The organism is Marinobacter sp. GH_1, from assembly GCF_048595985.1.
Lineage (GTDB): Bacteria > Pseudomonadota > Gammaproteobacteria > Pseudomonadales > Oleiphilaceae > Marinobacter > Marinobacter shengliensis.
Map to the genome: position 1 here is coordinate 4,130,565 of NZ_CP184460.1, position 114,034 is coordinate 4,244,598.

The 114,034-nt window shown below is 58.8% G+C and carries 108 protein-coding genes (2 of these 108 only partly in view); 65 read left to right on the top strand and 43 right to left on the bottom strand.

Going from position 1 to position 114,034, the window contains the following annotated elements:
• The 9 genes from ACNSOI_RS18825 to ACNSOI_RS18865 all read left to right on the top strand — a co-directional run.
• A protein-coding gene (locus ACNSOI_RS18825) for a methyl-accepting chemotaxis protein (RefSeq protein ID WP_230715101.1) crosses the window boundary here: on the top strand, positions 1–295 show its 3' portion. Its footprint begins 1,781 nt before the window's first position; only the last 295 of its 2,076 coding nucleotides appear in the window; its start codon lies off the left edge, out of view; it ends in the stop codon at positions 293–295.
• Positions 296–322: 27 nt separating this feature from the next.
• Entirely contained in the window at positions 323–1,222 is a 900-nt protein-coding gene (locus ACNSOI_RS18830) for a CheR family methyltransferase (RefSeq protein ID WP_061331967.1), read from the top strand.
• 11 nt (positions 1,223–1,233) lie between these two features.
• Entirely contained in the window at positions 1,234–8,832 is a 7,599-nt protein-coding gene (locus ACNSOI_RS18835; RefSeq protein WP_420194775.1) for an Hpt domain-containing protein, read from the top strand.
• A complete protein-coding gene (locus tag ACNSOI_RS18840) occupies positions 8,832–9,884 on the top strand; it encodes a chemotaxis protein CheB (RefSeq protein WP_058090785.1) in 1,053 nt (350 codons plus the stop codon). The genes ACNSOI_RS18835 and ACNSOI_RS18840 overlap by 1 nt, the downstream gene beginning before the upstream one ends.
• A gap of 11 nt (positions 9,885–9,895) precedes the next feature.
• Positions 9,896–10,357 carry a chemotaxis protein CheW gene (locus ACNSOI_RS18845; protein ID WP_058090786.1) on the top strand — a complete coding sequence of 154 codons (462 nt, stop codon included), beginning with the start codon at positions 9,896–9,898 and terminating at the stop codon, positions 10,355–10,357.
• A gap of 74 nt (positions 10,358–10,431) precedes the next feature.
• Positions 10,432–10,923, top strand: coding sequence for a Fur family transcriptional regulator (locus ACNSOI_RS18850; RefSeq protein ID WP_058090787.1), 492 nt, complete (start codon positions 10,432–10,434; stop codon positions 10,921–10,923).
• Complete coding sequence (znuC, locus tag ACNSOI_RS18855) at positions 10,916–11,689, top strand: zinc ABC transporter ATP-binding protein ZnuC (protein ID WP_058090788.1); 774 nt, start codon at positions 10,916–10,918, stop codon at positions 11,687–11,689. The genes ACNSOI_RS18850 and znuC overlap by 8 nt, the downstream gene beginning before the upstream one ends.
• Complete coding sequence (gene znuB, locus ACNSOI_RS18860; protein WP_286252494.1) at positions 11,676–12,488, top strand: zinc ABC transporter permease subunit ZnuB; 813 nt, start codon at positions 11,676–11,678, stop codon at positions 12,486–12,488. Before znuC ends, znuB begins: the two co-directional genes overlap by 14 nt.
• Positions 12,489–12,570: 82 nt before the next feature.
• The gene (locus tag ACNSOI_RS18865) at positions 12,571–13,587 is read left to right on the top strand and encodes a PAS domain S-box protein (RefSeq protein WP_420194776.1); all 1,017 of its coding nucleotides are present in this window, start codon (positions 12,571–12,573) and stop codon (positions 13,585–13,587) included.
• Here ACNSOI_RS18865 and ACNSOI_RS18870 read toward each other — a convergent pair.
• Complete coding sequence (locus tag ACNSOI_RS18870) at positions 13,575–14,657, bottom strand: patatin-like phospholipase family protein (protein WP_354447751.1); 1,083 nt, start codon at positions 14,655–14,657, stop codon at positions 13,575–13,577. The genes ACNSOI_RS18865 and ACNSOI_RS18870 overlap by 13 nt on opposite strands.
• 139 nt (positions 14,658–14,796) lie before the next feature.
• On the opposite strand from ACNSOI_RS18870, the gene ACNSOI_RS18875 reads away from it, so the two are divergent.
• A complete protein-coding gene (locus ACNSOI_RS18875; protein WP_227513146.1) occupies positions 14,797–15,876 on the top strand; it encodes a GGDEF domain-containing protein in 1,080 nt (359 codons plus the stop codon).
• A gap of 6 nt (positions 15,877–15,882) precedes the next feature.
• Here ACNSOI_RS18875 and ACNSOI_RS18880 read toward each other — a convergent pair whose 3' ends face one another.
• The gene (locus ACNSOI_RS18880) at positions 15,883–16,803 is read right to left on the bottom strand and encodes an alpha/beta fold hydrolase (RefSeq protein ID WP_106696081.1); all 921 of its coding nucleotides are present in this window, start codon (positions 16,801–16,803) and stop codon (positions 15,883–15,885) included.
• Positions 16,804–16,981: 178 nt separating this feature from the next.
• On the opposite strand from ACNSOI_RS18880, the gene folE reads away from it, so the two are divergent.
• From folE to ACNSOI_RS18965, 17 genes are all read left to right on the top strand, one after another.
• Positions 16,982–17,551, top strand: coding sequence for a GTP cyclohydrolase I FolE (gene folE, locus ACNSOI_RS18885; protein WP_058090792.1), 570 nt, complete (start codon positions 16,982–16,984; stop codon positions 17,549–17,551).
• A gap of 25 nt (positions 17,552–17,576) precedes the next feature.
• A complete protein-coding gene (gene folX, locus ACNSOI_RS18890) occupies positions 17,577–17,951 on the top strand; it encodes a dihydroneopterin triphosphate 2'-epimerase (RefSeq protein ID WP_072675972.1) in 375 nt (124 codons plus the stop codon).
• A 19-nt stretch (positions 17,952–17,970) separates the two neighbouring features.
• Positions 17,971–18,408: a CoA-binding protein gene (locus tag ACNSOI_RS18895; RefSeq protein ID WP_106696082.1), complete on the top strand. Its 438-nt coding sequence runs from the start codon at positions 17,971–17,973 to the stop codon at positions 18,406–18,408.
• A gap of 196 nt (positions 18,409–18,604) precedes the next feature.
• Positions 18,605–20,827: a bifunctional diguanylate cyclase/phosphodiesterase gene (locus tag ACNSOI_RS18900; protein WP_420195734.1), complete on the top strand. Its 2,223-nt coding sequence runs from the start codon at positions 18,605–18,607 to the stop codon at positions 20,825–20,827.
• A gap of 53 nt (positions 20,828–20,880) precedes the next feature.
• Complete coding sequence (locus tag ACNSOI_RS18905; RefSeq protein ID WP_354447758.1) at positions 20,881–21,201, top strand: hypothetical protein; 321 nt, start codon at positions 20,881–20,883, stop codon at positions 21,199–21,201.
• Between the two features lie 248 nt (positions 21,202–21,449).
• On the top strand, positions 21,450–21,893 hold the full coding sequence (locus ACNSOI_RS18910) for a MerR family transcriptional regulator (protein ID WP_354447760.1): 444 nt from the start codon (positions 21,450–21,452) through the stop codon (positions 21,891–21,893).
• The gene (locus tag ACNSOI_RS18915) at positions 21,886–24,474 is read left to right on the top strand and encodes a heavy metal translocating P-type ATPase (RefSeq protein WP_420194777.1); all 2,589 of its coding nucleotides are present in this window, start codon (positions 21,886–21,888) and stop codon (positions 24,472–24,474) included. Before ACNSOI_RS18910 ends, ACNSOI_RS18915 begins: the two co-directional genes overlap by 8 nt.
• 132 nt (positions 24,475–24,606) lie before the next feature.
• Positions 24,607–25,056: a DUF411 domain-containing protein gene (locus ACNSOI_RS18920; RefSeq protein WP_058090796.1), complete on the top strand. Its 450-nt coding sequence runs from the start codon at positions 24,607–24,609 to the stop codon at positions 25,054–25,056.
• 157 nt (positions 25,057–25,213) lie between these two features.
• The gene (locus ACNSOI_RS18925; protein WP_058090797.1) at positions 25,214–26,932 is read left to right on the top strand and encodes a sensor domain-containing diguanylate cyclase; all 1,719 of its coding nucleotides are present in this window, start codon (positions 25,214–25,216) and stop codon (positions 26,930–26,932) included.
• 72 nt (positions 26,933–27,004) lie between these two features.
• Positions 27,005–28,990 (top strand): ribonuclease R family protein, encoded by a 1,986-nt coding sequence (locus ACNSOI_RS18930; protein WP_058090798.1) that lies wholly within the window; start codon positions 27,005–27,007, stop codon positions 28,988–28,990.
• A gap of 245 nt (positions 28,991–29,235) precedes the next feature.
• Positions 29,236–29,427 carry a hypothetical protein gene (locus ACNSOI_RS18935; protein ID WP_152439709.1) on the top strand — a complete coding sequence of 64 codons (192 nt, stop codon included), beginning with the start codon at positions 29,236–29,238 and terminating at the stop codon, positions 29,425–29,427.
• On the top strand, positions 29,336–30,904 hold the full coding sequence (locus ACNSOI_RS18940) for a carboxyl-terminal protease-like protein (protein WP_420194778.1): 1,569 nt from the start codon (positions 29,336–29,338) through the stop codon (positions 30,902–30,904). Before ACNSOI_RS18935 ends, ACNSOI_RS18940 begins: the two co-directional genes overlap by 92 nt.
• Positions 30,905–30,917: 13 nt before the next feature.
• Positions 30,918–31,559 carry a CsgG/HfaB family protein gene (locus ACNSOI_RS18945; RefSeq protein ID WP_058090800.1) on the top strand — a complete coding sequence of 214 codons (642 nt, stop codon included), beginning with the start codon at positions 30,918–30,920 and terminating at the stop codon, positions 31,557–31,559.
• Positions 31,543–32,769 carry a hypothetical protein gene (locus ACNSOI_RS18950; RefSeq protein WP_058090801.1) on the top strand — a complete coding sequence of 409 codons (1,227 nt, stop codon included), beginning with the start codon at positions 31,543–31,545 and terminating at the stop codon, positions 32,767–32,769. Before ACNSOI_RS18945 ends, ACNSOI_RS18950 begins: the two co-directional genes overlap by 17 nt.
• Before the next feature lie 25 nt (positions 32,770–32,794).
• Entirely contained in the window at positions 32,795–33,241 is a 447-nt protein-coding gene (locus tag ACNSOI_RS18955; protein ID WP_058090802.1) for a YcfL family protein, read from the top strand.
• The gene (locus ACNSOI_RS18960) at positions 33,241–34,050 is read left to right on the top strand and encodes a hypothetical protein (protein WP_342631415.1); all 810 of its coding nucleotides are present in this window, start codon (positions 33,241–33,243) and stop codon (positions 34,048–34,050) included. The genes ACNSOI_RS18955 and ACNSOI_RS18960 overlap by 1 nt, the downstream gene beginning before the upstream one ends.
• 57 nt (positions 34,051–34,107) lie before the next feature.
• Positions 34,108–34,311, top strand: a complete 204-nt coding sequence (locus ACNSOI_RS18965; RefSeq protein WP_058090804.1) for a hypothetical protein — start codon at positions 34,108–34,110, stop codon at positions 34,309–34,311.
• Between the two features lie 10 nt (positions 34,312–34,321).
• Here the strand turns inward: ACNSOI_RS18965 and ACNSOI_RS18970 are convergent, their stop codons facing one another.
• Positions 34,322–35,221, bottom strand: coding sequence for an acyltransferase (locus tag ACNSOI_RS18970; protein WP_058090805.1), 900 nt, complete (start codon positions 35,219–35,221; stop codon positions 34,322–34,324).
• A gap of 180 nt (positions 35,222–35,401) precedes the next feature.
• On the opposite strand from ACNSOI_RS18970, the gene ACNSOI_RS18975 reads away from it, so the two are divergent.
• Positions 35,402–36,553 (top strand): alpha/beta fold hydrolase, encoded by a 1,152-nt coding sequence (locus ACNSOI_RS18975; protein ID WP_420194779.1) that lies wholly within the window; start codon positions 35,402–35,404, stop codon positions 36,551–36,553.
• 136 nt (positions 36,554–36,689) lie between these two features.
• Here ACNSOI_RS18975 and ACNSOI_RS18980 read toward each other — a convergent pair whose 3' ends face one another.
• Entirely contained in the window at positions 36,690–37,367 is a 678-nt protein-coding gene (locus tag ACNSOI_RS18980) for a haloacid dehalogenase type II (RefSeq protein ID WP_420194780.1), read from the bottom strand.
• A gap of 140 nt (positions 37,368–37,507) precedes the next feature.
• On the opposite strand from ACNSOI_RS18980, the gene ACNSOI_RS18985 reads away from it, so the two are divergent.
• From ACNSOI_RS18985 to ACNSOI_RS19030, 10 genes are all read left to right on the top strand, one after another.
• The gene (locus tag ACNSOI_RS18985; protein ID WP_420194781.1) at positions 37,508–38,419 is read left to right on the top strand and encodes a LysR family transcriptional regulator; all 912 of its coding nucleotides are present in this window, start codon (positions 37,508–37,510) and stop codon (positions 38,417–38,419) included.
• Between the two features lie 233 nt (positions 38,420–38,652).
• Positions 38,653–39,873, top strand: a complete 1,221-nt coding sequence (locus tag ACNSOI_RS18990) for a Bcr/CflA family multidrug efflux MFS transporter (RefSeq protein WP_420194782.1) — start codon at positions 38,653–38,655, stop codon at positions 39,871–39,873.
• Positions 39,874–40,023: 150 nt separating this feature from the next.
• Entirely contained in the window at positions 40,024–40,521 is a 498-nt protein-coding gene (gene tpx / locus ACNSOI_RS18995; protein ID WP_152439418.1) for a thiol peroxidase, read from the top strand.
• Between the two features lie 274 nt (positions 40,522–40,795).
• Positions 40,796–42,127, top strand: coding sequence for an MATE family efflux transporter (locus ACNSOI_RS19000; RefSeq protein ID WP_420194783.1), 1,332 nt, complete (start codon positions 40,796–40,798; stop codon positions 42,125–42,127).
• Positions 42,128–42,250: 123 nt separating this feature from the next.
• Positions 42,251–45,058: a monovalent cation/H+ antiporter subunit A gene (locus tag ACNSOI_RS19005; RefSeq protein WP_420194784.1), complete on the top strand. Its 2,808-nt coding sequence runs from the start codon at positions 42,251–42,253 to the stop codon at positions 45,056–45,058.
• On the top strand, positions 45,058–45,396 hold the full coding sequence (locus tag ACNSOI_RS19010; protein WP_061331990.1) for a Na+/H+ antiporter subunit C: 339 nt from the start codon (positions 45,058–45,060) through the stop codon (positions 45,394–45,396). Before ACNSOI_RS19005 ends, ACNSOI_RS19010 begins: the two co-directional genes overlap by 1 nt.
• A complete protein-coding gene (locus tag ACNSOI_RS19015; RefSeq protein WP_061331991.1) occupies positions 45,393–46,922 on the top strand; it encodes a monovalent cation/H+ antiporter subunit D in 1,530 nt (509 codons plus the stop codon). The genes ACNSOI_RS19010 and ACNSOI_RS19015 overlap by 4 nt, the downstream gene beginning before the upstream one ends.
• Positions 46,919–47,413: a Na+/H+ antiporter subunit E gene (locus tag ACNSOI_RS19020; RefSeq protein WP_061331992.1), complete on the top strand. Its 495-nt coding sequence runs from the start codon at positions 46,919–46,921 to the stop codon at positions 47,411–47,413. The genes ACNSOI_RS19015 and ACNSOI_RS19020 overlap by 4 nt, the downstream gene beginning before the upstream one ends.
• Entirely contained in the window at positions 47,406–47,675 is a 270-nt protein-coding gene (locus tag ACNSOI_RS19025) for a K+/H+ antiporter subunit F (RefSeq protein ID WP_058090815.1), read from the top strand. The genes ACNSOI_RS19020 and ACNSOI_RS19025 overlap by 8 nt, the downstream gene beginning before the upstream one ends.
• Before the next feature lie 11 nt (positions 47,676–47,686).
• Positions 47,687–48,016, top strand: coding sequence for a Na+/H+ antiporter subunit G (locus ACNSOI_RS19030; protein WP_072678092.1), 330 nt, complete (start codon positions 47,687–47,689; stop codon positions 48,014–48,016).
• Here ACNSOI_RS19030 and ACNSOI_RS19035 read toward each other — a convergent pair.
• Positions 48,013–48,441, bottom strand: coding sequence for a thioesterase family protein (locus tag ACNSOI_RS19035; RefSeq protein WP_420194785.1), 429 nt, complete (start codon positions 48,439–48,441; stop codon positions 48,013–48,015). The two genes, ACNSOI_RS19030 and ACNSOI_RS19035, sit on opposite strands and share 4 nt — an antisense overlap.
• Positions 48,442–48,729: 288 nt before the next feature.
• On the opposite strand from ACNSOI_RS19035, the gene ACNSOI_RS19040 reads away from it, so the two are divergent.
• Complete coding sequence (locus tag ACNSOI_RS19040; protein WP_420194786.1) at positions 48,730–50,358, top strand: MBL fold metallo-hydrolase; 1,629 nt, start codon at positions 48,730–48,732, stop codon at positions 50,356–50,358.
• A gap of 13 nt (positions 50,359–50,371) precedes the next feature.
• Here the strand turns inward: ACNSOI_RS19040 and ACNSOI_RS19045 are convergent, their stop codons facing one another.
• Positions 50,372–50,530, bottom strand: coding sequence for a YqaE/Pmp3 family membrane protein (locus tag ACNSOI_RS19045; RefSeq protein ID WP_068351496.1), 159 nt, complete (start codon positions 50,528–50,530; stop codon positions 50,372–50,374).
• Positions 50,531–50,721: 191 nt separating this feature from the next.
• Here ACNSOI_RS19045 and ACNSOI_RS19050 point away from each other — a divergent pair, with 191 nt between their 5' ends.
• Genes ACNSOI_RS19050 through ACNSOI_RS19060 form a run of 3 tightly spaced genes read left to right on the top strand, consistent with a single transcriptional unit; the run spans position 50,722 to position 53,679 of the window.
• On the top strand, positions 50,722–52,140 hold the full coding sequence (locus tag ACNSOI_RS19050; RefSeq protein ID WP_420194787.1) for a succinylglutamate desuccinylase/aspartoacylase family protein: 1,419 nt from the start codon (positions 50,722–50,724) through the stop codon (positions 52,138–52,140).
• 46 nt (positions 52,141–52,186) lie between these two features.
• Positions 52,187–53,155: a DMT family transporter gene (locus ACNSOI_RS19055; protein ID WP_061331996.1), complete on the top strand. Its 969-nt coding sequence runs from the start codon at positions 52,187–52,189 to the stop codon at positions 53,153–53,155.
• Positions 53,152–53,679: a carbohydrate-binding protein gene (locus ACNSOI_RS19060; RefSeq protein WP_152439423.1), complete on the top strand. Its 528-nt coding sequence runs from the start codon at positions 53,152–53,154 to the stop codon at positions 53,677–53,679. Before ACNSOI_RS19055 ends, ACNSOI_RS19060 begins: the two co-directional genes overlap by 4 nt.
• Here ACNSOI_RS19060 and ACNSOI_RS19065 read toward each other — a convergent pair.
• Complete coding sequence (locus ACNSOI_RS19065; RefSeq protein WP_420195735.1) at positions 53,674–54,855, bottom strand: MalY/PatB family protein; 1,182 nt, start codon at positions 54,853–54,855, stop codon at positions 53,674–53,676. The genes ACNSOI_RS19060 and ACNSOI_RS19065 overlap by 6 nt on opposite strands.
• Before the next feature lie 209 nt (positions 54,856–55,064).
• Between ACNSOI_RS19065 and ACNSOI_RS19070 the strand changes: the two genes are divergently transcribed.
• Positions 55,065–55,952, top strand: coding sequence for an AEC family transporter (locus tag ACNSOI_RS19070; RefSeq protein WP_106696107.1), 888 nt, complete (start codon positions 55,065–55,067; stop codon positions 55,950–55,952).
• Positions 55,953–55,986: 34 nt separating this feature from the next.
• Positions 55,987–56,877, top strand: coding sequence for a prenyltransferase (locus ACNSOI_RS19075; RefSeq protein ID WP_152439426.1), 891 nt, complete (start codon positions 55,987–55,989; stop codon positions 56,875–56,877).
• On the opposite strand, the gene ACNSOI_RS19080 is transcribed toward ACNSOI_RS19075, so the two are convergent.
• The gene (locus ACNSOI_RS19080) at positions 56,867–58,510 is read right to left on the bottom strand and encodes a methyl-accepting chemotaxis protein (protein ID WP_420194788.1); all 1,644 of its coding nucleotides are present in this window, start codon (positions 58,508–58,510) and stop codon (positions 56,867–56,869) included. The genes ACNSOI_RS19075 and ACNSOI_RS19080 overlap by 11 nt on opposite strands.
• 206 nt (positions 58,511–58,716) lie before the next feature.
• Between ACNSOI_RS19080 and ACNSOI_RS19085 the strand changes: the two genes are divergently transcribed.
• Complete coding sequence (locus tag ACNSOI_RS19085; protein ID WP_420194789.1) at positions 58,717–61,218, top strand: acyl-CoA dehydrogenase; 2,502 nt, start codon at positions 58,717–58,719, stop codon at positions 61,216–61,218.
• On the opposite strand, the gene ACNSOI_RS19090 is transcribed toward ACNSOI_RS19085, so the two are convergent.
• Complete coding sequence (locus tag ACNSOI_RS19090; protein WP_420194790.1) at positions 61,215–62,066, bottom strand: helix-turn-helix domain-containing protein; 852 nt, start codon at positions 62,064–62,066, stop codon at positions 61,215–61,217. The genes ACNSOI_RS19085 and ACNSOI_RS19090 overlap by 4 nt on opposite strands.
• Positions 62,067–62,319: 253 nt before the next feature.
• On the opposite strand from ACNSOI_RS19090, the gene ACNSOI_RS19095 reads away from it, so the two are divergent.
• Both ACNSOI_RS19095 and ACNSOI_RS19100 read left to right on the top strand, forming a co-directional pair.
• A complete protein-coding gene (locus ACNSOI_RS19095; protein ID WP_420194791.1) occupies positions 62,320–63,285 on the top strand; it encodes an esterase/lipase family protein in 966 nt (321 codons plus the stop codon).
• Positions 63,286–63,337: 52 nt separating this feature from the next.
• The gene (locus ACNSOI_RS19100; protein WP_420194792.1) at positions 63,338–64,381 is read left to right on the top strand and encodes a lipase secretion chaperone; all 1,044 of its coding nucleotides are present in this window, start codon (positions 63,338–63,340) and stop codon (positions 64,379–64,381) included.
• On the opposite strand, the gene ACNSOI_RS19105 is transcribed toward ACNSOI_RS19100, so the two are convergent.
• Positions 64,326–65,300, bottom strand: a complete 975-nt coding sequence (locus tag ACNSOI_RS19105) for a LysR family transcriptional regulator (protein WP_420194793.1) — start codon at positions 65,298–65,300, stop codon at positions 64,326–64,328. The two genes, ACNSOI_RS19100 and ACNSOI_RS19105, sit on opposite strands and share 56 nt — an antisense overlap.
• A gap of 243 nt (positions 65,301–65,543) precedes the next feature.
• On the opposite strand from ACNSOI_RS19105, the gene ACNSOI_RS19110 reads away from it, so the two are divergent.
• Positions 65,544–66,473, top strand: coding sequence for a DMT family transporter (locus tag ACNSOI_RS19110; protein WP_072678090.1), 930 nt, complete (start codon positions 65,544–65,546; stop codon positions 66,471–66,473).
• Here ACNSOI_RS19110 and ACNSOI_RS19115 read toward each other — a convergent pair.
• From ACNSOI_RS19115 to rluF, 4 genes are all read right to left on the bottom strand, one after another.
• Positions 66,451–66,861, bottom strand: coding sequence for a hypothetical protein (locus tag ACNSOI_RS19115; protein ID WP_058090828.1), 411 nt, complete (start codon positions 66,859–66,861; stop codon positions 66,451–66,453). The two genes, ACNSOI_RS19110 and ACNSOI_RS19115, sit on opposite strands and share 23 nt — an antisense overlap.
• Positions 66,862–66,999: 138 nt before the next feature.
• Entirely contained in the window at positions 67,000–67,584 is a 585-nt protein-coding gene (locus tag ACNSOI_RS19120) for a gamma-glutamylcyclotransferase (RefSeq protein WP_058090829.1), read from the bottom strand.
• A 35-nt stretch (positions 67,585–67,619) separates the two neighbouring features.
• Positions 67,620–68,252 (bottom strand): MarC family protein, encoded by a 633-nt coding sequence (locus ACNSOI_RS19125; RefSeq protein WP_420194794.1) that lies wholly within the window; start codon positions 68,250–68,252, stop codon positions 67,620–67,622.
• A gap of 95 nt (positions 68,253–68,347) precedes the next feature.
• Positions 68,348–69,337, bottom strand: a complete 990-nt coding sequence (gene rluF, locus ACNSOI_RS19130) for a 23S rRNA pseudouridine(2604) synthase RluF (RefSeq protein WP_420194795.1) — start codon at positions 69,335–69,337, stop codon at positions 68,348–68,350.
• A 199-nt stretch (positions 69,338–69,536) separates the two neighbouring features.
• Here rluF and ACNSOI_RS19135 point away from each other — a divergent pair, with 199 nt between their 5' ends.
• Positions 69,537–70,199, top strand: coding sequence for a nucleotidyltransferase domain-containing protein (locus ACNSOI_RS19135; RefSeq protein ID WP_420194796.1), 663 nt, complete (start codon positions 69,537–69,539; stop codon positions 70,197–70,199).
• Entirely contained in the window at positions 70,138–70,560 is a 423-nt protein-coding gene (locus ACNSOI_RS19140; RefSeq protein WP_420194797.1) for a hypothetical protein, read from the top strand. The genes ACNSOI_RS19135 and ACNSOI_RS19140 overlap by 62 nt, the downstream gene beginning before the upstream one ends.
• A 63-nt stretch (positions 70,561–70,623) precedes the next feature.
• Here the strand turns inward: ACNSOI_RS19140 and ACNSOI_RS19145 are convergent, their stop codons facing one another.
• Positions 70,624–72,207, bottom strand: coding sequence for a flavin-containing monooxygenase (locus ACNSOI_RS19145; RefSeq protein WP_420194798.1), 1,584 nt, complete (start codon positions 72,205–72,207; stop codon positions 70,624–70,626).
• A 538-nt stretch (positions 72,208–72,745) separates the two neighbouring features.
• Between ACNSOI_RS19145 and ACNSOI_RS19150 the strand changes: the two genes are divergently transcribed.
• The gene (locus tag ACNSOI_RS19150; RefSeq protein WP_342631435.1) at positions 72,746–73,375 is read left to right on the top strand and encodes a TetR family transcriptional regulator; all 630 of its coding nucleotides are present in this window, start codon (positions 72,746–72,748) and stop codon (positions 73,373–73,375) included.
• 141 nt (positions 73,376–73,516) lie between these two features.
• Complete coding sequence (locus ACNSOI_RS19155) at positions 73,517–76,354, top strand: M66 family metalloprotease (protein WP_420194799.1); 2,838 nt, start codon at positions 73,517–73,519, stop codon at positions 76,352–76,354.
• A 39-nt stretch (positions 76,355–76,393) separates the two neighbouring features.
• Here ACNSOI_RS19155 and bamE read toward each other — a convergent pair whose 3' ends face one another.
• Positions 76,394–76,705, bottom strand: a complete 312-nt coding sequence (bamE, locus tag ACNSOI_RS19160) for an outer membrane protein assembly factor BamE domain-containing protein (RefSeq protein WP_420194800.1) — start codon at positions 76,703–76,705, stop codon at positions 76,394–76,396.
• A 153-nt stretch (positions 76,706–76,858) separates the two neighbouring features.
• The gene (locus tag ACNSOI_RS19165; protein WP_072675936.1) at positions 76,859–77,971 is read right to left on the bottom strand and encodes an NADH:flavin oxidoreductase; all 1,113 of its coding nucleotides are present in this window, start codon (positions 77,969–77,971) and stop codon (positions 76,859–76,861) included.
• 89 nt (positions 77,972–78,060) lie between these two features.
• On the opposite strand from ACNSOI_RS19165, the gene ACNSOI_RS19170 reads away from it, so the two are divergent.
• Both ACNSOI_RS19170 and ACNSOI_RS19175 read left to right on the top strand, forming a co-directional pair.
• Complete coding sequence (locus ACNSOI_RS19170; protein ID WP_152439460.1) at positions 78,061–78,525, top strand: winged helix-turn-helix transcriptional regulator; 465 nt, start codon at positions 78,061–78,063, stop codon at positions 78,523–78,525.
• A gap of 168 nt (positions 78,526–78,693) precedes the next feature.
• Positions 78,694–79,422, top strand: coding sequence for an OmpW/AlkL family protein (locus ACNSOI_RS19175; RefSeq protein ID WP_152439461.1), 729 nt, complete (start codon positions 78,694–78,696; stop codon positions 79,420–79,422).
• A gap of 109 nt (positions 79,423–79,531) precedes the next feature.
• Here ACNSOI_RS19175 and ACNSOI_RS19180 read toward each other — a convergent pair whose 3' ends face one another.
• A complete protein-coding gene (locus ACNSOI_RS19180) occupies positions 79,532–80,863 on the bottom strand; it encodes a DEAD/DEAH box helicase (protein WP_342631437.1) in 1,332 nt (443 codons plus the stop codon).
• A gap of 346 nt (positions 80,864–81,209) precedes the next feature.
• Between ACNSOI_RS19180 and ACNSOI_RS19185 the strand changes: the two genes are divergently transcribed.
• Complete coding sequence (locus tag ACNSOI_RS19185) at positions 81,210–82,061, top strand: TlpA disulfide reductase family protein (RefSeq protein WP_152439463.1); 852 nt, start codon at positions 81,210–81,212, stop codon at positions 82,059–82,061.
• Between the two features lie 22 nt (positions 82,062–82,083).
• Here the strand turns inward: ACNSOI_RS19185 and ACNSOI_RS19190 are convergent, their stop codons facing one another.
• Complete coding sequence (locus tag ACNSOI_RS19190) at positions 82,084–83,388, bottom strand: hypothetical protein (protein WP_420194801.1); 1,305 nt, start codon at positions 83,386–83,388, stop codon at positions 82,084–82,086.
• 95 nt (positions 83,389–83,483) lie between these two features.
• Positions 83,484–83,852, bottom strand: coding sequence for a MerR family transcriptional regulator (locus tag ACNSOI_RS19195; RefSeq protein ID WP_072675930.1), 369 nt, complete (start codon positions 83,850–83,852; stop codon positions 83,484–83,486).
• 79 nt (positions 83,853–83,931) lie between these two features.
• On the opposite strand from ACNSOI_RS19195, the gene ACNSOI_RS19200 reads away from it, so the two are divergent.
• On the top strand, positions 83,932–85,002 hold the full coding sequence (locus ACNSOI_RS19200; protein WP_420194802.1) for an SDR family oxidoreductase: 1,071 nt from the start codon (positions 83,932–83,934) through the stop codon (positions 85,000–85,002).
• Between the two features lies 1 nt (position 85,003).
• On the opposite strand, the gene ACNSOI_RS19205 is transcribed toward ACNSOI_RS19200, so the two are convergent.
• Positions 85,004–86,530, bottom strand: a complete 1,527-nt coding sequence (locus tag ACNSOI_RS19205) for a flavin-containing monooxygenase (RefSeq protein ID WP_420194803.1) — start codon at positions 86,528–86,530, stop codon at positions 85,004–85,006.
• Between the two features lie 234 nt (positions 86,531–86,764).
• Here ACNSOI_RS19205 and ACNSOI_RS19210 point away from each other — a divergent pair, with 234 nt between their 5' ends.
• Positions 86,765–87,634 (top strand): carbohydrate kinase family protein, encoded by an 870-nt coding sequence (locus ACNSOI_RS19210; protein WP_420194804.1) that lies wholly within the window; start codon positions 86,765–86,767, stop codon positions 87,632–87,634.
• Positions 87,635–87,646: 12 nt separating this feature from the next.
• Here ACNSOI_RS19210 and ACNSOI_RS19215 read toward each other — a convergent pair whose 3' ends face one another.
• Together ACNSOI_RS19215 and ACNSOI_RS19220 are read right to left on the bottom strand one after the other, a co-directional pair.
• Positions 87,647–88,183 carry a YgjV family protein gene (locus ACNSOI_RS19215; RefSeq protein WP_172972331.1) on the bottom strand — a complete coding sequence of 179 codons (537 nt, stop codon included), beginning with the start codon at positions 88,181–88,183 and terminating at the stop codon, positions 87,647–87,649.
• Between the two features lie 49 nt (positions 88,184–88,232).
• Positions 88,233–89,387, bottom strand: coding sequence for an ABC transporter substrate-binding protein (locus ACNSOI_RS19220; protein WP_420194805.1), 1,155 nt, complete (start codon positions 89,385–89,387; stop codon positions 88,233–88,235).
• Positions 89,388–89,576: 189 nt separating this feature from the next.
• Here ACNSOI_RS19220 and ACNSOI_RS19225 point away from each other — a divergent pair, with 189 nt between their 5' ends.
• The gene (locus ACNSOI_RS19225) at positions 89,577–90,248 is read left to right on the top strand and encodes a transglutaminase-like domain-containing protein (RefSeq protein ID WP_420194806.1); all 672 of its coding nucleotides are present in this window, start codon (positions 89,577–89,579) and stop codon (positions 90,246–90,248) included.
• Positions 90,249–90,322: 74 nt separating this feature from the next.
• Here the strand turns inward: ACNSOI_RS19225 and ahpF are convergent, their stop codons facing one another.
• From ahpF to ACNSOI_RS19270, 9 genes are all read right to left on the bottom strand, one after another.
• The gene (ahpF, locus tag ACNSOI_RS19230; protein ID WP_420194807.1) at positions 90,323–91,888 is read right to left on the bottom strand and encodes an alkyl hydroperoxide reductase subunit F; all 1,566 of its coding nucleotides are present in this window, start codon (positions 91,886–91,888) and stop codon (positions 90,323–90,325) included.
• Between the two features lie 222 nt (positions 91,889–92,110).
• Positions 92,111–92,674, bottom strand: coding sequence for an alkyl hydroperoxide reductase subunit C (gene ahpC, locus ACNSOI_RS19235; protein WP_106693248.1), 564 nt, complete (start codon positions 92,672–92,674; stop codon positions 92,111–92,113).
• A 128-nt stretch (positions 92,675–92,802) separates the two neighbouring features.
• Positions 92,803–94,020: a BCCT family transporter gene (locus ACNSOI_RS19240; protein WP_420194808.1), complete on the bottom strand. Its 1,218-nt coding sequence runs from the start codon at positions 94,018–94,020 to the stop codon at positions 92,803–92,805.
• A 241-nt stretch (positions 94,021–94,261) separates the two neighbouring features.
• On the bottom strand, positions 94,262–95,947 hold the full coding sequence (gene betA / locus ACNSOI_RS19245) for a choline dehydrogenase (protein ID WP_420194809.1): 1,686 nt from the start codon (positions 95,945–95,947) through the stop codon (positions 94,262–94,264).
• A gap of 27 nt (positions 95,948–95,974) precedes the next feature.
• Positions 95,975–97,444 (bottom strand): betaine-aldehyde dehydrogenase, encoded by a 1,470-nt coding sequence (betB, locus tag ACNSOI_RS19250; protein ID WP_420194810.1) that lies wholly within the window; start codon positions 97,442–97,444, stop codon positions 95,975–95,977.
• 62 nt (positions 97,445–97,506) lie between these two features.
• Positions 97,507–98,100 carry a transcriptional regulator BetI gene (gene betI, locus ACNSOI_RS19255; protein ID WP_420194811.1) on the bottom strand — a complete coding sequence of 198 codons (594 nt, stop codon included), beginning with the start codon at positions 98,098–98,100 and terminating at the stop codon, positions 97,507–97,509.
• 99 nt (positions 98,101–98,199) lie between these two features.
• A complete protein-coding gene (locus tag ACNSOI_RS19260) occupies positions 98,200–98,412 on the bottom strand; it encodes an acetyltransferase (protein WP_420194812.1) in 213 nt (70 codons plus the stop codon).
• A gap of 43 nt (positions 98,413–98,455) precedes the next feature.
• On the bottom strand, positions 98,456–99,172 hold the full coding sequence (locus tag ACNSOI_RS19265; RefSeq protein WP_420194813.1) for a hypothetical protein: 717 nt from the start codon (positions 99,170–99,172) through the stop codon (positions 98,456–98,458).
• Positions 99,169–99,663: an RNA polymerase sigma factor gene (locus ACNSOI_RS19270; protein ID WP_152439477.1), complete on the bottom strand. Its 495-nt coding sequence runs from the start codon at positions 99,661–99,663 to the stop codon at positions 99,169–99,171. The genes ACNSOI_RS19265 and ACNSOI_RS19270 overlap by 4 nt, the downstream gene beginning before the upstream one ends.
• A gap of 136 nt (positions 99,664–99,799) precedes the next feature.
• Between ACNSOI_RS19270 and ACNSOI_RS19275 the strand changes: the two genes are divergently transcribed.
• The gene (locus ACNSOI_RS19275; protein ID WP_420194814.1) at positions 99,800–101,140 is read left to right on the top strand and encodes a S8 family serine peptidase; all 1,341 of its coding nucleotides are present in this window, start codon (positions 99,800–99,802) and stop codon (positions 101,138–101,140) included.
• Here the strand turns inward: ACNSOI_RS19275 and ACNSOI_RS19280 are convergent.
• Together ACNSOI_RS19280 and ACNSOI_RS19285 are read right to left on the bottom strand one after the other, a co-directional pair.
• Positions 101,137–102,093: a hypothetical protein gene (locus tag ACNSOI_RS19280; RefSeq protein WP_420194815.1), complete on the bottom strand. Its 957-nt coding sequence runs from the start codon at positions 102,091–102,093 to the stop codon at positions 101,137–101,139. The genes ACNSOI_RS19275 and ACNSOI_RS19280 overlap by 4 nt on opposite strands.
• A gap of 66 nt (positions 102,094–102,159) precedes the next feature.
• Positions 102,160–102,666 (bottom strand): hypothetical protein, encoded by a 507-nt coding sequence (locus ACNSOI_RS19285; protein ID WP_152439480.1) that lies wholly within the window; start codon positions 102,664–102,666, stop codon positions 102,160–102,162.
• Positions 102,667–102,850: 184 nt separating this feature from the next.
• On the opposite strand from ACNSOI_RS19285, the gene corA reads away from it, so the two are divergent.
• Entirely contained in the window at positions 102,851–103,921 is a 1,071-nt protein-coding gene (gene corA, locus ACNSOI_RS19290; RefSeq protein WP_420194816.1) for a magnesium/cobalt transporter CorA, read from the top strand.
• 41 nt (positions 103,922–103,962) lie between these two features.
• Here corA and ACNSOI_RS19295 read toward each other — a convergent pair whose 3' ends face one another.
• The 3 genes from ACNSOI_RS19295 to ACNSOI_RS19305 all read right to left on the bottom strand — a co-directional run bounded on the left by ACNSOI_RS19295 (position 103,963) and on the right by ACNSOI_RS19305 (position 107,015).
• Entirely contained in the window at positions 103,963–105,579 is a 1,617-nt protein-coding gene (locus tag ACNSOI_RS19295) for a DUF4394 domain-containing protein (protein WP_420194817.1), read from the bottom strand.
• A gap of 335 nt (positions 105,580–105,914) precedes the next feature.
• Positions 105,915–106,655 carry a substrate-binding periplasmic protein gene (locus ACNSOI_RS19300; protein WP_420194818.1) on the bottom strand — a complete coding sequence of 247 codons (741 nt, stop codon included), beginning with the start codon at positions 106,653–106,655 and terminating at the stop codon, positions 105,915–105,917.
• Between the two features lie 66 nt (positions 106,656–106,721).
• On the bottom strand, positions 106,722–107,015 hold the full coding sequence (locus ACNSOI_RS19305) for a GNAT family N-acetyltransferase (RefSeq protein WP_420194819.1): 294 nt from the start codon (positions 107,013–107,015) through the stop codon (positions 106,722–106,724).
• A 126-nt stretch (positions 107,016–107,141) separates the two neighbouring features.
• Here ACNSOI_RS19305 and ACNSOI_RS19310 point away from each other — a divergent pair, with 126 nt between their 5' ends.
• The 5 genes from ACNSOI_RS19310 to ACNSOI_RS19330 all read left to right on the top strand — a co-directional run bounded on the left by ACNSOI_RS19310 (position 107,142) and on the right by ACNSOI_RS19330 (position 110,018).
• A complete protein-coding gene (locus ACNSOI_RS19310; RefSeq protein WP_420194073.1) occupies positions 107,142–108,443 on the top strand; it encodes an IS1380 family transposase in 1,302 nt (433 codons plus the stop codon).
• Between the two features lie 383 nt (positions 108,444–108,826).
• The gene (locus ACNSOI_RS19315) at positions 108,827–109,072 is read left to right on the top strand and encodes a type II toxin-antitoxin system CcdA family antitoxin (protein WP_319635244.1); all 246 of its coding nucleotides are present in this window, start codon (positions 108,827–108,829) and stop codon (positions 109,070–109,072) included.
• A complete protein-coding gene (locus ACNSOI_RS19320) occupies positions 109,072–109,389 on the top strand; it encodes a CcdB family protein (RefSeq protein ID WP_203301045.1) in 318 nt (105 codons plus the stop codon). Before ACNSOI_RS19315 ends, ACNSOI_RS19320 begins: the two co-directional genes overlap by 1 nt.
• A gap of 126 nt (positions 109,390–109,515) precedes the next feature.
• A complete protein-coding gene (locus ACNSOI_RS19325) occupies positions 109,516–109,767 on the top strand; it encodes a type II toxin-antitoxin system Phd/YefM family antitoxin (RefSeq protein ID WP_012137510.1) in 252 nt (83 codons plus the stop codon).
• Positions 109,764–110,018 (top strand): Txe/YoeB family addiction module toxin, encoded by a 255-nt coding sequence (locus ACNSOI_RS19330; protein WP_319635245.1) that lies wholly within the window; start codon positions 109,764–109,766, stop codon positions 110,016–110,018. Before ACNSOI_RS19325 ends, ACNSOI_RS19330 begins: the two co-directional genes overlap by 4 nt.
• Positions 110,019–110,090: 72 nt before the next feature.
• Here ACNSOI_RS19330 and ACNSOI_RS19335 read toward each other — a convergent pair whose 3' ends face one another.
• The 6 genes from ACNSOI_RS19335 to ACNSOI_RS19360 form a co-directional block, all read right to left on the bottom strand.
• Entirely contained in the window at positions 110,091–110,393 is a 303-nt protein-coding gene (locus ACNSOI_RS19335; RefSeq protein WP_061332717.1) for a type II toxin-antitoxin system RelE/ParE family toxin, read from the bottom strand.
• Positions 110,381–110,638 carry a type II toxin-antitoxin system Phd/YefM family antitoxin gene (locus ACNSOI_RS19340; RefSeq protein WP_022992576.1) on the bottom strand — a complete coding sequence of 86 codons (258 nt, stop codon included), beginning with the start codon at positions 110,636–110,638 and terminating at the stop codon, positions 110,381–110,383. The genes ACNSOI_RS19335 and ACNSOI_RS19340 overlap by 13 nt, the downstream gene beginning before the upstream one ends.
• Positions 110,639–110,777: 139 nt before the next feature.
• Entirely contained in the window at positions 110,778–111,050 is a 273-nt protein-coding gene (locus ACNSOI_RS19345; RefSeq protein WP_319635247.1) for a hypothetical protein, read from the bottom strand.
• Positions 111,047–111,325: a BrnT family toxin gene (locus ACNSOI_RS19350; RefSeq protein ID WP_319635248.1), complete on the bottom strand. Its 279-nt coding sequence runs from the start codon at positions 111,323–111,325 to the stop codon at positions 111,047–111,049. Before ACNSOI_RS19350 ends, ACNSOI_RS19345 begins: the two co-directional genes overlap by 4 nt.
• Before the next feature lie 139 nt (positions 111,326–111,464).
• The gene (locus ACNSOI_RS19355) at positions 111,465–112,820 is read right to left on the bottom strand and encodes a hypothetical protein (protein ID WP_420194820.1); all 1,356 of its coding nucleotides are present in this window, start codon (positions 112,818–112,820) and stop codon (positions 111,465–111,467) included.
• 230 nt (positions 112,821–113,050) lie between these two features.
• Positions 113,051–114,034, bottom strand: partial view of an IS1182 family transposase gene (locus ACNSOI_RS19360; protein ID WP_420195736.1) — the 3' portion only. 621 nt of this gene lie beyond the right edge of the window; the window shows 984 of its 1,605 coding nt (coding positions 622–1,605); its start codon lies off the right edge, out of view; it ends in the stop codon at positions 113,051–113,053.

Here is a 114,034-nt window from a genome sequence, read left to right on the forward strand (position 1 = left end):
CGCCCTCGAGGAAATCGAGAACGTATCCATGTCTCTGGCGGAACTGATCCAGAACATCTCCAACGCGGCCCGCCAGCAGTCGTCCTCTGCGGCGCACATTTCCAACACGATGAACGTCATCCAGGAAATCACCTCGCAGACTTCGTCCGGTACCAACGCAACCGCGAAGTCTATCGGTAACCTGGCCGAGATGGCGTCTGAACTGCGGTCCTCCGTTGCCGGCTTCACCCTGCCAGACGAAGAGCTTGCAGATCAGGAGCAAGAGGAAGACAACGACGTTCCGGTGGTCAGCTGATCACCGGCCCGGGGCGAATGACGGTTTATGGCTCAGATGCATAACCAACTGTCACCCGCCGAAGGCATTTGGGCACTGCGCCGACTCCCGGATATGGATGAGGCGCAGTTCAGCCAGTGGCAGACCCTGCTGGAGCATCGCACCGGCATCACCCTGACGGCCGAACGCCGTTCGTTCCTGGAAACCAATCTGGGTATACGAATGCGGGAAATCGGCTGCAGCAGCTATCAGGCCTATTACGAGAAAATCGTTAACGGCCCGGATGCCGTCAGGGAATGGGCAACACTGGTTGATCGTCTGACGGTTCAGGAAACCCGGTTTTTCCGGGACCCTGACGCCTTCCGGCTGGTTGCAGACTATGTTCTGACCCGCCCCCGGGAACAGTTCAGAAAACGTGCCCTGGAAGCCTGGAGTGTTGGCTGTTCAACCGGCGAAGAGCCCTACACCCTGGCGATGATCCTCAATGAATGCATGGGGCAGTTGGCACTGCAGCCCCTGTTTGGCGTCACTGGCTCTGACATCAGCCTGCCCGCCATCGAAAAGGCACGCCAGGGCCAGTTCAATGCCCGCAAATTGCTGGGCATGGACGAAGACATGAAAGCCCGGTATTTCCGTCCATCAGAACGGAATACCGTTGAGATTGTGAACAGCATCCGTGACCGAGTCTGTTTTACCAGGCTCAATGTCCTGGACCTGGACAAGGCACCGATGCACGGCATGAACATTATCTTCTGCCAGAACCTGCTGATTTACTTCCGCCGCTGGCGCCGGCGGGAAATTGTCAAACGGCTAGCAGAGCGTCTGGCACCGGGGGGGTTACTGGTGCTTGGCCAGGGTGAACTGACCGACTGGCAGCCACCGGGCCTGCAGAGGCTTCCCTCGGAACATGTGCTGGCGTGGATCAAACGTCAGTCCGACGAAGAATAACCGGAGTGGTTATGGGCAATCACCATGACAGTATCGCCCTCGACTGGGTTCGGGGCGAAATACAGGACACGCTGACCCAGGGCCAGCATGCACTTGAAGCGTACGTCGATAATCGTGACGATACCGCGCGCCTGCGCTTCTGCCTGAACTACCTCCATCAGGTACACGGTACCCTGCAGATGGTGGAACTCTACGGTGCAGCCTTGCTGACCGAAGAGATGGAAAAGCTGACCCAGGCCATCCTGAACGAAACCGTCACCAATGTTGACGAAGCCGTTGATGTCCTCATGCAGGCCATCCTGCAGCTGCCCCAGTACCTCGAACACCTCGGCAGCAGTCGTGACGATTTTCCGATGGTGTTGCTGCCGCTGCTGAACGATCTCCGGGCCGCCCGGGGCGAAGCCCTTCTGTCGGACACCTCACTGTTCAAACCGGATCTCAGCCCATCCCGGATCCGGGTAAGCAGCAAAGTCTCCGAACGACTGCATGACCCCAAGGTTCTCGGCCACCTGCGCAAGCTGCGGCAGATGTACCAGTTTGCCCTTGCCGGCGTGGTCCGGGAGGCCGACCTGGCCGCCCATTTCGATTACATGCAAAAGGTCATCCAGCGCCTGATCCGCCTGTGCCAGAAAACACCCCGCGGTGAACTCTGGAAAGCCGCCAGCGCCTTTGTCGAGACCCTTCGGGCCAACGTGAACCCGGTCAATACCGCAGTTAAATCCCTGTTACGTGAACTGGACGCCGAGATTCGACGGCTGACCGACGAGCACGCCGATATTCTGCAGCAACCAGTACCGGAAGCCCTGTTCAAGCACCTGCTGTATTACGTGGCACGTGCCCGTGACCTGGACAGCCCGCAGGTCAATGCACTCCGGGACGCCTATCAGCTAACCAGCGCGCTACCGTCCGAAGACGACGTTGACGCGGCCCGTACCCGCGTGTCCGGCCCGGGCCGTGATGCCATCCATTCTGTTGTCAGCGCCCTGAACGAGGAGCTGGCCCGCCTGAAAGATCAGCTCGATCTGTTCGTGCGCGCCGAACTGCGTCAGAACACCGAGCTTGACGAGCTGCTGCCGGGCCTTCGCCAGGTTGCCAATACCCTGGCCGTTCTGGGCCTCGGCATCCCCCGCAAGGTGGTAACCGAGCAGGTTGAACTGGTCGAAAAACTGTGTGGCCAGGCCGAGCCCGCCGACGATGGCACCCTGATGGACATCGCCGGGGCACTGCTCTATGTCGAAGCCAGCCTAGCCGGCCTGGACAGTGACCGGCGGACTGACGTTGAGTCGGGCAGCCAGGATGGCGAACGCCCCAATATGGGCAGTCTCGAGCTGGGTGACGCCAGTGAAGCCCTGCTCCGGGAGTCGCGCAACACCCTCGAGCAGGTCAAGTCGGCCATCGTCAACTTCATTGCCTCGCAATGGGATACCCGGGAAATCGACCATGTTCCCGGCCTGTTGCACAGCATTCGCGGCGGGCTGAGCCTGGTACCGCTGGATCGCGTGGCAGACATGCTGGCCTCGGCTGAGCGTTACGTTTCCGATGTCTTGCTGAGTAACAAGCAGGTACCTGACTGGAAACAGCTGGACACCCTGGCCGATGCCGTCACCAGTATCGAATACTATCTGGAGCGCCTGGCGGAAGGCATCAGCGACAACGATTCCATTCTGAGAGTGGCTGAAGACAGTCTGGCCGGGCTTGGCTTCCCGGTAGGCCAGGAGCCAACCTGGAACCTCGACCAGCAGGCGTCCGAATCCACCTCCGTGCCGACTGTGGACGTTCAGGAGCCGGGCGACACCCCGGATGCGGCCAAGGCATCGGATGACGAGCTGGTCGATGACGAAATTCTGGGCATTTTCGTGGAGGAGGCCGAAGAGGTTCTCCAGACCATCCATGAATTCTACCCCCGCCTGCGCCAGAGCCACGACGATCGCGAGGCACTGACCGAAGTGCGCCGCGCCTTCCATACGCTTAAAGGCAGTGGCCGTCTGGTAGGTGCCTCCAGTATCGGCGAACTGGCCTGGTCGGTTGAGAACCTGCTGAACCGGGTGATCGATCAGACCATCAAGCCCAGTGACGACCTGTTTGCACTGGTCGATGAAGTGAACAGCCGCATTCCATCACTGATTAACGAATTCAGGGATGGCCACAGCAGCGGTGACGTTGCCGAACTGATCGAACGGGCCGAAGCCCTGGCCACCACTCGCCGGGCCGATGCCGAGGACGCCCCTGCACCAGCAGAGCAGCCCGAGACCAGCTCTGTTCCCGAATCTGCGCAACCGGATGAGTCTCTGTCGGAAGAGATTGCACAGCCGGCCGCCACCGACGCCAGTGACAGTGATGACCTGATCGACGATGAGATTCTGGAAATCTTCATCGAAGAAGCCGGGGAAGTGCTCGACACCATCCGCGAATACCTGCCGATGCTGTTGCGCCAGCACGACGACCGCACCGCCCTGGCGGAAGTGCGCCGCGCCTACCACACCCTGAAGGGCAGTGGCCGGATGGTGGGTGCCGAGGTAATCGGCGAACTGGCCTGGTCTGTGGAAAACATGCTCAACCGGGTCATCGACGGCAGCATTTTCATGAACGACGACGTGGCACAACTGGTTCAGGACGTGACCGACGCCGTCCCTGCCCTGGTGTCTGATTTCGAGCAACGTCGCCCCGCCAGCGTCGATACCTCGGTCATGCAGGCCCGGGCAACCGCCCTGGCCAACGGCGAGATTCCGGACGCCACCTCCATGCCCCCGGCGGAAGCCGAGATAGGTGATGAAGGCCAGACAGCCCAGGATACCGGTCTGGAACACGCCGAACCGGAATTCGATGCGGGCGCCGGTGAGCCAGATCAGGACGTCGATCCCGTTCTTCTCGAGATTTTCGAGAACGAAACCGAAACCCACCTGCAAACCCTCAAGGATTATCTGGCCGCAGCCGGTGACAAGACCTCGGCCGCCTACACCGATGACCTTTCCCGGGCCCTCCACACCCTCAAGGGCAGCGCCCATACTGCCGGTATCGGCCCGATTGCCGAGGTTATTACGCCGCTTGAACGCTTTGTTAAAGAGTCCAGGGCCCAGAACAAGCGTGCGGACCGGGACGTTCTGGAACTGATCGAACAGGCCAGCCGCTACCTGACCGAAGGCCTGGCCCAACTCAGAAGCAACCCGCAAGGGTCGCTCGAGGGCACCGATGAATACCTGGCAAGACTGCAACAGATCAGCCAGCAAACCCTGCTTTCACATGCCATGTCTGACGACGAGCAGCAGTCTGAGCAGGCGCCGACGCAACTGGTTCAGCTGTTCCTCGGTGAAGGTCTGGACATTGTTCTGGACGCAGAATCGATCCTCGACGACTGGGCACAGCACCCGGAGCGCACCGACTCACTGGCCACCTTGCGTGAGGAACTGGAACAACTGACCCGGGGAGCCTCGGATGCCGGTCTGACAGATGTAGCCAACCTGGCCGCTGCCCTGACTCGCACCTACACCGCGGTCGCAGAAAATCAGCTGACACCGGGCGACGACTTCTTCGCCACCGTTCGCCCAGCCCAGGAACAACTGATCAACCTGATGGATCAAGTGGCTGCCGGTCTCGCCACCGAACCCAGCGACGGTTTGATCGAAGAGCTCGACGAACTGGCCAGCGCATCATCGCAAGCCAGTGAGGAACCGAGCGAGTTCGACCAGCAGTTCACCGAGGATCTGGAAGAAATCGACCTCAGCCTCGAACTGGAAGAACTGGACCAGGGTGCGCCCGAACCCGCCGAGAGCGAGCAGCCACCGCTGCCGGAACTGTCCTCGGATGACAGCGATATTGACGAGGAACTGGCGGAAATCTTCCTCGAGGAAGCCCGCGACCTGATCAACAGCACCGCCGATGCCCTGCAGAGCTGGAGCGAAGATACCGGCAACCTGGACATCCTGCGCCTGCTGCAGCGTGACCTGCATACCCTTAAGGGCGGTGCACGGCTTGCCGACATCCCCTCGGTGGGCGACCTGTCCCATGAACTTGAAAACCTGTTCGAGGGACTGACCGAGCAGAAGTTTGCCGTCACCGACACCCTGTCTGATCTGCTGTTCCGCTGCCATGACCGTCTGGCAGGCATGGTAGAGGCCCTGGAAACCCAGGAGCCACCAAGGCCGGCACCGGATCTGATTGCCGAGATCCACGCCTACATCGATACCGCACGGGGCTCACGGCCGGTCACCGACGTCAGCCTCTCTGACACCGTAGACGTGTCCGAAGACCAGGAGCTGCCGCTGCCCGAGGCTGACGAGGCACCAGAAGAGACCACTGCGGAAGACGAATTACAGGCCACAGACCTTTCACACCTTGATCCTGAATTGGTAGGCATTTTCCTCGAGGAAGCCTATGACCTGATCAACTCCACCGGCAGCTCGTTACATGCCTGGAGCGAAGATCCATCGGATCGCGAGGTCGCAGCTGTCCTGCAGCGGGAAGTACACACCCTCAAGGGTGGCGCCCGCATGGCCGGTGTCGACGCCATCGGCGACCTGACTCACGTGCTGGAAGATCTTTTCGAGAAAGTGGCGGAAGGCCAGCTCGACGCCAGCGGCGAAATGACTGACCTGCTGTTTGCCTGCCACGACCGTCTGGCTCAGATGGTTGAACAGGTCGCCACCCAGAAGCCCTGCCCGCCGGCCGATGAATTGGTTCAGCAGGTGGAAGCGATTCTGCGGGGCGAGACCCCGGCGCCAGTGCAAACCTTGCCTGCCGCAGAGGTGGAGGAGGCGGAAGAGCCAGGCGCCGAGGATCAGAGCCCGGAGACCATCGCCGAGCCCGGCACTGATGTCCATGAAGAACCTACCGGGACTCTGGCAGCCGCCTCCGATGACGACCTGATTGGCATCTTCCTGGACGAAGGCCTGGAGATTCATGAAGCCATCACCGAATGCCTCGACCAGTGGCGTGAAGAACCGGACGAACTGGCCGGCATCACCCGATTGCAGCAGGAACTGCATACCCTTAAGGGTGGCGCCCGCCTGTCCGATGTCGACCCGATTGCCGACCTTGCCGAGGCCTGGTCGGACGCGCTGGATACTCTGGTCTCCGGCGGTAACGATCAGCAAGGTCTGCTGACGCTCAGCGACCGGGCCCTGGCTAGCCTCAAGTCCATGCTGGATACCATTGAAGCAGGCCAGAAACCTAAGTCTGACAGCGACCTGATTGCCGACTTCCAGGCCACCGGCCAGGTGTCCGACGACCTGGCGGAGACCCCGGAGGCATCCGCCGAGGCCGACTCGGATGTGGTCGATCCAGAAGTGCTGGAGATCTTCCTGGAGGAAGCCGGCGAGATCATGGACCAGCTCGAGCAGCTGCTGGATGACTGGCGCAAAGAGCCAGCCAACCATCATTTCAACCAGGAGGCCCAACGCGCCCTGCACACCCTCAAGGGTGGCGCACGGTTGTCGCAACTTAGCGAACTGGGTGACAAAGCCCATGCCTTTGAAACCCGCTTGATTGATTTGGGTGGAAACGCTCCGGACGACAGCCAGTGGCAGGCGATTACCGAAGACCACGACGCTATTATTGGTTTGGTGTCGGCTATCCGCACTCGCTTTGAGTCGGGTGCACCGGTTATTGCACCGTCACAGGCGCAGCCTGATTCAACGCAGCCTGAGCCGACATCTGAGCGGCCAGCCGAGGTACCGGCCCCGCAACCACAAACGCCGGCCAAACCGGCCCAGGAGCAGCCCAAGCCAGAAAAAGCACCGGCCAAGATCCGCAACAAGGCGGCTGAAGCCCAGCGAGCGGCCCAGGAAACCATACGGGTTTCTGCGCCATTGCTGGACGAACTGGTTAACCTGGCCGGTGAGACCAGTATTACCCGGGGCCGCCTGGAGCAGCAAACCAGCGATTTCAGCCACACCCTGGACGAAATGGCCGCCACCATCGAACGTTTGCGAGAACAGCTGCGCCGGATGGATATCGAGACAGAGGCCCAGATTCTGTTCCGGGCGGAACAGGAACACGGCCCAGACTACGGCGACGACTTCGATCCGCTCGAAATGGACCGTTACTCATCCATCCAACAGCTGTCCCGGGCACTGTCCGAGTCATCCTCTGACCTTGCCGACCTGAGGGAAACCCTGGCCGACCGGGTACGGGATACCGAAACTCTGCTGGTACAGCAGTCCCGGATCAACACGGAACTCCAGGAGGGTCTGATGAAGACCCGGATGATTCCGTTCGCCTCGATGGTGCCACGCCTGCGCCGTATCGTGCGCCAGATCAGCGGCGAGCTGGGCAAGAAAGTGGACTTTGACGTTCGTAACGCCGAAGGCGAAATGGACCGCAATATTCTGGAGCGCATGATCGCGCCCCTGGAGCATATGCTGCGTAACGCCCTGGACCACGGCATCGAGACCCCGGAAGAGCGCAAGAAAGCCGGCAAGCCTGCCACCGGTGAAGTGACGTTGTCACTGACCCGGGAAGGCGGCGATGTGGTTCTTAGGATGATCGATGACGGCAAGGGCATCCCGGCCGATGTGATTCGCGATAAAGCCGTTCGGCAGGGATTGATGCGGGCAGATGAAGACCTGTCAGAGCGGGAAATCCTGCAGTTTATCCTGCAGCCCGGCTTCTCCACCGCCCAACAAGTTACCCAGATCTCTGGCCGTGGTGTGGGTATGGATGTGGTCGGCAGCGAGATCAAGCAACTGGGCGGCAGCCTGGATATTGACTCGGCCCTGGGCCGCGGCACCACCTTTACCGTGCGCCTGCCGTTTACCGTGTCGGTGAACCGCGCCCTGATGGTGGCTACCGGCGAAGACTTCTATGCCATCCCGCTCAACACCATTGAAGGTATCGTGCGGGTCAGCACCTACGAGCTGGAAGAGTATTACAAGCCGGATGCCCCCATGTACGAATACGCCGGCCAGCAATACCGCCTGCAGTATCTGGGCAGCCTGCTGAACAGTGACCATCATCCGAAACTGCAGGGTCAGGCATTGCCGTTACCGGTAATTCTGGTGCGCGGTGCCGAACAGCCCATGGCCTTGCAGGTGGACCACCTGATGGGCAGCCGGGAAATCGTTGTTAAATCCCTGGGGCCGCAGTTCAGTACCGTGCGCGGTGTGTCCGGCGCCACCATTCTGGGTGATGGTAACGTGGTGGTGATTCTTGACCTGCCAGCGATGATTCGTTCCGACATTCTGTCCGAACGGCAACGCCTGGCGAACCTCGAAAAAGCCCGGGAAACCAGCCGCTACGAAGAGAAAATCACCACCGTTATGGTGGTGGACGACTCGGTAACCGTGCGCAAGGTTACCTCTCGATTGCTGGAACGAAACGGCATGGAAGTCATCACCGCGAAGGACGGCCTGGATGCGGTGGCCCAGCTTCAGGATCATCGCCCGGACATCATTCTGCTGGACATCGAAATGCCCCGGATGGACGGTTTCGAGGTGGCCAGTTTCGTGCGCCACGACGACAACCTGAAGGAAACACCGATCTGCATGATCACCTCCCGAACCGGAGAGAAACACCGCGAACGGGCACTGTCGATCGGGGTCAACGAGTATCTGGGCAAACCGTTCCAGGAAGCCGAGCTGCTTGACACCATCAAGCGGTTGACCGGGAATCAGTGATGGCCGGCCAATCTGGCCGGCCCGGGGTCGGGATTGTTTCCGATGTGGTCCTGCAACGCCACCGGTTGCAGGCCGCCACCGGTAAATTCGGCCTGGAAGTGTCGTTTTCAGGCGATCCGTCCCGACTGATGGACTATCCGGAATTCCCGGATGCATGCCTGTGGCTGGTCACCCTGGAAGACGAGGCTGACCATCCAGCGCTGTTTGATCATTTGCTGGAAAATACCGACGCCCCGGTACTTTTCGGGGTTGATCAGGCGCCCAAACCCGGCAGTACAGACTATTTCCGTTGGGAACGACGGCTTGTGGACAAGCTGGAGCAGCAACTTGGCCACCTGGAGGCCCTGGACACCGCCAGCGATCTGGAAGAATTGGTGGAGACCACACCGGCGCTTCATTCGGCACCGGAACTGCCTCGTTGGATTGCCCCGGCAGCGCCAGGCTCATTGGCAGAGGACGTCTGGGTGCTGGGCGCTTCCCTGGGCGGACCCGCTGCCGTCAAAACGTTTCTGGACAATCTGCCACCGGGATTGCCGGTGGGCTTTGTGTACGCGCAGCATATTGATGGCAACTTCACCGAGGTACTGACCCGGGTTCTTGGCCGACATGCCCACTACCAGCTCAAACGAGCGGAAGAAGGCTACCGGGTACGAAACGGTGATGTGGTGCTGATGCCGGTTGAGCGGGAATGGACGTTCGACACCCAGGGCCAACTGACAGAACGCAACACTCCCTGGCCTGGTCCCTATGGCCCGTCCATTGACCAGGTCTTGCTTAACGTCGCCGATTACTACGGCAAGCGTTGCCACGCCATCCTGTTTTCCGGCATGGGCAACGATGGCGCCATTGCAGCGCCCATGCTTAAAGCCTACGGCAGTCGCATCTGGGTGCAGGAAAGCAAGAGTTGCGGCAACAGTTCGATGCCGGATTCGGTCGCCGCTACCGGCTGCAGCAGCTTCTGCGGCACACCGGAGCAACTGGCGAAGGAACTGGTGAAAACCATTGAGAACAACTGTCTGCTCAAAAGCCGGCAGAAACGGGATTCCGCCTGAGGTAACACGCCATGAAAGAGAACAGCCAATCCCTCTCCTGTGTCATGATTCCGGTCAGTGACCGGCAACTATTGCTACCCAACGTGTCGATCGCGGAAGTGGTGGATTTTAACAGCACCGACGCCGGCGCCAGTACCCCGGAATGGCTGGTAGGCTTTCTGGACTGGCGTGGCCTTACCCTGCCGGTCATATCCTATGACGCGGCCAACGGCGGGATCCTGACCGTACCCGGAGACAACCGGGGCAGAATCATTGTGCTCAACACCATCGGTGATGGCCATCAGCAGGCCCCGTTCATGGCGTTGGTCACCCAGGGCATTCCCAGCCAGGCCCGACTGGTGGAAGAGCAGATCCGGAAACTGGACGGCGAAGCCGGACCGGCCGACCTCATGCAGGTGGAAGTCGACGGCGAAGCCGCCTGGATTCCCAACCTCGAGTACCTGGAGTCACTGGCGCTAACCGCCAGACACTGATGACCACCTGGTCACAGCCGTAGCAGTACAGCCTGCAAATGTTATAATGTTGCAAACTTTGCAGGATCCAGACTATGCCCGAACGCGCGCTTCCTTATCGCCCGCACAACCACGAGGCCTGTGTCAGCCAGGCCCTGGCGGATGCCCGGGCCATTTGCCGACAACAGAATGCCCGCCTCACCCCCATCCGTGAACGGGTTCTGGAATTGATCTGGCAATCTCACAAGCCCCTCGGGGCCTACGACATTCTCGCCATGCTGGGCACCGAGGGCCATAACGCCGCCCCACCCACCGTGTACCGGGCCCTGGATTTCCTGTTGCAATACGGTCTGGTGCACCGGATTGCCTCCCTGAACGCATTTACCGGCTGCACCCATGCCGGTGAACACCACCGGGGCACTTTCCTGATCTGCCGAGAATGCGGAAACGTACTTGAGTTGGACGCACCGGACGTCACTCGCGCGGTAGAAGCCGCGGCGGCTGACGTAGCCTTCCGGCCCGAAGAAATCACCATGGAAGTGGCCGGTCGTTGCCCCCGGTGCCAGGGAGAACCCGGCCATGCCTGATGCCCTGGTGCGCCTGCATCAGCTGACCGTACAGTTCGACGACCGCCCGGTGGTGGACCGTGTTGAGATGGCGGTTCGCAGGGGCGACATCATCACCATTATCGGTCCCAATGGTGCCGGGAAGACCACCCTGATCAAAGCTGTTCTGGGTATCCAGAAGCCCAGCTCTGGCAAGGTCTCGCTGGCCAACAGCCTGGTCATTGGCTATGTGCCCCAGCACCTGTCACTGGAAGCGACCCTGCCCCTGAGCGTACGCCGGTTCATGCTGTTGAGCGGCCGCTCCGGCGCAGAATGCGAAGCCGCGCTGGAGCGCACCGGTGTCCGGCACCTGCTGGATGCCTCGGTGCATCACCTGTCAGGCGGCGAAAAACAGCGTTTGTTGCTGGCTCGGGCACTGGCACGGCGACCGGACCTTCTGGTGCTGGACGAACCCGCCCAGGGTGTGGATATCAACGGCCAGGCGGCCCTGTATGACCTGATCCGCCAACTCCGTGATGAGCTGAATTGCGGTGTGATCATGATTTCCCACGACTTGCACCTGGTCATGGCCGCCACCGACAAGGTCATATGCCTGAACCAGCACGTGTGTTGCAGCGGTTACCCGGCCGACATTTCTCACGACCCCGCGTTCATCGAGACCTTTGGCCACCAGGTGGCAGAATCTCTCGCAGTCTATCATCACAATCACAACCACCGTCATAACCTGCACGGTGACATTGTGACCAGCACAGACGTTCAGGGAGCCTGTGACCATGAGCATCATTGATTCTGTGCTCGGGGATTTTTTCTGGCGGGCACTGCTGGGTGGACTGGGTGTTGCACTGGTGGCTGGCCCCCTGGGCTGCTTCGTGGTCTGGCGGCGAATGGCGTATTTTGGCGACACCCTTGCCCATTCCGCGTTACTCGGCATCGCCCTGAGTTTCCTGATCAGTGTTCCACTGAACCTGGGCGTGATCATTACCTGCGTCACCATTGCTGTCGCTCTGGTCTTGCTCTCGCGCACCCGGGCCTTGGCCACCGACACCTTGCTGGGCATTCTCGCCCACAGTGCACTGGCCATCGGTCTGGTTACCCTGAGTTTCATGCCGGATGTGCGGGTTGACCTGACTGGCCTTCTGTTCGGTGACCTGCTGGCCATGAGCCGCCAGGACCTGTTGTGGATTTACGGCGGCGCGGCTTTCGTGTTGACCCTGCTGGCAATACTCTGGCGCGGATTGCTGATGAGCACCATTCATGAAGAGTTGGCCCGGGTGGAGGGAATACCCGTGGAGCGTTTGCGGTTGGCGCTGATGCTGATGTTCTCCCTTGTGATTGCCGTGGCGATGAAGATTGTCGGGGTCCTGCTGATTACCGCCCTGTTAATCATTCCTGCGGCCACCGCCAGACGCCTGGCCAGAAATCCGGAACACATGATGGCACTGGCGGTGGTGTTCGGCTTTATCGCCGTGACCGGCGGCCTGACGCTGTCCTGGCACCTGGATTCTCCAGCCGGGCCGTCGGTGGTGGTGACAGCCTTCCTGGCTTTTTTGCTGGTGTACGGTACCGCCCGGAGCGCCAGCCGATAAACGCTTCTGTCTTTCGAAAGCACCGGAGCTGGTCTAGAGTAATCTGGACACACTTTCGGTAACAGCTCCAGAGGCCTTCAGCATGGACAGCGACCTCTCTGACATCCCTGATCCGGGCCCACGCCGGCCAGGCCTCTGGCCCGGGCTCTGGGGCCCGGCCGTCATTCTGGTCTGCGGCGTTCTTCTGAGCCTCCTGACGGCCCGCCTTGCCTCAGACATGGCTCATCAGCTTGCCCACCAGCATTATCAGGCTCTGCACCAATCCCTGGTCAGCCAGGTTGTCATCCATCTTGCCCGGCTATCGCAGGTAGACGAACAGCTTCAAGAGCTCCGGGATACCCTGGCAACCGGACTTCATGACGGCATCAGTCTCAGAATCGATACCCTGGAGCGCCACACCAAGAAACCACTGATACAGCTGGGCAGCGCCCGACATCCGTCGGGTATTGACGCCCTGAGAACCGAATTGCAGACCAACGGCCGGCACTGGATGGTGACCACCTTGCCGGATACCCGGTTGCTGGCGTCGCCGGCCCGGCGTATGGGGTGGCTCGTTGGCGCCAGTGGCGGGATGATTACCGCCGTGGCAACGCTGCTCGTCCTCGCCCTCTGCCGGCAGGCTGCCCGGAAAGACGACAACGGTCATCGGTTGGCCAGGCTGAACAGGATCGCTGACCAACGGATCACCAACTTGCAGGTCGAGAAGAACGTGCTGCGCCAGGCACTGAATGACAGCGAATCCCGCAGTCGGGACCTGGTCGCGCTGTCGGGAGCCATTGTCAGCGAACTGGATGAACAGGGGCAGATAGGATTCGTATCGGCACAGGTAGCGGATGTGCTGGGACTGGCGCCGTCAGACCTTGTCAACCGGCCGTTCAGCGAACTGGTCGCCGAGCCCGACCGTGAACGCTTCGACCAGTGCCTGGCCGCAGCCCGGCAAGAGGCCACCCTGGCCAGGGTAGATGTGAATCTGTTGCACCGCAGCGCCGAGCGGACGGTCCCGGCGGTGGTGCGGGTGATGGTATTGAAGGACCCGATCCACGGAGTGACAGGCTTCAGACTGAGCGCACTCAAGATTGCCAATGGCTACAATGGCTGAACCTGATCCAGCAGGCGCCCGCTCTCCACAAGTTCGAGGAACTCGTCCCCCAGCCGGTCACTCTCGGCAATGGATGCGCGCCAGGATCGTTCACGGCCTGAGTCGTCGCCAAGGTACTTCTCGAAGTCTTTCCGGTCTGGCAGTTTGCGGTCCGGCAGGCTGTCCAGATACGCCCGGGACGGGGAGACCAGCAGCACATCCTGTAATCGGGTGGCATCGCCCCGGCGCCACGGCAAAGTCTTGTCAAACCAACCCGGCACTACCTTATCGGTAAAGTGCGGGTACAGGATGATGCCCGGTTGCTCGTAGGGCAGATCCAGGTGGTAGTCCAGCAGCCCGCCATCCCGGTAGACGCCATCCGGGGCTCCGGGAATATTCCGAACACCGGACATAACCAGCGGAATTGAAGCGGAGGCCAGTAGCGCAGGCAGCAGATTGTCCCCAGACAGCGCCACTTCATGGCTAGGAAAATCCACCAGCTTGGACACCGGCGTCCTGATGCGGGCATCGTGCACGATACCCCGCTCCATGAATCGGCCAAGGTGGCGACGACTGACCATATTGGCGCTGATTGCACTCATCAGGCCCAGACCCAGGCGGCCCCTGGCGTCGTGTTCCAGCAAGCCCAGGCTGCGCACAACCACCACATTCAAACGGTACCAGGGGTGATTGAGGATATACTCCTCCCGCCCACCCAAAAGTTCTTCCAGAAACAGAACACTCTTGCGGGACACCTCGGCGGCACTGACCCCCTTGGCAAAACGCTGGCTGGTATAGAGTTCCGCCAGCCTGGCTAGTTGGCCTTTCGGATCGTTGGATGAGGCAATCGCCGCGAACCGCCAGCTGCCGATGGACGAGCCGATCAGCACCCGCTCTTGCGGTGCCCGGGGCAACCAGTCACCGAAGATGGCCTTGTCCAGACCGCTGATTCCCAGGGCTTTCGGGCCACCGGCGGCGCCGGGTATCACATGGACGTCCGCCGGTGTTAAAGGCTTGTCCCTCAGGCGCTGAAGGGCCCGTCGCCCAGCCCGGATGGTCAGCGCCGGTGTTCGGATCTGGATTGCAGTCATCACGTGTTCCTGCTTACGGTTCTGGTCAAAGTCCCGGGAGTTTATCGAAACCTGCAGTGGCCAGCCAATAACTCCGTGCTAGACTTGAGCCATCAGTGTTTCAGGGAAGTATGCCAGCCATGAGCTGCAGGAGTAGGCTGTGAACCTTTTTGCCTCGCCGGATACCATGGCGACCAATCCAACCCTTGCAGTATTGGGTTTCAAACGTCAGCTGGTGTACCACCTGCATATCTGGGCCTTTATCGCCGTGGCACCTCTGGTGATGGTGCAATGGCAACACGGTAACTTTCTGCTGTCTGCCCTTCTGATTCTGTTCTGTGTCAACGCAGCCCTGGTAATCCTGTTCCTGCGGTTGCGCAGTGTCTATTTCCTGAAAGGGCGCCTGTTTCCGATTCTTGCCGTGGTCTGCGCGGCCTACTCGACATCCATTAACGGTCACGCTGGTCTTTACTGGGCCTATCCAGCGGCTATCGCACTGTTTTTCCTGTTACCGCTGAAAGAAGCCATTGTCTGCAACATCATTTTTGTCAGCGTCATGGCCGTGGTGTCATTCCTTCAGTTTCCCGAAGCCGATTTCTGGCGGATCACCTTCTCCCTGGGGCTGAGTTGCCTGTTTGCCATGATCTTCGCCTGGCTGGTGGGCCGGCTCCAACAGGAGCTGACCCGGCTGGCCACGACTGACCCGCTCACCGGCTGCCTGAACCGGTCTCAGCTGGCCGACATTCTGAACAGCCAGATTCAGCTGCGGGAGCGCTATGAAAGGGTGTCCAGCCTGGTGCTGATTGATCTGGATTATTTCAAGACCATCAATGACCGCTGGGGGCACCTGGCCGGCGACCGGGTGCTTAAGGAAATGACCATCCGGCTGCGCAAGCGACTGCGGGAAAGTGATCAGCTGTTCCGTATTGGCGGCGAAGAGTTCATGGTGGTGTTGCCGGAAACCCGCCAGAAAGATGCCGACACCCTCGCCCATCAGTTACTGACCAGCATCAGTGCCAGGCCGTTCCTGGATGACATAAAGCTGACCGCCAGTGCCAGCGTGGCGGAAGTGTGCCGCGGCGAGACCTGGTCGGTTTGGCTGAACCGTGCAGATCAGGCGCTGTACGACGCCAAGGCAAAGGGCCGCAATCAGGTGGTCAATGCGGCTCGGCCATCCAATGAACCAGCGCACACCGCGGGGCCATCAACTCCGGCCAGTGATACCAGCGCGGCGATTTGAACAAGATCAGGACTCAAGCCCGGCGCGGAAATCCCGGTAAGCACTGAATACATCCCAGGGCGATTCGAAGTGCGGGTAGTGGCCGATGTTCCTCAGGCTGATGACGTCCGGGTTCCGGATCAATTCCCGGTAGCGCCGTGCCGTGGCCGCGCCCGAGACCGGATCCGCAGCGCCGGAGATCAGGCGCATCGGCTGTTGGGCATTCTGCAAAGCCCCCACCCAGCGATTACGATGGCAACGGCGTTCCTCCATAAACTGGATCAGTTCGTGCAGGATCCCACGGCCATTGTTGTAAGTGAGAAGATGCCAGAAGTCCTCCAGATCCTGCTGGGCAGGAGGATTCCGGTCACCAAACAACCGGCGGAAATTCCGTTCGAAACTACCCCGGGTAAGCCCCCGGCTGATCAGTCCACCAAGGGGACTCTTCAGAACTTTCTGGATAAACAGCGGGCTGTGCACCTCGGGAAACAGGCCACCGTTCAGCAAACACACACTGGTGATGTCGAAAGACAAAGACCCTTCCTGGTCCCTGGCCAACAGCTCCTGGGCAACCGAAGAGCCGTAGTCGTGGGCGAACAAGTGCACCGAATCCAACCCCAAACCTTCGATCCAGCCCTGGATCAAATCCGCCTGGTCCTCAATGCTGTAAACATAGTTGCGGGGCTTGTCAGAAAACCCGAAGCCGAGCATATCGACAGCCAGTAGTTGGTGGCCGGACGCCAGCATCGGCCATAACCGGCTCCAGTCCCAGCTGGCGGTCGGAAAACCGTGCAGAAGCACCAGTGGCGAGCCTTTGCCGGCCATGCGACTGAAGATGGCGTGGCCATCGTAGCTGAACCATTTACCGGCCTGCTGCCAGGCCTCGAGGGTATAGGTATCCTGGCGGCTGTCTGCCCTGATTTGTGAACCGGGTATTACCTGCTCCATTTGTTCGTCCCGACATACCTGCGGAACCTCCACTTTAGTCCAAAGCCGTACAGGCTGCCATATCACTAAACGCTGCCCGTGAACTGGTCCATAATGGGCAAACCGGCGTAAACCGTGGAGATGGCCTGAAAATTCCCTTAAGCTTGCGCCCTTTATCAGACACAAACCGGAAACGATTATGACCTTACCTCTGGACGACCTTGCTGGTCACTACCGCGCCATCATTGAAGGCCTCGGCGAAAATGCCGACCGCGAAGGTCTTCAGGACACTCCGATGCGGGCCGCCAAGGCCATGCAGTTCCTGACCCGGGGTTACCAGCAGGATCTTGCCGACCTGGTCAATAATGCTGTGTTTGAATCCGCCATGGATGAAATGGTGGTGGTCCAGGACATCGAGCTGTACAGCATGTGTGAACATCACATGCTGCCCTTCATCGGAAAATGCCACATCGCCTATCTGCCCCAGGGCAGGGTACTGGGCCTGTCCAAGTTTGCTCGCATTGTGGACATGTATGCTCGCCGCCTGCAGATTCAGGAGAACCTGACCCGCCAGATCGCGGAAGCGGTGGAAAGCGTTACCAATGCCAAAGGTGTCGCCGTGGTTATCGAGGCCCAGCACATGTGCATGATGATGCGGGGCGTGGAGAAACAGAACTCCCGGATGAAAACCTCGATGATGCTGGGACAGTTCCGGAAATCACAGGCCACACGTACCGAATTTCTTACCCTGATTGGCAACAATCGCTGAACCAGACGCCGAAAACGGAGGCATCATGACAACCATGACTGGTGATCACCTGGCCCGTGTCAGGATCAAGAACCTTCTGCTGCGTGCCTACATTGGCATCAAGGAAGAAGAGATCAACAACCAGCAGGATGTGGTGATCAACGTCACCCTTCGCTACGATGCCTCCGCCGCCATTGACCAGAACGAAATCTCCGCTGCCCTGAATTACCGCACCATCACCAAGCAAATCATCGGGCATGTGGACGGCAACAGTTTTGCTCTACTGGAACGGCTGACCCACGAAGTTCTCGAAATTGTGATGGAACATCAGGCCGTGCAGTGGGCACAGGTAGAAATCGACAAGCCGCACGCGTTACGCTATGCGGAATCGGTCTCTGTCTGTCTTGAGGCCCACCGTTAATTCTTCGAGGTCTGCCCCGATGCCCAGCAATGCCCCTGACCAGATCCGGGATATTCTCGAATCTGTTCGCACCATTGCGTTGGTTGGTGCCAGCGAGAAAACCAACCGCCCCTCCCACGAAGTGATGGAATATCTGCAGCGCCAGGGCTACCGTGTGATCCCGGTAAATCCGCGCCTGGCCGGCCAGCAAGTGCTCGGTGAGACAGTGTATGCTGACCTGGCATCACTCCCGGAACCCGTAGACATGGCTGAGCTGTTCCTGGCCCCGGAACGCACCGATGCTGTGATCGACCAGGCTATTGAACAGAAGATTCCGGTACTCTGGCTGCAGATCGGCGTGATTAACGAGCCCGGTGCCGCCCGCGCCGAAGCCGCCGGGCTGAAGGTGGTCATGGACCACTGCCCGAAACAGGAGATCCCGAAGCTCGGTATTGGGCCCATCGTTGAACAGGCCTGACTCCGTGTACCTGCAACCATCACTGCTCCAACCCGCTTCCGGAGTACCAGACCCAATGGGGCATGGCCAAACAGGATAACTATGGCTCATAATCAAGCGCGATTGGCCGTTAAACCTGTTCAGCCTGTCTTTTAACGATCTGGAGTACACTGTGGCAAAACCCGAAACCGGTACCAGCCTTGTTGTCCGATGGCTTATGAGCCCGGTGTTTGTACTGGTCATTTTTCTGGTTTTTCTTGCCATTGCCGCAGGCCTCCGGGAAGGGCTTATCCAGCAGGATAACCGTCAGATCGAAGCCAACCTCCGTAATGAAGCCAGGGCGCTGACGGATAACCTGGAGCGGGAATTCCTGGTGCACGTTCAGGCCATCGGGCGCATGGCCTATCGACTGTATACCCAGCCCGACACCCCGGAATCGCAATGGCGTGTGGACGCACGCAACTACCTGGAAGATTTTGGTGTTTACCAGGCCATCGAGTGGATTGATTCCAACTACATCATCCGATGGCTGGAACCGCTGGCTGGCAATCAGGACGTGGTGGGTTATAACGTGGCGTTCAACGACCAGCGCCGCGAAGCACTGGATAAAGCAGCAGCCACCGGTGATTATGATCTGTCCGGTATCATCGATCTTCGCCAGGGCGGCAAGGGCATGGTGATTTATTACCCCGTGGGCGCCGGAGACACCAATAACGGCTACATGGCCGGTGTGTTCAGGATGGAAGTTCTGGCCGAGCAGTTACTGACCAGCCGGGTACTGGAACACTTTCAGATTGAAATCCGGGACTCCGGAGAGCCTGCCTACGTTCTCAACTCAGACACCGAGATTGCCAGGAACTTCAGCTTCACCGTGCCCGTGCAGTTCCCCACTCTGGATTGGACCCTGACGTTACGCCCCAATCAATCCTGGGTCGACAGCCAACGCAGTTCCTGGCCGATGCTTACTTTCGCAAGTCTGGTCTTTATGGGCCTGCTTACCAGCCTGACCACTTTGCTTGTCCAGTTGATCCTCAAGCGTAACCAGGCGCTTTTGAAAACCCGCCGGGAGCTGGAGCGGGAGATTGATCAGCGTATCGCCATGCAGGTGGACCTGGAGCGACTGGAATCCACCGATACCCTCACTGGCCTGGCCAATCGCCGGTTCTTCATGGAAGACCTGGCTCACACCCTGAACATCGCCGACCGGCAAATGCGCCAGGTGGGGCTGGTCATGATTGACCTGGACAGGTTCCAGATGCTCAACGATTCCCTCGGCCATCAGTTTGGCGACGAATTGTTGATCAAGGTCTCTGAGCGGCTGAACAGCCTGAGTAATGAGCGGATTCTGGTGGCCTACTCAGGCGGCGACGAGTTCATGATCTGCCAGCAACACGTCGACGACATTGATGATGTGATTCACCTGCTTGGCCAGATCAAGCAGTGCTTTGCCGAACCATTCGAGGTTCAGGGCGATGCCCACAGCATTACCGCCACCATGGGTGTCGCCGTGTATCCCCAGAGCGGGCTGGACGCCGACACCCTGCTCCGCAATGCCGATATTGCCCTTTACCGTGCCAAGGAGCAGGGCCGCAATACTTACCAGTTCTACACCGAAGGCATGCAGGACCGTGAGGTGATGCGCCTGGAGCTGGACAAGGATCTGAGCCAGGCCCTGGCCAACGACGAGTTTGTGCTGTTTTATCAACCCCAGCTGAACCTGCAAACCGGTGAGATCAACAGTGTGGAAGCCCTGATCCGCTGGCAGCACCCCCGCCGGGGGCTTTTGGCACCCATCGAGTTCATCCCCCTGGCGGAAGAGAGCGGTCGGATTACCGAGATCGGCCGATGGGTGGTGCTTGCCGCCTGTCGCCAGCTCGCCAATTGGCGCGGCACGGCTTGCGAGCAACTCAGGATCGCGGTGAATCTTTCGGGCCGGGAGCTGGATGATGAATCATTGGTGGAACATGTACGGGATGCCCTGCTATCGGAAGAAGTGGACCCGAGCATGCTGGAAGTGGAGCTGACGGAAGAGATCTTCATCCAGAACATTGAACACAACCTGAATCAGTTGTCGCGTCTGCATCAGCTGGGGGTTCACCTGGCCATTGATGATTTCGGCGTGGGCTATTCGTCTCTCGGCTATTTGCGGGATTTCCCGGTAGATCTGCTGAAAATTGACCGGTCGTTTATCACCGATGTGACCGAGCGCCATGACGACGCGGTCATCACTCGGGCCGTGATCAATCTTGCCCACAACCTCGGCATTCAGGTGGTGGCCGAGGGCGTGGAAACCGAGGAGCAACTGAATTTCCTGAAAGCGCACCGTTGCAATCTGGCCCAGGGTTATCTGATCAGCCGGCCGATTCCAGCGGAAGACCTGGAGACAGCGTTGGCGGAAGGCATCCTGTTTACCGGTCAATCGATCAATTCGGGTTTGTAATGGCGGTTTCTGATCCCCAAACTTCTCTGTAACTTTTTCTTTGAGTGATGTTTATGTCTGCCAGATATCTGACTCCGGAGCAGGATGCCAGGCTGCGCCGCTGGGAGCGCTGGAACCGGAATTATTTCATGTTTGCGTTTGTGGCGCTGACGGTGGTGTTGGTGTTCAGTAGTCAGTTGGGGATTTCCAGTGGTGATGAGTGGGGGTCTCTGGGGGTGCTGCTGGTGTTGTTGGTGGTGCCGATTATTGTGTTGCAGTTGCGGCTGCAGTGTCCCGCCTGTGGGGTGAAGATTGGCTGGCAGGCTAAGCTGATGGCGCCTGATCAGTGCAAGTCTTGTGGTGTGTTTCTTCGCTCTAAGAATTCTTCTTCCTGATATCCTGCCTGAAAACCTTTGACCTGTGAGTTGGTCAAAGGTTTTAGTCTATCCTTCAACGTAGCGAGCTTGCCGTGCTGGCACGGGGGTAGCCCTTCCGAAAACCGCTGCAAGTACGTCCCTGTACGCTTGTCTCCGCCATCCATGGCTCCGAACATTTTCGGAAGGGCTACCCCCGCACCAGCACTCCGCTGACTTGATTCGTGGATTCTCGCTAACCGTTTACCACTTTGTGCTGGACGCCGTTTATGAAGGTCAAAGAGATCGCCACCGCCGCCGGGGTAAACCCCGATACCGTCCGGTTCTACACCCGGGAAGGTTTGTTACAGCCCACGCGCAACCCGGACAACAACTACCAGCAATACGATGCCGAGGATCTGCGCCGGCTGCGGTTTGCCCGTAAGGCACGGCAACTGGGGTTTTCGTTGCCGGAGATTCGGCAGATTCTGGCCCGGGCGGATGATCAGCATTCGCCGTGCCCGATGGTTCGGGACGTGTTTCAGCAGCGGTTGGTGGTGGTTGAACGGGAAATTGCGGAGTTGCAGCAGTTGCGCAAGCGGATGATTTCGGCGCTGGCTGCCTGGCAGGAGATGCCGGACGGGACGCCGGATGGGCATACGATTTGTCGGTTGATTGAGTACTGGGACGATCCCTCGGCCGAGTCTTGTTGCGAGGAGCCAAAGCATGAGTGATGCACCTGAGCTTAAACCGGCGCTGTCGATTTCCGGAGCCTCGTGTCAGGGCTGTGCGAAGAAGATTCGCAATGCTCTGGAGCCGTTGACCGGCAGTACCGAGCGGGTTGCGGTGGATATCGAGGCGCAAACGGTGGCTTTGCCTGACGGGGTGGATCTGGCCGAGGCGGCGCGGGTGGTAACCGAGGCAGGGTATCCGGCGGAGCCTGTGGCGACGTCAGAGCCGGCATCGTGTTGTGCTTCGAAGAAGGCTTCGTCCTGCAATAGCCAATCCGACAATACCAGTGCACCAGCCAAGTCGGCCAAAGAACACGCACAAGCATACGAAGCAGCAGACGATGACCAGGTTGTGCTGTCGGTTTCCGGGGCTACTTGTGCGTCCTGTGTTGCCAGTATCGAGAAGGCGTTGCTGTCGGTGCCGGGGGTGACCCATGCTCATATGAATCTGGCGGATAACACAGCCACGGCCAGCGGCAAGGCGGAGCCCGACGCGCTGATTAAAGCGGTGGAAAGTGCCGGCTATGGTGCCAGCGTAATTGAGGATGCCGACGCGGCTGATGATCGCCGGCAAGCGGAGGATAAAAAGCAGTACAAAGTGCTGCTGGTGAAGATGGCCATCAGTCTGGGCCTCGGCTTGGTGTTGATGGTCTGGGGTATGGGTTTCGACACCATGATGGTGACCGAGGCCAATCAGCTTACCTGGATCAATTTCGGCGTTCTGACCCTGGGTGTGATGATCGCTACCGGTGGGCATTTCTTCACCGGGGCCTGGAAGGCCTTCAAACACCATAACGCCAACATGGACACCTTGATTGCCCTGGGTACCGGTACCGCCTGGCTGTATTCCATGGTGGTGTCGAGCGTGCCGGAGCTGCTGCCGGAGATGGCGCGGCATGTGTATTTTGAAGCTTCCGCCATGATCATCGGCCTGATCAACCTGGGCCAGGCATTGGAGCTGCGGGCCAAGGGCAAAACCTCTGAGGCGGTGCGGCGGTTGCTGGACCTGCGGGCCAAGACCGCCCGGGTGATTCGCAACGGCGAAGAACAGGACCTTCCCGTTGAGCAGGTTCGCAAGGGCGACCACATACGGGTTCGGCCCGGAGAGAAGTTGCCGGTAGACGGGGTGATCGTGGAAGGCAGCACCCGCATCGACGAAAGCATGCTGACTGGCGAACCCATGCCGGTGAGCAAGGCGAAGGATGATGAGGTGTCGGCCGGCACTCTGAACACCCACGGTTCGATCATTTACGAAGCCACCCGTGTCGGCAGCGAGACGGCGCTGGCGCAGATCATCAAGCTGGTGAAAAAAGCCCAGGGCTCGAAACCGGCCATTGGCCGGTTGGCCGACAAGATTTCCTCGGTGTTCGTGCCCACGGTCATGCTGGTTGCCATCGGCGCGGCACTGGTCTGGTACAACGTGGGGCCAGAGCCGGCGGTGGTTCACATGATGATAGCGGCCACCACCGTGCTGATCATTGCCTGCCCCTGTGCTTTGGGCCTGGCCACGCCGATGTCGGTGATGGTGGGCGTCGGCAAGGCTGCCGAGTATGGCGCGCTGATTCGCCAAGGGGATGCGTTGCAGACCGCCGGCAAGATCGATCTGGTGATTCTGGACAAGACCGGCACCATCACCGAAGGCCACCCGGCCGTCACGCGGATGACCGCCGTTGATAATAACGAGACCACCTTGTTGGCACTGGCAGCCGGGCTGGAGCGCCACTCCGAGCACCCACTGGCAGAAGCGGTGCTGAACCGGGCCCGTGAAGATGGCGTAGAGCCTGAGACAGTGACAGACTTTGAAGCACTCAACGGTAAGGGCGTGCAAGGTCAGTTCGATGGCCAGAGGGTGCGCCTCGGCAACCGGCGCTGGCTGGAGGCCGAAGGCATCAACGTAACAAACCTGGATTCGGCCGCCAACACCATTACCGAGGAGGCCGGCACGCCGTTATTTCTGGCGCTGGGTGATCAGGTACAGGGCGTTATCGGGGTAGCCGACGCCATCAAGCCGGATTCCGAAGCCGCCATCCGCCGCCTGCATGACGCGGGTATCAAGGTGATGATGGTCACAGGGGACGTTGATGCCACCGCCAGGGCCATCGCCTTGAAAGCCGGCATTGATGACTACCGGGCCGAGGTACTGCCCGAAAACAAGGCCGAAGTGGTCAGCGAAATGCGCGGTAAAGGCTACACCGTGGCCATGGTGGGCGATGGCATCAACGACGCCCCGGCCCTGGCAGCCGCGGATGTCGGTTTTGCCATTGGCACCGGCACCGATGTCGCCATTGAAAGCGCAGCCATAACCCTGATGCGCGGGTCCCTGCACGGGGTGCCGGATGCCATCGAGATTTCCCGGGCAACCGTCACCAACATCAAACAGAACCTGTTCGGAGCGTTTGTATACAACACAATGGGTATTCCCGTGGCCGCCGGCCTGCTCTACCCTGTGTGGGGCATCCTGATGAGTCCGATTCTGGCGGGTGCCGCCATGTCGTTGTCGTCGGTGACGGTGGTATCCAATGCCAACCGGCTGCGCCTGTTCAAAAGCAGCCACACCCCGGCAAGGCAAGAGGAGCGGAACTGATGGAGACGATTCTGGTCAACGCAGCAGGGCTGGCCCTGATGGCCGCCGTGGTTTGGTGGTTCTGGTTATCCGGCAACAAATCCGGGCAGAACCAATGATCCTGTTCACACACGCATTACCGAGGTAACCGCCATGAAAAAACACACCTTAGCCCTTGGCCTGGTGGCCGCCCTGGGGTTCAGCACCACGGCCGTCGCCGGCGGAGCCGCCCAAAGCATTCACGTGTATAAATCGCCCACCTGCGGTTGCTGTGGCGACTGGATCGACCACCTGGAAGAAAACGGGTTCGACGTCACCGCCACCGACACCGATGACATGGGCAAGATCAAGGCCGACGCCGGCCTGATTCCAGGCCTGGGCAGCTGCCACACCGCCTTTGTGGGTGACTATGTGGTGGAAGGCCATGTGCCGGCGGATGATATCAAACGCCTGTTGAGCGAGGCCCCGAAAGCCACCGGCATCAGTGTTCCGGGTATGCCCATAGGCTCGCCCGGCATGGAGATGGGTGATCGCAAGGACCACTACAAGGTCATCCTGTTTAACAAGGAAGGTCAGACCCGGGTGTTTGCCGAGCACAACTGACCGTTTTGCACTCAGGTCAGGATTTCCGCGTGCAGCCGGCCAGGCTGCGCGCTCATGAAGTTTGCGGGTCTGTCTGTTTTTTCTACACTGTCGTTCCGGGCTGTTCTATTATGAACCTCAGTGTTGGAAACAAAACACATACTCGCAGGGACTTAGCTTGAGCCTTAAAACCCGCCTTCTCGGCCTCGCATCAATACTGATCATTCTCGCGGCGTCTGCCTCCTGGCTGGCCTACCGGGAGCTGTCAGAAGACATCATCGAACGCTGGGGCAAGCAGGTTACTGAAATTCAGGTGCGCTACGACAGCGCCCGACTGTTGCAGTCCCTGGAACGGGAAATCGGCCTGGCCCGGCAAATGGCGCAATCCTCTACCCTGCTGCAATGGGCCGCCAGCCCGGACAATCCCGAGCTGACCTCCGCCGCCATCCGCCAGATGGAGAGCTTCCGCAATAACTTTCGGGACAACAGTTACTTTGTTGCCCTGCGGGAGAATGGCCACTATTACTACAACAATTCCGACAATCAGTATGCCAATGACCAGTTCCGTTACGTACTGGATCCGGAAAAGCCGGATGATGCCTGGTTTTTCCAGCTGATTGAGGAGGGCCGGGACTTCCACCTGAACGTAAACCCGGACCAGGAACTGGGCGTCACCAAGTTGTGGATTGATGTGCTGATGCGTGATGAGCGCAACGAGATTCTCGGCATGGTCGGCACCGGTCTCAATCTCGACACCTTCCTGCAAGATATTGTCGACATAGGCCAGGAAGGCATAACCACACTGTTCGTGGACTACAACGGCGCCATTCAACTGTACCGCGATCGCAATTACATTGACTTCGCCAGCATTATCAAACCCGAAGGTCAGAAGAACACGGTGGACCTGCTGTTTGAGGATCGCCAGGACAAACAGCAGATCCTGGGCATGTTGCAGATGCTCAAACAGCGCAACGGCGAGGACGGCGCAGTGGAAAGCGGGTTTGTCACCATTGATGGCCGCAAGCACCTGGCAGGAGTGGCCTTCCTGCCGGCCATAGGCTGGTTCGAAATCACCTTGCTCGACCTGAACGCCCTGGTGCCAACCAGCTACCTGTGGCCGCTAGTGGCCGTCTTCCTTATGTCGCTGCTGGTCTCGCTGATCGCTTTTCATCTGATCATTCAATCACGCATTCTCAAACCGGTATTGAGCCTGGAGGCTGCGGTGATGCGGTTGCGGGAGGGTCGGTTTGACCTGCCCTACCTGCCCAAACCAGATAACGAAATCGGCCGGTTGGTGGACCACTTTGAAAAAATGACCAGCACGATGCGGGATACCACCGCCGAGTTGGAGCACAAGGTCGCGAAACGGACGGAAGAACTGCACCGGCTGGCCCGGGTGGATGCCCTCACCGGCCTGAAGAACCGCCGTGGCCTGGATGAAGTCATCGAACAGGAAATCCAGCGGGCCGAACGTGAAGGCAAGGGATTCGGGCTGATCTGGTTGGACATCGACCACTTCAAAACCATCAACGACACCCGTGGCCATCAGGCCGGTGACGACATTCTGTGCCGGGTAGCGCTCTGGCTGAAAGCTACGGTTCGTCCCTATGACCACCCGGGCCGCTGGGGTGGCGACGAATTTGTGGTGCTGCTGTCCCCCTGCGACAAAGACACCCTGGAACAGATTGCCAACCGGGTGCGAGCCAGCGTGGAGCAGGAAAGCCAGCGCACGGGTACATCGGTCACCATCAGCGTGGGCGGCTATTTCAGCCAGCCAGGCGATGACATGGATACCCTGCTACGTAACGCCGATCAGGCCCTGTACCTGGCCAAGCGGGGAGGGCGTAACCGGGTTTGCATCCACGCTGCTCCCGGCGAGGAGACACACCCGGCCTGACAGATCTGACTCCCACCTGCATAACCGTTATACTCCGCTGCATCATCCATTTTACAGCCAGGTCTTTTCTCCATGCTCAATGCCGACGCTCTCAATCAGTTGCGCCAGCTGAAAACCGATATCAAGCAGAACAAGGTGGTCTTCCCGGGCACGGTCAAACCTACCAACGGGCGCTTCGGCTTTGTGGCCCTGGATGAGGGGCGGGATGTGTTCCTGCCACCGGAAGAAATGCAGAAGGTGCTACCCGGGGATCGGGTGAACGTCACCGAGCAGGAAGTGGAAAAAGGCAAAACCCAGGGCGTGGTAGACGAGCTGCTGGAATCGCACCTGACCACCTTCGTGGGTCGCTACCTGATCAAAGGCAAGGGTCATTTTGTGGCACCGGAAACCCCGGGCATCAACCGCTGGATCTTCATTCCACCGAAAGAGCGCATGGGCGCCCAGCCTGACGACTTTATCTACTGCCAGATCCATCGCCACCCGTTCAAGGATGGAAAAGGCCAGGCAAAAGTCCTGCGAGTCATTGGCAAGGCAGGCCAACCGGGCATCGAACGGGCGTTCACCCTGGCCAATTTCGACCTCGCCGATGCCTGGCCGGACGAGGTTCAGAAACAAGCCGATGCCCTGAGCGAAGAATCCGTCGCGACCCATACCGACGGCCGGGAAGACCGTACCGAGCAACCCTATGTGACCATCGACAGCCCGGGCACCCAGGACATGGACGATGCCCTGATGGCCACGCCCAACGCCACTGGCTGGACGCTGTCCATTGCCATTGCCGACCCGACGGCGATGATCGAACCGGGCAGCCCGGCTGAGGAAGAAGCCTTCAACCGGGCCACCGCTATCTATTTCCCGGGCGAGCCGCTGCCCATGCTGCCTGACAGCATCAGCACACGGTTGTGCTCGCTCATGCCGGATGTGCCCAGGCTGGCTCTGGTGTGTGACCTGCAGGTGAATAACGACGGCAGCCTGGGCGATTACAGTTTCCATCAGGCCATGATCCGCTCCAAGGGCAAGCTGAGCTACGAGCTGGTTTCCCATCTGATTGAAGGCCGGGAAGACGACGAGATCAAGGCTTTACCAGACGAGGTCGCCAACAGCCTGGATCAGCTGCACCAGGCCGCCACCGCTCTGCGTAAATGGCGTGCCGAACACGCGCTGCTGAGCCAGGACCGTCCGGAATTCCGGCTGCGCCTGGACGAGAACAAGCGTATCCGGGTGATTGAGCCCTCGGTACAGAACGAAGCACACCGGCTGGTGGAGGAATGCATGGTGGCCGCAAACCGCTGTGCCGCAGACTTCCTGACCCGGCAGGGCAAAGGCCTGTTTATCCAGCACCCGGGCCTGCGGGACGACCGCGCTGACAACATCCGGAAATTGCTCGAAAGCCATGCGCCACACCTGGCCGGGCACGACGCCAACACGGCTGAAGGCTTCAAGGCACTGATGAAACACAGTGACCAGCTGCAAGCCGAAGTGCCGGTGAAAGCCATACTGTCCCGCCAGCTGGCCCGGGCGGAGCTGGGCTTTGATGCCGCGCCCCACCAGGGCATGGGGCTGGACGCCTACACCACCTTCACCTCACCGCTGCGCAAATTCTCGGACTTTTACGTGCACCGGTTGATCAAAGCGGCGCTCTGGAACACCCCGATCAAACCCCTGAACAGCCAGCAACTGGAAGCCCTGCAAGCCACCCAGTTCCGCGCTCGCCAGGCCGCCAACACCCTGGAAACCTGGCTCAAAGCCGACTACGCCAAGACCCTGCCGGAAGACCCCATGGAAGGTACCATCAGCCGCACCATGCCCTCCGGTTTCTTCGTGCGCCTGGACAGCAACGGGCTGGAAGGCTTTGTCAGCTGCAAGGACCTGGAGGGCAAGTACGGCTTTGATCCGGTCACCCTGCGCCTGGTGCACAACAAGAATGGCCGTATCTTCCAGCTGGAGCAGCGGGTTACCGTCAGCTTCGCTGGCGTGGACGACGAGCGCCGGCAGATCAATTTCAAGCTGATCAAGGCCGAAGAAATCGCTGGCGCCCAGGAAACCACAGGCGACTGATTCCATCCAATCAGAGACCGTACCGTGCGTTGCAGATTATCCAGACGCACGGCATTTTTTCTGGAAAAGCGCTGAACAGCAGGGAAAATCAGCGCTCGATTCAAAAATTTACGATATTTTACAAAGACACCCGTTCTTGATTTTCGTCATTAATTCAAAGCAATAATCCACCATAGCCCTCCGTTTTGCCTGCCATCTCCCTGTTGGCCTGAAAAGCTCTATTCCAATAGTTCGCATCATGAAGTATTTGTAACCACAAATATCGACTACGTCACATCCGGCGACAGTCAATAGATCAGGCGCGTCACCGAAAGAGGCGCGCCATTACAGTCAGGGACCTAAACAATGAAGAAATTCCTCGACCGGGGGCGGCTAACTACAGCAACGTTGGTACTGGCAACGTTCGCGTTACCTGGCTGCATGGTGTATCAGATTGACCAAAGCTCGCTTGATAGGGACGCCCGCGCTTACCAGCAGCCCGCGCCTTTCCAGACCGAATCGCCGATTCTTACCCCTTGGCTCACACCGGCATCGGACGATCTGCCAACCGTAGAGGTGGTGCAATCCCAGGCAACCCAGTACAACGACATGTCGGGGCTGAATTTCGTTGCGAGCATTTTGACGCTCACATTGATCCCCGCCGTTGGATCCTATGACTACACCGATACGCTGACCGTCGCCTGGGAAGGCGAGACACTGGCCAATAGTTCGGCGAACTATGCGGTCAAGGAATATATGAGTTTGTACTTCCCAACCCCCATGCTGTTTATGGGGTCACTGTATGACATGGGCGGCCTTGATCTGGAAGACACGCAGAACACCATTGGTGTCATACATGCACGCAATATAGCCGATGCCATTGCTCGTCAGCAGCCGTTGTACGAGCGAGTACCCCAGAACGATCCAGAGGCCCTGGCTAACTTCGTGAAGTCTGGTAGCGCTCCGTTATTCCACCCCCGCGCAACCGCTCGAATTGCTGCCCTGGCTCCGGCAAACAACCCCATGGAGTATCACCAGCAATACGCAAACCTGTCAGGGTACGTCAATCTGCTTCCCCTGGAGTGGCAGGCCTGGCTTATCGGCCCGGATGGTCTGAAAGGCTGGCAGATTAAAGCCGCTTTGGACAACGGTGAGGACGAATCTGAGATGTTACGCAAAGTGGTCAGCAGTTACCCGGAAGAGCTGGCCGAATGGAATCGCACCGCCCGTCAAACCGAAGCCCGATACCGTGAATGGTTCAGCCACACCAACCCAGCACTGGTCTCGAACCTGCTGGAAGCGCAGTCACAGCAAAGAGCACAGTGGCCCTATTACGCCAATATGACCGAAGAACATCATCAAATACTGATCGAGAACGGTGTTCCAGGCAGTATTGTGGCCTACATGACCAACGCAGAACGCTCCTCTGAACTCGTCGCCGCAGCAAAAACCGGCCCATTGCAGGATGCCCAGGGCCGCATGCTAACCGAAGAACAGCTACTGGAACGTCTGGTGCGCAACGACAACAACGGACGTTTTATGAGCCCCTACACCAGCGATGGTGTGCTGGCCGAATGGGTCAATCTGGCTAACAATGCAAGCATGGGTGCAACTGCCGGCTCTGCTGTTGGTGCTGTAGCCGGGGCCTACGCCGCCAACAAGGCGCTGGACTTTGTTCCTTTCGGGCTGGGCGGATTGGTTGGCGGAGCCGTCGGTGCCGAAGTGGGTAAGGAAGTTGGGCGGGAGAGCGCCATCTCCGCCTCCGGCGGCTGGGAAGCTATCAAGGCCTCCTCTGACCTCAGTTTCGATTCACTGACCGATATGGCCCGCTACCTCAAGCGGAAGTATGGCAGCACCGCGAACTTTACGGATGCAATGCGCGCCGCCACGCAGATTTACCCGGAGTTCAGTTCCGTACTGGCTTCCACCAATTAACCGGAGACGTTTTATGATGAAGGGAACCACCAAGGCACTGTTCACCGGCATGGCAGCAGCCTCTCTGTTGCTGGTTGGCTGCGCGGGCCAGATTGATAACACCCGTGGTAAGGCCACGGTTTACGAAGATGCCTCGACCACCGGGCGAGTGGGCGGTGTCGGCATCGAGAGCCAGGACATTGTCGCCATTACCGATCAGATGATGCGGGACATGCTGGCCAACCGCATGCTCGCCGGGCGCGACATTCCGCCCCGCATCATCATCGACAACGCATACATGCGTAACGAGAGCTCCTCGGTGGTCAACACCAACATGCTTACCGATCGGCTGCGCATTGAGCTGAACCGGGCCTCTAACGGCCGGATGATTTTCGTAGGCCGGGAATACGCCGGCATGGTACAGCAAGAGCGTGACCTGAAACGTGACGGTGCGGTGGATGGTGGCACCATTCGCTCCACCGTAGCCCAGGCCGGTGCGGATTATCGCCTGGCGGGCCGCATCACCTCCCTGGATGCATCCGATCGCAGCGACGGCACCCAATCCCGTTACAGCCAGATCAGTTTCGAGATGGTGGATATGGAGCTGGGCACCATTGTCTGGAGTGGCCTGTACGAAATGCGCAAGGCGGGCCGAGACGATGTGGTTTATCGCTGAGTTCAAACCGGCCGTTCTGGCCACGGCGGTGCTGTCGGTCGGACTGGCCGGCTGCGCCACCGGGCCGAAGACCTTCGACCGCGCCGGCCTGACCAGCGAGCAGGCGGCCGTTGTCGCCAGCAAGCCGACCGTCATTCGGCAGGATTACCAGAACCTGTATGAGGAGGGGCGCCGCAACGAGGTCCTGAACCTGATGGAGATCGGCCTGAAGGCGTACCGGGCAGGTGACCTGGACGAAGCCCGGCGCAGCCTGGACCGTGCCCGCGTGATCATCGAGAGCGTGTACGCCGACGATGAATCTGCCCGTAAAGCCCGCAGTATCTGGTACGAAGAGGCGGAAAAAGACTTCAAGGGCGAACCCTACGAACGGGCCATGGTGTATCTGTACCTGGGGCTGATTTTCCTGGAACAGGGGGATTACGGCAATGCCCGGGCCAGTTTCATCGGTGGCCTGCTGCAGGATGCCTTTGCCGAGGAAGAGCAGTTCAGCTCTGACTTTGCAGCGCTGATTTACCTGGCCGGCTGGGCGGCCCTGCAGATGGACAGCCAGCAACTGGCGCAACAGCACTTCACCGAACTGCAGGCCTTCCGCCCGGATGCGCCCGTCCCCAATGGCGAGCACAATGCACTGCTGATTGTCGAAACCGGCACCTCGCCCCGCAAGCTGGGTGATGGCGTCGGCCACTATCAATTGGTGTACCGCCGCGGTCGAAACTTCAGTGATGTAGGCGCACAGTGGCAGCACGGCGATCAGTGGGAAACGGTGTACCCAATGGAAGACATTTACTTCCAGGCGTCGACCCGGGGCGGCCGCGCCATTGACCGTATTGTGGAAGGCCAGGTGCAGTACAAGGAAACCACCCGCGATATCGGCACCAACCTGAGCGATATCAGCCAGAACAGCCTGTTGGCCGGCGCCAGTGCCTCCGCCGGGGGCGTACTGGGCGCAGGCTTTGCCGCCATCAGCCTGGTCAGCGTAGCCGCACAGGGTATGTCGGCTGCCGCCAACGTGCGGGCCGATATCCGTTACTGGCAGTCGCTGCCCGACACCCTGCACATCATCCCGGTGTCGGCCGAGCCCGGCCAGCAAGTGACCGTGCGCTTCCTGGATGCCAATGGCAACGCCATTCCAGGCATGACCGATACCACCGAATTCAGATTCGACGGACGGGGGCGAGGACTGGCCCTTGCGACGTCCCAACGGCCATAACCCGGCCGCCAAAAGGAGAGAGACCATGTTTCGAAACTTGATTGCTGTAGCCGCCGCCGGCTTGATCGTTGCAGGCTGCAATACCTTACCTGCGGATTCGACCGATATCGCGGAACGCACGGCACCGCTGGAATACAACACCGTGGTGTTCACCGATTACAACCTCAGCCGCACCTGGGACGACGGCATTCGGGACGCCGGGCGCGTTTACCGTTTGTCGGTTGAAAACCACGGCCAACGCCCTACCGAAACAGGGACCACCGAGGTATTCGCGGTGCTGCGTAACCACACCGATTTCGACTACCAGATCGAGGTTCGCACCCAGTTTTTTGACGACTATGGCGTACCGGTGGATGCCCGCCCAACCTGGCAACGCTCGACCATTCCGGCCAACAGCGTCAGTGCCTACAAAACCTTGTCCACCACGACCCAGCCACTGAAATATCGCATTGAAGTCCGGGAGATCAACTGATGAACCGCTCACTGGTTGCGGGCTTGTTGCTTGGGGCGATGCCTATGGTGGCGCTGGCGGCTAACGATCACCCGGCTGCGCCCATGAAGGCGCCGCATCAGAAACCCCTGACCGAGCAGGATCTGCGGGCCGAGGCCAACGCCTCCCAACGCACCGAATCGGCCGAGGCGATTATCGAGCGCTTCCGGGCAGGTCTGGGCAATTCCAATCCGAGGATCGCTGTTTTCTGGAACCGGGCCTTTAACGATCAGGTCAGCGACTGGGCCAGCCAGCGGCGGGTGGTGGTCTCAGAGCAAGGCAGTCTGCATGGCAGCATTCCGGACGGCAACGTGAGCCTGGACGGCAAAGCCCGTGGTGCAGCCCAGGTGGAAACCCGGGCCGCACGGCGTTCTGCCCCGATGGCACCGGCCTTTGATCTGCAGGCCGGATTGGTCTCCCAGCTGACCCGAGCCGGCGCCACCATTGTCGACCGCGATGCCATCATGCGCATTAGCGACAATGCCCTGGAGAACGGCGATTTCTCACGTCTGTCCCCAGACCAGGCACGACTGGAAATGCGGGCGCTCAGCCAACACGCAGACTACCTGATGGAGCTCAGCCAGGTTGCCGGTAATGAATTCACGATTCGCGTTCTCAACGTCACCAACGGCGCCATCCAGGCCATGGTCAGCTCTAATGGCGTGCCCCCAGCTACCGACGCCGATCGTCGGTGGATTGCCACAGACCGGGGTTTTGAGAAGCGGGAGCGACAGGTTTCCCTTAGGGATGTGGGCCAGGAACTGGCGCTGCAAACCCTGGCAGAACTTTAAAACCGGGGGCGTTGGCACCACGTATATCTAAGGAAGATCGAATAAGGGAGGTGCACCATGACCATCAGCCCCCAGGAATTTCTGAAGAAATACGGCTTCGACAAAGACGAGGAAGAGCGTGATCACAGTCTTCGTGAAAATGCGATGGATCACGCCAAACACCTGAAGCGCCCCCATGCCGGGACGCCTCACGATTGGGAAGAATGGGAGCGCTACAAGCGCGAACATCCGGATGAGGTGGAAGACGAAGACGAGTCCTGACCCGTTTCGTTCACGCGCTCTCAGCCAGCGCCTGACTCAGGCGCTGGTCCTTGCTTTGCCACAACTCTCCCAGCCATTCCTTCACATTCCGACGATGTTCGGCATCGCTGGAATAGTCTCGACCTTTCAAGTGCTCCGGAATTAACTGGGTGCTGATATCCAGCTGGACCTCCGGCACCCGGCCACACATGAAATCCCAGAAGGTAGGCGCGCCGTTGGGGTAGGCAATGGTTACGTCTACCAGGGTGTCGATGGAATCGCCCATGGCATCCAGCACAAAGGCGACGCCGCCGGCTTTCGGCAGCAACAGGTTCTGGTAGGGGGATTTCTGCTTGTCGTGTTTGGCTTTGGTAAAGCGTGTGCCTTCGACAAAGTTCATGACGCTTACCGGGGTGTAGCGGAATTTTTCACAAGCCTTGCGGGTGGCTTTCAGGTCTTCACCGCGTTTTTCCGGGTGTTTGATCAGGTACTCCCGGGTGTAGCGTTTCATGAACGGGAAATCCAGGCCCCACCAGGCCAGGCCAATCACCGGCACCCAGATCAGTTGCTGCTTGAGGAAGAACTTGAGGAATGGCGCCCGGCGGTTAAACACCCGCTGCATGGCAAAGATATCCACCCAGCTCTGGTGATTACTGAGCACCAGATACCAGCTTTCCCGTTTCAGGTTGTCTGCACCGGTCACCTGCCAGCGGGTGCCGTGGGTCAGTTTCATCCAGCCGGTGTTGCAAGCCACCCAGGATTCTGAGATCCAGATGATCACCTTGGTGCATAGCACCCGGAACCCCTTGTGCGGGATGATCAGTTTCAGCACCGCCGGAATATAGAGCAGCAGGCACCAGAACAGGGTGTTGAGGCCCAGCAGAATGGAGTTGAGCACGCCAATGATCGGGGCAGGCAAGAAACTGAGCATGAGGATCCTGTTTTCATTGTAGTTACGGGAAGGCCGATATCATAACAATGAGATACAGGATTGGGCAGTGGCCTGAAGTGACCATTATGCCGGCCAGATGTGACGGTTTTGCCATGGTACCTGGGCAACCGGCCGCCTATCCTGTCCGGACCAGTGACTGAAGCACCAACGGAAACACACATGCTTAACCCCGTGAAAACTGCCCTCAACCTGACCTCTGACCTGGCTCGCCAGGGCACCCTCTATGCCGGTAACGCCTTTGACCGGGTGTTTCGCGCCGCCAGCCTGGTACAGGCAGGCCAGACCCCGTTTGAAACCCTCTATTCGGACGGATTGGTCAGCCTGCGTTACTACCCGCCACTGAAAGAGGATTTCATTGAGCTGGACGATCTGGTGATTCCGGTGGAACGCACCACCCATCGCACACCGATTGTGATCATCCCGCCCCTGGCGGTGAACATGCTGATCTATGATCTGTTCCCCCAGCGCAGCCTGGTGCGGTTTCTGCGGGCGAAGGGATTCGAGGTATATCTGATTGACTGGGGCATTCCCAAGCGGGAGCACACCCATTACAACATGCATACCTATGTGGCGGAATTGCTGCCGGCCTATCTGAATCGGGTGCGGGAGCACAGCGGCGAGCAGGAACTGTCGCTGCACGGCTGGAGCATGGGCGGCATGTTTACGCTGTTCTACTCTGCCCTGAGCAAGGATCAGCACATTCGCAACGCCATCGTGCTGGGCCTGCCGATCGACAGCCATGCCTCCGGTGCCATCGGCTGGATGTACCAGCGCATTGCGGATGTTGCCGGGGTGGTGCGCAAACGCACGGGGTTTCAGTTGCACAGTATGAAGCCACACTGGTTTCACACCCCGGGCTGGGCCAATACCATCGGGTTCAAGCTGAGCAATCCGATTGGCAGTGTAATGGGCTACTGGGAGCTGATTGTGCGCCTGGGTGATCGGGAGTTTGTCACCAATCACGCCACCACGTCGGCGTTTCTGGACCGGATGGTGGCTTACCCGGGTGGGGTGATTCAGGACACGGTGGTGCGGGTGTGGATTGATAATCAGCTGGCCAAGGGGCAAATCCAGATCGGCGAGGATTTTGCGCGGCTGGAGAATGTGAATGCCAACTTACTGGCGATTGCCGGCCAGGAGGACACCTTGGCGACGCCGGGGGCGGCGAAGCGGGTGATGGATCATGTCAGTTCCACCGACAAGACGTTTCGGGTAGCGCCTGGGGGGCATATGGGGATTCTGGCCGGGAGTAAGGCGCCCAAGGCCTCCTGGCTTGAGTTGGCGGAGTGGCTGGCTGCTCGGTCTGGCTGACCCGTTATCGGAGTCTGTCGGCAGGGGTTGGGGAGGGGGTGCCAAAACGGAAAACGTGGTTTTCCTGATTGTTTTGGCACCCCCTCCCCAACCCCTGCCTTCGCTGACTGTTTGATATGCCTATTGAAAGCTGCTTTCAGGTATTAAGAGCCTTGAGACTCTCGGGAAGTTGAGAAAGGCTTTGGATTACTGCTGACGGCTCTATGTCCCAGTCTTCGAAAACCCTGTTTTCATCCCGCTTTACCCAAATCGCTGACAACCCGGCCGCTCTGGCACCGATCACATCCCAAGCGTTGCTGGATACCAGGCACAGGGGGCTACCCCAGGCACCGGTGGCGCGGCGGGCGTAGGTGTAGACGGCGGGGTCTGGTTTGAAGCTTTTGATGTCATCCACCGACACCAGGCCATCGAACTGGTCCAGCAGGTTGTTGTGGCCGAGGACCTTTTCCAGGGCGGGGTAGCTTCCGTTGGAGAAGGCAAACAGCGGGTACTGGCCTTTCAGTGCCTGCAGGGCCGGTAAGGCATCGTCAAACGCGGGGAGGGACAGGTAGGCGGCCATGAGTTGGTCTTCCCGCGCCTTGCTCAGCCCCAACTGGTGCACGGCCATGGCATAGCGCAGCGCCTGGCGGGTGCATACGCCGAAGTCTTCGTAGACTCGCATCAGCCCCTTCCGGAACGAAAACTCCAACTGTTTCTCCCGCCAGAGCCCGGCAACCGCCGCTGCCTGCTCGCCTGCATCCTGCTCAAGCAGCCGGGACATGCCCATCGGATCTACTAAGGTTCCATAAACATCAAACGCCAAAGTGGTTTTCATGTTTGCTCCTGTTCCGGGGAAGTGCGCCTCAATATTGAACGATTACTCAACTTAGACCAACCGGACTTTAGTGGCAAAACCGATCAACCAGGCCCGGTTCCCTGATGACTTGGCTCTTGCGCTCGCCTAAACTGCCAACCATGAAGCCTGTTGATATGTTGAACCTGGACCTGAGATCACTCGCCACCTTCGTTGCTGTACTCGACGAGGGCGGGGTGTCGCGTGCGGCCGTTCGGTTGGGGGTGACGCAATCGGCGGTAAGCCATACTCTGGAGCGTTTGCGCCAGGCCTTCGGCGACCCACTGTTTGTGAAATCCGGCCGGGGCATTGTGCCAACCGACTATGCCCTGCGAACCGGGCCGCACATACGTCAGCTACTGGACGACCTGCGCACCCTGCCCTCGGGGCCGCCGTTTGAGCCGGCGACGGCGGAATTTACATTTACCATCGCGGCCAACGACTACCAGCGGGATCTTTTGTTACCAGGTTTGGTGAAGACGCTCCGGGAGCAGGCGCCGGGTATTCACTTGCAGGTCATTCCCTCCGGTATTCCCAATGCCGATCTGCTGCGCAAAGAGGCCTGTGATCTGGTGATCAGCCCGTTTGCGCCGGAAACCACAGATATCATGCAACGGGGTTTGATGGCGGACCGGATGGTGGTGTTCTTCGACCAGAACCAACGCGATGCACCGGCTGACCTGAAGGATTACATGAACGCCGACCACATCACCGTGCTGTTCGCCACCGGAGAAAAGCCCGGGCTGGACAGCACCATGGAGGCACGGGGGCTGAAACGTCATAGCGTGGTGACCGTCTCAAACTTTTCCGGGCTTCCCGCCTTTTTAAGAGGTACCAACCTGCTGGCATCGGCCCCAGAACGGATGAGCACGCAGCTGATGCGGGACTTCGCCTACGTGCCTTTACCCTTTGAATACAACCCCTTCACCCTGCTCATGCTCTGGCACCGCCGCCACCAGACAGACCCCGCCCACCGCTGGGTTCGCAACCAGGTGAACTCCGTGGCCGCCACCATGAACGGTCTTCACGATTAATCAATCGATTTCATTCATGTATGGCATGAAAGGTTAAGCCGTTATTTTTATCGCCTTGTCGGCCTAGACTTCACGTTCGCAGCAGGTCGGCAGGTGTGGGGGTGTCCTTCCGAAACACGCTCCTTCGGCACGTCCTTGTGACGCTTGGGCTCCGCCATCCATGGCTCCGCACAGTTTCGGAAGGACACCCCCACACCTGCCTCGCAACCATCATCCTGGCCGTCAGAATCTTAATGCTCGCACTCACCAGTATCTGGACAACAATTTTATTAGCCGCAGCCGTCGCTCTGGGGCCGATGGCGATTGATATGTACCTGCCTGCGCTGCCGCAGATTGGGGCTGATTTTAACGCCGGCACAGATCAGGTTCAGTTCACGCTGAGTATCTATCTGATTGGTTTTGCCCTTGCGCAGCTCGTTTGTGGACCTTTGGCTGATCGGTTTGGACGTAAACCAGTCATGATTGGCGGCATGCTGCTTTTCGCCCTCGCCAGCATTGGATGCGCGCTGGCCAGCAACATCGAAAGCCTGCAATTGTTCCGCTTTTTACAGGCCTTCGGCGGCTCAGCGGGCCCGGTTCTGGCCCGCGCCATTGTCCGTGACGTATACATCCCCAGAGATGCAGCCAGAATCCTCGCCCTGCTCGCCGGCATGATGGCGCTGGCACCGGCCGTGGCACCCACCTTCGGCGGCTTGATTGTCGCGACCATGGACTGGCACTGGATCTTCATCGTCATGGCGGCTTACGCACTGATCATGGTCGCCGTCATCACCTTTGGCATCCCCGAACCCCTGCGCCCGGAAAACCGCCAGCCGTTCCGGTTCTGCCACCTCATGCGCAACTACCGCCGCATCAGCACCGACATGACGTTTATCGGCTACACCCTCACCAGCGCCGCCATCTACGGAGGCCTGTTCGCCTTCCTGTCTGGCTCCGCCTTCGTACTGATCAACGTCCTGGGCGTAGCCCCGGAACACTTCGGCCTGTACACCGCCATCACCGCCGGTGGCTACCTGCTCGGCAACATGGCCTCCATCCGCCTGGCAAAGCGTTACCTGCCAGACCAGATCTTGCTCTACGGCCTGGCCACCACCCTCACCGCCGGCGCCACCATGGCCTTGCTTGCCTACCACAACATCTACAGCCCCTGGGCCGTGGTGCTACCGCAAGCCCTGTTCATGGCCGGCACCGGCATGGTCCTGCCCCAAACTATGGCCGGCGCATTAGCCAACCACCCCACCATGGCCGGCTCCGCCTCCGCCCTCCTCGGCTTCGTCCAAATGGCCGCAGCGGCCGCCGCCGGCGCCCTCGTCGGCATCCTCCACGACGGCACCCCACTGGTCATGGCCACGATTATTGCGATATGCGCAGGGCTCGGCCTGATTGGTTACCTGTTTCTAGTGCAGCGATACCCGGCACCGGGTTTTGAGGCTCAGAGTGCTGGTTCAAACTGATAAAGCCTTTGGGCAGAATAATCTCGAATGTTCAATAAATTGAAAACCCGCGAGAAAGCCGAGAGTTCGGGTAGGGGATGAAAACTCATCCAAAGTAAGCTACACAGAGTAGATTGCAGAGATCCAAAACCACAAGACAAGGAGCACACCATGAGCAACGTCACCCTGGACGGCAACCCCATCGACGTCAGCGGCAAATTCCCCCAAGCCGGTGAAAACGCCGCCCCGTTCACCCTGACCAACAGCGGCCTAGAAGAAGTAAAACTCGACAGCTGGCCCGGCAAACGCAAGATTCTTAACATCATCCCCAGCATCGACACCGGCGTCTGCGCCGCCAGCACCCGCAAATTCAACGAAAAAGCCGGCAGCCTGGACAACACCGTCGTCCTCGTCGTCTCCGCCGACCTCCCCTTCGCCGCCGCCCGCTTCTGCGGAGCCGAGGGCCTGAACAACGTTGAAACCCTCTCCACCTTCCGCAACTACAGCTTCCAGCAAGACTACGGCGTCGCCATTCAAGACGGCCCCCTTGCCGGTCTGTGCGCCCGTGCGGTCGTGGTCCTCGACGAGAACAACAAAGTGCTGCACAGCGAGCTGGTCAACGAAATCAAAAACGAGCCGGATTATGAAGCGGCGTTGAAAGTGCTGTAAGTCTCTCCATCAGGGCTTACTGCATAGCTTGCGCCCAGACTCCTGACTAACCGCTCAGGGTTTGAGCTGCGCCGGCAAGACTCCGGCGTTAGGGCAGCCGGTTGGGGTGGGCTTTCCAAAACTGTGCGGAGCCATGGATGGCGGAGCCCAAGCGCCACATGGATGTGCCGAAGGAGCGTGTTTTGGAAAGCCCACCCCAACCGGGTGCTTCCTCCGAAGCCAGACCTGTTAGAATCCACGCCCAGAATCCAAAACCCAAGGCACCGACCCCCAAGTGCAGAACCAACCCCAAAGCCCAAGCCTGGCCCGCCAGCTCTACCAAATGACCTGGCCCATGCTGTTCGGCGTTCTCTCCCTGATGACCTTCCAGCTCACCGACAGCGCCTTCGTCGGCCAGCTTGGCCGCGACCCCCTCGCCGCCCTGGGCTTCACCGTGCCCATGCAACAACTGGTCAGCGGCATGTACGTGGGCCTCGGCATCGCCACCACCGCCATCATCTCCAGAACCCTGGGCCAGGGCGACAACCTCCGCGCCCAACGTCTCGGCGGCCTCGTCGTCACCATCGGCGCCAGCCTGGCGCTGATCCTGTGCCTCTCAGTCTGGCTATTACAAACCGGCATACTCAACTTCCTCGGCGCCGAAGACCAACTCCGGCCCGCCATCCGGGAATACTGGGTGCCCTGGCTTATGTCCGCCTGGCTTGGCGCCTTGCTCTACTTTGGCTACGCCGTCTGCCGGGCCAACGGCGACACCAAGTTACCCGGCTACATGATGATCGCCACCAGCCTGCTCAACATTGTCCTGGACCCACTGTATATCTTTGTCTTCGGCTGGGGCCTGCCCGGGGCCGCCTGGGCCACCATCACCGCCTTCGGGATCGGTGCCCTGGTGGTTTTCCCGGCCCTGGTAAAGCGCCAATGGTTGCGCTTTGACCTGCTGCAACTGCAACTGGCGAAAGCGATCCGGCAGCTCGGTGGTATCATGGCACCGGCCATGGTCAGCCAGCTGATGCCGCCCCTGTCCGCCATGCTGGCCACCTCGCTGGTGGCCGGGTTTGGCTCCGCCGCCGTCGCCGCCTGGGGGCTGGGTACCCGGCTCGAGTTTTTCTCCATCGTGGTGGTACTCGCACTGACCATGTCCATGCCGCCGATGATCGGCCGCATGCTCGGGGCCGGCGAGCTGGACAATATCCGCAAACTGGTGCGCATTGCCGTTCGCTTTGTAGTGGTCTGGCAACTGGTGCTGGGGCTGGTGTGGCTGGCTGCATCCGGGCTGGTCTCCACCCTGTTCAGCCGGGATGCGGATGTCCAGGACATCCTGCTGAGCTATCTGCTCAGGGTGCCCCTGAGTTATAGCGGCCTGGGGGTCTGTATGCTGATGGTTTCGATCAACAATGCCCTGGGATTACCCATGCGGGCACTGTTGATCTCAACCCTGCGGCTGTTCGCCTGTTACCTGCCCTTGCTTTGGCTGGGCGCCCAGGTGTCCGGACTCACCGGATTGATGTCCGGGGCCCTGGTCGGCAACCTGTTTGCTGGACTGATGGCGTACAGCCTGTACCGCCAAGGAATGACCAGATTGCGACAAAAGTACCCCGCCACTTGACGGTTAACAATGAATTAATGTGCTAGTCTTCGGTAATCTGTTTTAGCTATCACGCCCCAACCTGATCGCTGCGGGCGGATGAACAATTAACCCAAATATTCCTTCCGGGCTACCGGCCTCGCTATGGTACCAGGACTCATCATTTTGCTGCCGGTGCTGGGAGCGTTTGCTTCCTGGTTACTGAGCCGCCGCTCTGCCGGCACCAGCATCCGTGCTCACGCACTTCTGGCTGCCGTTGCACCTTTTACCGGCGTCCTTTTGCTGGCAAGCCATTGGCCGCAGGCTTCAGACCAGAACGCGCTGGTCACCACCGTGCAGTGGATTCCACAACTGGGGCTCAACCTGTCGTTCCGGCTGGACGGCCTGAGCTGGCTGTTTGCCACCCTGATCACCGGCATTGGCTGCCTGATCATTCTTTACGCCCGTTACTACTTCGATGGCAAAGCCACTGCCCCGCGTTTCTTTATCCTGATCCAGCTGTTCATGACCGCCATGCTGGGCATCGTACTGTCTGAGAACCTGCTGTTCATGTTGGTGTTCTGGGAGCTGACCAGCCTGGTGTCGTTCCTGCTGATCGGCTTTAACTGGTCCAGCCGGGGCGCCCGCCGGGGTGCCCGAATGTCACTGGTGATTACCGGTGGCGGCGGCCTGGCCCTGCTGGCCGGCATTTTGTTGCTGGGCAACATGGCCGGCAGCTTCCAGTTGTCCGATATCCTTTCTCAGGGCGAGACCCTCAAGCAGCATAGCCTGTACCCGCTGATGCTGAGCCTGGTGCTGCTGGGGGCGTTCACCAAATCCGCCCAGGCGCCTTTCCATCTGTGGTTACCCCACGCCATGGCCGCCCCTACGCCGGTCTCCGCGTATCTGCATTCAGCCACCATGGTCAAGGCCGGGCTGTTCCTGATGGCGCGTTTGCACCCGGCCCTGGGCGATACCGAGCTCTGGTTTGCGCTGGTAACCGTCACCGGCATGGTCACCCTGATGGTGGGCGCCTTTGTCGCGATGTTCATGCACGACATCAAGGGCCTGCTGGCCTATTCCACCATTTCCCATCTGGGCCTGATCACTCTGCTGATTGGCATGGGCAGTGAAATGGCCATGGCGGCGGCCCTGTTCCATCTGGTCTGCCATGCCCTGTTCAAAGCCCCGCTGTTTATGATGGCAGGCTATGTGGATCAGGCCACCGGTAGCCGGGATATGCAGCTGATCAACGGCCTGTGGCGCTGGATGCCTGCCCTGATGATCGTCACCCTGGTGCCGGCGGCTGCCATGGCCGGGTTACCGCTGATGAGCGGCTATCTGAGCAAGAAAATGCTGTTTTCCGAAAGCCTGCTGGTGACGGCACCCCACTGGGCGGATGTGGTGATCCCGGCCTGGGTCACCGTGGCGGGTCTGTTTTCGGTGGCCTATTCGGTGCGCATCTTCCACAACGTTTTCTTTAATGGCCAGCCACGGGATCTGCCGGTGTGGCCGCCAAAGCGTAAGCCAGCCGCCGCATTGTTGCCGTTGGCCATTCTGGCGACGTTATCGTTGCTGGTTGGCCTGGTTCCCCAGTGGATCTACGACCACCTGGTGCATCTGGCGGTGCTGCAGACCACCGTGTCTCATTTACCAGCCTATGATTTCAGTGCCCTGTCCGACGCCCACACCCCTGCCATGATGAGTCTGGTGGCCATGCTGGGCGGGCTGGCGGTTTACAGTGCCCGCAAGCCGTTGTTCGCCATTCATGCCCGGTTACCGGAGGTGGACGCCAAGGACATTTTTGAAACCGCCATGCAGCGCACTATTCGCTTCTCGCAAACGCTGGTTTATCGTCTGGAAAACGGCTCCCTCCAGCGCTACCTGGCACTCATCCTGTTAACCACCGTCGCCCTGGTGGCCTGGAGCCTGAGCGGCCTGGAACGGTGGCGCGGGCCTGTGCCAATGACCGCCCTGGACCCACTGGTGGTGTTTGGCATCAGCATCCTTTGCCTGTCTGCCGTGGGCGTTGTGCTGTGTCATCGTCACCGCCTGCCGGCCCTGTTGCTGCTGTCGGTCACCGGCCTGTTTGTCACCCTCACCTTTGCCTGGTTCTCCGCACCGGACCTCGCCCTGACGCAACTGTCGGTTGAAGTGATGGCGGTGGTGATCATGATGCTGGCCCTGTCGTTCTTACCACAGAGCTCACCCAAGGAATCCCGCTTTCCCCGAATTGCCCGAGATCTGTTCGTGGCCCTGGCCGCCGGCGGCGGTGTGGCCGCGTTCACCTTTGCCGTGCTGACCCGCCCGGTAGACTCCATTTCCGACTTTTTCCTGGCCAACAGTGTGCCCGGAGGCGGCGGCACCAACGTGGTGAATGTGATCCTGGTGGATTTCCGGGGGTTCGATACCCTGGGTGAGATCACGGTACTGGGCATTGCCGCCGTGGCGGTGTTCGCCTTTACCCGCAACCTGAACCTGAAAAAACGGGTGGCGGAATCCGGCCACTCCCATTGGGTAGCCGAGCCCCATCCGGTCATCCTGCAGATGGTGGCGCACATGGCTTTGCCCATTGCCCTGCTGGTATCGGCGTATATTTTCCTGCGCGGCCACAACATGCCAGGGGGCGGTTTCATTGCGGGATTGGTCACGGCCGTTGCGCTCACCCTGCAATACATGGCCGGTGGCCTGGTCTGGGCCCAGGCGCGCATGCGTACGCACTTCCGCTCGCTCATTGGTGCGGGGCTGCTGATCGCCCTGCTGACCGGTGTTGCCAGCTGGGTGCTCGGTTATCCGTTCCTGACCACCACCTTTGCCCACCTGCACTGGCCGCTGATTGGCGAGTTTGAACTGGCCAGCGCCCTGCTGTTTGATCTGGGTGTTTACACCACCGTGGTGGGTGCAACCCTGCTGATTCTCGCGAACCTGGGCAAACTGATGACCATTGCCGGCCCAGGCAAGGAGGTGGGCTGATGGAACTGATGATCGCAGCCGCCCTGGGGATCCTGACCACCTGTGGGGTATTCCTGGTTCTGCGTGCCCGCACCTTTTCCGTGGTGCTGGGCCTGACCTTGTTATCCCATGCCGTCAACCTGTTCCTGTTCAGCATGGGCCGGCTGACAACCGGCGCCCCGGCCATTGTCGGCCTGACGGAATCCAGTGCAGACCCGCTGCCCCAGGCACTGGTGCTGACCGCCATTGTGATCAGTTTCGCGATGACCGCCTTCGTGGTGGTGTTGTCCCTGAAAGCCGCCGTGGAACTGCGCAATGATCACGTAGACGGCGAAAACCCGAACGAGGACCGGCCATGACCCACCTGATGATTCTGCCGGTCGTCATCCCCATGCTGGCCGCCGCCTGGTTGCTGGTAAACCACCGGGCCAGTATCGGCCGCCAGCGGGTGTGGAGCATTCTGTCCACCAGTTTGCTGGTGGCGCTGGGCGTGTGGGCGGTTATTGCGGCTCAAACCGATTACCACACCTACTGGCTGGGCAACTGGCAGCCGCCCTTCGGCATTGTGCTGGTGCTGGACCGGCTGAGTGCCATGATGCTGCTATTGGCCGCCTTACTGGCCCTGTTCTGCGTGCTCTATGCCAGCCGGGGCAGCGACCGGGAGGGTTCCCATTTCCATGCCCTGTTCCAGTTCCAACTGATGGGCATTAACGGTGCCTTCCTGACCGGTGATCTGTTCAACCTGTTCGTATTTTTCGAGATCCTGCTGCTGGCTTCCTACGCCCTGTTGCTGCACGGCGGCGGCCGGGCCAGAAGCCGGGCGGGCTTGCACTATGTAATCATCAACCTGCTCGGCTCTGCCCTGTTCCTGCTGGCCCTTGGCATTCTTTACGGCCTGACCGGCACCCTGAACATGGCCGACCTGGCGGTGCGGATTGCCGCCGCCAGCCCCGATGACCAAACCCTGCTGAAAGGTGCCGCCCTGCTGCTGATGGTGGTGTTCGGTATCAAGGCCGCCATTTTGCCACTGCTGTTCTGGCTGCCCAGGGCCTATTCCGCCTCCAGCGCGCCGGTGGCGGCGCTGTTTGCCATCATGACCAAGGTTGGCTTTTACGCCATGGTGCGGGTGCTTCTGATTGTGTTCGGGCTGGACCCGGCACAGCCCCTCAATGCCGAGGTGTTCCTCTGGCTCTGGCCCCTGGCGCTGGCCACCCTGGGCCTCGGCGCCATTGGCGTGCTGGGGGCCGCCAGCCTGCGCACCATGGCCGCCTACCTGGTGATTATGTCCAGCGGCTTGCTGATGGCCAGTTTTGCCATGGCCGAAACCACCGTATTGGCCGCCAGCCTGTTCTACCTGCTGCACAGCACCTGCCTGGCGGCGGTCTTTTTCCTGCTGGCCGACCTCATCGGCCGGCAGCGGGCCGACGGCTACGATCTGCTTTCGGTGACCGCTCCCTTGACCCATCGCTGGACCCTGGGCACGCTGTTTCTGGTGGCGGCGGTCAGCATGGCGGGGCTGCCGCCCTTCTCTGGGTTTGTTAGTAAAGCCTGGCTGCTGCAGAACGCCATCACGCACCCGCACTACCTTTGGCTCTGGGGCATTACCCTGATTGCCGGGTTATTCATGATTGCCGCACTCAGCCGAGCCGGCTCCGGCTGGTTCTGGAAACCGGAGCCGTTCACCGGCCGCCAGCGCCGCAAGCTGGACCCGGCGCGCGTGGCCACGGTGTCTGTGCTTATTGGTATCAGTGGCGCCCTGGCCCTGTTTGCCGCGCCGGTGATGGAGTATATGACTGCAACCGCAGGCCAGCTTTATCATCCGTCCGCCTATGTTGAGGCGGTGCTTGGCGAGCCCGTCACGATAACGGGAGGGCTCACCCCATGAACTGGTTACAGCGCTGGGTGCCACACCCCCTGTTCGCCGGCTTTCTTCTGCTGTTATGGCTGTTGATGAATGAGTTCAGCTTTGCCCACCTGTTGCTGGGCGCGGTGCTGGCAGTGGTGATTTCCCGGGTCACTCAGCCGTTCTGGCCGGAGCGTTCAAAGGTCAAGCATCCGGGTAAGTTGCTGCGCTACCTTGGCCGGTTATTGATGGATATCCTGAAATCCAACCTGATTGTCGCCCGGCGCATTCTGTTCTATTCGCGGCAGCTGGAGCCGGGGTTCTTCACTTACCCTCTGACCCTGACCGACGATTTTGCCGTGACCATTCTGGCCAGCACCATTTCGCTGACCCCGGGCACGGTGAGCGCGCATTATGATCGCGAGGGCCGCTGCCTGTTGATCCACTGCCTGCATCTTGAGGATGAAGTAGCGTTGATCAAAGACATTCGCGAGCACTACGAAAAGCCGTTACAGGAGATTTTTGATGATTGAATGGGCGGTTAACCTGGCGATCACTGTGTTTGCGATTGCCATCCTGCTGAACCTTTACCGGCTGGCCATCGGGCCCGACATCGTGGACCGGATCCTGGCGCTGGACACCCTGATGATCAACAGTATTGCGTTGATTGTGCTGTTCGATATCCGGTTGTCCCTGGGCATCCTGTTTGAAGCCGCCATGCTGATTGCCCTGATGGGGTTTGTCGGAACCGTGGCAATGACCAAGTATCTGTTGCGGGGGGATGTGATCGAATGACTGCGTCAACCATGCCGTTCGTTCTTGAATTGGTGATTTCGCTGTTCCTGGTGGCCGGCGCCTTGTTTGCGCTGATTGGCTCTGTTGGCCTGGCCCGGTTGCGGGATTTCTTTATGCGGCTGCATGGGCCCACCAAGGCCAGCACCCTTGGCCTGGGCTGTTTGCTGATCGGCTCGTTGCTGTTTTTCAGTTTCCAGCGCGGCGCGCTTTCCGTGCATGAGGCGATTGTGACCGTTTTCCTGTTTGTGACTGCGCCAGTCAGCGCCCATATGATGGCGAAGGCCGCCCTGTTCCGGGGTGTGGATAAGGGCGGCCCAAGCCGGAATTACCCGGACCGTTAGCCGGCAAACCTGGCCCGGAAGCTCTCGGGCATGGGGGTGACTTCCCGGGTTTTGTAGTTGAAGAACACAAAACCGTATTTGGCCATGGCCACCGATTGGCCGGTGTCTGCTTTGGTGACCCGGAACACGAAATCCCCGCCGTATTTGTTGAAATCCCTCAGGCCGACTTCGAAGCGCAGCATGTCCGGGTAGAAGGATTCGCCCCGGTACATGGTGGCCAGGTCGGTGACGATGATGCCAGTGCCATTCTGGTCGGCTTCTTCGATGCCGTGTTCGACCAGGAACTGGGCGCGGGCTTCGGAGAGCATGGAGATGAGGGCGTCGTTGCCCAGGTGGTTGGCGCCGTTGATGTCGGTGATTCTGACGGGCATTCGGGTTTCGAAGCTGAAGGCGTTGTCGGGGAATTCGAGTTTGATTCTTGCCACGGGGGTGTCCTGATCTGGTTCAACATTGGATTGGGCTGAATCATACGCTTCCGGTTGTGACTTCTCATCTTATGGTGCTATCGGGTATCTTGCTTGGTATCCCTGCGCTTCTTTTTGCGGGGGCGCGGCGGTAAGGAAGGGCTTTCCAAAACACGCTGTGAATACATCCCTGTACGCTCTGCTCCGCCATCCCTGGCTCCGCAAGGTTTTGGAAAGCCCTTCCTTACCGCCTCGTTCTTACAATGTGCGCGCACCGTTTGAAGATTTAACAACAAACAAGAGTGACTTATGGATATTCGCCCGGCTGCCACCCTGGTTCTTACCCGCGATACCGAAAACGGCATTGAAGTGCTTCTGCTGCAACGCACCTGGGAGGCTATTTTCCTGCCCGGTTACTATGTGTTCCCCGGCGGAGCGGTGAATGAGCAGGAGTCGGAGGCGCAGCCGCATGTTGTGGGTGTTGAAGACGCGGATATCAGTCAGACCATGAGTCTGGATGAAGGTGGCGCGGATTTTATGTTGGCGGCGGTTCGGGAGTGTTTTGAGGAGGCGGGGATTCTGCTGGCTCAGGACGGCAGCGGTCAGCTAATCGGTGCGGAGCATCCGGTGCTTGGTGAGCGTGACGCATTGTTCCGGGATGAGGTGTCGCTGGCGCAGTTGTGTGAGAAGCATGGGCTGGTGGTGCCGCTGGACCGGTTGGCGTATTTAAGCCATTGGGTGACACCGCCGGGGCCGCCGCGGCGGTTTGATACGCGGTTTTTTGTGGCGGTGGCGCCGGAAGGGCAACGGGCCGGGCATGATGGTCAGGAGACGATTGATCATGTGTGGATGTCGCCTGCGCAGGCGTTAGAGGAGCATCGGGCGGGGCAGCGTTTGTTGGGGTTGCCGACGATCCGTACCCTGCGGGTGTTGTGTGATTTCAATACCACCGCCGAGCTGATGCGCTATGCCCATGCCAATCCACCGGAGGCGTTTCCGACCGATCCCTGGCCGGCGCTTCGCAAGGGCAAGCCGGTGATGCTGGAACCCAACGCGCCGGCTTACGATGAGGCGGTCAAGCTGGACCCGGAGGGGGAAGGCACCACCCGGGCGGAGATTGTGCCCGGTGAGCCGGTGGAGGTGGCGGCCGGTGTAGTACGGTTGACGGCACCGAACCCGGGGATGATGACCGGGCCCGGCACCAATACCTATATTCTGGGTTTTGAGCGGTTTACAGTGATTGACCCCGGGCCCACAAACGAGGCCCACATCGAAAAGATTCTGGAAGTGACCGGCGGGGTGGTGGACCAGGTGCTGGTCACCCATACCCATCTGGATCATTCACCGGCCGTGTCGGTTCTGAAAGAACGAACCGGTTGCCGGGTGTTTGGCTGGCCAGCCCCGGAGGGCGCAGGCCAGGACCAGTCCTTTAAGGCGGACGACGAGCCGGAGCATGGCGACCTGATTGTCAGCGAGGCGGGCATTCTGAAGGTGATCCATACCCCCGGGCATGCCTCCAACCACCTGTGTTTCCTGCTGACGGACCAGGAGTTGCTGTTCTCCGGTGACCACATCATGCAGGGCTCCACGGTGGTGATCAATCCGCCGGACGGCGATATGAAGGCCTATGTGGAATCCCTGTACGAGCTATTGGAGGAGCCTGTGCGCTTTATCGCGCCCGCCCACGGCTTTCTGATGGGGCAACCGGAGGCAGTGATTGATTACCTGATCACCCACCGGTTATCGCGGGAGCACAAGATCTTCCGGGCACTGGAAGCACTGGCGCCGGTGTCCCTGAAAGACCTGACGGCGAAAGCCTACGACGATGTGCCAGCAGCCATTCATGGCCTGGCAGCACGATCAGCCCTGGCACACCTTCTCAAACTTGAGGCAGAACACCGGGCATACCAGTCAGACAACCTCTGGCATGCCCACTAGCCAGGGTACCGGGCTACTTCTTGGCGATGATCCACACCGCGTGCACGATACCAGGAATGTAGCCCAGGATGGTCAGCAGGATATTGATCCAGAAATGCTTGCCCAGGCCCACCTGTAAAAAAACACCTAATGGCGGTAACAGAATCGCAACCAGAATTCGCAAAAGGTCCATTTAGTTCTCTCCTCGTGGCACGTATAACAGTCATATCTCTGAAAGATAGCAGTGTTATTACATTCAACCACACTGGGCCACCACAGATGGGCCCGTGATCATGAAAGTGGCATTAAACCTCTGTCACAGCGGTATTCATGAACCATACAGGGCCCTATCCTTGGGGCCACTGGACAGGTACTCGAGGACTTATGCTGTTTCAAAGGCCCAGACACTCCACAATCCGACACTTTCCGATCTGGCTTTTCGCGGCCGCCCTGCCAATGGTCACCTTGGCCGACTCCAACGATTCGTCTGTGCTGGTCGCCCAACTCGCAGAGGATGAAAACGTTGAGGATGTGGTGCGCTCTGAACCCCGCCGCAGTCCGGGCGAAGATGACGACGCCAGCGACGACGAGCAGGAATCCTCAGCACCAGATACCGGCCAGCAAACACAAACGGTCAAACCCTTGGTGGTACCCGTTACCCGCAAGATTGCCCCCAACATCGACCTGAAAGAAGTGGCACCCCTGCCGGAACCTGAGCCGGAACCGGAATCTCTGCCGGGGGCGGAACTGTCTGAAGAGGAGGTTCAGGCCCTGCAAGATACCGCACAAGGGGAAACGCCCGCCGCCGAGGACGAATCTGATGCGCAGGCAGAACCCCTGCCGGCCGAAAGTTTCACCCTGCTGGGCAAGGAAGTGCTGCCCGGCACCTCCACGCGGCTGGCCTGGTCACCCCAGATCCAGATTGCAGGCCTGTCACAGATTACTCCTGTACTGGTGGTCAACGGCGTGAATGCCGGGCCAACCCTGTGCCTGACTGGCGCCGTGCACGGCGATGAGCTTAACGGCATCGAGATTATTCGCCGCACCATGTATGACCTCAATCCGGAGAAACTCAGCGGCCGGGTGATCGGCGTGCCCATTGTCAATCTAACCGGCTTCCAGCAGGGCAGTCGGTACCTGCCGGACCGTAGGGATTTGAACCGCTTTTTCCCGGGCCGCAAGGACGGCAACCTTGCCGACCGGGTGGCCTATTCGTTGTTCGAGAATGTCATTCGGCACTGCGACATGCTGGTGGACATTCACACCGGTTCCCTCAAGCGCACCAACCTGCCTCAGCTGCGGGCCGACATGAACAATCCGGATGTGGCGGAATTCACCCGTGGGTTTGACCGCATGGCGGTGGTGCACAGCTCCGGCTCCCCAGGCATGCTGCGCACGGCAGCCGTCCAGGCAGGTATCCGTGCCGTGACCATGGAAGCCGGGGAGTCGTTGCGAATTCAGGAGCATCAGATCGAAGCCGGGGTAAATAGCCTCAACAGCCTGCTGGAGAAACACGGCATGATCTCCAGGATGTTTGTCTGGGGCGATCCGGAACCGGTCTATTATGATTCCACCTGGGTGCGCGCCGAGCACGGCGGCATTCTGTTCAGCGAGATTAACCTGGGTGCCAATGTCTCCGAAGGGGAGGTCTTGGGCTATGTGGCTGATCCGATTACCAATGAGCAACACCCGATACGCTCCACCTCCAACGGCCGGATCATCGGCATGGCGGTTGATCAGGTGGTGATGGCCGGCTTCGCCGCCTACCACATTGGTACGGAGGCAGAAGTTCCAGGAGAGTAGTATGCTAGGGGTTTTACCCGACAGCCTATGATCCACAGGAGTTCATGTGTCTTCGGCAAACTCTGGCATATTATCCCGAATTCCCGGCCTGGCCTATGTGGGCCTGGTGCTTACGCCGCTGTTCTGGGCAGGCAATGCCGTGGTCGCGCGAGGCACGGTTGAGCATGTACCGCCCCTGTCGATGTCTTTCTGGCGTTGGGTGATTGCCCTCGCCATATTGCTGCCCTTCGGTTTCCCTGGCATGTGGCATCATCGCCGGGTCATCCGTGCCCGCCTGGGTTCGATGCTGGCCCTGGCCACCTTCAGCGTGGCCGCGTTCAATTCACTGCTCTACTACGCCGCCATCACCACCACCGCCACCAATATTGCCCTGATCAATGCCACCATTCCTATTTTCGTGGCCCTGCTGGCGTGGATGCTTCTGGGCGACCGCACCCGGCCAATTCAGGCATTGGGCATCGCCCTGGCCATCGGAGGCATCCTGACCGTGGTCGCCCGGGGTGAGCTCTCGGTTTTGACCGGCCTTCAGGCACAACCCGGTGACCTGATCATGGTGGCGGCCGTCTTCAGTTGGGGGTTGTTCTCGGTCTTGCTCAGACGGCAGGCGGTGCCGTTACCGGCCCTTACTTTCCTGACCACCCAGATTCTGCTGGGCACGCTGGTGATCCTGCCGTTTTACCTGGTCGACCTGTTTTTCTTCGCCGGGGGCTTCGAGCTGACCCGAAATACGGCCATGTCGCTACTGTATTTCGCCATATTCCCCGGTATCCTTGCCTACGCATTCTGGAATCACGGCGTGCATGCGATCGGCCCGGCCAGGGCCGCGATATTCATGTACCTGACCCCGGTCTTCGCATCCATACTGGCCGGCATTTTTCTGGGTGAGTCGCTTGGCGCGTTTCACATGATTGGCGGCCTGCTGATTCTCGCAGGCCTGGTGTTGGCCACGCGAACCGGTCGCCGACAGGCTGCGTATTCACTTCGGAGTCAGGAACAAAACGGGAGAGACACATGATGAAAGCCACCACCAGCATCAGGCGAGCCCGCACACTTTATGGTCTGTTGTTGATGATCCTGGCACTTGGCATGCCTGCATTGGCGTCTGCCGAGGCCTGTGATCCGGAAGACCATGAATGGGTGCCCAGCCGCTATTACCCGGCGGGGTCTGTGGTGTTTCACAACGACAACTGGTACGAGTCCCGTGAAATTCACGAGGGTATGGAGCCGGGTATCACATTCGATTGGAAACGCTTACATTCGGTGCCAGATTGTGGTGGTGAAAACAGGCCGCCCGACCCCATAGACCCGGCTGATGTGGAGGAAGGCGTTACCCAGACGGACAGTAACACAGAGTTCTGCGAACGCCCGGAACAATGGCTGTTTGCTGAGAGTTACTCCGTCGGCAGCCAGGTCAGCCATGGCGGCAAGATCTGGGAAGCCATCCGGGATACCAAGGGCGACATGCCGGGTATCCAGGAGCCACCGCACTGGAAGCTGGTGGAAGACCACTGCGCCATCCAGTCGCAACCGGCACTATAAGCCAGCCAGCGCTGCCTCGATCCGGGCAATGACCTGTTCCAGCACGGATCGCGGGCAGCCGATGTTCAGGCGCATAAAGCCACTGCCCGGGTGCCCGAAGGACAACCCCGGGTTCATGCCCACGCCGGCGTCCTCAACGAAAAATTGTTTGAGGCCGGCATCATCCAGCCCCAGGCTCCGACAGTCGAGCCACATCAGATAGGTGCCTTCCGGCGCTGCAACGTCAATGCCTGGCAATCGCCGGAACACCGCGTTGGCCACGAAATCCCGATTGGCCTGCAGATAGCCGAGCAGTTCGTCCAGCCAAGTGGCGCCGTGGCGATACCCCGCTTCAAAGCCGGCAATGCTGAACGGGTTGCACTGGGGCAGGTGCATGGACTCAAACACCGCTTTCATGGCCTTGCGCCGTTCCGGATCTGGGATCACCAGGGCGGACAAACCAAGACCGGGCATGTTGAAACTCTTGCTCGGAGCCACCGCCGTCACCAGCGCATCATCCTCTTGGGCCAAGCTGGCCAGGACGGTGTGCCGAGCAGCATCCGGATAGGTCAGGTCGCAGTGGATCTCGTCCGAGAGCACCACCAGGTTGTGGCGCCGGGCAACGGCCAGCAGCTCTTTCAGCTCCGCTTCCGTCCAGACGCGGCCGACCGGATTGTGGGGGGAGCACAACAACAGCACCCTGGCATCGGGCCGGGCAGCGCATTGCTCGAGATGCTCCAGATCCATCCGGTACTGCCCGGTCTGCGGATCCTGAACCAGCGGGTTTTCAATCACTTCACGACCGCTCTGGCGCACCGAGCTGAAGAAAGGCGGATACACCGGCGGCTGGATAATCACGCCCTCACCCGGTCCGGCATAGGCCATACAGGCGGCATTCAGGGATGGCACCACCCCCGGCGCCATCAATATCCACTCCCGGCGAATGTGCCAGCCATGGCGCTGCGCAAACCAGTCGATCATTGCCTGGTACAGGCTTTCAGGAAACAGGGTATAGCCGTATACCGGGTGCTGCGCCCGCTCTGTCAGAGCGTGGGTGACCGCCTCGGGCGCGGCAAAGTCCATATCCGCCACCCACACCGGAATGACATCATCCCGGCCAAACACCGCCTGGCGGGCGTCAAATTTGACCGAGCAGGTATTTTCACGTCGAACAGGCTGATCAAACGCACTGGCCACAAACGAACTCCCCAACTGGTTGAAAGGCTGCCGAAGGCTATTGTGGTAGCCCCGGCCAGCGACCGCAACCAACCGTGACCGCTGGCGTGGCAGGCGCCTCCCGCTTTGGTCGAACATGGGCAAGTTTTGCTTGCCGAAACGGGCCGATACTTGCGAACCTAACCGTTTGTTGATGGTTGTCGTCCCGAACGTTTGTCGGAGTTCTCCCCATGATCGGCCAGATCCTAGCTACCATGCTGCCGGTATTCCTGATTGCAGGCTGTGGCGCCCTGTATGGCCGCTACCGCACACCAGACATTCAAGGCCTGAACGTTCTCAACATGGAACTGTTCGTGCCCATGCTGGTGTTTGCCGTACTGGCCGACCAGCAGGCGCCCCTGCAGGACTATGGCTGGCTGGCGCTGGCGGCTACGGTGGTGGTGCTCGGTTCTGGCATCATTCTGTACCCGGTGGCCCGCGTTCTGAACCTGAACCTGAAAACGTTCCTGCCGCCGATGATGTTCAATAATTCCGGCAACATGGGCATTCCGTTGCTGGTACTGGCGTTCGGTGAGGCGGCCCTGCCGGCGGCGATCGTACTGTTCATTGTCGAGATGCTGCTGCACTTTTCCGTTGGCCTGTACATGCTGGACCCCCACACGTCGATTATCCGGCGATTGCGGCTACCCATCGTGTTCGCCAGCATCGCCGGGCTAACGGTAAACTTCAGCGGTGTTGCCCTGCCTGGCTGGCTGCTGGAAACCCTGAACATGCTCGGTGGCGTGTGTATCCCCTTGATGCTGTTTGCCCTGGGGGTGCGGATGCTGGATGTCGATTTCCGGGACTGGAAACTGGGGCTGATTGGCGCCATTGCCTGCCCGGTCAGTGGCTTGCTGCTGGCCTGGCCCATGATTGCCCTGCTCGACCTGCCGGGCCTTCAGGTAGCCTGCCTGTGGGTGTTTGCGGCGCTCCCGCCTGCGGTGCTCAACTACATGGTGGCGGAGCAGTATCAGCAGGAACCCCACGCGGTGGCATCGCTGGTATTATTGAGCAACCTGGGCAGTCTGGTGGTCATGCCCATTGTCCTGGGCCTGGTGTTCGCAGCCGGCTACGTCTGACCGGCTCACCACTTCACATGGATGAATAAAGCGGATGTCTGAAACCGTTGCGGTGGTGCGCGCTGCCCGCCCGAACTTCCTGCTGCTGGCGCCACTGTGTGTGGGACTGGGCCTGGCCGTTGCCTGGCGACAGGGCCAGCCTCCGGCGCTGATCGACACCCTGCTGGTGTTTGTGGGTGCCGTGCTGGCCCATGCGGCGGTTAACCTGCTCAATGAATATGAGGATTTCCGGTCCGGACTGGACCTGATCACCCGGCGCACCCCTTTCTCCGGCGGCAGTGGCGCACTACCCGAGGTACCCTCCGCAGCGCGGCGGGTATTGTGGGCCGGGCTCGGCACCCTGGGGTTGGTGATCGCCATCGGCGTGTACTTTTTGTGGCTTCGGGGTTTGCCCATGTTCGTTCTGGGTGCCGGTGGGGTGGTACTGGTGCTGACCTATACCCGCTGGATCACCCGTTCGCCGCTGTTATGCCTTTTGGCACCGGGCATTGGCTTTGGCCCGGTGATGGTGTTGGGCACCCTGGTAGCCCTGGGTGCCCGGCTGGATGCCGCTGCCCTGATCTGCGCAGCCGTCGCACTGCTGCTGGTCAGCGAGCTGCTGTTGATCAACCAGATCCCGGACGCGGATGCTGACCGGCAGGTTGGCCGCCGGCACCTGGTGATCACCCTTGGGCCGGAAACCGCCAGCAGGATCGTGGCTGGCCTGCTGGCCGGCAGTTATCTGCTGATCGGAGCCGGCATTCTGACCGGAATTCTGCCGGTCGCAGCGCTGATCGCCCTGCTGCCGTTGCCACTGGCCCTGTGGATCAGCGTGCGCCTGCCCCATGTCCTGAATAAAGCAGGCGAACTGAACCGCCTGCTCGGTGCTAATGTGGTCACCCTGCTGTCGACCCTGGCATTGCTGATGGCGGGGCTCAGCCTCTGAACCGGAACACGCTGACCCGTGAGCGCAACTGGCCCGCCAGCACGGCCAGATCCCGGCTGGCACCGGCCACCTGATCCGATCCGGCAGAGGTTTCAATGGTGGCATCGTGAATCCTCGCGATGTTGCGGTTCACTTCCTCCGCCACGGAACTCTGTTCTTCTGCAGCGCTGGCAATCTGGGCATTCATGTCGTTGATGGAAGCCACCTCTTCCCGGATGCGCCCAAGCGCGGTTTCTGCCTCGGCGGTCTTCTCAACCGTCACCCGAGCCAGATCCCGGCTTCGTTCCATTTCACCGGACGCCTCACCCGCGCCCGCCTGCAACCGGCCAATCATGTCCTGAATTTCCCGGGTGGAATCCTGGGTACGGGATGCCAGGGAACGCACTTCATCAGCCACCACCGCAAAGCCCCGGCCGTGCTCACCGGCACGGGCCGCTTCAATGGCCGCATTCAGCGCCAGCAGGTTGGTTTGCTCGGCGATGGCGTTGATCACTTCGATGATCTTCTCGATATTACCGCTGTCTTCCGACACCCGGTTTACAGAAGCCGCCGCGTCCTCCAGCTTGTTCGCCAACTCGGTGATCGAGCTGGCGGTCTCCTTGACCACCTGATTTCCGGTTTCAACTTCCTGGTCAGCCTTGCGGGTTGCTGTCGCGGCGTTAGCGGCAAAGCCCGCCACCTCATTCACCGTGGCGGCCATCTGGTTAACCGCGGTGGCCATCTGCTCGGCCTCAGTGGCCTGCATACGGATCTGTTTGCTGTTGTTATCTGAGGTATCTTCCAGCTCGCCAGACGCGTTAGACAGCTCCTCGGCCGCAGACCTTACTTCACGGATGATGCCCGTTAACCGGTCAATGGTATCCGCCAGTGCGCCCATCACGCTGTCCGGGTAACGGGTTTCCAGATTTTGCTCCAGCTGGCCATCCGCCAGCTGCCGGATAGCCGCCGCCACTTCCTCGGGCTCCGCGCCGAGAATGCGCTTGAGCTTGCGGATGATCACCGTCGCCACCAGTACACTGACCAGCACAGCAAAACCGGTGATGGAGAGAATCATGATGTTGAAGCCACTGGCGGCGTCGCGCACTGCTTCCAGGTCAGCGGCAACGGTGTCTTCCTGATAATCAATAAACGCGTTAACCCGCGCCAGCCACTCGCTGTAAGCCGGTGAAACCTGATCCAGCAACAGGCGCCGGGCCTGCTCGGTATTGCCTGCGGTTCGGAGAGTCACCACCTCATCGGTCAGGGTGAGGGTTCGCTGCTCGGTGGCTTCGATGTCCCGCAGCAAACGGCGCTCCTGATCCGTGGCCCCCTGGCGCTGGAACATCTGGGACATGGCTTCCGCATTCTCCCGGTACATCGCCGCCAGGTCATCGATGGTGCGAAGGTGTCCACGCAGGGCTGCATCGCTGTTCACCAGCACCACATCCCGAATGGCAATCGCCCGGTCATGCACGCTGCCGCGGAAATTAATGGCGAAGCGCTGTTTGAGCGAAGCGCCCTCATTAACCGAGGTCAGGGTCCGGTCAATGAATCCCACCTGGTGATTACCCACAACGCTGACCAGCACCATCAGCGCTACCATCAACCCAAACCCCAACGCCAGGCGTTTTGCTACCGTGAGCTGGCCAGTCATATAAGCACTCCACATATTGGTTAAGTGGAGAGAATTACGATTAAAAAAAGGAATGGATTTATTACTTTTGCAAGATTTTGTAAATTCTTAAACCGTCTGCCACTCAGCCCCCTATCGAACCGTCCGTTTTCCTTGCAACTGCCTGGACTTTGGCCGATGGTTAGAGGCAAATCTGCCTGATCTGGTAATGATATGGAGGTCTGTCCATGAGTGTTCTGCTTCTGGTTCTCAGTGCCCTGGTGCTGATCTATTTCAGCATCGGCGGTAAAACCGCCGCGATTGTGATGTCCGTGGCCACCCTAGTCGGGGTCGCCAACGACGGCTGGCACCTTCTCAGTTTTGTCATCGGCGGCCTGCTGTTAGCGTTGGCGCTACTGATCACCCTGCCCGGCGACCTGCGCCTGGACAAATTCAGCCGGCCCTTACTGGGCTGGGTCCGCAGCCGCCTGCCCAAGCTCTCGCCTACCGAGCAGGAAGCCCTGAACTCCGGTTCGGTAGACTGGGATGGCGAACTGTTTTCCGGCAAGCCGGAATGGAACAAGCTGCTGGACGCCGCTCCGGCGCATCTGACCAGCGAGGAGCAAGCGTTTCTCGACGGCCCGGTGGAAGAACTGTGCAAGATGCTGGATGACTGGCAGATTACCCACGAACACTACGACCTGCCAGACAAAGTGTGGAAATTCATCCGTGACAAGGGCTTCTTCGGCCTGGTCATTCCCAAGGAAGACGGGGGCCTGGGTTTTTCCAACACTGCCCACTCCGAAATCGTGATGAAAATCTCCACTCGCAGCGTATCGGCAGCGGTGACCGTCATGGTGCCCAATTCCCTGGGCCCGGGTGAGCTGCTGATGCACTACGGCACCGACGACCAGAAACACCACTACCTGCCGCGCCTGGCCAAGGGCAAGGAAATCCCCTGTTTTGCCCTGACCTCACCGGTGGCCGGCTCCGACGCCGGTGCCATTCCGGACAAAGGCATCGTCTGCAAGGGCGAATGGAACGGCAAGGAAGTGCTGGGCCTGAAGGTCACCTGGAACAAACGCTATATCACACTCGCCCCGGTAGCGACTCTGATAGGCCTGGCCATCAAGGTCTACGACCCAGAAAAACTGTTGGGTGGCAACGACGACATAGGCGTCACCTGCGTGATGGTGCCCCGGGAGACCGACGGCGTGAATGCCGGCGCCCGCCACCTGCCCATGAACACCGTGTTCATGAATGGCCCCACCTGGGGTACAGAAGTGTTTATCCCCATGGAACAGGTCATCGGTGGCCAGGACATGCTTGGCAAAGGCTGGAAAATGCTGCTGGAATGCCTGTCCATCGGCCGCTCCATCTCCCTGCCGGCTCTCGGCACCGGCGCAGGGAAACTGGCCAGCCTGGCCACCGGCTCCTACGCCTATACCCGGGAACAGTTCGGCCGCACCATCAGCCAGTTTGAAGGCGTTCAGGAAGCCCTGGAGCCCATCGCCGGCTACACCTACATGATGGACGCCGCCCGCCTGCTGACCGCCGGCATGCTGGACCGAGGCGTACGGCCTTCCGTGCCATCCGCCGTACTGAAGTACCGCAATACCGACCTGATGCGGGAAGTGATCAACCACGCCATGGATGTAGTCGCTGGCCGGGGCGTGATCACCGGCCCCCGCAACTTCCTGGCCCGGGCCTACCAGGCAGTGCCCATCGGCATTACCGTGGAAGGCGCCAACATCCTGACCCGCAGCCTGATGATCTTCGGCCAGGGCGCCATTCGCTGCCATCCGTTTATCGTGGAAGAAATCGAAGCCGCGGGCATGGAAGATGAAGACAAAGCCGCAAAACAATTCGATGGCATCTTCTACCGCCACCTGGCCCACACCACCCGCAATGCCCTGCGGGCGTTCGTACTCGGCCTGAGCAAGGGCTGGCTGGAAACCGCGCCACGCCAGGGCGACATCCAGAAATACTACCGCCAGCTGGGCCGATTCTCCGCTGCCTTCGCATTAATGACCGACGTCACCCTGCTGACCGTCGGCGGCGGCCTGAAAGCCCGCCAGCGCTTGTCTGGCCGCATGGCCGACTGCCTGGTCCAGCTCTATTACGCCACCGCCGTAATCAAGCAATGGCATGAGGAAGGCTACCCGGACGACCAGCGAGACCTGGTGGAATGGTGCCTGCAAACCTGCCTGCACGACCTGCAGGATTCCATGCGCGATGCCATCATCAACTTCCCGGTCCCGGCCTTACGCTGGCCGCTGCGTTTGCTGGTGTTCCCCCTCGGCGCCACCGGCCTGAACGGCCCGGACGACAAGCTGGGCGCGAAAGTGGCCGCGACCATCGTGAACGACACCCCGGTGCGCCAACGCATCAGCCGCGGCACCTTTATCAACATGGATCCCGACGACCCGCTGGGCCGCGTACTGAATGCCTATAACCTGGCCAACGAAACCGCCGAGATGCGCCAGCGCCTACACAAAGCCATCCGCAATCGTGACGAAGACGAACTGGACGGCATTGCCCTGCTGATGGGCCATCAACGCAAAGAGCTGGTGGACTGGGCCTGCGCCCAGGGCATCATCAAGGCGGACGAATGCCCGAAAATGGAAGAAGCGCTGACAGCCCTGTATGACGTTATCCGGGTGGATGCCTTCGACGCCGATGGCCTGAAAGCCCTGGCCAAGGGTGCCAAGGGCAAGCGCAAAGTGGTTGAGCGCCCTGCGAAGGGCTAGTGTCCCGTCTGACACGTCGGAGTGGGTAATCCTGCTCCGGCGTTATGGCCAGCCAGGCCACCGACAGGTGCACCATGACCCACAAAGATACTGCCAGAAAGCATCGTGACGATGTCTGACGGTGTCATACCCAGGGTCATCCGGAAAGTATGGGAGAAGTGAGCGGAATCCGCAAAGCCCGCTGCGATCGCGGCGTCAGTGAGTGATGCGCCACGCTCTACGCCGGTAAAGGTCACAAATAACCGGTGCCACTGCCGATAGCGACGCACAGGCACCCCTACCTGGGCACGAAACAGCTCTACCAGACGGGAAACCGAGAGGTTGACCGAGTTCGCCAGTTCCTCCACCGAGACATTTCTGCCGATCTCCGACTGAATCCGTTCCACCACCCGCGCCACCCGCGGGTCGGTTTCAGGATAGGGCTGGGCCGCCGGGTTGATCCCCGATTCCAGTGCATCGAAGGCTTCCTCCGCCTGCACGGGAACGTTGTAGAGCGCTTTGAGCCAACGTTGAAGTGAGTGCTCACCATGAAAGCCGGCGTACACCCCGTCCTGATGCCTGGCCATGCTGTGAGACAACAGACGGAAATCCTGCCCCAGGGCATCCAGGTAACACGCCGCGACCAGCTGGCCCTGGGGATCAATCCTGGCGCTTTGGCCCGGCGCCAACAGCAGCGAATGCTCATGCAAGACAGCGTTTGATCCCGGCAACACCAGTTGCACGGGCCCTTCGACTCCGATGACCAGCGAAGCGGCCGCTTGGCTGAACTCAATCGGATGCCGCAAGCGCCCGACGAACAGGGTGCGCCGGGGCCAGAGATACAACAGGTTGGAACGTGAATTATCCATGGGCATCAACGCATGCCCGCTGCATTTTTGCGCCGGGCAAACGGTTTCTTGTTGTTGTATGTCTGCCCGAGTGTATATGCATTTCTCAACAATCACCCACGAAAGATGCCGGTTACGTGATCAATTCCGGTCTTTTTGTTGTTGGCCTGCGAACTCGTCAGTTCTTACAAGCGCAGTGCACCCATCCATGAGTAGATTCGGAGGGCAACACCATGCAGTCATCCTGACAACAAACACAAAAAGGAACGACACCATGAACTCGTGGATAAAAAGCGCGGTAGCAGCGCTGATATTGAGTCTATCCCTGCCTGCACAGGCCGGTCTTTTCGACTGGTTATGGGGATCAAATAAACAGGGTGCAACGAAGCACCCGATCGTCCTGGTACCGGGCATTTTTGCCTTCGACACCATTGCCGGCGTTGACTACTGGTACCGCATTCCCAACGCCCTCGAAAAGGAGGGCGCCACGGTATTCGTACCGAAGATCAATGCCTTTGACAGCTCAGCCATGCGCGGCGAACGGTTGATCCAGCAACTGGACGCCATCCGGGCCGCCTCCAATGGTGCAATCACCCGTTTCAACCTGATTGGCCATAGCCAGGGCGGGGTGACCTCCCGCTATGTCATGAACGTTCGGCCCGACCTGGTGGCCTCGGTAACCACCCTGCACTCTCCTCACAAGGGCTCGCCACTGGCAGACGTAGTGACCGGCGTCGCTCCAGAAGGGTCACTGACCGGCGTCGGTTTTGAAGCCCTGGCAAATACCGTGGGCAATCTCGTTAATCTTCTGTCTGCCAACAAGGCGGACCGCTCCGACATCTACGCCATGCTCGCCGAATTCAACAAGCCCGGCGCCGCCGCCTTTAACAACCTGTTCCCAGCCGGCTTGCCAGCGTCTGAGTGCGGCCAGGGGCCAGCAAGCGTCAACTTTGGAGGCCATGCCATCCGCCTGTATTCCTGGAGCGGGACCGCCCAGTTCACCACCGGCCTTGATCCCTCAGATGCCCTGTTCGGCATCACCAGCCTGGCCATTCCAGGGCCCGACGACGGGGTGACCGGCCGATGCTCCAGCCACTTTGGCCAGGTGATTCGCGACGACTACTTCATGAACCATCTGGATGTGACCAACCAGGTGCTGGGTATGGTGTCGCTGTTTGAAACCTCGCCGCTGACCCTGATGCGCAACCACGCCAGGCGCCTCGCCAACGCAGGGCTGTAAAACCAACACCCCACTGGCCAGCCCGGTGGGGTGCCTTCAGGAGCTTATATTCATGAACCATCGCAGCTGCCTCCTTCTGGTGGCCGGCATTGTCACCATAGCCGGCGCCCTGACTCTGACCCAACGGGGAACCACCGAGGGTCCAGAAACCGCTATTCAGGCACCGAAAATCTCCACCGACCAGGCTGGTACCCCCGGACTACCTGCGCACAACCTCAGCCAGCAAAACGTCCCGGAGCTGCCTCCTGAACTCGTTGGCCTGGAACCGAAGGGTGCGCTTTCAGTCGATGCCAACCACCACCTGGTCCCGGATGAAAACCTGCGCAACCTGTTTGATTTTCACCTGGCCACTCTGGATCGGGAACCCATGGACCTGATTCTCAACCGTATCAGAGCAACGCTGGCTGACCGGCTGGACGAACCGGCTCGAAGCCAGGCCCTGGCATTGCTCAACGATTACGTTAACTACCGGCTGGAACTCACCCGCATTGACCAGAACCTGCCACCGGGTCTTGACCACTATGGCTTCGATCTCAACGCTTTGACCCTGCGCCAGAAAGCATTGCAGGCGGCCCGCGCCGAGCATTTCACACCGCAAACCCACGCAGCCTTTTTCGGCGAAGACGAGCAACTCGACAACTACACTCTCGAGAGACTGACGATTGAACGCAACGAAGCGCTCACCGAACAACAAAAAGCCCAACAACTGGCACAACTGGAACACGCCCTGCCTGAACACATTCAACGAACCCGAGCCCGGGCCACCATCAACAGCAACCTGTTCGAAAAGACCGAAGCCATGAGAAGCAACGGCGCCACAGACGCCGACATTTTCCAGCTAAGGGCACAAAACCTGGGCGAAACCGCCGCAGCCAACCTGGCGGAACTCGATTTACAGCAACAGCAATGGCAAAGCCGGCTTGACCATTACCGGCAAGAAAAAGCCCGGATCACCAACGCCAACCTGAGCCCTGAAGACCAGCAAACCGCTGTCAGCGAGTTACAACAGCGTCTCTTTGAAGGCCCTGAGCGGCTGAGAGTCAGAGCTCTGGATGCCGGCTCCCGGCGCTACCCGATCGCAAACCACCCCGAATAGCCTCATCCACCAGCCAGCGGCGCAGCGTCTGAATCCCACGCTCCCGCCGGCGACTGGTCTTCCAGGCAAAGTAGAACTTGTCACCTGTCACCACCGAATGCGCGGGCAACCGAACAAAATCCGCCGAATCCTTGCGGGTACTGAGCATGTAGTCATTGGTCAACGCAATACCCTGATGAAAACGCGCCGCCTCCAGCGACAACAGCATATGGCTGGAATGCAGCAGCCGACTGGATTCAGGCAGCTTCATACCGGCCTCCTGATACCAGGCCTCCCAGTCACCGCCCTGCCGGTCATAAATACTGTGAGTCGACAGCAACGGAAACCGGGCCATCTCTGCCGGCGCTACCGGCGGCTCATCCCGCCGCTCGGGCTCCGCATCCCGCCCCAACTCCCGCCGTATACGCTGCCAATAATCCTGACTGCACACCGGAAACAACCGCTCCTCATACAGCAGATCGTAACTGTAGGCCCGTGAATCCCGGTGAATCGTAATAAAACAATCCGCCACCCGATCCGACAACACCGGATTCTCACTACTCATCTCCAGAGCCAGATCAATCTGCGGATGCAGCCGCTGCAAATCCGGCAACCTCGGCGCCAGCCAGCGCACCGCAAACGAACTGAACACCGACAACCGCAACCGCGACTCCTCATGCCCCAACAGCTGCTCACTGGCCCGCTCGATCTGCAACAGTGCCGAACCAATCGCATCCAGATACTGCCGCCCCTCATCCGTCAACGCCACCTTCCTGCCCGAACGCCAGAACAGCCGCTCACCCAAATAGGTTTCCAGCTGTTTGATCTGGTGACTGACAGCACTCTGGGTGATCGACAGTTCCTCGGCAGCGGCCGAAAAGCTGTTGAGGCGTGCAGCGGCCTCGAATACAGGTAGGGCTTTGAGTGGAGGTAGTTTCATCGGCTTGGTATCTAATTTTCTAATGAATAGCTAATAATCATCATTTTATCGGATATTAGCACTTCATTAGACTCTCCACCGAGATTAAGGGATCAGGTCGGGCTGCCCCTCCGAAAATGCTTGTAGCCATGGATGGCGGAAAGCAAGCGTACAGGGATGTACTTGCAGCGGTTTTCGGAGGGGCAGCCCGACCTGATCCTTCCACCAAACCACGAAGGCCAGGATAAAGAGGAGAGCACCAACGTGTCAGGCAAAACCGTCAACAGCGCCATTCTGCTGCTGGTCATCGGCAACGCCATGGCCATCCTCTCCGATGTATTTATCAAAATGCTGGAACCCGGCGCCCCCGTCTTCCAGTTCGCCTTCCTGCGCTGCCTCCTGACCCTGGCCTTCCTGATCCCCCTGGCCCGCAAACTCGACCGCCAGAACCTCTTCGGCGGCCTGAAAATCCACGCCATCCGCGCCCACATCCACCTGGTCGGCATCGTGTGCATGGTGATCGCCCTCACCAATTTACCGCTGGCCACCGCCAACGCCCTGTTTTACGCCGCCCCGATACTGGTGATGGTGCTCTCCGCCTTCTTCTTCCGGGAACAACTCACACCCCTGAGCGTCACCGCCGTCTTCAGTGGCTTCGCCGGCATCATCGTCATTCTGCGCCCGGTGGAATTCAACTGGGCAGTGATTGCGGCCCTGGGCTCTGCCTTCGCCCTCGCCATCAACGCCGTGATGGTGCGCCAGCTGCCCAGGGAACAGACCACCGTCCACAAACTGTTCCTGAACTACCTGCTGATCGTGCCGGCCGCAGCGGCCCTGGCGTTCTGGGAAGGCGCCGCGTGGAACCCGCAGATCCTGATCAGCGCCGCCGGCTCAGCCCTGTTCATCCTGGGGTACAACATCACGGTATTGCTGGCCTACCGGCAGGTGGATGCCAACCAAGTCACCAGCGCCGAATACACCGGGCTGATCTGGGCGGTTGCCATTGGCTGGATCTGGTTTGGTGAGGTGCCGGACCTGTGGTTCCTGGCCGGCAGTCTGATGATTGTGGTGCCGCTGGTACTGATTGGCCTGCGGCACCGGCGCCGCTCCCCGGCACGGGGCTTCAACCCCGCGACCCGGGAATCAACTTCGGAAAGGCTGATTGCCGAACCTACCGGCGGGTCTGGTCAATAAGAATCTGGGTATCACGAATGATCCGGGCTGCCCGATACTCTGGCGGCATCCGGTCGTTATAGCCCAGGGATGACCGGTAACCACTGCGATGATTGTGGTACTTCGGTTTGTACCGGTAATGGGAGTGCTTTTTGCCATAGTCCCGGCGGTCATACCGATGCTTGTGGCGATTATCCCGATAACGGTTGTCGCGGTGACGATCATGGTACGACCGGCGGTGCTCGGCCCGCAGCATTTTCTTTTGATGCCCCGGTGGCAGCGCCTTGCCCCGATCCAATTGCTTCTGTATACCCGGCGGATGTCCGTGACCACGGTAGCCGTCTGCCTGGGCAATACCGGCAAAGCCCAGAGCGACAATCAGGGTACTGCTGATCAGAAATCGTTTCATAGTGACTCTCCCGTCCATACCGACTGGAACCATGCTAAACGGAAACATTCCGTGAAGCCTTGCCACCAGATTAATGATAAGAAGGGAGATGTCAGTGCCCAAGGGCCTGTTTTGCACAAGCTTTACATGGGTTGACGTTTAACTGTCCGAAGCCTCGACAGGCCCGGAACGAGTGAGGTGAGATTCAATTGAAAAGGTATGGCGGCAGTCATCCCCCAACGCCCGCAGGGACTCCGCCAGCCTGAGCAGATATTCGGAATTGGGCCCACTGGGGCCAACCGCTGCGGCAATCTGGGCGGCAATGTCGGCTTCCGGGGCCTCGCCCAGAAACGCCTCGTTATCCTCGGTGGCGATATACACCAAGCCCTCGGCATGGCTGCCATCATCAAACGTCATGGTGGTGCTGAAGCGGAGGTAGCCGTTCTTTTCCCGTACATCCAGATACTCGAAAACATTCGGTGAAACCCGGAACGCCATGCCCCGGCAGACCGCTCCGGGTTGCTCGATCAGCGTGACCACCCGGCCAGGAGCCTCGGGCGTACCACGATGGTCATGGGACCCTTGCCAGAACCGGCGTGCCCAACCGCGAATGGATGCCGGCCGCTGTTCCAGGAACGGGAAATCCACCTTGTAAATCAAAGAGCCGTAACCGAACAACCAGACAGAGTCGATGCCGTCAAAGTTGTAGCGGGTACGATTGTGATCAATGGTGTTGGCGGGCATAACAAACCTGCAGAGGATACAAAAGCCTGATTCTGTCAGGCGCCTTGAGTGCTTGCAATAAAGCCGGCGATACCGGTCAGCACGATTTCCGCCGCCATGGCAGAGAGTATCAGGCCACTGATTTTCGACATGATGTTCAGGCCGGTTTTACCCAGCACTTTCTCCAGGTAGCCCGACAACCGCAACAACACCGCCAGAATCAGCAAGCCGGACACCAGGCCCAGCAAGCCGCCAGCCACTTCGTGCACGGCTTTCAGCTCAGCACCGTAGACCATGATGGCACCGATGGTGGCCGGGCCGATCATCACCGGAATGGCCAGGGGCACCACGGCGATGTCGTCGCGGTCTTCTTCCGGTAGGCCGGTGGCATGGTTGCGGGTGCCGCTGGTGACCAGGCTGATGGCGGTGAGGAACAGCAGGCTGCCGGCGCCAATACGGAACGAGTTCAGGGTAATACCGATAGCGCTGAACAACAGCGGCCCGGCAAAGAACAGCACCACGCCCAAAACGAACGCCGAAACACAGGCCCGGCGAATGATCGACGCCTTCTCCGCCGCCGGTAGGCCGCGGGTCAGCGCCAGGAACATGGTGACCACAAAGAACGGTGCCAGCAGGAACAGGAAACGGATGGTACTGCTGAGGTAAGTGGCAAAAAACGTTTCAAACATTAAAGCAAATCCGGCCAGGGGTTAAAGCCGGTAAGCATAGCGCCTGTGGGCAGATTCTGCCGTAAGGAAGAGAACCTATTGGCCGGCGGAGCGGATCAACGCTTCTTGATGGAGGGCTTGCGCGGCTTGCCGGGTTTGCCCTTCGGGCCGGTCGTGCGCCCACCGGCCTTCGGGCCACGGCCAGGTTTACCTGCGGGCGGTTTGCCGGTGCCTTTGCCAGTTCCCTTTCCACCTCGACCGGGGGAAGGTTTACCTGACGGTTTTGCGCCAGCCCTGGCCGGTTTACCACCGGCACCCGGGCGGGCACCTTTGGGACCGGCGGGTTTCTTGCGGGGCTTGCTGGCCGCCGGCTGCGTTGCTTCCGAAGACGAATCCCGGATGGCATCAAACAGTACCGCCAGTTCCTTCTCCGTCAGATCCCGCCAGGCGCCTACCGGCAAACCCTGCAGGCTGACGTTCATAATCCGCACCCGCTCGAGCTTGGTCACCTCATAGCCAAAGTATTCCGCCATCCGGCGGATCTGACGGTTCAGGCCCTGCACCAATATGATCCGGAAGACAAACCGGGAGACTTTCTCCACCTTGCAGCGCTTGGTCATGGTCCCCAGAATCGGCACGCCGTTGCTCATGCCTTCCACAAACTCCCGGGTTACCGGCTTGTCGACGGTCACCAGGTATTCTTTCTCGTGGTTGTTGCCGGCCCGCAGGATCTTGTTCACCAGGTCACCATTGCTGGTGAGGAAGATCAGTCCCTGGGAGTCCTTGTCTAGGCGGCCAATGGGGAAAATGCGCTCGCTGTGGCCGACAAAACGCTGGATGTTGTCTTTCTCCGCGCTGTCGGTGGTGCTGACAATACCCACCGGTTTGTTCAGGGCAATGAAGACCAGATCTTCCTCGTCCCGGGGCTCCACCACCTGGCCGTTCACTTTCACCACATCGCCCGGCAACACCTGATCGCCCACCTGGGCCCGCCGACCGTTGATGTGCACGTTGCCCTGCTCGATGTAACGGTCAGCATCCCGTCGCGAACACATGCCGCTCTCGCTGATGTATTTGTTCAGTCGGGTGGATGTCCTGTTGACCATGAAGCCCTGCCAGATGCGGATGATGAACGGATAGCGTGCAATGCAATCCGCGCATCATCCCATCGGGATTGGACGACGGCAACTATCGTTGGCCGCAACCCAAGGTTCAGCACCATGCCAAGAACAACCACTCCTTGCAATCTACCCAATTAGGGTATAATTTTGCCCAATATGGGTATTAAATTGCATGGGCGCCTCGATGATCTCAACAAACCCCGGCCATTATGAAGACACCAGCATTGCCGACGCACTTTTTTCCAGTACCCGTCAGAAAGTGCTACGTCTGTTTTTTTTGCAACCTGACAGAAGTTTTACGATGGGTGAACTGATTGAGCAAGCCAAAGCCGGCTCAGGAGCAGTCCAAAGAGAAGTCGCCCGACTGACCGAAAGTGGACTTGTGAACGTCCAGTATCGGGGGCGACAAAAGAGCTATCATGCCAACATGGCGTCGCCAATATTTGGCGAGCTGAGCGCATTGATTGTTAAAACCCTGGGGCCAACGGAGATTATCAAGAAAGCCCTTCAACCGGTTGCCCATGAGATTGAACTGGCTTTTATCTATGGGTCCGTAGCCAAACAAACCGACCGAGCTGATAGCGATATTGACGTATTGTTGGTGTCTGACACACTCTCACTCGAAGATATCTTCAGCGCTCTTGAAGGAGCAGAAGGTGAATTGTCCAGACCAATTAACCCGACACTCTATTCAAGGGATGAATTTGAAAAGCGCCGCAAACAGGACAACCCATTCATCAGAAAGGTATTGAACGGGCCAGTTTTATTATTGAAGGGAATCATCGATGAACAAGGAAGCATTGGACAACCTGGTCCAGATCAGAAAACTTCACCACGAAACACCTGATACCGAAGAGATCAGTGGCTTGGTTCAATCCGGCTCCATCCGGCTCAAAGACGCTGCTCTGGAATCACTCAGTCTGGAGAGCCGCTTCGATCTCGCCTATAACGCTGCGCATGCCTTGGCGTTGGCAGCTTTGCGGTATCACGGGTATCGATCAGATAGTCGTTACCTGGTGTTCCAATGCCTGCAGCACACACTCGACCTGCCCTCGGCAAAGTGGAGAGTTCTTGATCAGGCCCACCGCAAACGAAATCTAGCCGAGTACGAGGGTGTCATCGACGTGGATAAGAATCTCGTTCTGGGGCTTCTCAAGGTAGCGGAAGAAATTCACGCCTTGGTTAATTCTCTGGATATTCGTCGCTGACAGAGACTGAACGCTTTAGGACCTGGCCACCGGCGATAGCACCCTCCGGTGGCCAGGAAGTGGTCAACCCGCCAATGCCGGCTCGCCACCCTGCTCCATTACCTCCGCCGCTTCACACACATACTGCTCGGCATCAAAACGCTTAGTCTGCTGCCGGAACTGCCAGGTAAAGCCCGGCCACAGGGTGGTGTTCTTACCATTCTCGTTCACGTACCAGCTCTTGCAGCCGGTCTGCCACACGGAATCACCAAGCTTGGCGTGAATCGAGGCGTTGTACTGGCTGACGGCGTCTTCCCTCACTTCCACCGTCTTCCAGCCCCGGTGCTGCATTTTTTTCAGGGCATCCAGCACGTACTGAACCTGGGATTCGATCATGTACACCATGGAGCTGTGCCCCAGCCCGGTGTTCGGGCCCATCAGCATGAAGAAATTGGGGAAGCCGGCTACCGTGGTGCCCTTGTAGGCTTCCGCCCCTTCGCGCCAGGCATCGAGCAGGTCCTGGCCGCCACGGCCAAAGATCATGCCCCGGGGAATCGGCTCCTGGGCCTTGAAGCCGGTGCCGTAAACGATGCAGTCCACCTGGCGCTCGGTGCCATTGCTATCCACGATGGTGTTGCCTTTCACCTCACGGATGCCATCGGTGAGCACGTCCACATGATCCTGATCCAGCGCCGGATAGTAATTATTGGAGATCAGCACCCGCTTGCAGCCGAAATGGAAATCCGGCGTCACCTTCTTGCGCAGTTCCTTGTCTTTGATCTGACTGCGAATATGGCGCCGGGCCTGCAGCTCACCGATTTTCAGGATGCGCGGGTTACCGACAAAGCCCAGCACCCGGGCTTCCAGCGTCCAGTAGATGCTCTGACGAAACGCATTCAGGGTCTGCGGCACCTTACGGAACATCATCCGCTCCAGCGGGCGGATCTCCCGGTCCGGCTTGGGCATGATCCAGGGTGGGGTACGCTGGTAAAGGTCCAGGTGGGCCGCATCCTTGGCGATCTCCGGCACAAACTGGATGGCCGAGGCTCCGGTGCCGATCACCGCCACTCGCTTGCCGCGAAAATCATAGTCGTGGTCCCAGTTCTGGGAGTGGAAGCTGGTACCGGTGAAGGTGTCCATGCCCTTGATATCCGGGTAGGCAGGTGTACTCAGGCCACCCATGCCGGATACCAGCACTTGGGCGTGCAGCTTGCGGAACCTGGGCAGGGTTTTATCGCTGCGATCCAGGACATCCCCGGGCTTCAGGTTGTTGGTTTGCATGTAGGCCCAGAGCTTGGGGCTGTCGCAGGTTTCGATGGTCCAGGCCCCGGTTTTTTCATTCCAGCGGGCACCCGCCACGTAGGTATTGAGCTGGATGTGTTCGAGCAGGCCGTACTTTTCCGCGCAGTGGCGCAGGTAGGCTTTGATTTCCGGCTGGGGCGCGAACATCCTGGTCCAGTTGGGGTTCTGTTCGAATGAGAAGGAGTACAGCGCAGATTGCACGTCGCAGGCGCAACCGGGGTAGTGGTTTTCGTGCCAGGTGCCGCCGATGTCGTCGCTTTGTTCGAGGATAACGAAGTCGTTGAAGCCGGCTTCTTTGAGTTTGATGGCCATGCCGAGGCCGGAGAAGCCGGTGCCGATGATGGCGATCTGTGCGGTTTGTGTCATTGCTGCACTCCTGTGTGGCCTGTTTGGCCTTGCCTGTTTTTGTCTGGGTGGTCATCATTGACCGGTAGACACATGTATACCGCCATGGGTAGACACTTGTATACTCTGGTTCGGGTGTTTGGCCTTGGGTGACAGATTGTTGGCCTGTGCGGCCTTTAGATTGGGTGCTCGGTTCGCCGCTTGCTTGGGTAGATAGCACCGGCTGGCCTTTGGCTTATGGTGTTTGGTTGATTTGGGGATGGCTTTCCAAAACACGCTCCTTCGGCACATCCATGTGACGCTTGGGCTCCGCCATCCATGGCTCCGCACAGTTTTGGAAAGCCATCCCCAAACCAACCTTTAGACTTTTATGAAGGCCGTCTCCCAAATAGTGAAATTGGGAGGGCCCGCATACTCAAATGTTAGAGAGGCCGGTCTGGTAGACCTTTCGAAAATGCTTGTAGCCATGGATGGCGGAAAGCAAGCGTACATGGACGTACTCGCAGCGGTTTTCGAAAGGTCTACCAGACCGGCCTAACTCCAAAAACACGAGGCTTAGATGAACACACTGGCCGGCGGAAAACTGAAACTGGTACAGGCCGCACTGCGGTTGATTACCGAAACACGGAGCCTGACATCACTCGGGCTGCGGGAGCTGGCCCGTGAGGCTGGGTTGAATCCGAATACCTTTTACCGGCACTTCAAGAGTCTGGACGAGTTCGGGCTGCAGGTACTGGGGTATATCGCCGAGGACATGAAAACCGGAGTGCGGCAACTGCGGCAGATGGCGGACTCATCCGAGCAGGCATCCCACGACACCGTCACCTTTGTGTACCACTACTTCCTCGCCAATCCCGCCGCCACCACGGTAGCCGTCCGCGAACTGCACGGGCCCTCGCCGGTGTTACGCCGGGCGCTGGAGGCGCAGCTGGATGCCAGTGCCCGGGAGATGGCGGAGGACATTCTTGAGCGGGGATTGGTGCCGGGTGTGGAGGCCGCTGTGGTGCATGAGGTTTCCCACATGACCATCCGCTATATCCTGTTCCGGGCCATGGATTACATTGAGAAGCCCGAGCAGCGGGAAAAGATTCAGCAGGAAACCGAACGGTTTATCAACCGGCAGTTCCGGGGGGCGCTGGTTGAGTCCCAATCTGAGGAAGACATTATCAACTTCGCCAAGTCCCGATAATTTAAAAGGTTTGAGACCTGGCCAAACCCGCCTTCGTGCACTAAAGCACATCGTACAATAAGTAACACAGTATCGCTTTCTGTCTGTATGGGGCGTATCTATCTTCCGTCACCATAGCTCGTCACATGGAAGATATTACTTATGATTCGGAAATTCTCAGCGCTTTGCGCCGCCGGTTTACTGCTTTCAGGATGCGGCGGATCCGATTCCGATGAGTCCTCTGCCAACCTGCCCACAATAACCAACGCACCTCAAATGGCCGTCGCCGGCTTACCGTTCCAGTTTCAACCGGCCCTCTCGGGCAACGCCTCCGCTATCCGGTTCTCGGCCAAAGGCCTGCCAGACTGGGCGTCACTGGACAGCACCAGCGGTGTGATCACCGGCACCCCCGAGACCGGCGATGTCACCGCCTACCATCCGTTCCAGCTGGTGATCACAAAGGATGGCCTCAGTCAGCCATTTGATGCAGCTCTGACCGTCGCCCACACTGCCGAATTCCAGCCTCGGCAGGCAGTGGATTTCCGGGCAACGGATTACGATGGCGATCTGCGGCCCCTGCGCAACGATCTGAGCAACGGAAACCTGGCCGGTGAAGTCATGTTCGCGCAGTCCCACACCGTCAAACCCAATGGTAATTATGACCGGGACGCCGGTGACGAAACTCGCAGCCACTACAAGCCTCGGCTGGTGGCCTTGCGCGAGGCCTTGCTGATGTTCACACCGGAGGCGTCAGAAACACCAGTAACGGTGCATGCCCAACTTCACCAAAATGGAGCCCCCATTGGAGAGTTGGCCCTTGTTCATCCAAATGATCTGCCAGCCTCAGACCACGAAGGCAGGCATCGAATCGAGTATTCAACGCGGGCCTGGAGCACCACGCTGCCGTGGAACCTGGTTCGCAACGGCTTGTCGGTAACTTTTATCGTCAACAAGGGTGCACCCGATGAGCGTTCCGGTACCCTTGCTGCTGCGGATATCGATATCGGCGAAGCTAGTCAGATCGTATTTCAGTCGATTCGGCTGGGCATGCTTACCCATGTTGATCACAATAACGGCCATTTCACCCTGCGCGATCCGGTAATGGCGGCCACCGATTATTTCCAGACCATGCCGGTTTCCAAGATGATCATGGCCAGTTACGCCGATATGGAACTGGACCGGGTAATCATCGCCAACGGCAAGATCTACGATTCTGTCAGCGACAGCGAGGGCGGCGTCTACAGCGGTGACATGCGTGAGAACGTGGCGAAATCACAAGTCAGTGTTGGCATCAATCAGGCCAATTACGGCGTAACCAGCAGCAACATGAGCCAGCGCTATGGCCACGTGTTCAAGCAAATTACCAATCACCATGCCTGGGGCAACTATCAGAATGGCCGTCAGGGACATGGCCTCAGCGGTGGTAACGGCATTGGCACCCTCTATGACAGCTGGGGTAATGAGGCAAGCCATGAGTGGGGCCATGCCTACGGCCTGGGCCATTATCCGGGCGCCAACCTGACGGAAGACGGCCGATGGCAGCGTCATCATGCTGATAGCGGCTGGGGCTTTATTGCCCACCGGAACCGGATGCGAGACAACCTGTCCCACAACAGCTGGTCAGAGGATAAGCTGCCTGACGGTTCCCACTTCCTGGGACGGATTCCCTACCGTTACGACTCCATGTCTGGCGGTGGCGGTGGAAATCGTTTCTCCCACTACACCCATTACACCGGCTATACCGCCAGAATCATCCAGAACGATCTGGCGCAGTTCCCGATTCCGGATACCAGCTACGCCACTGGTTATAAAATGTGGAACACGGAAACCGGCCAGTATGAACCCCATATGTTTACAGATGGAATACAGCCCCGGGTGCCCTTGCAGGTGGGTGTGCCAGTAGCCACGTTATTAGGTGGGTATGACCCGGATGGCAGCAATGCGGTGATCTACCCGGTGTTCCACGGAAACTACGGCAACGTGTTCGAGTTACCAAAGCCCGCGCCAACGGGCGACAGCTGCTGGCTTACCGTCCGCAACGGGGCAAACCAGCAGAAACAGATCGCCCTGGCAGCCGGCCGGCATACCAACGCCACCATCAACCAGTTCCATGTGAACCTGGAAGCCGACTTCCGGCCAACGGAAGCCACACTGAACTGCCGCCGCAATGGCTCAGTGGCTGAGCTTGCCCGCACCAGCTTTGATGGCCAGATTCCTGAGCTGCCCCCGGCTGCGATCGTGGGCCAGGAACGCGGTTTCAAACAACTGGCAGCGCGGGAAATCGCCACGCTTAACGAGACGCTTGGAAATCTGGCAGACGACGCCTTCCCGCTTGTCGATGCCAACACTCAGGTGCTGCTTGCCAGCTATGACAGCGCTGAACTCATCAACGCCCTGAGTAATCAAGCCAAACAGGTGTTTCAGGCGCTTCAACAGCGCCAGAAGCACGTATCCTCAGCGCGGGCTCTGATCACCAGGCTGGAACACGGCAATGCCAGCCAGACGGAAATACGAGGCAAATTGACCGATTTCCTGATTCAAAAGGGCTACATAAGGACGGCAGAGGATATGGAGCTTGAAGGAACCGTGCTCCGCAACGGCAACCAGCAGATTGGCCTCATCCCTGATGAAAACGGTTATCTGCCCGTGTTTAACGATGCAGATGAGCACCCGGACGCCGCCCGTTGGCTGATGTCGGCCCGCGGTAGCCTGCACCCGGTTGATAAGCCATGGCTCTGCCTGGCGCCCACCAGTGGGCGGCTCGGCCTTGCCCAGTGCGACCCTTCGCAAGAGAACCAGCAGTGGCGGCACCGGGAAGACACCACCTTGCAGAACCTTGGCTCAGGGCAATGCATCGATTACGCCTGGCACAATCAGACCGTCCTGATGTACGGATGCCATGGCAACGGCAACCAGCACTGGCAGGGTGTTACCGTATCCGGAATCCCGCTGCTCGCGGCGCTACCGGGCCATATTCTCCAGACGCTTTACCAACACTAAGACAGATAAAGGGCCTGATCGCCAGGCCCTCTACTTCGATTACTCCGTGGTATTAAACACGTAAGATGACACAGTACCATCGCTGTTGAACCGCACCACCAGGTCCGTCGTTTCGGCATCACCAAAGGCAGACCAGCGATACTTGCCATAAGTCCAGGTGCGCTTGCCGTCTTCCACCCCGGTGCGCCAGGGCTCGCCGAACATATCCTGAATGTCCGCCCGGGTGGTTTCACCAATGCGGAGCTGGTCCACATTGTGGGTCGCAAAATCGCGGCCTACCGTCGCGCAGCCCACCAGGGTCGCCAACAACAAGGTCATGCCAGCCAGTTTCAGATGTCGAGCCACTGCCATATACAACTCCTTTTTCGATGGTTGAGTCATTACTGAACACAGCATAGCGGTTCTGTAAAACTGTGCGATTAACAACCGGATAACTTTCACCCACAAAAAAGCCGCGGGGCCTGAACAGGCGCCGCGGCAAGCAGGATCGAAGGGATAGATCGATCAGTAAAGCTTGGCCAGGGATTTCTTGGCGAAGGCTTCCACTTCGTTCAGCCGGCCTTCTTTCACTTTCACCAGCCACTCCGGGTCTTGCAGCAGGGCCCGACCGACCGCAATCAAGTCGAACTCGCCGTTGTTCATTCGCTCTACCAGCTCGTCGATGCCGGACTGCTCCACGGCTTCCTGCTTGCTGGCGAAGGTGCCGCTGATGAAGTCTTCGGTCAGGCCCACGCTGCCAACAGACATGGTCGGCTTGCCGGAAAGTTTCTGGGTCCAGCCAGCCAGGTTCAGGTTGGAACCCTCGAATTCCGGCTCCCAGAAGCGGCGTGTGGAGGCGTGGAAAATGTCGACGCCGGCCTCAACCAACGGCTTCAGGAAGCGTTCGAGCTCTTCCGGGCTGTTCACCAGTTTCGCTTCGTACGCCTGCTGCTTCCACTGGGAGAAACGCAGCATGATCGGGTAATCCGGACCTACGCGGTGGCGTACTTCTTCGACGATTTCCACCACAAAGCGCAGACGGTTTTCCAGGCTGCCGCCGTATTCGTCGTCACGCTGGTTGGTGCCTTCCCACAGGAACTGGTCCAGCAGGTAGCCGTGGGCACCGTGGATTTCCACACCATCAAAACCCAATGCTTTGGCGTCTTGGGCGGCGTCGCCGAAGGCTTTGATCACGTCCTGGATGTCTTCTTTGGTCATGGCCTTGCCGTTGGGCTTGCCTGGGGCGAACAGGCCAGACGGGCTGTATCCGGGGACGGACGGATCTGGCTCGGTGCCTTCTTTACGCACGGCACCTACATGCCACAGCTGCGGGAAAATGGCACCGCCAGCTTCGTGAACAGCATCGACCACTTTCTTCCAGCCGGCCAGGGCTTCGTCACCGTAGAAAGCCGGTACATTCGGGTAACCGTTGGCCGCCGCGTGGTTCACAATGGTGCCCTCGGTGATGATCAGGCCAACGCCGGCTTCGGCGCGGCGGCGGTAGTAGTCCACCACGTTCTGGCCAGGTACGCCCTTGGGCGAGAAGTTACGGGTCATCGGAGCCATGGCTACGCGGTTACGCAGCTTGAGGTTGTGAAGTTCAAACGGCTCAAACATAGGACCAAGATTCATACTCATGTGATGTGCAACCTCATTAATTTGGTTTCGTTAAGCAACCCTATTAAATCCGGTTTCAAAATGCAACCCTATTCGGTACACTCCCTCACATGGCCAGAAAACGTTTTGATGACTCCAATTGCTCCGTCGCCCGTGCCCTGAATGAAGTGGGGGACTGGTGGTCCCTGCTGATTGTGCTGCACGCCATGTACGGCACCCGCCGGTTTGTGGATTTTCAACAGCAGTTGGGCATTGCCAAAAACATTCTGTGCGACCGCCTGGCACGCCTGGTTGATAACGAAGTGCTTCGCAAAGTAGACGTTGGCGAGCACGGCTCCCGCTTCGAATACCGCCTGACAGAGAAAGGCCGGGATCTGTTCCCGGTGGTGGTGGCCCTGCGCCAGTGGGGCGACAAATGGAACCCGGCACCTGATGGGCAGCCGCTGGACCTGCGCGATCGTGATACCGGTAAGCCGGTGCAACCGGTTACCGTGCGCAATGCCGAAGGCCAACCACTGTCAATCCGTGATGTGTTCGTTCCAGACAATGCTGAAAGCGACAGCAAAACGGCCTGACCATAAGAGCAAACCGCATTCTCCGGAATCACCCCGATTTTTTTGAGCTGAATCAAGAGCCACACCAAACCAGATCCGCTGCCCGCCATTTCTTGCGCTAAATCAAGTTTCCCCGGCCCCGCTCCATTACATTGAGTCCATCGACTTTTAATGGATAAGGAGATGGCTATGTCTCGTAGTTTCAAATTGGGTGTTCTGGCAGCGGCCGTGATGGCAACTGCACCGGCCGTTCAGGCTTTCGAAGCGGGTGATTTCATTCTGCGTGCGGGTGTTGTGCATGTGGCGCCGGATGATTCCAGCGACTCTATCACTGTGGGTGGTGCGCCGCTGCTTTCCGGTGCGGATTCAAAAGTTACCGTCGATTCCAATACACAGCTGGGCCTGCGTGCCACCTATATGTTCACCAACAGCCTCGGTGTCGGCCTGCTGGGCGCAACCCCGTTCAAGCACAACATCAACGGTGGCGGCGATATTCCGAGTGACATCAAGCTGGGCGAAACCAAGCACCTGCCACCAACCCTGACACTGCAGTACTTCCCGATGGCAAGCTCTTCCGCCTTCCAGCCGTTCGTGGGCGTGGGCGTGAACTACACCACTTTCTTTGAAGAGAAGACCACCGGAACTCTGGATAGCGTGGTTGCTGCAGAATATGGCATCCCTGGAGCCCGCACCTCGCTGGACCTGGACGACAGCGTTGGCGTGGCCGTGGAAGTGGGCATGGACTACATGCTGAGTGAGAACTTTGGTCTGAACGCAGCCATCTGGTGGGCAGACATCAATACCGATGCCCGTGTGAAGGTTTACGATGCGAACGGTGATTTCGCCGCACAAACAGATAAGTTTGAAGTCGAAATCGACCCCATGGTCTACATGGTCGGTTTCACCTACAAGTTCTGATCCCACGTACCCCTGGCAGCCTTCTGGTCTGTGGGCTGCCAGCTGGTGCGTTCTCCTGTGCGGGGCTGTTTTGCAGCCCCGCTTTTTTATGTCTGGAGAACCGGGGTGATCAGGCGCTCTGGCGCTGAGCCGGCCGGCCACTTCTGCCCTGCCCCTGGCCACGGCCCTGGCCTTCGCCCTGACCACCACGGCCACGACCGCCGCTGCGACCAGCCGGTTTCGGGCCAAAGCTCTTGCCAGCGCCACCCTGAGGGCGACGATTGCGGGCCTTGCTCGGGTCCGCCTTCGCTTTAGGCTTCAGCGGCAGGTTGTTCTTCGGCTCAAAGCCTTCGATTTCCTTGCGCGGCAGTTGCTTTTTGATCAGCCGCTCAATGCCCGCCAGCATCTTGCCTTCATCGGCGCTCACCAGAGACAAGGCATGGCCACTTTCGCCGGCGCGGCCAGTACGACCGATGCGGTGTACATAGTCTTCCGGCACGTTGGGCAGTTCAAAGTTCACCACCTGGGGCAGCTGCTTGATATCCAGGCCACGGGCAGCGATATCGGTAGCAACCAGCACACGCACTTCGCCGGCCTTGAAGTCCGCCAGCGCACGGGTGCGGGCGCCCTGTGACTTGTTGCCGTGGATGGCAGCGGCGGTAATGCCGTCTTTTTCCAGCTTCTGGGTCAGGCGGTTGGCGCCGTGCTTGGTACGGGTGAATACCAGCACCTGCTCCCAGCCATTGTCACGCACCAGCTTGCTCAGCAGGGCGGTCTTCTGGCTCTGATCAACCGGGTAAACCGACTGAACAATGCTTTCAGCCGAGGTGTTCCGGGCAGCCACTTCTACCTGCACCGGGTTATCCAGCAAGCCCTCAGCCAGACCACGGATCTCGTTGGAGAAGGTGGCGGAGAACAACAGGTTCTGACGCTTGGCCGGCAACAAGGCGAGGATCTTGCGGATATCGCGAATAAAGCCCATGTCCAGCATGCGGTCGGCTTCGTCCAGTACCAGGATTTCCACTTCGTTGAAGCGCACGGCGTTCTGCTGATAAAGATCCATAAGGCGGCCCGGTGTTGCCACCAGTACATCAACGCCTTTGCGCAGCTTCATCATCTGCGGATTGATTTTCACACCACCAAACACCACGGCGGCCTTGGTTGGAACGTATTTGCTGTACAGGTTCACACTGTCGTGCACCTGTGCTGCCAGCTCCCGGGTGGGCGTCAGAATCAACGCACGGGGGCCTTTGCCATTGCGCGGGTTATCCGCCAGGCGCTGCAAAAGAGGCAGGGTAAAGCCGGCGGTTTTGCCGGTTCCCGTCTGGGCCGCAGCCATCACGTCTCTACCAGACAACACAGCAGGAATCGCCTGAAGCTGAATGGGAGAAGGGGTGTCATAACCCTGATCGGAAGTGGCACGGACCAGCTGCTCGGACAAACCGAGGGAAGAAAAACTCATATAAAATATACTCTTGATTGATTCTGCCTCCACGAACACCGGATGCGGCGAATGCGGGCAGATGCCATGAACATTCATGGAATAAAAGACGACTACGGTCACACGCCGATATCGGGGTGACGTCCTCTGACAGGTCGTATGGAGGTTCGCAAAGCGGCAAAGAGCCAGAAACTGCGGAATCCCTAGAGGCAGGATGCAGGCACGGTAACAGAGGGCTGGTGAAATAGCTATAGGTGGTTTTGATTAGCAGGCTTGTATTTTCTGGCGGAGAAACGGAACTCTCCCAAAGGCCACCGGTCACTAGCTGCCGTGCGCATTTAAAAACCTTTCGGAATCCGGAGATACCATGCTCAGTGTTGGCGTTGGCCCTGTCAGTTTTTCCATCGGGCACCTGTTGCTGGTCCTGGCTTTTATTGTTGCCCTGATTGTCGGGGGCATCACCGGCCGCAAACATGGAACACCCATCGCCGGCACTCTGGCGGATATCTTCGTGGTCGCCATGCTCAGTGCCCGCATCGGGTTCGTGATTCGCTATTACGAGCACTACCAGGGCGACTGGCTGGGCATGATTGATATCCGCGACGGTGGCTTTGATATGGTCACAGGCCTGGTCGCAGCACTCGTGTTTGCCGGCTTCCTGATGTGGCGCCGGGCCAGCAGCCGCCGGGCGTTGGGCACGGCCATGGCGGCCGGCCTGCTGACCTGGGGCCTGACTGGCGGCGCCATTCAGCTGATCAACCAGCAACTCAAAGGCCTGCCCGAGGTGGCCCTGACCGACCTCAACGAGCAACCGGTCGATTTGAGCGCGATCGCCAATGGCCAGCCCACCGTTGTAAACCTCTGGGCCACCTGGTGCCCGCCCTGTATCCGGGAAATGCCGGTGCTGGAAGAGGCCCAGAAGCGCTACCCCGGTATCAATTTCGTTTTCGCCAACCAGGGCGAGCACCCGGAAACCATCCAGCGATTCCTGTCTGAACAGAAGCTGAATTTACACCATGTGCTGAGCGACCGGCAGGGCCAGTTCGGCCGGGTGACCGGCAGCCACGGCCTGCCCACCACCCTGTTCTACAACGCTGAAGGCAACCTGGTGGACAGCCACATGGGCGAACTGTCCCGTGCCAGCCTGGCCCGATCGCTGGAGCGTTTCGATCCGCAATTCCTGGTGGCGTATGACGAAGCGGTCGGATACGCAGAATAAAGCCACGGATTGAGAAAACAGATCAGGCCAGCCAGACCGTCAGGCCAGCGGCAATAGCACTGGCGGCGGACAACGCAATTAACGACAACGCCAGGCTCCACTGCAAAGACGCATCCCGGGCGCGATAACCTGTCAGCCGTTCCATGATCAGGGCATTGGCCGCAAACGGGGTGCCGAACGCCGTGATCCCCCATCCGGTGACCATGGCAAAGCCCAACCCCAGCACGGCGCCAAGTGGCCACGCAGGCCCGAGGATACCGCCAATCAAGGTACCGGTGAGGATCGGGTTGGCGCCGGCCAGCCCGGCCAGAAAGAAACTCCAGGGCACCAGTGCCGCCAGTACCGGCCACGCCCAGCCAGGCAAGCCCATATCGCCGGCCACCTGCCCCAGCACCACCGCACTGATCACCGAACCAATAAAAGCAGAACCACCCACAATAGCCAGTTCATTACTGACATTGGCCATTGTCGGTGGTCTGGGCCTGTGGCCGCCAGCCAAGGACAGCGCCCAGCCGATGATGACCGCCGCCAGGCAGCTCAGGGTAACCGAACGGGCGTAACTGAATTCATAGACATGGCTGAACAGGAATACTCCGATACAGATACCCAGGATAATCCCGCCAAACCGTAACCAGGCTGCAGCCCCGGCGGTGTCTGCGGCTACGCCCGTTTCAGGCTGCGGTTCCGGCTCGCGCCAGAGAAAACCCGCCAGAAGCACCAGCATGGCGAACGGCAGTGAAAGGCCAATGAGCTGAGCACCGCCAAGGGTGGGCAGAAGCGTCAATGTCAGTGCTACGGAGATGGATAACGGAGACCAGATTGGTGATACGCCAAAGCCCCGGAGCACCGCCCGGGTGCTGTTGCGGGTGGCCGCCGAATCGCCGGAACGGCGGATTCGCTCGGAGATCAGGCTACCAACTACCGCCACGGAGCCGAAGTTGAGTGGTACCGACACCAGCGCCGTGCCGAACGCCAGGCTCGCATACCGGGTACCCGGCTTGCCGCTGAACAGACTGCTGGAGATTCGCTGCAGATCCCGGGAACCGGCCAATACCGACGACAACAACATCACCGACAGAATCAGCCCGGCCAAACGGGTCATGTTCCCGGCCGCCCCTTCCACCAATCCGGGGTCACGGCCAAAAGCAAAGGCCATCGCCAGCACCGCCACCGCAAAGACCGCACGAGGCACCCGGCGCATGTTCTGCCAGCCAAGACTGACCGCCAGGCTCACCGCCACCGCACCCAGAAATGCCATACCCGGCAGAGTCGCCAGAACAGCAGAGAGTAAAGCAACATAGGCTAACGCGGAGCGAAGTGGCAGCACGACCGTCTTCCCGAACAGATCAAAGGAACCTGAAAAGACGATCTATGTTAAGGAAGCTACCTTCACCGCGCTATCAGCAATTATGAGGATGGCCATCAAGCCAGCCCATGCTCCCGGGCACTGGCCTCCAGGCGAGCCTGCTCCTGTTTCAAAAGTTCTCTGACCGCCGTTAACTCGGCAATCCGGGCATCCACCAGGGCCCCCTTGCGCGCCATTACCGCCGCGCCCTGCAGACAGTCGATCCGGTCTGAACGAACGGCATCCAGCAACTCGCGGATTTCACTCAACGAAAAGCCCAGTCTCTTGAGCTGCCGTACCATCGATACGCGTGCTACAGCCTGCTCCGGATAATCCCGATAATTGTTGCCGCTGCGGCCGACCTCGCGAATCAAACCCTGCTTTTCATAGTAGCGCAACGTATCGCGGCTCACGCCAGTGCGCCGTTCCAGTTCCGATATTCTCATGCCAAGCACTCTCCCTGTTGACCCTGGAGCATACTCCATACTTTAGGCTGCGTTCGGCTCAATGAACAAGGAACGCACCATGACCATCCTGATCACCGGCGCCAACGGTTTTATTGGCAAATACCTGTGCCTCACCCTGTTGCAGCAGGGGCATGAAGTCCAGGCACTGATCCGCTCCAAATCCAGCCTGAACCAGCTCACCGGCTTTCTTCAACAACAGGGCGCCACCATGGAGCGGTTTTCCGCACTGGAAGGCGACCTCGAAAAGCCTGATCTGGGGCTGGTCGCCTTGCCGGACCGGATCGAATGCCTTGTGCACCTGGCCGCCCGGTTCGCCTGGAACCTGCCCGAGCAGGAGGCCCGGCACACCAACGTTACCGGCAGCCTCCGGGTGGCGGAGCTGGCCCGTCAACTGCGCTGCCGATTGGTGTTTATCAGTGGCTTCATGCTGGCAAACACCGGGCATCTGTCACGGCTTGGAATCAATCGGAGCCATCCGGAGCAGACTGACTGGAGCCAGGTGTACCGGCGGGCCGGTGGTTATGAGGCCAGCAAACTGGAATCCGCCTTCCGGTTGCGGGAATTCGTCGCAAGACAGGGCATGGATGCGGTCGAGGTACAGCCGGCGACCGTTGCCGGCCACTGTTCAACCGGGGAACTCGACCCGGCCCAACCGCTGTATGGTTTACTGGAAAACCTCTACCACGGACGACTGGCCATGATCCCGGGGTCGCCCGAGCACTGGTTGCCTTTGATTCCGGTGGACAGCCTGGCCCAAGTGATTGCGGCAGCCTGCGTGGCCAATCATGTGCCCGACACGCTGTTGGCGCTGGACCAGAACACGCCAAACCTGGCAGCGCTTTTACAGGCAGCGGCGCACTCTCTGGGCAAGCCGGGGCCCCGCAGGCATCTTCCGATCGGCGTGATGAAAGCGTTGCTGACCATTCCGGGCCTGCCCGGCCTGCTGAAGGTTGCCCCGGAATCGCTGGCCTTTATTCAGACCTGCCGATTCGATACAACCGTGACAGAGCGATTTCTGGCACAACAGCAGGTGACTCTGCCCCCGTTCCGGCAATATCTCGAATCAAGCTGCCGTCACTACCTGAAGAGTGAGGTTGGCTCCGGGAAGCTGACAACCCACGGAGCCTGACTCAGGCCCCGAACAACGCCGAGCGCAGCGGTTTCAGGAAGCCCGCCTTCTCCGGGCTGGCCTGCTGGCTGCGCCGGCCATCAAACTCCAGGTAGCCGTCTTCGATGGGTTCGAAGCGCAGGATTTTCACATCCTGCAGGTAATTCTGGGACGCCTTCCAGGGCCCGTGAGTGCCCTGGCGCGGCAGCCGGTCTTCGGCACGCTTGATGTAACCGGCATCCAGCGAGCCCAGAATGGTGTCGTTGCCCAGGCTGTTTTCGGTGTCTCGCGGCACCACCACCTGATATCCCTTGCGGTCCATATGGTTGATCAAACGGCACAGGTATTCACTGGCAATATCGGCCTTGAGGGTCCAGGAGATGTTGGTGTACCCGAAGATCATGGCGGAATTGGGCATGCCCTCCACCATCACGTTCTTGTAGATCACCTTTTCCTTCAACACCACGCCCTGGCCATCCACGGTGGGCTGGATGCCGCCCAGCATCTGGATATCCAGGCCGGTGGCCGGAATGATGATATCCGCTTCCAGCTCCTCGCCGGATTTCAGGCGAATGCCGGTGTCGGTGAAGCGTTCAATATGGTCGGTTTTGATCGAGGCAGTACCCGCCTTGATGGCATCAAACAGGTCGCCGTCTTTCACCACGCACAGGCGCTGATCCCAGGGGTTGTAGTCAGGGGTAAAGTGGCGCATATCCGCCTTGCCCTTCAACTGGCGCTTAATCACCGACAGGAACAACCGGCGCATGGCCTTCGGGCTCTTGCGGGAACGCTCGTAGAGCAGGCGCGAAATCGAGATATTTCGGGCCCGGGTCAGCCGATAGGCGGCTTTCTCCGGCAATACCTTCTGCAGCGCCAGGGTAACCTTGTCGGTCGACGGCAACGGCATCAGATAGGTGGGCGAACGCTGCAGCATGGTGACATGGGCCGCTTTTTCCGCCATGGTGGGCACCAGAGTAATGGCGGTCGCCCCACTGCCAATCACCACCACCCTCTTGCCGGTGTAATCCAGGTTCTCCGGCCAGTGCTGCGGGTGCACCACCTGGCCCTTGAAGTCTTTCTCGCCTGGGAAATCGGGCTTGTAGCCCTGATCGTAGTTGTAGTAACCAGTGCAGCCCACCAGGAAGCTGGCCGTGTAGGTCTCCGCTTCGCCGGTTTTTTCGTTCTCCGCCGTCAGCTTCCAGCATTTTTCCTCACTGGACCAGTCCGCTGTCTTTACCGCCACACCGTAGCGGATGTTCCGTTCCACATCGTTTTCCCGGGCGGTGTCGGCCACGTACTGCTTGATAGAAGCACCATCGGCCAACACCTTGCCACCGGTCCAGGGCCGGAAGTTGTAGCCAAAGGTGAACATGTCGGAATCGGAGCGAATGCCGGGGTAACGGAACAGATCCCAGGTACCGCCCAGAGACTGTCTGCGCTCCAGAATGGCGAAGCGCTTACCGGGACATTCCCGTTTCAGATGGCAGGCCATGCCAATGCCGGAAACCCCGGCGCCAATGATCAGGACGTCATAGTGTTGCTTACCCATAACCTGCTCCCTCGGATTCGGATCCGTTTATTGTTGGTCACGTCAGTCCGATCACGATAGCCCAGCGTAGTGCACCCGGAAATTGGCCATCAAGGTCCGAAATCATGGTTGTTTGAGTCAGTCGCTGTTCGGGCATCCTCCCCCAGCTTGAACTTCAGGGTTGAGGGGCCGGAATGAGGCACGCCAGGAATCAGCCGCTTAAACTGGGTCGAATTCATCCACCGGGGCCCCCACATGCCATCATCCATAATGATCCTTGGCGGAACGTCGCTCGATACCATCATCCACCTGAACCAACTTCCCGCACCGGTACCCCAGACCATCTGGCCTCAACGGGCATATCGAAGTGTGGGCAGCACCGGCGCCGGCAAAAGCCTGAATCTGGCCGCCCTGGGGCATCGGATAATCCTGCACACGTTGCTGGGCCGGGATGCAGAAGCAGAGACGATCCGCCAGCAGTTGGCAAAGCCCGGAATACGCTTGCTTGTGGAGACCACCGACACCTCAACGGAACAACACGTCAACCTGATGACCGCCGCCGGCGAGCGCATCTCACTGTTCGTGCAGCCACCCGCCGAGCCAGAAACCGTAGACTGGCAGCCGGTGCAGAAGCGGCTGCCCGAAACCGACCTGGTAGTGGCCAACATCCTTGCTTACGTCAAACCCGCTCTGGGCTGGCTGCGCGAATCCGGCCGGCCGGTTTGGACAGACCTTCACGACTACGATGGTTCGGACTCATACCATCAACCGTTCATTGACGCCGCGGACGTCATCTTCCTGGCCAGTGACAAACTCCCGGATTACCGGCGCACCATGGAGCAGCTGATTCGAGGTGGTAAATCGTTTGTGGTTTGCACCCACGGTTCCGCCGGAGCCACCCTTCTGAGCAGCGACGGAAAATGGCTGGAGCAGGCGGCTATCAGGGTGCCTGACGTGATTGATACCAACGGTGCCGGCGATGCCTTTTTCAGCGGCTTTCTACACCGTTACCTGCAGGGCGGAAACCTGAAGACGTGCCTTCGTGCCGGCGCAATGGCTGGAGCCTTGTGCGTAACCAGCCAGGACCTTGTGAGCAACAGACTGACCCCGGAAGCACTGGCCTGAGCCACGCTGCGTTCAATCTCCAGGCCTGAAATCCGGATACTTCTTCTGCAACTGGTACAGCCGGATGATCGTAATGATGTTGGTGACCAGCACCATGCCCTCAGCCAAGGTGCCTCCAACAGAACCAATCACAATGTTATTCAGCATCCAGCAGAACGCCGCCAGCCCCAGCACAATGCGCAGTGGAATGCCCCTGAGCAGGAACATGCCGATGGTGCCCAGTACGGCCGCCGCCAGCGGGAATACATCGGTCGCAGTTCGCCAGGTCGCCCAGGCCACCAGGGCATTAACCGTCAACATCGCCGCCAAGATCGCCCAGTTGCCCTGATACTTCCTGGCCAGGGCGATGCGCACAATCACCAGCACCGTCAACGCGGCAGCGGTCCAGCTTTCAAAGAAGGCAAACATCAGGGCGAAGGCGACGTTGGCGGAGATCAGTAGCACCATCAGCCGGTCGTCGTTCTTGTTGGCGAAGCCGGCAATGCAGAAGGCCAGAGCGACCAGACCAAACAACTGGCCGAGGCTATCGGTAAGGCTGAGTGAGGTCATAAATTCCGGCATAGGAATTCCGTGTAGCCCAGAACAAGGAGGGCGGGCCCTATTGGCGAACCAGCTGGTTACCACCACCCAGCTGGATAAGCCCGGACGAAAACTGATCCATTAATTGCTCAGCGCTGAAGTCCTGCTCTCTCAGCTGCGGATTGAGCGCCCGACTGAATTGCCTGAAATCGAGGGCCTTCCAATTTTCCGGCGCCAGCATTCGTTCGACCAAATGCACATTGTCGGCTGTCGCTGGCTCAAACTGGTAGCGTAAGGCCGCCGACCCCTGCCCGCCAGCAAAGTCGTAACCGTGGTGGTAATCGTGAACCAGCAATAACGCGAGGCCTCCCCCCATAAAATGGCGACCAAGGCTCACCGTCAAATCGCCCCGACGAATGGCCTCTAACGCCCTGGGCTCCCAGTCCACACCGCCAACAATCACATCCTCGCCGGGCGTCCGGCCAGCGTTTCTGGCGGCTTCAATGGCGCCAAGCGCCATTCCATCACTGGCATTCCAGATCGCGGTGGTTTGCGGATAGCGCCGGAACAACACCGACATTTTTTCGCTGGCCTGCTGCTCACTCCACTCAGCGAGCACCAACTGCAAGAGCTGGCCATTACCGATACTGGTGGCGTTCAGCAAACCCTGGTTTCGATCCCTGGCAGCGGAAGAATCCTGCGTTCCGGTCAACGCCACCATCGGCACCGGCTCCCCGGCCTCAACCAAACCACGTTCCACCGCCCGACGTTCCAACAATTTGGCCAAGGTTCGGCCGGCCTCCACGTTGTCCGGCACCACATGGCCAATCCAGCTGTCCAGCGTCTCCCTGGGCATACCCACCGCAACCCTTGTTGCCTCGGGCACATCGGTATTGAACGAGAAGACTTTCACACCCTGCCCGTGGGCCAGCTCCAGTATCTGAGTGGTGACCAGCTCTTTGCACATGATGATCAGGTAATCCGGCTTCTCCTCAGCGGTGACGATTTGCTGAGCCATGCGCAAGTAGCTGAAGCGGTGCCTGTCAGTATCGAACTGAATCTCGAGGTCAACATCCAGATCAGCCGCAACCTGCTCCATAAACCCCGCCACCATCAGCCAGAAACGGGAATCGTCTGGTGACAGGAACGCCACACTTGGCCGTGTGCCGGCATCGGCAACCCGCATAAAAGAGCAAACAATGAGACTGATCAGCAGGACCGCGCGTAATGCCATGTAATTCCCTAACCATTGGCGTTTCTGGTCGTTCAGTATAACGAACATTCCAACATACGAGCCCCGGAGAACACCAACTCGATCACAACCGGTACTGAAGGTCAGCCGAATTGGCGGATAAAGTCATTGCCCATAGCTTGCTAACCGAGAGATCATCGGTCAATCATGCGCCAATGCCGGAAGATCACCATGGAAAACTACCTCAAGCCCACCGAGTTCTTCGATTACGACAAGCCGGAAGTCAAAGCCTGGATTGACCAGCAACTTGAGGGTGTGCCCAATGAACCGGTAGAGCAGGTCAAGGCGTTGTACCTGGCGGTCCGTGACAGCGTCCAGTACAACCCTTATGTGTTCCAGACCGACCCAAACACCCTGTCTGCCAGCTACGCGCTGGAATCCCGCGAGAGCTACTGCATTCCCAAAGCGGTCCTGCTCGGCGCCGCCGCACGCTATATCGGCATTCCCAGCCGTCTGGGCCTGGCCGATGTGCGCAATCACCTGTCCAGCCCCAAGCTGATCGAGTGGCTGCGCTCCGATATTTTCCGGATGCATGGCTTTATCGAACTGTACCTGAACGGCCAATGGGTTAAAGCCACCCCCGCCTTTAACAAGCAGCTTTGCGCGCTGATGAAAGTAGAACCGCTGGAGTTTGATGGCGTGAACGATTCCGTGTTCCAGGAGTTCACCGAAGACGGCCAGGCCCATATGGAATACATCAACGACCACGGCGTGTTCGATGACGTGCCCTTTGACTTTATCGTTGACGGGGTCCGTTCAGCGTACGGCCATCTGTTTGAGGCCGACGGAAAACCCGCCCGCGTTGATGGCAGCCTGGAGCAGGACGTCACCAGCAACCCATAAAAAAACCGGCCACCCACTTCCCGTGGGCGCCGGCTACAGGGGTCAGCCTGAATGGTCAGGCTTGGGTGAACAACTTACTCGGCTGAATTACGGATCAGGAAGTCGAAAGCGCTCAGGGCGGCCTTGGAGCCCTCACCCATCGAAATCACGATCTGCTTGTACGGCACCGTGGTGGCGTCGCCCGCAGCGAAAACACCCGGAATCGAGGTCTCGTTACGATCATTTACGATGATCTCACCGTGCTGGCTCAGCTCGATATCACCTTTCAGCCACTCGGTGTTCGGCACCAGGCCGATCTGCACGAATACGCCTTCCAGCGCCACGTGGTGTGACTCACCGGTGTTGCGGTCGGTGTAGGTCAGGCCATTCACCTTGCCGTTCTCACCGGTAATCTCGGTGGTCTGGCCAGAGGTGATGATTTCGACATTCTTCAGACTGCGCAGTTTCTTCTGCAGCACGTCGTCGGCACGCATCTGCTCACCGAACTCAATCAAGGTTACGTGGCCAACTATACCGGCCAGGTCGATCGCCGCTTCCACGCCGGAGTTACCACCACCAATCACCGCCACGCGCTTGCCTTTGAACAGCGGACCATCACAGTGCGGGCAGTAGGCCACGCCCTTGTTGCGGTACTCTTCCTCACCCGGCACGCCCATCTGGCGCCAGCGGGCACCGGTAGACAGAATCACCGTGCGGGCTTTCAGGGAACCGCCGTTCTCCAGCTTCACTTCGTGCAGGCCACCGGTCTGTGCCGCCGGAATCAGCTTCTCCGCGCGCTGCATGTTCATGATGTCGACTTCGTATTCGTTAACGTGCTGTTCCATGGCCGCCACCAGCTTCGGGCCTTCGGTGTAAGGCACGGAGATCAGGTTTTCGATACCCATGGTGTCAGCTACCTGGCCACCAAACCGCTCGGCCGCAATCCCGGTGGAAATCCCCTTACGGGCGGCGTAGATGGCTGCTGCAGAACCCGCCGGGCCACCGCCAATCACCAGCACCTCAAAGGCGTCTTTCTGGTTGATCTTCTTGGCTTCTTTCTCGGCGGAGTTGGTGTCCAGCTTGGCCACAACTTCTTCCAGCGTCATCCGGCCCTGGCCCCAGGGCTGGCCATTCAGGTACACGCTGGGCACCGCCATCACTTCACGCTGCTCGACTTCGTCCTGGAACAGGGCGCCATCGATGGACGTGTGCTTGATGTTCGGGTTCAGCACACTCATCAGGTTAAACGCCTGGACGACATCCGGGCAGTTCTGGCAGGACAGGGAGAAATAGGTTTCGAACTCGAACTCACCGTCCAGTTCCTGGATTTGCTGAATCACTTCCTGGGAAGCTTTGGACGGGTGGCCGCCCACCTGCAACAGCGCAAGGACCAGAGAGGTAAACTCGTGGCCCATGGGAATACCGGCGAAACGCACGCCAATGTCAGTGCCCACACGGTTGATGGCAAACGACGGACGGCGCACATCAGCCGAATCTTCAGTCCGCAGGCTGATTTTCTCGGACATCGGCTCGATTTCTTCCAGCAGCTGCTTCAGCTCCTGGGACTTTTTGCTGTCGTCGTAGGCTGCCACCAGCTCAATCGGCTGCTGCAGCTTTTCCATGTAGGCCTTCAACTGTCCTTTGATATTGGCGTCCAACATGTTCGGTATTCCCCTTTATGTCGTGAAACTAACTGTCTGAATTCAAAAATGAATCGTTATCTGAAGTTGCAGGTACGATAAGGGCAAGCCGGGACCTTCTCAAATTGATTGACCCAACCCATCTGATAGCTCAGACCTATACGATTCCATAAAGTCGATTGATAGATACAAAAAAGGCCCGCTGTGCGGGCCTTCTTGCAAGTTTCACCCGAAAAGGGAAACTTAGATCTTGCCAACCAGGTCCAGAGACGGAGCCAGAGTTTCTTCGCCTTCTTTCCACTTGGCCGGGCAAACTTCGCCAGGATGGTTACGAACATACTGGGCAGCCTTCACCTTGCGCAGCAGGTCGTCTGCGTCACGGCCGATGCCTTCAGCAGTGATTTCCATCGCCTGGATAACGCCATCCGGATCGATCAGGAAAGTAGCGCGGTCTGCCAGGCCCTGGCCTTCACGCATCACACCGAAGTTGTTGGTGATGGTGCCGGTCTGGTCGCCTACCATGTAGTAGTTGATCTTGCCGATGGTGTCGGAAGTGTCGTGCCATGCTTTGTGGGTGAAGTGGGTGTCGGTAGACACAGAGAACACTTCAACGCCCAGCTTCTGCAGCTCTTCGTACTTGTCAGCGACATCGCCCAGTTCGGTCGGGCAAACGAAGGTGAAGTCGGCCGGGTAGAAGAAGAAAATGGCCCACTTGCCTTTCACGTCTGCTTCAGAGATTTCAACAAACTCGCCCTGCTTGAATGCGGTGGCGTTGAACGGTTTGATTTCGCTGTTAATGATACCCATCTCAGAATAACTCCTGTTGGTTCATTTGGGTTTAGGCTTGAAAACGGTGCACAAGATACGGCTTTGGCCCACTGGGTGAAAATTGATTATTTCCAAACCCGGAATAGGCTTAACCTATCTATGGGGCCTTATCCCGCAAGTTCAATCTTTCGGAAATCCAGAATATTTTCTTTTGGTGACGATTTGATGGCCGCCACCTCGGCCCGCTTGTTCGCCAGAATGTAGGCAAAACAGGCGAAGTAAAGGCCGATCACCAGCGCTCCAACCCATTGAATACGAAGGAAATCCAGCTGGAACAGCATGGTCAGCAGCACCATAACGCCAAAATTCACGATCACGTAGTTCATTCGGCCCATACGCCGGGCGGTCAGGTTCAGGTTATCGGTGTACAGCCGAATCAGCGAATCCAGTGAGTTCACCACCATCAGAACCCCCACCGAAATCATGGCCAGGTTGGTCATCGCCGCAATCTTCAGACCCTCAGCGTGGTAGTGGAACAGCACCGAGAACCACACACCGATAGCGATGGACGGCACCACCAGCATGGCGATCAGCAACTGCCAGGTTTTGATGCCACTGACAAAACGGGCGGTGAACTGGCCGATCATGATGCTCCAGGAGAACCACCAGAACAGGTAGAACTCATGGTAGTCGTTGATCGGCAGGGCAAATCGGTGAATGTTGGTAAAGTATTCCCCCAGCATGCCTGCGGTGCCGAAGAAATCCGCCGGTGAGCCCTTACCCATGGCAAAGGCCCGCAGCCACATGCCGGCAATCAGGGCAATGAACAGCACACTGGAACCGATACTCAGAATCCGCACATACTTGATCTTGGAGCTGGAGTACACGGCCAGGGCAATGGCCGCAAACACGATCACATAGAACGCTGGCATCACGGTTTCACCGTCGCCCAACTGCGGCAGATACCAGGGCAGGTTCACCAGCAACAGGTACGCCGTGAAGGCACAGGTACCGATGATCACCACATTATTGATGATTTTCACCACCGGAATCTCGAAGAACTTCACCCTCGGCTCGATGATGGCGAAGTAAAAACAGGTCAGGAAATAGAAGCCCCAGATCAGGAACGCCCAGAAGCCAAACTCAATGGCCAGGGGATTGGCGAACCCGTATTCCGGGCTGGCAGAAAGATCGGCATAACTGCCAAACTCCGTCAGCGGGAACATGATCAGCCCCACATCCAGGCCCGAGGTGAACAGAATGGCAATGAACGTCAGGGTGCGAACCGGCGTTACGCCGATACACTGTACGTCCCACCATTTGTACAGAATCAGGGCAATGGCGGCGAAGGTGAAGATCAGGCCTGTGGATAACCAGAGTGTCATGCGCTGAGCCTCCGGTTGGTTGTTTTCAGTTTAATGCACAGCATGGGTGTTCCTCCTCTACTTTTTAAGCGCTGCTTAATTCGAATCGGACACAAACCCCCGCGTTTTCTTCTCGTTACGGGCCAGGACTTGCCTATCTGACGCCCAGGAAACGACCAGCACAGCCGTCGCGTTGATAGGGAAATCCTGATGGTTTGCTAACCCCGGAGGCGTTGCGCCCCCGGGGCCGGGGCTTCGGGCGCTAGATCAGCACCCGTTTCGCTTGCCCCGGTCGTTGGTGTGCCTGCCACTGGTCATCCATATGGACCGGCACATCCTCAGGTTGCAGGGGCTCCTTGCCCCGGATCAGGTCGGCTGCCCGCTCGGCCACCATGATGGTGGGCGCATTCAGGTTGCCATTGGGTATGGTCGGGAAGATGGACGAATCCACTACCCGCAAATTATTGAGCCCGTGTACACGAGTGTCTGGCCCGACTACCGCCATTGCGTCGGTACCCATCTTGCACGAACAGGACGGATGGTAGGCGCTCTCCACCGCCTGGCGCACAAAGGCATCGATTTCGTCATCGCTCTGCACAGCCACGCCGGGCTGAATTTCCGCACCCCGGTAATCGTCCATGGCGGGCTGGTTGATGATCTCGCGGGTCAGGCGCACGCAGTCCCGGAAACCCTCCCGGTCGGCTTCGTGCTCCAGATAATTAAAGCGAATGGTCGGTGCCTGTCTTGGATCGGCGGATTGAACCCGAACATAGCCCCGGCTTTTCGGCTTGTTGTGGCCGATGTGCAGCTGGAATCCGTCGCCATCAAAGGCTTCCTTACCGTCGTAGCGCATGGCCGCCGGCAGGAAGTGGTATTGCAGGTCCGGCCACTCGACACCCGCCTTGGAGCGGATAAAACCGCAGGACTCGAAGTGGTTGGTGGCGCCCAGCCCGTCTTTGCGCAGAATCCAGCGCACGCCGATCTTGAGCTTGTTCCACCAGTCCAGTTTGCCGTTGAGCGACACCGGCTGTTTGCAGCGGAACTGGAAGTAGAATTCCAGGTGGTCCTGCAGGTTCTCACCCACGCCGGGCAGATCGTGCTTGACCTCAATACCGGCCTGTTCCAGCACCTCTCGTTTGCCGATGCCGGACAACTGCAGCAGATGGGGTGAACCTATGGAACCGGCAGACAAAATCACTTCCTCAGCGGCATTGGCCTCGTGCATCTTGCCGCCCTGCTCGTAACGCACACCGGTGGCGGTTTTGCCCTCAAGAAGGACCTTATGGACCAGGGCGTGGGTCACCACCGTCAGGTTCGGTCGCGCCATGGCCGGGCGCAGGTAGGCGTTGGCGGTGGACCAGCGGCGACCGTTCTTCACGGTCATGTGCATGGCACCGAAGCCTTCCTGCTGGGCGCCGTTGTAATCCGCCGTTTCCAGGTAGCCGGCATCCACACCCGCCTTGATGAACGCCTTGTACAGCGGGTTACGCATGTTGTTGCCGTTGTTGACCCCCAGCGGGCCGGTGTCGCCCCGGTAGTCATCGCCGCCAAAGGCCCAGGTCTCCGCCTTTTTGAAATACGGCAGTACGTTCTGGTAATGCCAGCCTGTGGCACCCTCGGAATCCCATTCGTCAAAATCCCGGGCGTGGCCACGCACATACACCATGCCGTTGATGGACGAGGAGCCACCGAGCACCTTGCCCCGGGGGCAGTGCATGCGGCGGTTATCCAGATACGGCTCCGGCTCGGTCTCGAACTGCCAGGCGTACTTCCTGGTGTTCATGGGAATGGACAGGGCCGTGGGCATCTGGATGAAGATGCTTTTGTCGCTGCCGCCGGTTTCCAGCAGCAGCACCTTGTGGCGGGCGTCTTCGGTGAGGCGGTTGGCCAGCACACAGCCGGCCGAGCCCGCGCCCACAATGATGTAGTCGTATCGGTTTTCTGTCATACGCGCTCTCCTCTGTGGCCTGCGGGCTTAAAACGGGGCGTCCAGATCCTGCATCCCGATATAAACGGACTTGATCTGGGTGTAGTGGGCAATGGTCTCGCGCCCGTTTTCCCGGCCAATGCCAGAGAGTTTGTAGCCGCCCACCGGCATTTCCGCCGGCGAGGCGCCGTAGCTGTTGATCCAACAAATACCGGCCTGGATCTGGTGAATCACCCGGTGCGCCCGGCGGATGTCGTTGGTGAACACGCCGGCAGCCAGACCGGTATCGGTATTGTTGGCCCGGGCAATCACCTCGTCTTCATCGCGGAAGGTCAGCACCGACATCACCGGCCCGAAGATTTCTTCCCGCACGATGGCCATGTCGTCGGTGCAGTCGGTGAAAATGGTGGGCTCCACGAAGTAGCCGCCTTTGGCATCCTCCGGCTCAAACGCCCGGCCCCCGTGGCTCAGGGTGGCGCCTTCAGCAATGCCCTTGCTGATGTAGCCCAATACCAGCTCCTGATGCTTTTTGGAGATCAGGGCACCAAAGTTGGTGGCAGGGTTCATCGGGTCACCGGCTTTGATGTTCTTGCGGGTGCGCTCAAGCAGGCGCTCGATAAAACGCGGGTAGATGTCTTCGTGCACAAACACCCGGGTGCCGTTGGTACAGATCTCACCCTGGGTGTAGAAGTTGCCCACCATGGCCGCAGAAATGGCGTTCTCCAGATCCGCATCGTCGAAAATGATCAGCGGGGATTTGCCACCCAGCTCCATGGTCACGTCTTTCAGGGACGAAGCAGCCGCCGCCATCACCTTCTTGCCGGTGGCCACTTCGCCGGTGAACGACACCTTGGCAATCTCCGGATGATGGGTCAGCCACTGGCCCACCTCGGCCGCGCCCTGCACCACGTTGAACACGCCCGCTGGCACGCCGGCCTCGATGAAGGTTTCCGCCAGCTTCACCGCGCCCATGGGTGTTTCTTCCGACGGCTTGAAGATCATGGCGTTGCCACAGGCCAGGGCCGGCGCGGACTTCCAGCAGGCAATCTGGATCGGGTAGTTCCAGGCGCCAATGCCGGCACAGATCCCCAGCGGCTCCCGACGGGTGTAATAAAAATCACCGCCCAGATCCTGCTGGTTTCCCTCGATGGACGGTGCCAGGCCGGCAAAGAACTCGATGGCATCGGCACCGGTCACCACATCCACCGCTTCCGCTTCCTGCCAGGGTTTGCCGGTGTCGCGTACTTCCACCGCTGCCAGTTCGTCATTGCGCTCGCGCAGCAGCGCTACCGCTTTCAGCAGAATCCGGCTGCGCTCGATAGCCGGGGTGGCCGCCCACTGGGCAAAGCCGGCGCGGGCACTTTCAATGGCGGCCTGCTGCACCGCCTCATCCGCTACTTCCACCTGGTAGATCACCTGGCCGGTGGCCGGATTCACCACCGGGAAGGTCTCACCGGAACGGTTGGCCAGAAACCGGCCGTGGACAAAGTTCTGAACAACAGGAACAGATGCAGACATAAGCGGTTGGTAACCTCAATTCGGTGTCTTCAGGCCTTGTGGGCCATGGAATTCGCGTTGGCTCAGGCGGTTGCCCGAGCCAGTGTCTCGTGAACAAACTGCTTGCAAAGCCGCTCGCCGGCTTCAAAGCTTTCGGCCGGGTCCAGGCTCAGGGCGCTGCGCAGCCAGAAGCCGTCAATCATCGCTGCGGTTTGTCGGGCCGCTTCCGTGGCCTGCTCCGGCGGCAACACCTGGACAAACGAGTAGCGCAGGTTGCTGTACAGCCGGGCGTTGTTGATCTGCTGCAGCCGCTTCAGCCCCGGCTCGTGCATGGAACGGGCCCAGAAGCTGAGCCAGGTTTTCGCCGCCAGCGCCGAACGCTGGAACTCGGAAAAGTTGGACTCAATGATGCAATCCAGCCGCTGGGCCGGGGAACGATCGGTCTTCGCCATGCGCTCCCGCAGCTCCTTGCCGAGCTGATCCAGCAGGTAACGCAAGGCCGCCTCGATCAGCCCCTGCTTGCCCCCGAAGTAATGGCTGATGATCCCGGACGACATCCCCGCCCGCTTGCTGATGCTGACAATGGTGGTGTTCTGCATGCCCAGCTCGGCAATGGACTCCATGGTGGCGTCGATCAGTTGCTGGCGACGGGTGTCTTTGATTCCAACTTTTGGCATGGCAGGCGCGCGCTTTTCCGTATCTTTTCGTTAATTGAACGTTCAATTAATAAAAAGGTTACAGAAATGAGAGGAAGGATTCAAATATTCCGATCCCGGCTACTGTTTCAGGCGGTAATCCGGATCGGTCCAGCACTTGGGTAATGCCTCGCCCGAAGGGAAGGCCAGATCACCTTTCTCGTAGAATTCAGGATCCTGGGCTTCCTCCCCGTAGTGCATACTGCCCTTGATCCGGCTTTTATGAGGGTTGAACAACGCCTGGGTATCCAGCACTTCAATCAAGTGCCCGGTGGATCTCTCTGCCACAAACATAACGGCCTCCTTTGCTACCAAAAGCTTAGACCATTGGCAGGGCTCAGGGGTTGTCCCAGCCATCTTGCAGCAGCTGTTGCTCGTCTTGCGGGCTCAGTGCAGGCCCAGCCATCAGTTGATCCAGGGTATCGTCCATGGCCTGACCACCACTGGCTGTCTGGTAGGTTTGGCCAGGCTGGTGCGGTGCAACCTCGGCGCGGGCCACGGCCTGCCAGGTACCGCTGGCATCCCGGCAAGCAACGTTTTCAGAAGATGCCCCTGGTTGGTCAACGCGGAACTGACGGCACCAGTCGCCAGCCTGGTTCCGGAAGGTCAGTCTCGGCATAACGGTGGCATCGGAATTAATCTCATAGGCCTGGCCGCTGGGCTGCTGCTCCAAAGCCTGGGCGATGGACGGCCATGCGGGATCGTCCACCGCCGGTGAGCCCAGCCACTGGGTCATGGCAAAGCCGGCCACAAACGCCGCAGCCACAGCTTTTCCGGAATGTTCCTTCAGCCGGCGCCACCAGGGAAAGGCCACCACGTTGTCCGGGCGGTTCTCGGGGGCGGCCTGCGCCAGCATGCGGGTTACGGCATCCGGCATGGGCTGTTGATCAATGGCCCCGTAATGCCGCTGCAACTCGACATCCACCGAGGCCAGTTCCGCCAGCCGGTCCGCCAGTGCCGGGTCCAGGGCGATCTGATCGCGCACCGCGTTCATTTCCGGCTCGCTCAGTTCGTTATCGAGAAACGCGGACAGTACTTCGTCTGTGATGTTCATGATTCAGTCCTCATACCCGCCGCCGGCGCCAATGCCTCACTTAACGCGGCCCTTGCCCGTGCCAGGCGGCTCATGACGGTGCCCTTGGGGACTTCCAGAATATCGGCCACCGCCTTGTAGGGCAGGCCCTGAATGGCCACCAGTGAGATAATCTGGCGCTGGTCCTGGGGCAGCTCCGCCATGGCCGCATCTACCCTGCTCCATTCGATCTGCTGGGTGGTGTGGTGTTCGCCGTTGACCACCTGGCCATCCGACAGTTCCGGCTTTTCGGCCGCTTCCCGGCGAACCTTTCTGGCCCGGCATTCGTCTATCCACACATTACGGCACACCCGGAACGCCCATTTGGTCAGGTCTGCGTCATCCGGCCGGTCCCGTGCCAGCAACCGCTCCACCGTGCTCTGTAGCAGGTCGTCGGCATCCGGCATCGAGCCGGTCAGCGAATAGGCAAATCGCCGCAGCCCGGGTAACAGTTCAGTCAATTCCTGTTGCATGGCATTGTCTTTTCGTGAGTGTTATCAGTAGAACGGCTCAGGCCGAACGTTATTCCCGGCCCGAGGGAATTTTTTTCACCGCCGGCCGTTAAATGACCAGAAAACCCTACACCCTTTGCTCAACCGGAAGGCGTTTATGAAATTCGATTCCACCCTTGGCCTGATCAGCGTGCTTACCCTGTGTTCCGTGTCTACCATGGCTCTGGCCATTGGCAGCCAGGCACTGGACCGGCAACTGGACTCTGTGTCCCGCCAGGTAGAGCAGAAAACCGAGCGGGCCATTGAACGCTCCATGGGCCGCCGGCTGAACGCCGTGGAACAGCGCATTGAATCCCGCGTTGAACAGGCCAGGGGCCAGCTGCCCCGGTTACCGCGCTCTCTCCCTATTCACACGCAGCAAGGCGGCAAAGCGTTCAATGATGTGATGCTGGATGACGGCTTCCGGGCCGTGGAGCGCCAGTGGCTGGCCACCGGCACCGCCGCTGAAGTCGCCGAACTGGACCGCCCCGGCATTACCATTCTGGAGCGCCGGGAACTGTCAGGCCTGGGCATGATTCTGGTGCGGTTTCGGGTAGCCCCGGCACTGGACTCCCTGGACGCCCTGCAATCGGAGCTACCGGGGCTGGCAGAACAGCTGGACCGGAACCACATTTATGCGTCACAAAGTGACAATGCCCCCGAAAGCAGCGATGCGGCCCTGCCCCAGTGGCAAAGCCTGTGCTCCGCACCAGTGCGGGTAGGCATGGTGGATACCGCCATTGCGCTGGACCACCCGGTGTTTGAAGGCGCACAGATTGTTCAGGAAAGCTTTCTGGAACTGGCAGAGGCAAAGGGCGAACTTGCCGCTCCCACTGCCCACGGTACGGCAGTCGCCAGCCTGATGATCGGCCGCCAGGCGCCGCATTGGCCGGCGCGATTACCGGGGGCCACGCTGTTCAATGCCTCGGTGTTCTACGGGCGTGATCAGGCGCTGTCCGGGGCTACGCTGGGGCACTTGCTGGATGGCCTGAGCTGGCTGGCCGCCCAGGAGGTTTCAGTGATCAATATCAGCCTGACCGGGCCGGACAACCGGCTGTTGAAAACAGCCATCGAACGGCTGAATGATCGGGGAATCGGTTTGATTGCCGCTGTCGGCAACCAGGGGCCAGCAGCAGCCCCACTCTACCCGGCAGCCTATGGGCCGGTGATCGGTGTCACGGCCGTGAATGGCTCTGGTGAACTATACCGCTGGGCCAACCAGGGCGAGCAGGTGCAATTCGCCGCCCCCGGTGTTGCGGTGCCTGTAGCCATACCCGAGGGTGGCATGGCGCTGGACAGCGGCACGTCTCTGGCTGCCCCGGTGGTGGCCTCGGCACTGGCCTGCGAGCTCAGCCGGGTTGATTTGCCCGGGGCCATAGAGGCATTGACGAGCAATGCACAGGACCTCGGAGAACCGGGCCGCGATACCCGGTTCGGCCATGGCCTGCTGGATTACTAGAAGCCTGCGCGCAGCGACACGCCCACCACAAACCGGTCGTAATCGGCGGAATCGATGGTGGAGGTGTAGTGGCCGTAGGACAGCTTCGGCTCCAGGCTAAACACCTCATTCAGGCCCAGCCGCCAGCTGGCTTCCACCACCCGGGCCTTGTCCACCCGCTGGCTGGTTCGCTCTTCCAGATCCCGGGTCAGGAAATCGTTCAACCCCCGGCCGGTCTCTTCCGTGATCACCACCTCATCGTATTCCTGGTCTTCGTAACGCCAACTCAAGCGAAAACGGCTGTCCTGACCACCGACGGTAAACCGGTGTACCAACGCCAGCCGCAACCGGAGCAACTGGTTGTCGTAGGCATCCGAGCGGGCATCTTCGTCGTCCAGATCAACCCCGAACACCAGGTTGCTCCGGGCCTGATTGAAAAAGAAGAACGCATCGAAACTGCCACCCCGGATGTCCGAATCCCGAGCCGTACCGTCGTTAAAATCTTTCGATTTGTCCTGAACACTGGCCAGCAGGTACACGTTCTCGCCAATCAGGCTGCCCAGATACAGGCTGGTGCGCCGGAAATCCAGGAACCGCTCAGAATCCAGGGTAGCGTAGGAATAGTGATGGCTGGCACCCACAGTGACCGGATCAAAATCGTAGCTCAGGTCTGCCGAGAGCAGGTGAATGTCCTGATCAAACTGGTCCAGATTGTTATACCGGCGCCCGGACAGGTCGTATCCCAGGGTCAGGTTCAGCGCTTCTGTGGGTTTCAGAATGCCTTCCAGCCCGGCATCAAACACCCAGGCTTCGTCACTCTGATCGGACGAGGCGTTCAGTTCGTCTACCGTCACGTTGCTGTCGTGTTCCAGGCCGCCAGCCAGGTACCCGTTCACTTCGGAATCCGCTTGTACCGCCGGCACCGCAAGCCCCAGCGTTACCAACCAGATCGACATTCGTTGAATGTTACGCATGTCTGCTCCTTGGTTCGCTCACAAACAAAGGCCGGGCACAGGGCCCGGCCATGGTCGGATGAGTGATTATTGACCACCGTTGCGGGCAGAGCCCTGCACAGCACCCCGCACAGTGCTCTGTACCTCGCCACGGACCGTGTCAGAAACAGACGTTCCAATCTGCTTGTTGGTTTCAGCACGAATCTCGGCATTTCGGGCCTCATTCACCCTTTCACGGGCCTGCTCACGGCGCTGGGCCGCGCTGTCCACGGCCGCTTCACCCTGGGCCCGGGCAGTGCCGCTGACCCGCTCACCAACTTCAGCGCCCAAGGTGGCCGCTTGGCTGGCACTTTCACGAGCCTCCGTGCTTACTGCCTCACCGTGGTCGGCGGCTTCGTCACGGGCCGCATCGCCATCAACCTGAGCCTGCGCATTGGCTGAGCCGCTGCCCTGAGCCGACGCACCATCGCGGGCACTGGCCTGGGCGCTCATGTTGGCCTCAGCCTCCACGTTCGCATTGGCGGCACCTTGCTGGGCGAACACGCCGGTGGAAACCAAAGAACAGATTGCGAGTGTCAGTACATGCTTTTTCATGGAAACATCCTCCTGTGTTTTGCCCTTTCGGGTTGCTTTCATCAGGAAGACGGGTGGGCCGCGAATCTATTCCAAAAAATTGACCATTGATGCATTAACATTGAGTAACCAACGGTTTTCACGCTGTTTTTCCTGGCTTTGTGCTACGTTTTAAGCTGAACCGTTACCGCAGGATACGCTTTACATGGCCTACTTCAGCAAGCACTACCATGCGCCCGGCACCGCCCCTGGCACCCTGGTCTCCACTGACTCCGACCATAAGATGTCCATTCACCTGATGGACTACTCGGGTGATCATGTTGAAGAACAACGGCTGGCCACAGCGGAGGAGTGCCAGGACTACCTGGAGCGGGACTCCAAAACCTGGATTCAGGTCAACGGACCGGTTGATGCCAACACGCTGCGGGCCCTGGGCGATATGTTCGATCTGCACGACCTGGCTCTGGAAGATGTACTCAACAGTGGCCAACGGCCCAAAATGGAACTGTATGACGACCAGGTGTTCCTCATCGCCGCCATGCCGATGTTTGATGGCGACCGGCTGGAAGTGGTCCAGGTCAGCCTGTTCGCAGGTCCTGGTTACCTGATCTGCCTGTGCCCACTGGAAGAAGACCCCTTCGAGCCGGTTCGCAAACGCATTCGCCAGCCCAATAACCGCCGGTTTACCTCTCGGGGCATCGACTACCTGCTTTACGCCATGCTGGACCTGATTACCGACTCCGCGTTCCCGGTGCTGGAAACCTTTGGCGACAAGCTGGAGGAGATGGAAATCGACCTGCTGGAGCATCCCCGCAAGCAAACCCTCACGGCCCTGCACCACCTCAAGCGGGAGCTGCTGATGCTCAGGCGGGTTCTCTGGCCCCAACGGGAAGCGCTCACCACCCTGATGCGCATGGAAAATTCATTGATACACCAGGACACCCTGATTTACTTCCGGGATTGCCAGGATCACAGCATCCAGATTATCGAACTGCTGGAAAGCTTCCGGGACATGGCCACCAGCATGCTGGATATCTACCTCTCCAGCATCAGCCAGAAAACCAACGACACCATGCGGGTACTGACCATCATCGCCACCATCTTCATCCCGCTGACGTTTATTGTGGGCGTGTACGGGATGAACTTTGAGCACCCGGACAGCCCCTGGGCCATGCCAGAGCTTGGCTGGTACTATGGTTACCCGATGGTGTGGGGGCTGATCATTGCCGTTACCGCCGGCCTGATCTGGTTCTTCAAACGGCGGCATTGGATGTAAACCCCGGCACCAGGCCGGGGTATATGTCCACAGGTTTCCTGTTAGCGCCCTGCCTCCATAACTTCAGGCTCGGGAATCACAACCGACATGGCGTTAACCGCCACGGGGTTGGCGGTTCCACCAATCGGGCCAACCCGCTCAGCGGTTCCTGCCAGAAGGTTGAGAGTATACAGCGTGGAGCCTGCGCCGGTTTCCGTTCTAAGGGCCGCGTAGGCGGTGCCGCTCTGGGCAATGTCCATGGTTTGCTGAATAGCGCCATCCATCGGCAATGCCAAACCCTCCAGCAAGCCGTCGCCCACCGCCACCAGAGCGCCATCGTTAGGCACCGCAACCCGCGCCAGGCCGCTGTTTCTGGCATCAATCACGTACTGGAAATCCAGGCTGGGGGTTACACCCTCAAGCTGCAGGGGCGCTGCACGGTAAGCCACCGCCACGGGTACCGGCACCATGGTGTCACCCAGGCGAACGGTGCCATCGGCAAAGGCAAAACCGGCGGCGCGCGCTTCATCCGCCAGCACACGGCCTTCATCCAGGTTCACCCGCAGGTTCTGGCCGGCATCGCCGATGATTCGCAGCAAATCTGCACGAGGGTTGAAGTCGATGTCGAAGCGCGTGCCGGACAGATCGGTGGCAAGCGTCGCGATCTCCGTTGCCTGTGCCTCTGGCGGCACAATGAGCGGATCGCTTTCTTCCAGGAGGTAGATTCGGCCACTTTGAGCAACAGCATACAGACCATCCTCTGCGCCCTCAGGACTGGTGGTGCGAAGATCGAAGCCAACAATCACGTCGCCCTCAACCAAACCGGTGACTGGCAAGGTTTCATCATATTCCGCCAGCGCCATGCCCGGCATCGATTCAGCCGGATTCAGCTCAACTATCCGAAGCACAAATTCATCGTCTGCGGACTGTTCGAACACAATGAACTCACGCAAGGCAGGCTCATCGGTAACATCATTCACCACCAGATCCATGTAGTTACCACCAGCCTCAGGGGCCGGCAATGGCTTAATCAGGGTGGTGGCTGCGGTCTCCGGGTTAATACCGTACAGGCCAACATTACCGTCCACCTCGAACACGGCGTAGTGCTCGTTCATACCGCCTTCGGTGGTAAACACGTTATAACCTTTAACATCCACCGATTCGGCATTCGGGAACAGGGCGCCAATGCGCGTTAGCAGGCCAACATTCGGGTTCTGCTGAAAGAAGGTGCGGGAGTCTGCGCTGATCACAAACATCTGCGTGCCTTCCTGCCCGGGATTCACATTGGTGTAGGCTGTAGCCACCACACCCTGGAGGTAGCCGAAAGTACCGTCTACCAGGGCTTGCTGCTGGGCGTTCTCAACCAGGGCCGGAGACCCCATGCGGAAATTCTGCCGGGCATCACTGATCAGGCGCAGGGCATTGGCGGCGGGATTGAAATCAATGTCGAAGCGGGCACCCGCCAGTTCACCAATACTGGCAGTGACAAGGGTGGTTTCTGCCGTCATGGGGTCAACCAGCACCAACTGCCCCATATCGGTCAGCGCATAGAGTTCACCGGAGGCCGGCCGGAAATCCAGCCCCACAACCGAGCCCGCCACATCCAGGGAGCCCACGGCCACAACCGTGGATGGATCAGACAGTGAGAAACGCACCAGGCAGGCGTTGTCTGCCGTCACCGCCAGCACATCGTTGGCTGTCAGCGCAGATAAATCCGCTTCAGCGTTGCACTGGAATGGCGTGTTTGCAGCACCGCCACCGGAGCTGCAAACACGCCAGCGCCACAGCGGCGGATAAAACCGATACGGTCATGAGTTTGTTATTCATCGCTCTAATCCCTAAGTTGATCGTAGTTTCTTAACCGCAAGGGATCGAAGAGCCATCAAACACAACGATGACCGCGCTCCCGACGCCTGCTCATCAAGCTACGGGGGCGGGATATGGAAAGTTTCAGTTCAGGTATCCGAGTCACGCGACGGGTTGGCTAATACAAGCATGTACGCAAGTAGGTGCCCTATTTTTCCGGCTCAATCGAGATATGCCGGTCCGGCGGCGGCAGGTTCGGTAGCATGGCCTCCACATCAACTGTGTAAGTAGAAAAGAACGGTTCCGCCGCTTCAATCAGAGCCGTCTCGGTTTTGAGGATACCGAGATAGACGGGCCATTCGGCGACGATCAGTTCGGTGCTGTACCGGTGCGGATCGATGTCCAGCAACTGTGCCATAAACCGGAATTCCAACTCGTTCATGACGATGTAATCGCACCGTTTGTGCAGAAACATGTCCAGCATCTGCTGGGCATTGTAGGCGTCATGGCGGCTCAGGTTGGTACCGACCCGCCGCTCGAGTTGATCGCTGTAAATAAACCATCGGCGCAGGCAGATGCTGCCCTGAAGGTCATCGAAGGAGCCCGACTGTCGGCCAGGTTGCGCGAACACACGGTCACGCCAGGTTAATACCGGCCCGACAGCGTGCATCTGGTCCGGCAGTGGCATCCACCGCGGGGTGGCGAAAACCGCATTGGCTCGCCCTTCTTCCAGCGCCCAGACCTGGCGGTTACGCGGCATCGGGTGGAACGCGACGGCGATACCGGCCTCCAGGCCAAAATTATTGATCACCTCGACCAAAATGCCCTTGTCCAGATTGTCACCGTAGTAAAACGGCAGAAAACCCTCGTCTGACCCCATAACCTGGAGTGTCTGGGTCAAAGCTGGAAGGGCCCAGAATAATGCGACGATAAGCAGGGTTATTCTCATTTCAGGCTCCGTCGACTGATCGATTCAGACAGGCAATCCGCAGCCCTCAGGCACTTGCTGGCCATTTTATAGTTGAAAGACCGAGCCAACCCGCCGATAACCGAGCTTCTCATAGTAGGCATCCTCATCTGAGAGCACATAAACAGGCTGGCTCGGATATTTATGCTTAATTTTTGCCAGCAGCTGTGAGCCATAGCCATGCCTCCTGTAATGTGGAGCAACATACAATTCACTAATGTAGATGCCAAAGCCATCCACCAAGGCACGGAGATAGCCGCAGATAGTGCCTGTGCTTTCGCACACTAAGGTTTCACTTTCGAGCAATACCTGCTTGAACGTATCAATTGCATCGTCGCTCAAAAACGAACTCCAGTCAGGCTCCTTACCTAACCCGGATTTCTCATGACGGGATAAAAGAAAGCGGCTGAAAGTGCTATGATTTCAAGAGCCTAACCAATCCACCAAGCACCAACAGCCGCTTCCAAAATGGTACCTGAAAAACTGACCTTCTCGCCACTCTCTCGCCGTCAAATTGAAGCCGACTTCTCCGGTGGCCACATTACCTCCGATGCCGGATTGCTCCTACTTCGCGAAGTCGACAAACAACACCAGCTCACTCAGCGCCTGGCTACGGTTCTGAACGATGCCCGTAATCCGGTACTGGTTCGCCACAAGCTTCAGACCATGATCCGGCAGCGGGTCTTTGGCGTGGCCGCCGGGTACGAAGACCTGAACGATCACGAGGCGCTACGCACTGATCAGGCACTTCAGACCGCGACCGGTGAAGATGCCATTCTGGCGGGCAAATCGACCTTGTGCCGCATGGAACAGCGCGTGGACCGGCAGGCGGTGGTCAAAGCCCACGAACTGCTGTGGCATCACTTCATTGAACAGCACGAGACTCCACCCAAGGAAATTGTGCTGGATTTTGATGGCACCGATGTTCCGGTGCATGGCGACCAGCCCGGCAAGTTCTTTAACGCCTACTACGATCACCATTGTTACTTCCCACTGTACGTGTTCTGCGGTCGCCATCTGCTGGTGAGCTACCTGCGCACCAGCAACCGAAGCGACAGCCGCCACAGCTGGGCCATTCTGGCCTTGCTGGTGAAGTTCATTCGGCAGTACTGGCCGGATACCCGCATCGTGTTCCGGGGTGACAGCGGCTTTTACCGTCCCCGATTGCTGAGCTGGTGCGACCGGAACAACGTGGACTATCTGGTCGGCATCAGCAAGAACAGCCGGCTGCTCAAGGAGGTAGACGTACCCTCGATGCTGGTTCGCAAGGCTCACAACGAACTGGGTGAAAAAGTCTCCGCCACCTACCGGTTCCAGTACCAGGCCCGAACCTGGAAACACCCCCGCTGGGTGATCGCGCGTCTGGAGGAAGGCGAACTGGGTGCCAACCCCAGGTTCATTATCAGTTCCCGTTACGACGACGGCGTTAAACTCTACTACGAGCAATACTGTGCCCGGGGTGACATGGAAAACCGGATCAAGGATCAGCAGTTGTGTCTGTTCGCAGATCGCACCTCCAGCACGCGGTGGTGGACCAATCAGTGGCGGTTGCTCCTGTCGGGCTTTGCCTACACGCTGTTCGAGCGATTACGGGCCCACTTGAAGAAGACGCCCTTCGAGAGAATGAGCGCCAGTAACCTGCGGCTGAAGCTGATCAAGGTGGGCGCGGTCATCATTCGCAACACTCGGCGCATACGGGTGTTGATGAGCGATGCCTATCCTTACAAAGACGAACTCTCTGACCTGGTGCGTCAACTGGTTCCGGGATAGAAGCCCGGGCTCCCCCGGCCCGACTCAATGGGGGAAAGGGGGCCGTGTGTCCGGACAACAGGAATTGATCGATTATTGATCAGTCACGGCCGCCAATGAGCGGTAATGGCGGTAACCCGCACAGTCTGCGAGACTTGCTGGGGACCTATGAGAAATCCGGGCTAAGAGCGCTATTAGCTCACCTTCGTGCTCTTTCTTGTAGTTTAGGACGCGGGCCATAGATATTCCCCTTATTCGCGAACGCCCGGCTTGCGCGCCGGTTTGCGGCGCTCAGGAGCGCCAGCGCAGGTACGTCCGACAACAGCCATTGGTTAAATGCTTGCATGCGCATAGCCATGCGCATAAGATCAGGCTTTGTATTCTATATCCTCTGGGAGGCCCCCATGGCCGAACTCTATAACTCAGCCGCCCCCAAAAAAGCAGCGAACCTCTCAATCAATAGCGACCTTTTGCGTAAAACCCGGGAACTGAACATTAACCTGTCTGCCACCCTGGAACGTGCTTTGAAAGAAGAGCTTTCGAAACGCGAAGCCGCTCGATGGGTTGAAGAAAATCGCGCTGCGATAAAAAGTTACAACGACTTTGTCGAACAGCATGGATGCTTCGGCGACGAATTCAGGGAGTTTTGATGGCACAGTTCGATGTGTACCCCAACCCGAGCAAAATCAGCAAGGCTCACTATCCTTACCTTGTAGATATTCAAAGCAGCCTTCTGAGCGATTTGGCAACTCGCATTGTTATCCCTTTGGGCAAACGTTCTGCCTTCGGTGGCGAAGCCATGCAAGGGCTAACCCCCGAAATCAGCTTTGCCGATCAGGAGCTGTTGCTGTTAACTCCCCAAATTTCCTCCGTGCCTGAAAAACATCTCAAAAGCCCGATTGGCTCTCTTTCACATTTCAGAGACCAGATTGTTGGAGCTTTGGACCTGGCTATCACCGGCATTTAACGCCCGGCTACTGCGCCGGTTTGGAGCCGCTAAGCGGCGGAAGATCGGTCGCTGTGCAGCCGATTGTTAAATCCTCTGACGTACGGTATCCTGTCCATGATCAACATCCTGTACAGGAGCAACCTTGTGGATGCCATCAGCTACACAGCCGCTAGAACCAATCTAGCAAAAACCATGGAGCAGGTCTGTGAAGACCATTCCCCTGTGATCATTACCCGGAGCAAGTCCCAGTCAGTGGTTATGATCTCCCTGGAGGACTATGAGGCGCTCCAAGAAACTGCATACCTTCTGCGCGCACCCAAAAACGCACGGCGTTTGCTGGAATCCGTTGCCGAGCTGGAGCAAGGCGGTGGTCAAGAAAAGGAACTTCTTGAATGAAATTCATCTTCTCCGAGAACGCTTGGGAAGACTATCTGTACTGGCAGAAAACCGATAAAAAGATTCTTAACCGGATCAACAAGCTGATCAAAGAGACCGAGCGAGAACCGTTCGAAGGCGTTGGCAAGCCAGAGCCCCTCAAGCACAGCCTCACCGGGTACTGGTCTCGCCGAATCAACGAAGAACAACGAATAGTTTACAAAGTCACGGATGACGCTTTGCTTATCGCCCAACTCCGGTATCACTACTGATCTAACGCCGAATCGCACCAGTGACTTCGACGTAGCGAAGCGGGGACAAAGGCATCCGAATGACGCGCCTGGTTAGCTGTTCCCAAGCATGTACGCACGAAGCTGCCGCTCCTCTCGCATGACATAGAGGACGAGAACCCGCTTCTTATCCTCACGATAAAAAATGCGACACGGTGGAACCACTACCTCCCTGTATACTGAATTAGGGAGCTCTGGAGGAATCCGTCCGGATTGGGGAAAATCTTCCAAGCGCTCGGTCTTATCGAAAACTTCCTGGACCAGATGACTTGCGGCAACAGGATTATCCAGAGCAATGTACTCAGCTATGGCATCCAATTCTTGAAGGGCAGGCTCCGTCCAGATTACTTCAGCCATTTACTCATTTTCTCCCTGGCCTCACTTTGGCTGTACGTTCTTCCCTCAAGTACAGCACGCTCTCCCCGTGAGAGCCCCTCAAGCAGCTCAAGTCGGCGCTGCATAAACTCGTAATCCTGCACATCGACAAGATATGCCGATGGCTGACCATGCTCCGTGATCAGTATCGGCTCCTTAGACAAGTGCAGATCTGCCAGAATCTTTGTGGCTTGGCGCTTGAGGTTCGTAACAAGCTCAACTTTCATGGGCTCACCCTAAATCAGACCAATAGTGACACTATAGTATCACTTTTCAGGTGGGGCAATCACAGCTAACGCCAGCCGTCACCGGTGACAAAGCCGGAGCGAAGCGGAGGTTTTGGCATCCGGTGCATGGCCTGGTTAGCTATCGATCCTCGTGCAAACGACCTTCCACATACTTATGAAGGATGCTGGCAACTAGTGTTTGGTATGGGATGCCTTCCGCCAGGGCTTTCTTCTGGAGCCCCCTAAGATCCTTGGAGGAGAGTCTGATGTTAATACGGGCATCTTTCTTGAACATAGCCTCGGCGTACTGTTGGTGCCGTGCTTTCCTTTCCTCACTTTCTGGCGACCGCTGCAGCTCTCCTGCATCAAATGCATCCAGAATTTCCTGCTCTTCTTTATCCAGCCTACTCATTTTGGACCTCCCAAATAGGTTTTGGTCGCTTTCCGGCTCGGGATGATCGTTTTCAGAAAAACCTCATCCTCTGACTCCACAAAGGGCACCAAATACGCATACCCCTCTATCTCAATCACATGAATTTGTTGCCCCGGATATAGCCCCTGATTCGGATGCTCGAACGTATCCAGGATGCCTCCAACCGAGATATGCAAAACCACATCCTCGAAAGAAACGTTCCTTTCTGCTTGGAGAAGCTTGTTCTTCTCTGGGTTCCATGTGATAGGTTTCATGTGTCAAAGAATAGCACATTGTGTGCTTTTTGTACTCACTAGCGCCAACGCACAACGGCGCCCTTGTAATGGAGGCGCTGCCGCAATGAAAAGGGCGTCCGGCGGCCATCGGCCGCGTATTGATGCGCCTTGTTAGTGATCATTTTGGTAGCTTCGAAAGCACCTTCCCAAAGGCTTCGGTAACTGCTTTCAAGGCGTGTTCGTCGATAACCTTTGAATCCTCGTCAGTCGTTGAACTCTGACCGAAGATCCGCTCAGCCAACTGCCTCTTAAGATCTTGTTGTTGCTGCGACTCCAAAGAGCTTATGAAAGGGTCAAAAGCCTTTACTTCCAAAGCAAACCATCTGGCTCTTTTTTCGTTGTTTCTGTGCCTCGTTGATTGCTGCGCAGAATAAGCTGCTCCCCACAAAAGAACCCCCGAGATAGAAAAGGCGATAAGCATTGTATGCCAAGGGAAACGGGGGTTCTGCGGTGGCTGTAGCTCAAAACTAACATCTTCAGGCCCTGCTTGATCTGTTTCCTGACCCTCATTATCACCTTGCGAAGTGACTTCACTTGAGACGGTGCTAAAAGCACTCCAGCTCTCTGAGTTATAAAAGAACGAAAACACCAGCCATATAACTGTAAGAACAATAAAGCTAACTGAAACCTTCCTCCACCGATCAGCTTGCTCCCTTTCTTCATCTGCGCTTTTAATATATGCCGCGCCGACACTGTCACCCGCAGTCAATTCATATAGGTCTAGTATCGATTGGTGTTTTGATTTTGCGTCTTCTATGATCCGATCTAACTCACTTTTTAGCCGGCCCCTCTGCTGGTCTAGAGCTTTATCATGGTTATCAAGAATTTCTTGAACTTCCTTATTTTTCTCGGAAGCGAAAGCATCCCGCCACTTGCTGAATTCTTGGCTTCGAGACTCTTGCGCAGAAGAGAATTGATTTTGCCAATCAGACAATAGTTTATTTAATTCAGCTTGCTTCAGCTCAATTTCTTCCGATAGAGAAATGAGTTTTTTGGCTTGCTCTTCAGTTAAAGAAGATAAATTGGTCAACTGAGCGTTGAGATCCTCTTTTTTTGCTGACAGTCCATTAATCGTGCTGTCTATAACACTATCTATGTAAGAGATTCTCTCCTGCGCTTCAGGGTCGTCAGAAAGGGACTGAATTATTGATAATTGTGTCAGCTGCTTGGAGACATGATCATTGATGGCGACTAAATGCGAGGCCTTACCATTTTGCGTATAGGCATTTACTTGGTTATTAACATTCTGATGCCTCAGATGATTGTTTAGCCCATCTAATTGATTAACCGGCACTATTTCAGGATCAACTGATGCCAATACTTGCCGATATCGCTCAATGATTTTCTTTAGACGACGTTGCTCCTCAACTTCTCCTTCAGATAGATTTTCAACATTGGAGCTTGCCGCGTTGTCCAGCCACGAAAGAGTTTCATGTATTGGATGTTTATCAAAGGCTTCTTTCCATCGATTCATTTCGTCTCCATAATACTTTTTCTTTCGTGGAAGGTATCACTAACGAGGCCGTAGAAAAACCCGATTCCGAGTCATTCCCAGCGCCTGATTCCTGTAATTTTTATCGCGGCCTTCAACTGGCCGATTCTCGTGATTTCTATATTCAGCCATCCGCTTTGGCCTTTTGGGGCTTTTGGCGCCGGCATTGCTGGTTTCCAGCAGGTGCTCTTCCGGCACTTCCGCTCTCAGCATTACGCCGCCATTCGCCCGTAATTCGCTAGCTTCTCAATATTGTGCACCAGGCAGTATAGCTGCCACTGGCCCTGCACTTTTTTCTTGCCCCGCAAACTGAAGCGATTAAGGCCCTTGTTCGTGCCGATGTTGCCGAACACCGGTTCCACCACCGACATACGGTGGCTGTAGATCTCTTTGCCCTGCGGGCTATCCACCCGGTGTTTCATCCAGTCGGTGTAGTTCGGCAGGCGCTTGTGCTCGATGGTGAACGACACTTGTCGGCCTTTGCCTTTCCGATGATTGGCGGCGTCCGGGTTCTGCATGCACTGATGCTTCCTCGGGCAATGACGGCATTGCAGTAAACGCCCCTGGAAATAGGCTCGGCTCTGGCCGTTCTGGTCTGCCCGGGTACCGTGGTACTTGAGGATTTCTCCCGCCGGGCAGATGCAGGTCAGGTTCACAGGATCGAACCGGAATTCACTGGCCGGGATGATCTCTTTCCAACCCGTGCTTGGCTGGTTCTGATGGCGCTTGCCGTATTTGTCTTTCTGGTTCTGGAACTTCGGGTCGCGGCTGCGGAACTTGTTGTCTGGCACGTAGCCGTTGATCTGCCGTTCGTGCAAGTACTTCATGTTGGCTTCGTTGGCGAAGCCGGTGTCGGCGGTGATCACAGTGCCCTGCTGATAAATGCTGTCAGCGATACCGAGCTTTTTGAAGCGGGCCTCCACGCTCTCCAGCACTGGTTGCAGGGTGTGATGTTCCTGGCCTTCGCCAAAGGCCTGGGCATCAATAATGACTTGGTGCTTCTTGTCCACCGTGGCCACGCCGTTATAGCCCTGGATCGTGCCCTTGCTGGTGGTCATCTTGGCGCTTTCGTTATCGGTGATGTTGCTCTTCACTTCCTTGTTTCGCTTCCCCCGGCCCATCCTTGGGCGGTTCGTCTTTAGGAAGCGGTCGACTTTCTTGGCAGCCTCATCCAATGACAGGATGGTTTTGGCTCG

What these genes read in the sequence shown, in the direction of transcription:
- ACNSOI_RS18985 (WP_420194781.1), top strand. Translation starts at nt 37,508, where the DNA reads ATGAAGCCTGTTGATATGTTGAACCTGGACCTGAGATCACTCGCCACC.
- ACNSOI_RS19345 (WP_319635247.1), bottom strand. Translation starts at nt 111,050, where the DNA reads ATGAGTAGGCTGGATAAAGAAGAGCAGGAAATTCTGGATGCATTTGAT.
- betB (WP_420194810.1), bottom strand. Translation starts at nt 97,444, where the DNA reads ATGTCTGCATCTGTTCCTGTTGTTCAGAACTTTGTCCACGGCCGGTTT.
- ACNSOI_RS18945 (WP_058090800.1), top strand. Translation starts at nt 30,918, where the DNA reads ATGATGAAGGGAACCACCAAGGCACTGTTCACCGGCATGGCAGCAGCC.
- ACNSOI_RS18975 (WP_420194779.1), top strand. Translation starts at nt 35,402, where the DNA reads ATGCTTAACCCCGTGAAAACTGCCCTCAACCTGACCTCTGACCTGGCT.
- ACNSOI_RS19175 (WP_152439461.1), top strand. Translation starts at nt 78,694, where the DNA reads ATGTCTCGTAGTTTCAAATTGGGTGTTCTGGCAGCGGCCGTGATGGCA.
- ACNSOI_RS19310 (WP_420194073.1), top strand. Translation starts at nt 107,142, where the DNA reads ATGGTACCTGAAAAACTGACCTTCTCGCCACTCTCTCGCCGTCAAATT.
- betA (WP_420194809.1), bottom strand. Translation starts at nt 95,947, where the DNA reads ATGACAGAAAACCGATACGACTACATCATTGTGGGCGCGGGCTCGGCC.
- ACNSOI_RS19340 (WP_022992576.1), bottom strand. Translation starts at nt 110,638, where the DNA reads ATGAAAGTTGAGCTTGTTACGAACCTCAAGCGCCAAGCCACAAAGATT.
- ACNSOI_RS18900 (WP_420195734.1), top strand. Translation starts at nt 18,605, where the DNA reads ATGAGCCCGGTGTTTGTACTGGTCATTTTTCTGGTTTTTCTTGCCATT.
- ACNSOI_RS19355 (WP_420194820.1), bottom strand. Translation starts at nt 112,820, where the DNA reads ATGAATCGATGGAAAGAAGCCTTTGATAAACATCCAATACATGAAACT.
- ACNSOI_RS19180 (WP_342631437.1), bottom strand. Translation starts at nt 80,863, where the DNA reads ATGAGTTTTTCTTCCCTCGGTTTGTCCGAGCAGCTGGTCCGTGCCACT.
- ACNSOI_RS19115 (WP_058090828.1), bottom strand. Translation starts at nt 66,861, where the DNA reads ATGAAACGATTTCTGATCAGCAGTACCCTGATTGTCGCTCTGGGCTTT.
- ACNSOI_RS18970 (WP_058090805.1), bottom strand. Translation starts at nt 35,221, where the DNA reads ATGCTCAGTTTCTTGCCTGCCCCGATCATTGGCGTGCTCAACTCCATT.
- ACNSOI_RS19320 (WP_203301045.1), top strand. Translation starts at nt 109,072, where the DNA reads ATGGCACAGTTCGATGTGTACCCCAACCCGAGCAAAATCAGCAAGGCT.
- betI (WP_420194811.1), bottom strand. Translation starts at nt 98,100, where the DNA reads ATGCCAAAAGTTGGAATCAAAGACACCCGTCGCCAGCAACTGATCGAC.
- ACNSOI_RS19100 (WP_420194792.1), top strand. Translation starts at nt 63,338, where the DNA reads ATGAACCATCGCAGCTGCCTCCTTCTGGTGGCCGGCATTGTCACCATA.
- ahpC (WP_106693248.1), bottom strand. Translation starts at nt 92,674, where the DNA reads ATGGGTATCATTAACAGCGAAATCAAACCGTTCAACGCCACCGCATTC.
- ACNSOI_RS19140 (WP_420194797.1), top strand. Translation starts at nt 70,138, where the DNA reads ATGAACAAGGAAGCATTGGACAACCTGGTCCAGATCAGAAAACTTCAC.
- ACNSOI_RS19215 (WP_172972331.1), bottom strand. Translation starts at nt 88,183, where the DNA reads ATGACCTCACTCAGCCTTACCGATAGCCTCGGCCAGTTGTTTGGTCTG.
- ACNSOI_RS19165 (WP_072675936.1), bottom strand. Translation starts at nt 77,971, where the DNA reads ATGAGTATGAATCTTGGTCCTATGTTTGAGCCGTTTGAACTTCACAAC.
- ACNSOI_RS19275 (WP_420194814.1), top strand. Translation starts at nt 99,800, where the DNA reads ATGAAATTCGATTCCACCCTTGGCCTGATCAGCGTGCTTACCCTGTGT.
- znuB (WP_286252494.1), top strand. Translation starts at nt 11,676, where the DNA reads ATGAGCATCATTGATTCTGTGCTCGGGGATTTTTTCTGGCGGGCACTG.
- ACNSOI_RS18840 (WP_058090785.1), top strand. Translation starts at nt 8,832, where the DNA reads ATGGCCGGCCAATCTGGCCGGCCCGGGGTCGGGATTGTTTCCGATGTG.
- ACNSOI_RS19205 (WP_420194803.1), bottom strand. Translation starts at nt 86,530, where the DNA reads ATGGGTAAGCAACACTATGACGTCCTGATCATTGGCGCCGGGGTTTCC.
- ACNSOI_RS19085 (WP_420194789.1), top strand. Translation starts at nt 58,717, where the DNA reads ATGAGTGTTCTGCTTCTGGTTCTCAGTGCCCTGGTGCTGATCTATTTC.
- ACNSOI_RS18850 (WP_058090787.1), top strand. Translation starts at nt 10,432, where the DNA reads ATGCCCGAACGCGCGCTTCCTTATCGCCCGCACAACCACGAGGCCTGT.
- tpx (WP_152439418.1), top strand. Translation starts at nt 40,024, where the DNA reads ATGAGCAACGTCACCCTGGACGGCAACCCCATCGACGTCAGCGGCAAA.
- bamE (WP_420194800.1), bottom strand. Translation starts at nt 76,705, where the DNA reads ATGGCAGTGGCTCGACATCTGAAACTGGCTGGCATGACCTTGTTGTTG.
- ACNSOI_RS19075 (WP_152439426.1), top strand. Translation starts at nt 55,987, where the DNA reads ATGTCTGAAACCGTTGCGGTGGTGCGCGCTGCCCGCCCGAACTTCCTG.
- ACNSOI_RS18845 (WP_058090786.1), top strand. Translation starts at nt 9,896, where the DNA reads ATGAAAGAGAACAGCCAATCCCTCTCCTGTGTCATGATTCCGGTCAGT.
- ACNSOI_RS19155 (WP_420194799.1), top strand. Translation starts at nt 73,517, where the DNA reads ATGATTCGGAAATTCTCAGCGCTTTGCGCCGCCGGTTTACTGCTTTCA.
- ACNSOI_RS19315 (WP_319635244.1), top strand. Translation starts at nt 108,827, where the DNA reads ATGGCCGAACTCTATAACTCAGCCGCCCCCAAAAAAGCAGCGAACCTC.
- ACNSOI_RS18830 (WP_061331967.1), top strand. Translation starts at nt 323, where the DNA reads ATGGCTCAGATGCATAACCAACTGTCACCCGCCGAAGGCATTTGGGCA.
- ACNSOI_RS18990 (WP_420194782.1), top strand. Translation starts at nt 38,653, where the DNA reads ATGCTCGCACTCACCAGTATCTGGACAACAATTTTATTAGCCGCAGCC.
- ACNSOI_RS19015 (WP_061331991.1), top strand. Translation starts at nt 45,393, where the DNA reads ATGACCCACCTGATGATTCTGCCGGTCGTCATCCCCATGCTGGCCGCC.
- ACNSOI_RS19260 (WP_420194812.1), bottom strand. Translation starts at nt 98,412, where the DNA reads ATGTTTGTGGCAGAGAGATCCACCGGGCACTTGATTGAAGTGCTGGAT.
- ACNSOI_RS18905 (WP_354447758.1), top strand. Translation starts at nt 20,881, where the DNA reads ATGTCTGCCAGATATCTGACTCCGGAGCAGGATGCCAGGCTGCGCCGC.
- ACNSOI_RS19200 (WP_420194802.1), top strand. Translation starts at nt 83,932, where the DNA reads ATGACCATCCTGATCACCGGCGCCAACGGTTTTATTGGCAAATACCTG.
- ACNSOI_RS19080 (WP_420194788.1), bottom strand. Translation starts at nt 58,510, where the DNA reads ATGACTGGCCAGCTCACGGTAGCAAAACGCCTGGCGTTGGGGTTTGGG.
- ACNSOI_RS18950 (WP_058090801.1), top strand. Translation starts at nt 31,543, where the DNA reads ATGTGGTTTATCGCTGAGTTCAAACCGGCCGTTCTGGCCACGGCGGTG.
- ACNSOI_RS19265 (WP_420194813.1), bottom strand. Translation starts at nt 99,172, where the DNA reads ATGAACATCACAGACGAAGTACTGTCCGCGTTTCTCGATAACGAACTG.
- ACNSOI_RS19195 (WP_072675930.1), bottom strand. Translation starts at nt 83,852, where the DNA reads ATGAGAATATCGGAACTGGAACGGCGCACTGGCGTGAGCCGCGATACG.
- ACNSOI_RS18910 (WP_354447760.1), top strand. Translation starts at nt 21,450, where the DNA reads ATGAAGGTCAAAGAGATCGCCACCGCCGCCGGGGTAAACCCCGATACC.
- ACNSOI_RS18915 (WP_420194777.1), top strand. Translation starts at nt 21,886, where the DNA reads ATGAGTGATGCACCTGAGCTTAAACCGGCGCTGTCGATTTCCGGAGCC.
- ACNSOI_RS18870 (WP_354447751.1), bottom strand. Translation starts at nt 14,657, where the DNA reads ATGACTGCAATCCAGATCCGAACACCGGCGCTGACCATCCGGGCTGGG.
- ACNSOI_RS19335 (WP_061332717.1), bottom strand. Translation starts at nt 110,393, where the DNA reads ATGGCTGAAGTAATCTGGACGGAGCCTGCCCTTCAAGAATTGGATGCC.
- ahpF (WP_420194807.1), bottom strand. Translation starts at nt 91,888, where the DNA reads ATGTTGGACGCCAATATCAAAGGACAGTTGAAGGCCTACATGGAAAAG.
- ACNSOI_RS19145 (WP_420194798.1), bottom strand. Translation starts at nt 72,207, where the DNA reads ATGACACAAACCGCACAGATCGCCATCATCGGCACCGGCTTCTCCGGC.
- ACNSOI_RS19300 (WP_420194818.1), bottom strand. Translation starts at nt 106,655, where the DNA reads ATGAGAATAACCCTGCTTATCGTCGCATTATTCTGGGCCCTTCCAGCT.
- ACNSOI_RS19120 (WP_058090829.1), bottom strand. Translation starts at nt 67,584, where the DNA reads ATGCCCGCCAACACCATTGATCACAATCGTACCCGCTACAACTTTGAC.
- ACNSOI_RS19330 (WP_319635245.1), top strand. Translation starts at nt 109,764, where the DNA reads ATGAAATTCATCTTCTCCGAGAACGCTTGGGAAGACTATCTGTACTGG.
- ACNSOI_RS19090 (WP_420194790.1), bottom strand. Translation starts at nt 62,066, where the DNA reads ATGGATAATTCACGTTCCAACCTGTTGTATCTCTGGCCCCGGCGCACC.
- ACNSOI_RS19170 (WP_152439460.1), top strand. Translation starts at nt 78,061, where the DNA reads ATGGCCAGAAAACGTTTTGATGACTCCAATTGCTCCGTCGCCCGTGCC.
- ACNSOI_RS18835 (WP_420194775.1), top strand. Translation starts at nt 1,234, where the DNA reads ATGGGCAATCACCATGACAGTATCGCCCTCGACTGGGTTCGGGGCGAA.
- ACNSOI_RS18920 (WP_058090796.1), top strand. Translation starts at nt 24,607, where the DNA reads ATGAAAAAACACACCTTAGCCCTTGGCCTGGTGGCCGCCCTGGGGTTC.
- ACNSOI_RS19210 (WP_420194804.1), top strand. Translation starts at nt 86,765, where the DNA reads ATGCCATCATCCATAATGATCCTTGGCGGAACGTCGCTCGATACCATC.
- ACNSOI_RS19030 (WP_072678092.1), top strand. Translation starts at nt 47,687, where the DNA reads ATGCCGTTCGTTCTTGAATTGGTGATTTCGCTGTTCCTGGTGGCCGGC.
- ACNSOI_RS19280 (WP_420194815.1), bottom strand. Translation starts at nt 102,093, where the DNA reads ATGCGTAACATTCAACGAATGTCGATCTGGTTGGTAACGCTGGGGCTT.
- ACNSOI_RS19025 (WP_058090815.1), top strand. Translation starts at nt 47,406, where the DNA reads ATGATTGAATGGGCGGTTAACCTGGCGATCACTGTGTTTGCGATTGCC.
- ACNSOI_RS18960 (WP_342631415.1), top strand. Translation starts at nt 33,241, where the DNA reads ATGAACCGCTCACTGGTTGCGGGCTTGTTGCTTGGGGCGATGCCTATG.
- ACNSOI_RS18865 (WP_420194776.1), top strand. Translation starts at nt 12,571, where the DNA reads ATGGACAGCGACCTCTCTGACATCCCTGATCCGGGCCCACGCCGGCCA.
- ACNSOI_RS19350 (WP_319635248.1), bottom strand. Translation starts at nt 111,325, where the DNA reads ATGAAACCTATCACATGGAACCCAGAGAAGAACAAGCTTCTCCAAGCA.
- ACNSOI_RS19050 (WP_420194787.1), top strand. Translation starts at nt 50,722, where the DNA reads ATGCTGTTTCAAAGGCCCAGACACTCCACAATCCGACACTTTCCGATC.
- ACNSOI_RS19285 (WP_152439480.1), bottom strand. Translation starts at nt 102,666, where the DNA reads ATGAAAAAGCATGTACTGACACTCGCAATCTGTTCTTTGGTTTCCACC.
- ACNSOI_RS19040 (WP_420194786.1), top strand. Translation starts at nt 48,730, where the DNA reads ATGGATATTCGCCCGGCTGCCACCCTGGTTCTTACCCGCGATACCGAA.
- ACNSOI_RS19060 (WP_152439423.1), top strand. Translation starts at nt 53,152, where the DNA reads ATGATGAAAGCCACCACCAGCATCAGGCGAGCCCGCACACTTTATGGT.
- ACNSOI_RS19225 (WP_420194806.1), top strand. Translation starts at nt 89,577, where the DNA reads ATGGAAAACTACCTCAAGCCCACCGAGTTCTTCGATTACGACAAGCCG.
- ACNSOI_RS18880 (WP_106696081.1), bottom strand. Translation starts at nt 16,803, where the DNA reads ATGGAGCAGGTAATACCCGGTTCACAAATCAGGGCAGACAGCCGCCAG.
- ACNSOI_RS18980 (WP_420194780.1), bottom strand. Translation starts at nt 37,367, where the DNA reads ATGAAAACCACTTTGGCGTTTGATGTTTATGGAACCTTAGTAGATCCG.
- ACNSOI_RS18940 (WP_420194778.1), top strand. Translation starts at nt 29,336, where the DNA reads ATGAAGAAATTCCTCGACCGGGGGCGGCTAACTACAGCAACGTTGGTA.
- ACNSOI_RS19270 (WP_152439477.1), bottom strand. Translation starts at nt 99,663, where the DNA reads ATGCAACAGGAATTGACTGAACTGTTACCCGGGCTGCGGCGATTTGCC.
- ACNSOI_RS19185 (WP_152439463.1), top strand. Translation starts at nt 81,210, where the DNA reads ATGCTCAGTGTTGGCGTTGGCCCTGTCAGTTTTTCCATCGGGCACCTG.
- ACNSOI_RS19150 (WP_342631435.1), top strand. Translation starts at nt 72,746, where the DNA reads ATGAACACACTGGCCGGCGGAAAACTGAAACTGGTACAGGCCGCACTG.
- ACNSOI_RS18965 (WP_058090804.1), top strand. Translation starts at nt 34,108, where the DNA reads ATGACCATCAGCCCCCAGGAATTTCTGAAGAAATACGGCTTCGACAAA.
- ACNSOI_RS19220 (WP_420194805.1), bottom strand. Translation starts at nt 89,387, where the DNA reads ATGGCATTACGCGCGGTCCTGCTGATCAGTCTCATTGTTTGCTCTTTT.
- folX (WP_072675972.1), top strand. Translation starts at nt 17,577, where the DNA reads ATGACAACCATGACTGGTGATCACCTGGCCCGTGTCAGGATCAAGAAC.
- folE (WP_058090792.1), top strand. Translation starts at nt 16,982, where the DNA reads ATGACCTTACCTCTGGACGACCTTGCTGGTCACTACCGCGCCATCATT.
- ACNSOI_RS19045 (WP_068351496.1), bottom strand. Translation starts at nt 50,530, where the DNA reads ATGGACCTTTTGCGAATTCTGGTTGCGATTCTGTTACCGCCATTAGGT.
- ACNSOI_RS18955 (WP_058090802.1), top strand. Translation starts at nt 32,795, where the DNA reads ATGTTTCGAAACTTGATTGCTGTAGCCGCCGCCGGCTTGATCGTTGCA.
- rluF (WP_420194795.1), bottom strand. Translation starts at nt 69,337, where the DNA reads ATGGTCAACAGGACATCCACCCGACTGAACAAATACATCAGCGAGAGC.
- ACNSOI_RS19135 (WP_420194796.1), top strand. Translation starts at nt 69,537, where the DNA reads ATGATCTCAACAAACCCCGGCCATTATGAAGACACCAGCATTGCCGAC.
- ACNSOI_RS19070 (WP_106696107.1), top strand. Translation starts at nt 55,065, where the DNA reads ATGATCGGCCAGATCCTAGCTACCATGCTGCCGGTATTCCTGATTGCA.
- ACNSOI_RS19005 (WP_420194784.1), top strand. Translation starts at nt 42,251, where the DNA reads ATGGTACCAGGACTCATCATTTTGCTGCCGGTGCTGGGAGCGTTTGCT.
- ACNSOI_RS19095 (WP_420194791.1), top strand. Translation starts at nt 62,320, where the DNA reads ATGAACTCGTGGATAAAAAGCGCGGTAGCAGCGCTGATATTGAGTCTA.
- corA (WP_420194816.1), top strand. Translation starts at nt 102,851, where the DNA reads ATGGCCTACTTCAGCAAGCACTACCATGCGCCCGGCACCGCCCCTGGC.
- znuC (WP_058090788.1), top strand. Translation starts at nt 10,916, where the DNA reads ATGCCTGATGCCCTGGTGCGCCTGCATCAGCTGACCGTACAGTTCGAC.
- ACNSOI_RS19010 (WP_061331990.1), top strand. Translation starts at nt 45,058, where the DNA reads ATGGAACTGATGATCGCAGCCGCCCTGGGGATCCTGACCACCTGTGGG.
- ACNSOI_RS19240 (WP_420194808.1), bottom strand. Translation starts at nt 94,020, where the DNA reads ATGACACTCTGGTTATCCACAGGCCTGATCTTCACCTTCGCCGCCATT.
- ACNSOI_RS19105 (WP_420194793.1), bottom strand. Translation starts at nt 65,300, where the DNA reads ATGAAACTACCTCCACTCAAAGCCCTACCTGTATTCGAGGCCGCTGCA.
- ACNSOI_RS18930 (WP_058090798.1), top strand. Translation starts at nt 27,005, where the DNA reads ATGCTCAATGCCGACGCTCTCAATCAGTTGCGCCAGCTGAAAACCGAT.
- ACNSOI_RS19020 (WP_061331992.1), top strand. Translation starts at nt 46,919, where the DNA reads ATGAACTGGTTACAGCGCTGGGTGCCACACCCCCTGTTCGCCGGCTTT.
- ACNSOI_RS19125 (WP_420194794.1), bottom strand. Translation starts at nt 68,252, where the DNA reads ATGTTTGAAACGTTTTTTGCCACTTACCTCAGCAGTACCATCCGTTTC.
- ACNSOI_RS18895 (WP_106696082.1), top strand. Translation starts at nt 17,971, where the DNA reads ATGCCCAGCAATGCCCCTGACCAGATCCGGGATATTCTCGAATCTGTT.